Origin of the sequence: Rhodococcus sp. NPDC019647 (assembly GCF_044389235.1) — a bacterium.
GTDB classification, from domain to species: Bacteria; Actinomycetota; Actinomycetes; order Mycobacteriales; family Mycobacteriaceae; genus Rhodococcus_F; species Rhodococcus_F oxybenzonivorans.
The window spans coordinates 1-104,795 of sequence record NZ_JBIRXS010000026.1; the positions used below are offsets into that span (position 1 = coordinate 1).

Sequence of the window (104,795 nt, forward strand, 5' to 3'; positions counted from 1 at the left end):
TGGGCAGACCAGCGGTCACCGCATGCCCGCAACTGCCCATACATCCACTCGCCCGGCCGGAACGGGCTTCGGCATCACGTCGGTGGATTCAGGCTAAAACATCCGGTCACGCCCTAGTTGTAATTCCTGGGACGTTGTGAACGGGGACGCGGTCGATGGGTGACTGATCCCGGTGTGCGGTCGGTGATGATTGTAATGATGCAACCAAGCATGGTAGGTCGCCGAGCGGGCCGCGTCGGTGACGTAAGTGTCCGCGTAGGCCCATTCTGCGGCGAGGGCCCGGTTGAAGCGTTCGACCTTGCCGTTGGTCTGCGGTCGGTACGGCCTGGTTCGTTAGTGAGTGACCTCTGGCCCGAGTGCATCTGCGAACACCTTTGAGCGGTAACAGGAGCCGTTGCCCATCAACACCCGCGTCGCAGTGATGTGGTGGGCGGCGAAGAAGTCTCTCGCTCGGATCCAGAAGCCGGCGGCGGTCTCCTTCTTCTCGTCGCCGAGGATCTCCGAGTACGCGAGCCGGGAATGATCGTCGACGGCGTGGTGCAGGTACGAGAAGCCGACTCCGGAGCCGGTTGCGGCGCCCGGCGGCGCGGCCCAGTTTGCGGTGTCCACCGCCGTCGGGGATTCGACCGAGTTTCTTGATGTCGACGTGGACGAGGTCACCGGGCTTGTCGTGCTCGTACCGGATTGCCGCTCAAGCGCTGTGATTGCGGCCAGCCCATAGATGTGCTCGGCAGAGGTGATGCCTTGCTGTAGTCGGGCCATCTGGATCCTCGCAGCGCCTCGGAGCCGGTGGTTGTACTCCCTCATGTCGATTGAGAAGGCGGCTGCAACGTTTTCCGGAGCGGGCCCTCCAAGCGGATCCCAGAGAAGCGCAAAGTTGAGAAGGTCATTGTCGTTACGGCTGTTCCACACTTCTTCCTGCCTGAGTTCGCTTACTCTGATTTCTTTCGCAAGTTCTTGGGACCTGTCGGAACGTCAGCCGCCTTGGCCGGCCAGGTAACAGATCGCCGAGGGGCCTCCGGAATGGGTGAGGAATCGCTCGTTCGTCGGTGGTGCGGGTATGCGCTTGCTAAACTGCGTATCTCGTCTGGGACGCAGTTCGATTCAGGGATGACCTGCCACAATCTCTCGATGAACCGGCGCGTTGTCATTCCGAAGTGCACAAGGAGTTCCTCGTCGGGAGGGCCACCGTACGGTGCCCACATGCTGGCGAACTCGATGAGACGCTCTGCCTCGACGTCAGGATGTTTGCGTTTGCGGTTGACTTCGAGCCAAGCAGCGCGGCGCCTCTGACGCCACTGGCGATACTCACGAGAGTTCATGGGATTCACGTCTAATCGGGACGGAGGAATACCTCGGATTATGGATGTCCTCGCCGCATCGAGGGATATGCGGGAGTGCCAGTCGTTCTCGCCCTGACCGTCAAATTACTTATCCCGCATCGCACTAGCCACATGGCCGCAGCCATCTCGGAATCACGCCCATATAGCCGCTGAGACGTCTCCGTGCCGCCTCCCCACTAGAGGGCCGCGGAAAACGCAACAACCGCCGCGCGCCCTAACACGGCGGAACTTCAAGCCCAGGAAACCGATTCCGTCGAATCGAGCCTGGGGAGCCGGTCGAACCAAGGGTTCTCGCCCGGGTGGCCGATGTTGACCACCAGGGTCGAATGCCACTGTCCCTCGGGGAAGAACTCCTTGTCGATCCCGTCGGCGTCGAATCCTCCCATCGGTCCGGCCGCCAGACCCAGCGCCCGCACGGCGAGGATGAAGTAGCCGGCCTGGAGGGCGGCGTTGAAGTCCCCGGTCTGCTTGCGTATCTGTTCGTTCCCCTCGAACACGTCGCGGAGTTCGGGACGAAACGGAAACAGTGCCGGGATGTGGTCGTGGAAACGTGGGTCGACCGCGAGGACGGCGACGGCAGGCGCCGATGCGGTCTTCGCCTTGTTTCCCTCTTCCATGTGCTCGACCAGACGAGCGCGGCCCTCATCGGTGCGCACGAACAGCACCCGGAGCGGCTGCGTATTGGCCCCCGTCGGCGCCCAACGCGCGAGTTCCCAAATCTGCGCGAGTTCCTCGTCGCTCACCAGTGTCGGAGCGAAACTGTTGGCGGTGCGCGCCTCCGTGTAGAGCAGCGCGCGTGCCGCCTCGTCGAGTCCTCTTCCTGAAGAAGTTGCGTGACTCATTGACTTCCTTTCTGCTTGTTACTTCTAAACGACCAGTTACAGGGCTGAAGCTAGCGCCATTAATAGGGGTGTAGGGGTGGCTGACGATGGCGAAGTGACGCACGAACCCCGTGCCTGCGATGCGGCACTCGCGCGCGCCTTCACGTTTCTCGGCAAGCGCTGGAGCGGTGTCATCCTGGGCGTGCTGAAGGAGGGACCGTCCACGTCCTCCGGCTACGGCGCGGAGTGGGCGGTATCAGCGATTCGGTGCTGTCCGACCGGCTCGCCGAACTAGCCTCGGCCGGACTCGTGCTGCGCTCGGTGGATACCCGCCGGTCTCGCTCGCGTACGAACTCACGCCGGCCGGGCGGGCGCTCCTGCCGTCCCTGAACGCCGTGACGGCGCCGGCGCGCGAAACCTGTCAGCATAGCCCGAAGAATCCGCCACGATGGGGAGGGTGTTTGTGCGCGGGGGTCTGTTGGGTCGTGAGTACGCGACGCACCCTTCGCCGAGACGGCCGGATACGACCGACACAACGGACTATTGTGATGTCCCGTCTTTAGGGCGCAGTCACGGGACGAAGGCCAAGACGGTCCTCGCCGATCGATAAGGTCCAACGCTGAACCGACCTCTCCTTGATGATGCCGCGCGCGTGGAAAGGGTCGTTGTCGGCGAGCTCCTCCACGCGTTTGACGGACTCAACGTCGACGACGAGTAGTCCGCTGGGCGGACCCGGCTCGCCCAAGCCGCCAGCCAAGACAAGCTCACCCGCATCGGCGAGCTGGCGGAGGTACGCACGGTGCTCGGGGCGGTGCTCGGTGATGAGGGTGACGTCGTCGATGTAGCGGTAGATGAGAGCGAAAAGTGGCATGTTCGATGCTCCTTCGGCATTACATGTTGGTAGGTCGGTCGGTGGGTAGGATGCCCGTCCTCCCCTAGGCGGGACGACGGGCCTCGGAGACGCGGCCTCCTCGACGTCGGTACCGAGGGTGACTGCGAGCCCGGTGCAGTCACGCCCGTCGGCGTGCGCTGCCGACGCTTCAGCGAATAGCTTCCCCGCAGCAGCAGCCGTGCCCAGTCGTAGTTCGAACTTCGCCGCCGGACGGTAGACAAGCGCACATCCTTGGTCGGGATCAGGCCGAAGAGCAGCTCACTCGCCGGGTCCGTCGCGGCGGCGAGCCCGACCGCTCCTTCCGCTGCTTGCTCACGTCAGGTATCCGGCTGCATTGCCGGACCGCCGGAGTGCTCCCGTCTCGGCACCAGTGAGCACTGCGGTCTCGCCGTCAGCTGCTGCGCTTCACATCCGCCGACCGGCTGTTACGCCGCCGTCGACTGGGATCAACGCTCCAGTGACGAACGACGATTCGTCGGACAGCAGCCAGCGGGCCGCCTGGCCGATTTCCTCAGGCTCGGCCAGACGGCCGAGCAGGTGCAGAGCTCGTACCCCTTCCTGGAACTCGGGTGCGTCCAACGAGCCGAAGACCGACTCCACCATGGGGGTGCGCACGATCCCCGGAAGAAGTGCGTTGACCCTGATCCCGTCGGGCCCGCCCTCGACCGCGGCAGCACGGGTCAGACCGCACACGGCATGCTTCGAGGCGATGTACTCCGCCGCGTTGGGCATCGCGATGACCCCCAGGCCCGACGACGTGTTCACAATCGAGCCGCCATCGGTCATGGCCAGCATCTGGTGCTTCAGACAGTGGAATACCCCCAGCACGTTGATTCGCATCACCTTGGAAAACTCCTCTGACGTGAGGTTCACGAGGAGCTTTTCGTGCTGGGGCACCCCGGCGTTGTTGAACGCGCCGTCCAGCCGGGCGAAACGTTCGACGGCATGGTCGACGAGCGCGCGGGCCTGGTCCTCCTCTGCGAGGTCTGCCGCGAAGAACGACGCCTTGGCGCCGCGAGCGGAGAGCTCTTCGGCGAGCTCGGCGCCGCCGGAGTCAATGACGTCACTCGCGACGACGTGGGCACCTGCGTCGGCCAGGAGTCGGGCCGTTGCACCGCCGATACCACCGAGGGCGCCGGTGACGATCAGAACCTTCGACTCAATGCTGCTCATAATCTTTCTCCTCTGTTCTGGTACAGCTGCGACTGCGCGGTCATCTGCTGAGCACGGCGCCGAGCGCCTGCATCAGAGAGTCGCTGGCATCGGCGACCGGCTCTCCCGCCCGGTAGGCGACGTGGTTGTCTGGCCGGACCAGGACGGCACCGCCCTCACCGACCTCACGAAGTCGCGCCCAGGTCCCGTCGACGTCGGCGAAGTCGCCCCTCTCCCCGATCACGGCCACGGTGACCGGGACACCCAGCTTCTCCGCTGCCGCCGCGGCCGCCATCGACCACGGTCCCCCGCCAGTCGAATCGGTGAGCAGCAGGAATCCGTGCCGGTCGACGAGGTCGTGTGTCGATAGCCGCTGCCCCTCGCGTTCCAGCCAAGCATGCGGAAGCCTGTGTCCGGGGCGAGTTGTGGGAAGGTACTTTGTCCCCATCGGGTCATTTGCTGGCGGCACGGACCCGTCCGCGACGAACGCGCCCTGGTCGTAGCGGAAGCCGAGTTCCAGGTCGTGGGCCTGGAACTCGGTCCGCTGTGTGCGGAGGACTTCGGCGGCGCGAGCCCGGCGCGTCTCGCCCCGCGGTCCCTCGGCGAAGAAGGCTTCCATCGCTGCGCGGTTGGCCTCCGGTGGTTGACCCGGCACCAGCCCTAGCCCTGCGTCGATGACCAAGTGGTTAAGGAAGGTGAACATCGCCCAGTCCACGTTGCGGGCCCCGACCGGCTGCCGTTCGAGCTCGTAGCTGTCCAGAAGCTCGGGCGCTGCCTGCTCCTTGATTACTGCGGCCAGTTTCCAGGCCAGGTTGTGTGCGTCCTGGATCGCGGTGTTTAGCCCGAGTCCGGTGGTCGGCGGATGCCGGTGCGCGGCGTCGCCGGCGACAAACACCCGGCCGACCTGGTAGTGGTCGGCCAGCACGCCCTCCAGTACCCAGTGACTGACGCGTAACACTTCGATCTCCAGGTCGGGCAGGCGGAGTAGTTCCTTGAGTCGCGGGACGATCATGTCCTCGTCGAACCGCTCGGGGTCGCCCGGGGCGAAGGCGAAGCTGAGCTGCCACTCTTCGGAGTGCTTGCCCCAGGTCGGTCCCATCGGGACCATCCCGCCGCTTCCCCAAGCCCCTGAGCCGTCGGGATCGATGAACCACGTGATCAGACAGCCGTCGTCGACGTAGGCGGAGAGGTCGGCCTTGAAGTGGCAGCCGACCATGTCCAGCATCCCGCTGGGTCCGTGCAGCGCGATCCCGATCTGCTCGCCCACGGTCTTGCCGCCGTCCGCGGCGATCACGTACTGCGCGCGCACCTCGTATACGGCGGCGGTGGTGCGGTCCTGGATGGTGGCGGTCACGCCGCTGTCATCCTGGGTAATGGTGAGCAGCTCGTGTTGGAATCGCACCCGACCAGGCGCGCGTTCCTCGGCGTGTCGTTTCAGAATCGGTTCCAGGCGGATCTGCGGCAGGTTGCTCGACAGGGCCGGGCTGTCGGCGACGTAGGTGTCGTACAGGCCACCGCCGCCGAAGGCATCCATTGTGTAGAAAACGCGCCGGTCAAGGGGTCCGTCGCCGCCGAGTGAGGTGGTCCAGCGCACGCTGCCGAAGTGTTCGGGTCCGGCACCGGCCGCGTAGACGGACTCGGCGATGCCGTACTGCCGGAAGATCTCCATGGTGCGCTGGTTGAGGTAGTGGGCTTTGGGTAGGTGTGAGGTGTCGGCATGCCGCTCCACCAGCAGCGACTCGATCCCTAGTTCGGATAGGAAGATCGAGGTCGACAGGCCACAGCCGCCGCCACCGACGATCAATACGGGTACTTCAAGGTGAGACATCGACGTCTCCTTTTCGTGCTCGGAAGGGCGTGTTCAGGAAGACAGGGCTTCGGCCGGGGGCGGCAGGTCCGGTGTGGTGCTTAACGCCCAGGCGCGGGTCTGCAGCTTCTCCGCCGACGTCCCGTCACGCCGTTCGGTGATCATCAGGTCTGGGGAGAAGCCGACTCCGACGGGGTCCCGGCCGTACTCTTCGCCCTCCATGTAGGCCGTGGCCGCGTCGGGGGTGCGGAAGTTGTCGACCTGCAGTTCGACGAAGTTGCCGTCCGGATCGCGGTAGTACAGAGAGGTCGTCACCCCGTGCTGCACCGGCGCGACCGGAGTGATGCCCTGCTCCTTGAGCTCGGCATAACGTGCGAGCAACGAGTCGAGGTGATCGAAGGTGTAGGCAGTGTGGTGCATGCCGGAGGCTGCCGGGTTCTTCTTTTCCAGCTGCACGGGGGGCTGAATGAGGGCGAGCCGGTGGTGCTCCTCATCGAAGGTCAGAAAGCACAACCCCTGTCCTTCGTAGACGGTGTGCGCCTCGAGGACCGTGTTGTACCAGTTGCGCATCTCCGCCAGCTGGCTGGTCTGCAGAACTACGTGCGCGAGATAGGGTTTGGTGCTCATCCGAGTACTCATCTCCAATGTTGGTGCGTTCGTTCAGCCATGGTTGCGGGCGCGCCGGAACGTATGATGCATCTCGCCGACCAGGTCCGCGGCGGTGACGAGGTCGTCGTCCGGGCTGATCAACAACTTCGGCTTACGCGCCCACCCGATCCCGGACGGGGTGCCGGTGAAGATGAGATCCCCCGGGTACAACGTCACCACGGAGGACAGAAACTCCACGATCTCCGGCAGCGAGAAGATCATGTCGCTGGTGCGTGTCTTCTGGACCAGTACACCGTTAAGCGAGCAGCTGATCTCGATGTCGTCCGGGTCCTCGAACTCGTCAGGAGTGACCAGCGCGGGCCCGATCGGAGCGAATCCCGCGAACGACTTGCCCATGTTGAACTGTTGAGGTGCCGGTCCGGCGCCCTGCAGCTCCCGTTCGGAGAGGTCCTGGCCGACGGTGATACCCGCCAGATGCGCCCACGCCTCCTCGGCCCGCACACCGGCGGCCGTCCGCCCGACCACGGCCACCAGCTCCACCTCGTAGTCGACCGATCCCTCGGGCAGATCGATCACGCCGCGAGGCCCGGTGACGCTGGACGGGAACTTGGTGAACACCATCGGGGCCTGAGGCAGCTCCAGCCCCGCCTCGATCGCGTGCTCGCGGTAGTTCAGGCCGATGGCGAAGACCTGCCGGGGCTGAGGGGCGGGGGCGCCGAGAGCGTCGCCGTCGACGTCGACGGTGTCGGCCGCCGACCAATCGCCCGATGCCCAGTCCCGGAACTCGTCCCAGCTCTCATAGATCGCCTGCGGATCCGATCCGAAGCGGCCACGGCTGGCCGTTTCGACGTCGACCCCCCGCTCGCCGTCGACGTCGATCGTCAGCCGGCCGGCGACGTTCAGGATGCGCATGTTTCTTCCTTTCTGCGCCGTGCCCCGATCTCGGAGTACCACGGCAGCACGTCGGGGTGGTCCACTACGCCGGAGTTGACCGCAGTGTCTTGGCCGATGCCCTGCAACAGCCGTTTGACAGGCACCTCCAGCCTCTTTCCGGTAAGCGTGCGCGGAATCGCCGGCGCCAGCAGGATCTCGTCCGGTACGTGCCGGGCGGAGCCCTGCCGGCGGATCTCGTCAGCGATCCGGATACGCAATTCCTCGTCGAGGCGGGCGCCGTCGACGAGTGTGATGAACAGCGGCATCCAGTACCCGCCGCCGTCCAGCTCGGCACCGATCACCAGGCTGTCAGCGATCTCCGGGATCCGGTCGACCGCAGCGTAGATGTCCGCGCTGCCGATCCGTACGCCGTGGCGATTGATCGTCGAGTCCGAACGGCCGTGTACGAGGGCCGTGCCCCGCGAGGTGATTGTGATCCAGTCACCGTGCCGCCACACTCCGGGATAGACGTCGAAGTAGGCCTCACGGAATCGGAGGCCGTCCGGGTCGTTCCAGAACCGCACCGGCATCGACGGCATCGGCGCGGCGACGACGAGCTCTCCGATGCGGTCGGTGGCGTGCCGACCGTCCTCGTCCCAGGACTCCACCCGAGCACCGAGCAGCCTGCACTGCATCTCTCCGGCATACACCGGCGCGAGCGGGTTGCCGCCGACGTAGCTGGTGCCGACGTCGGTGCCACCGCAGGGCGCGTCGAGCCAGAGGTCGGACTTGACCCGGTCGTAGACCCAACGCCAGCCGTCCACCGGCAGCACCGAGCCGGAATAGAGTACAGACCGCAGCTCGCTCAGGTCATGGTCACGGCCCGGGACCAGACCGGCCTGTCGGGAGGCGGTGAGGTAACCGGCGCTGGTGCCGAACTGCGTCGCCCCGGTAGCGGCGACGATCTCCCAAAGTCGGTCCGGGCGCGGCCGGTTCGGCGAACCGTCGTAGAGGACGACGGTCGCGCCCACCATCAGCGCCGCCACTGCAGCATTCCACACCACCCAGGCCGTCGAGCTGAACCAGAAGAACCGGTCCCCGGCACGTACGTCGGCGTGCAGCGCCAACCATTTCAGGTGCTCCAGCACGATGCCGCCCTGGGAGTGCACGATGCCTTTCGGCGGCCCACTGGTCCCGGACGAGTACAGAATCCACAGCGGATGATCGAAGGGCAGTCGCGCGAAGACCAGCTCTGCCGGGTCCGCGACGATCTCGGCCCAGGTGGTTACTGTGACCGGCAGGTCGAGATCGACCGCGTCGTGGATCCGCGGCACCACGACCACCCGCTCGAGCCCCGGGAGGCTCTGCGCGAGCTGTCGGATCGCCGGGACGCAGTCGATGTCGCGGCCGGCGAACCGGTAGCCGTCGGCGGCCACAAGTATCCGTGGTTGCACCTGCGACAACCGGTCGATTACCGCGTCGGTGCCGTAGTCGGGGGCGCAACAGGTCCACACCGCTCCCACCGCGGCGCTGCCGAGCAGTGCGATCACGGCTTCGGTAATGCTCGGCAGATACCCGGCGACACGGTCGCCCGGGCGGATCCCCCACTCACGCAGCCGGGCGGCGAAAGCGCCCACGTGCCGGTGCAAGTCGGTCCACGAGACCTCGAGGGTCGGACAGTCCTCGCTGACCTGGATCAGCGCGGGGCCGGCGGCATCGTCACCGCGCAGGGCCTGCTCCGCGTAGTTCAGGCGGACCTGGGGGAACCACCCCGCACCGGAGAACCCGGACCGGGCCGGATCCCGCTCCGGCGACCAGTCGCCGTCCGCGGCGACATCGAGGAATTCAGCCAGCGACGCCCAGAACCCGCTGCCTGGCCGGACCGACCAGGCCCATAGCGCCTCGTAATCGTCGGCCGGCACACCCGCCCGCTCGGCGATCCAGTCGGAGTAGTGACCCAGTCCGCTCGCAGCGCGCCGCTCGGTGGACGGGGTCCAGAGAATCTCGTTGTTCGTCTCGGCGGTCACTGTCCATCTCCGGGCGTCATTGGCGATCTCCTTCGAGCATGCCCGTCGCACTCGACGACTGGGCCAATGCCATTTGTTGTAATTGATAGCGGCAATGTCCTGCTCATGCTGTCGCACATCCCACAAGCACAGACCCCACCGCCCAGGACGACGGGGCGGCACAGATGACACATGGAGTCAGTGCCACACCAGATGTCACGAGAGGTCCTTCTGGCACCGGTCGGCAACCCGGACAAGCGACTTCCCCATGTTCCGGCCCTCGAGCAGTCGGACCAGCGCCGCAGGCGCATCGGTCAAGGAAGGAGCTATCTCCTCGAGATGGCGAATCTTGCTATTTTGCAGCCACACCGACATTTCAGCGATGATCTGATCGAACCGGGCGAAGTGGTCGGTTGCAAGGAAGCCTTGAATCGAAATCCGTTTGACCAATATGCGGCGCTCGATTCGCGGACCGACGGCTTTTCCATCTGGCGGCAAACTGATTGTTCCACAAACCGCAACGCGGGCACCGACATTGAGGTTCTCCAGCGCGGCGTCGAACGTTGCTCCGCCGACAGAGTCGAAGAACACGTCGACACCGTCCGGACATTCGCGGCGGATCGCCTCGGCCAGATCACCTTCCTCGCGATAGTTGATGGCTGCGTCGAAGCCGAAATACTCGATGCACTGGCGGCATTTGTCGTCCGAACCCGTCAGGCCGACTACCCGTGCACCCCTGAGCGCCGCTAGCTGACCTGCGGCGGAGCCCACGGCACCCGCCGCAGAAGTGACCAGGACAGTCGAGCCGGGCCCCGGCCGTCCGATATCGATCATCCCGACATAGGCCGTGAGGCCAGTGACGCCCAACACGCCGAGCGAAGTCGAGATCGGCGCGAGATCAGGATCGATCCGGCGCTGAATCTCCGACTTATTCATGGTCGCCCACTCCTGCCAGCCGGTGAATCCGACCACCAAGTCCCCCGCACGAAACCCTTCGAGGTTGGAGGTGACGACCTCGCCGACGCCGAAGCTTCGCATGGGACTTCCCACGGGGACTGGTGGCAGATAGTTCGGAGCGTCGAGAATCCAACCGCGCATGGCGGGTTCGATAGAGACGATGAGAGTTCTGACGAGGATCTGTCCTGGGCCCGCTTCAGGAATCTCTCCCTCACGCTCGACGAAGTCTTGCTCGATCGGCAAGGTGGTTGGACGGCGGTCCAGCACGATCTGGAGGTTGCGGGACACGGTTGCTCCTCAACGAGTCAGACTAGATTGTGCACAATATGCTGTATTTGTAGGTACGGAAATATTTGTCGAAGCGGATCCGTGTCGCCGATCGAGCTCAGCCACGGGACTTCCCTTCACCGAGGTCGCCGCGTTCATCTGGCATCGCTACCTCCGACCTTCGAACTCGCACCGGGCTGTCTCTGACCCAGGGATGGTCAGGGTTGAGCGGGTTGCAACTGCGGAGGAGTGAAGAAGCCCTCAACGGTGACGAACTTCGTCCCGTCCCACCTCAGGATCGAGATTCCCGGGCGGTGAATGCCGGGAAACTCCGGTGGCGCGGCACCGGCGGGGCTTCCGAGGAAGGTCGGGATAGTGGTGGTGCTGCCCGGCGCCAGAGTCGTCGTAAGGTACTCCTTGAGGGTGGCTGCGTTGACCTTGTCTGCTCCGATGGTGTTGGCAGCGTCCGCCAGGAACATGACGTTGGCGAAGCCCCACTCGGCCAGTGCGGAGCGGGCGATGTCCCCGAACCCGTACTTATCCATCGCCTCCCGGAAGATTTTCACATCGGGATCGTTCAGATCGTCAGGGTTGGTGAACTCGCTGATCACGTTCGCGCCGACGGCCGCGGGGCCGGCGGCTTCGAAGACCTCCGCGTCCATTGCCACACTGTGGATGTAGATCTGTTCGGGCTCGATCCCTTGCTGTTGCAGCTGACCCCACACCTGCGGGATCTGACTGCCGTTGACCAGGGTGAAGACGGCTTCGGGATCCGTGCTGGTCACCTTGGCGACCGAAGCGGAGAAGTCCGTGATCTGGGGATTGAAGAAGACCGTGTTCACGGTCTCGACGCCGGCCTCCTTCGCCGCCTTTTCGAGCTGCTGCGCGTAGGTGCGGCCCACCGGTTGGTCCTGCATCAGCAACGAGATGTTCTTCAGCTTGGCCGTGGTGCCGAGGTAGTGGCCGAGTCCATAGAACTCACCGACCCCGCCCGGCCCGATGGCGAAAGAGTTCGCGCTTTGGATCAGAGTCGGCTGATTCGGGGAGTTCATGGTGATGATGTTGTTCTTCTCGAAAAGGGCATCACCTCCGGTACTCGAGAAGTCGTCGATCCCGATGACGGCCAGCGATTTCTGCGCGACCGCCTGCTGAGCACACGCCGCGGAGGCGCCCGGGTCGAACTTGGAGTCACAGCTCGTGATTTTGATCGGCCGCCCGCCGATACCACCGTTGTCGTTTATGTACGCCGCGGCAGCCTTCGCCCCGTTCGGCATTGCCGAGGGGGCGAAGCCTGGGACACCGCTGACTTCACTGATGTCGGCGATGACGATGGGCTCGCCGGTCAGCTTCGCCGCCGCCTCGTCCAGTAGGGAATTCCCACCCGAGCTCGTGGCCTCACCGCTGCCGCACGCTCCGGTGAGGAGTGCGGCGACGGCAAGCACTGCCGTGAGTCCCAGTCTCTTTCGATGATTCATGTGCACTCCTGATCAATGGACGATGGGTAGGTACGAACGTCCTCGCGGCAACCTCGGCGAGCAGGTGCAGAGGGCCGTTCGACGCCTCGCGTGTGGGGGTGTGGTTCGTGAAGTCTTGAAACAATCATGCTGGCGTGGAACTGGCATCTCAGGCCGTGGCACGTAGTCGCGTGCGGATGGCATTCTTGATCTCCTGGTTCTTCAACGCGATGCCGTCGGGCTGCAGGACGACGGTCACCACCAAGAGCAGGCCGGTGAGGACATCCCAGTACTGCGCGATCCCCGAGATCTGGTTGAGGAGCACGAAGAACACGCCGCCGGTCACCAGGAACCCGGCTTGATACGCGCCGCTGATCGCTGCAATTCCGCCGATGAAGGCCACCGCCACCACCGACAGAGACAACGCAGTGACGAAGTTGTTGCCGGAGGTCGCACCCGCCTGGTACGCGAGCAGTCCACCGCCGACCGAACCGATGGCGGCCGACAGAGCGAAGGCGTAGATCTTGATACTGGCGACGTTGACGCCGGCGACCGCCGCGGCGCGCTCGTTCGCCCGGACCGCCAGCATCTTGCGCCCGACGGCACTTCGTCGAAGACTGGCCACCCCGAGTGTCACCAGACCCAGAACAACGAAGACCATCAGAGCGAACGCGGTCGGGTTGGTCGCGGCGTCGAGCGAGAGCCCGAAGATCGACGGGGCTGGCACAAGCCGCCCGGTCTGTCCACCGGACACCTCGTAATTCTGGAACACCGCGGCATCAACGGCAATACCTATACCGAGCGTGATCACCGCCAGGTTCACCCCGCGGATACGCAATGCCGGCAGGCCGATGAGCGCACCGATCAACATCGTGATGAACGCGGTGAGGACGATCGGCAGTGGGAATGGCAACCCCAGGTTGGTGCCCAGCAGCGACGCGCCGAACGCGCCGACCGCCGCGAAGCTCAGGGGGGCAAGATTCGCCTGGCCGACGTAGCCCGTCACCACCACGAGGGAGAGGGCCACGATGACCGCGATCATCGACGCGGTGATAGCCGCCTTGAGCTCGTTGCCCGTGAGCAGCAAGGAACCGATGATCACGACCGGAACCAGGATCAGCCAGACCGGCGTGACACGGCCGTCGGTTGCCCTGGCCGGCCGCGGCGGTGTGAGTGTGCCCCGGAGCGGAATTCGCTTCCCTGCCACCGCGATAGCGATGACTACGACCACCAGCGGGAGTGCGATTGCCATCCCCTGAAGCGTCCAGAAGCCCGTCACCACCGACTGGCCGATCCCGATGAGGACTCCGGCCACAGCGGTAAGAGCGAAGGAGGTGAAGCTCCCGACGAGCGCGGCGGCCAGTGCGGGCAACACGATGAAGGTCAGTGCGTTCACGTTGAGCCCAGAAATCGGAGCGATGAGCGCACCCGACAGACCCGCGAGAGCGCAGCCCAGCGCCCAATTCGCCGCGGCGACGCGGTCCGGGGAGATCCCCAAGAGAGAGGCAGCACGCTCGGACTCAGCAGCCGCACGCGTGGCCAGCCCGAAGCCGGTGTGACGGTAAAGCCAGGCGAGCAGGGCCGTGATGACGACAGCGGTGCCGAGAAGGTAGAGCCGGTCTACTCCCAAGGAAACACCCAAGAACTCGACTGTAGTGACGGGCAGCAGACGCGCCGCCTGCTGCCCGGTCGCCATGCTGTTGTGCCAGAGCAGCACCGCGAGAGCGTTGAGCGTCAGTAGCAACCCGATCGAGGCGATGACCTGGGAGAGCGCAGAGGCGTTCCGTAGAGGCTTCATGACCAGCACGTAGATGCTGACGCCCGCGAGCGCGCTGAGGATGCAGGTCACGAAGAGGGCAAGTGGCGCTGGAACCCCCTCCCTGACTAGTGCACTGCAGACGAAAGCACTGAACATGGCGATCGCGCCCTGGGCGAAGTTGACGACTCCGGACCCCTTGTAGATAAGGACGATTCCGAGCCCGAGGAGGGCGTATGCCGCTCCGGCACCGAGCCCGAGCATGACGAACAACAGCAGCTGATCCATGGCTATTCTCCAATCGCGGCGGGATCGACCTCGCCGAGGTAGCTGGCCTCGAGCAGGTCACGGCGCTTGCCGAGCTCGGCTGCCGATCCCGCCAGCCGGATCTCCCCGTGACTGAGAACGATGGCCCGGTCGGCGATGTCCAGGGCAAGGTCGGTGTGCTGCTCGACCAGCAGTACACCGACGCCGAGCTCGGTGGCCGCGCGCCTCACTGGCGGCGCGAGGGACTGAGCGACGACGGGCGCAAGGCCCATGCTCATCTCGTCGATGAGGATGGCTTTCGCCTCCCGGCTCAGTGCCCGCCCGACCGCCAGCATCTGCTGCTCGCCACCGGACAGCAGACCCGCTCGGATATCCAGCTTCTTCCGCAGCGGAGGGAAAAGGTCGAGGGCGACCTCGGTCGACTTTCGGGCCGTGGCTCTGCTCAACGCGACCGCCAGGTTCTCCCGCACCGTCAAGCCGGAGAGCACGGCACGATTGTCGGGCACGAGGCAGACACCACGCCGGCTGACCAGATGCGGCCTGCCCCCAGCCACCGGCGCTCCGAGTGCCTCCACGGCACCCGAGATCGGCGTCAGCACACCGGCCAGCGTCAGTAGCGTGGTGGACTTCCCTGCGCCGTTCGCGCCCAGGATAGCGACGATCTCCCCCGGTAACACCTCGAAACTGATGTCACGGATCGCCGGGATGCCCCGGTAGCCGCTGGTCACGTTCGCCATACTCAGGACCGGCGTCGTCACAGCACACTCTCCATGGGTGCGGCGGCCTCGGATCCCAGATAGGCCTTCACGACCCGCGGATCCTGCAACACCGCCGCAGCCGATCCCTGCGCGATGATCTGACCAAACTCCAGCACATAGACGTAATCGCAGACACTCAGCACCAGACCCATGTCGTGGTCGACCAGCAGCACCGTCCGGCCATCGGTCGTGAGCTGACGCAGCTGACGTCCCAGTTCGATGCTCTCCGCGGAGTCCAGGCCAGCCGCCGGCTCATCGAGCAACACCATTCGCGGATTGGCCGCCACCGCCCGCGCCACCGTGACCAGCTTGCGTTGGCCCAGCGAAACACTGTCCGGCATTCGGCCCGCCAGATCCTCGATCCCAAGACTCGCTAGCGCCTGCTCGACACGGTGCGCGGCATCGGCCGACCGGGAAGGCCAGAACGGCGCCCGCACCATGGACAGCCAAGACGCCCCCTCCGCCGCGACCAACAAGTTCTCGCGAATGCTCAGGTCATCGAACAGCTCGATGCTCTGAAACGTTCGGGCCAAGCCGACTCGCGCCCGCTTGTGCGGCGGCATCCGTTCGACGTTCCGGCCAGCGAATCGCACCGAGCCCGACGACGGCACGAGCCCACTCACGGCATCGATCAGGGTGGTCTTACCGGCGCCGTTCGGACCTATCAGCCCAACGAACGCCCCCTCGGGAATATCGAGAGACACCGCATCGACCGCGCGCAGCCCGCCGTATTGCACCGTCAGTTCCGTCAGTTCCAGCAGTCCCACTCGGTGGCCTCCTCATTGAGCGTCGGCGCCTCGGTGATTCACGTCACCGGCTGCACGACTTTGCGACTTGGCACACAGTACATTGTGCAACAGTGTTTTGTGAAGACGGTCTTGCAACGACGATGTGGAATCGCGTGATTGACAGCAGATCGCACTGGTCTCGGAGCAGTTCGACGCCATGGTCGCGACGCGATCGGGTTGGCCACCGCCGCGGTCCGCGTCCTCCCGACTACCGGAGACGATTCGCGAAAGATGTTCTTGGAGATTGTTTTTGGCGCGCCCCAACCTGGCCGGGTAGGGCTTCTCCTGATGATCTTGACATCGCACCTGGATCATGATGAGAAGGATTACCTGGCCACCTTGCACTCGGTCGCCGATCGGCCCATGGCAGGGGTCCGGGCTCGCCGCTATCCCTCCGATACCACCGACGTCGAGTGGGCACTGCTGGAGCCGGCGCCACTCAGTGCGGGCTGCCCGACCCCGGTAGGTGGCCCCCGGAGAACACCACCATCGGGACATCGTTGACGCGATCCACCGACAACGGCGGTCGATTGCGGGCTCTCCCCTGCGGCCCCCGGCATGGAAAATGATCCTGCTCGCGTTGTACCAGCCGGCGATGTAGCGGAACAGCTCCGCCTCCGCCTCCCATCTGGCGACGAATACGGAGGCGCGGTGCATCAATTCGATTATCAGGTTGACCACAGATTTTCGGCGAGCGCGTTATCGAAGCCCCACGCTGCCGGTGGACGGGCCGATGCCCGGCATCAATCAAGTTCCGTAGCACCTTCGGGTGCACCTTCAGCTACTCGGCCGGCCGCTCGATCACCGGTCCGGGCTCGGACTCACGATAGAATCGCACCGCCTTCTCTCCGCCGGCGGATACTCCCGCGTTCCCACATTGATGCCCTTCCTCGGTCTCCACGATCAAATCTGGTTCGGAAGACTTCGGGAAAGCGGGAAAGCTCGGTCGTGCTGTGTCGCACGCTCTCCAGGTCAGGCGGCCACGACAGTGCGGACCTTCGGTGTGGCCCAGGAACCGGAGCGACGTCGTCGAACGCTGCGCTCCTGTCGATTGGAAGGAGTACCGCAAGAGGTAGACCTACTCGCTACGGCTGCCGCGTGACGCGGCATTCGATGCAGATCCGGTTCTCCGGCCCGACAGAGCTCTCAGCTTGACAGCTCGCCTCTGGCACTGATCAATTCGGTGATCTGGTGAACTGTGGTCTGAAGATGAGTCCGCACGATGCGCGCGCAGACTTTGCCCTTACGCGCCTTGAGGGCAGCAACGATTTCTTCGTGCTGTTGCTGCACTGCCTTACGGTAGTCGGGGTCTTCTTGCCCGTCAGGACTTACCGTGAGCTTGGCGTAGTTTGCCGAGGTGACACGAAGGTTACTCAGGATTTCGAACAGTCTGGGCCGGTTCGCGATCTTGTAGATGGTGTCGTGGAGCACGCCGTTGAGCTCGATGTAGCGGTCCGGCGCAGCCGATGACATCTCGGCGACGATGGCTTCCAGCTCTGTTACCTGATCGTCTGTGATGCATCTCGCCGCGAGTTCGGCGGCCAGTGGCTCCAGGGCGAGGCGGATCTCGTAGAGCTCCTCGAACTCCTCGGCAGCAGGTTGGAACACAACGACACTACGGTGCGCGTCTTGCTGCACGAGGCCTTCCCGCGTGAGTACCGCGAAGGCTTCGCGGACGGGTGTGGTGCTCACCCCGAACCGCTCGGCGACCTCGGTCTGACGCAGACGTGTTCCCGGCGGAAGCTCGCCCGAATGGACCATGTTGCGCAGTCTCTCGGCGACAAGGCCTGCTCGGGTAACGGATACCAATTTCTCCGATGTCACAACCAACTCCCACCCATTGACCCCTCCGCGTTGTCGGCGCGGGGACGCTTTCGTCAAGAGTATACGATCCGCCACCGAGGCCGCACAGAGTCATGCCGGCACCCGGTGCGGAAGGAATCCGTTTCTTTTGCCGGGGGCAACCCGAACTAGCTCGCGCCCCGTACGCAACCCCAACCGATGGTTCGTCACGATGTCGCCCATCTCGTACCAGCGATGAAGCTTCCCTTTGCCGCACCCAATTTGTATACTGTGCACTCGACAACTGGCAACTTCCTCGGCCTCGCGTGCGCATCAGAGCACAGCGTCGGAGCCGGACGTTCAGCTACAGGAGAGATTCGCGATGCCTTCAAACCCGACGCCACTGGCGGACTCGGTAAACATGCTGATGGATCGAGCCGCCATCGAAGACCTGATTACAACGCTCTTCCACTGCGTGGATACGAAGGATTTCGCGGGGGCCGCGAAGCTCTTCACAGAGGACGGCGAGATCGTGCTGCCGTTCGCGTCCTATCCGGCCACAGAGCTCGTCGAGACGTCGGAGCGCATATTCGCCCCCTTCCAGGCCACTCACCACATGATCGGGAACGTCGCGATCACGATCGATGCCGACTCCGCCCGGTCCCGGCACTACGTGCGGGCAACGCACGTTCCAGATACGACGGTGGCCTCTCGACACGCCGACGTCGGCGGCTGGTACCACTGGCAGTACCGGCGGACCCCCGAGGGGTGGCGCATCACCCGATACGAACTCACCTTCGTCTTCTCGGACGGCATCGAATTCGACCCGACTACATGAACTAAGTGCCCCGCTCCTGCCGCCCACCCCATGTCAGTGCGCTCGCGTGCGGCACCGGAGCACTGCTTCTGGTCGGTAGACGTGCCGCGTACCTGCTGACACTGCCGCTGCTGGCCATCACGAATGCCACGTTGCTATCCGGACTGCGGTCCGGATAGCATCGGCCTCGGGCCGGTTGGACTGCCCAAGGATGCCGGAAAGGCCCGGCAACCCAACGTTTTCGAGGAGAATCACATGACTGTTGCAGCGCCGACCGGCCTGGCGGCCGGAACCTGGGCCATCGACCCGGTGCACTCGTCGATCAACTTTTCCGTCCGCCATCTGATGGTCAGCAAGGTCCGCGGTACCTTCGGCGCCTTCAGCGGTGCCATTACCGTCGCCCAGGACGGCAGCCCCTCGGTGACCGCCGACATTGACGTCGCATCGTTGAATACCGGCAACGAGCAGCGCGATGCACATGTGAAGGCCGCGGATTTCTTCGACGTCGCGAAGTTTCCGACCGCCAGCTTCCGGTCCACCGGCGTCCAGGCCAAAGGCGACGACTACGTGCTCGACGGCGAGTTCACCCTTAAGGGCGTCACCAAGCCGATCAGCCTCGCGCTGGAATTCAACGGTGTCAACCCAGGCATGGGCCACGGCGAAGTAGCCGGTTTCGAGGCCTCAGTAGTGCTGAACCGCAAGGACTTCGGCATCGACCTCGACATGCCGTTGGAGTCCGGTGGCGCGGTCCTTGGCGACAAGATCAACATCACCCTCGAGATCGAGGCGCTCAAGCAGGCCTGACCCGGCTCGCGGGCGCGCGCGTATGACTACCGGCGGACGGCAAGTTCGGCGCCTGGACGGATCGCGCGCTCGCGTCGAGCTAAGCCGAGACTGCGGCACCGGTGAGCACATGCAACTGCACCACATTGGCGTGCAGAGCATCTTCGAGGTCAGCCATCGACTCCTGGCCGGCGCACACCGCCACATTGTCGACGGCTGGCAGTTGCATCCCGACATGGTCGGGACCAAAGCTGCCGGCATCTTCGATCCGCTCGTAGTTCGCCCTCGGAAAGCTGTACCAAGCCTTGGCTTTCAATAAGGAGCGCAGCGCCTACCGGGTCCAGCCGCTTATCCTGCAGCGCCTTGGCGCTCTGCAGCAGATGGACCTGTCGCGTCGCGGCAGCGGGCAGCGCCAAAGCAGCGGCACCCACCACGGCGGTCCTCCGGGCCTGTCGCATCGGCGGCAGCACGAGCGTGTCTCCTGTCCGGCACCGGTCCAGCGGACGCGACACCGTTTTGTGAACGAACGCGTGATCCAGTCCCCTTCTTAGCGTCTCGTCGCCACGCGCTAACCAGCGAACCCACGACGTCGAGGCGGACTCGGCAACACTGCGGTGGGTATGGCGTGCCAGCGGCCCCGATTCTCGTCCTCGCCTGGGCTGAGTGATTTCACCGTGCGCTCCTGGAAATCCTCGTCGGCGACGTCCTGTTCATCGACTGGTAAGGGCGTGGACTCGATCGCGATCTTTTTTCTGCTTCGTGGACGGCGTCGTAAGCCCCGCGCTCGTGAATCGTGGCCAGCGCACGGTGGGCTCCGGTCGAGCGCGTCCGCGGCCTCGTCCGCCCACGGGGGACACGGACCGTGGTCTGCGCCGCGGCTGCGGCCCTCATGCGACCGCGAGCTGCATTGATCGGAGGCGATTCCATCCGCGCCCTCCCCTAGCCTCTCGGCGTTCCCGCTACCCAGCGAAACCCAAGATGGCGTGGTCTCACGTTGGATCACCCCGCAACACCATGATTCACGGCCGGGAGGAAATCGCACCTGCCAGAATGTGGATCGCTAGGGCTCGCGATTACAGCACCGCGGAGGTCACATCACCGCCAGACGACGTGCACGGCGCAAACAGATGCAAGCGCATCCGGAAAGGCCGAGCAGTTGCCGCCAGGACCGCGTGGCATATTTCAACCACCTCGCGCTCCCCAGCTCCGGTGCAGTAGTCCACACCGGCATTGTGGAGTGCCGTGGGTAGTATTTCTCGTCAGCGTGCGCGGCGTGTGTGGTTCGCTATGAAATCACGCAGTCGGACGCGGATGTGGGGCTCCAGATGGCGTGCCGATGGTCCGTCGAGAATTTTGCCGAGCCGCGCCACGTAGCGTGCGGGTGTCATCCCGAACCCGACGAGGAGATCTCCGGTGTTTCCTCCCCCGTATGGGAGCCACCGCCGGGCGAACTCGAGGATCTGGGCGTCCTCGATGACAGAATCGTTCATCATGGAAGACCTCCTTGGTTATCGAAAGAAGCTTTGCGCGAATTGCTTTCACTTGAATGTCGAGGTTTCCGGCGCGGCAGGAGGAGCGGATGAGGGGTCCGGCCACGACGCCGGCGAGCCCCCGAACTCCTCGGCGGACTTGGCGTGCTCGACGAACTCTTCGGGCTTGACCCACCGTTCGGATCTCCCCGGTATCAGGCTGGTTGTTCGGACTGGATGGCGTGCTTGCGGAGTTCGCGGGTGGCCAGCACCATGCGGTGAACCTCGTCGGCACCGTCGATGAAGCGCATGGTGCGGGCCTGGGCCCAGAGCATCGCCAACGGGTGATCCTGTGTCATCCCACCGGCACCGTGGACTTGGATCGCCTTGTCGAGGACCCAGCCGACCGCGTCGGGGGCCGCGACTTTGATCGCGGAAATCTCGGTTCGCGCCTCCCGTGCACCCACGGTGTCGATCAGCCACGCAGTTCGGAGAACGAACAGCCGGAGCTGATCGATCTTGACGCGTGACTCCGCGATCCAATGCTGAATGATTCCCTGGTCAGCAAGTCGTTTGCCGAACGCAGTCCGCTCGTTCGCTCTGCGGCACATCAACTCGATGGCCCGCTCGGCCATGCCGATCATGCGCATGCAGTGGTGAATCCGGCCCGGACCGAGGCGGGCCTGCGCGAGTGCCTGTCCGCGCCCTCGTTCACCGAGCAGGTTCCGCTTGGGAACACGAACGTCCTCGAACCGGACTTCCGCATGCCCACCGTGGGCCCCGTGCGTGAAGCCGAACATCGACAGTCCCCGAACGAAGGTCACGCCCGGCGTGTCTCGGGGCACGAGTACCAGACTGTGTTGCGAGCGAGGATCCGCGTCCGGGTCGGACACGCCCATCACCACCAGAAGCTGACAGTCACTACTCATGGCTCCGGTCGACCACCACTTTCGGCCGTCGATCTTCCAGTGATCGCCCTCGTCAGTGATAGTCGTGGTCAGATTCGACGGATCCGATGATGAGACGTCGGGCTCGGTCATGCAATAGGCAGATCGGATGGTGCCTTCAAGCAGGGGCTCGAGCCACCGTTGCTGCTGCTCGTCGGTGCCGAAGAGGCTGAGCAGTTCCATGTTCCCGGTGTCGGGGGGATTGCAGTTGAATGCTTCCGGCGCCACCTCCGGACTCCACCCCGTCAGTTCGGCGATCGGGGCGTACTGGAGGTTCGACAGTCCGGCGCCCCGCGGATCATGTGGGAGGAACAAGTTCCACAGGCCCCGCGCTTTGGCTTCCTTCTTCAGGTCCGCCATGATCGCCGGTCGTTCCCACTGCCGGTCCCCGGCGGCGGGATCGTCGTGGAAGTGCTTTTCGGCGGGGAAGACGAACTCTTCCATGAATGCCGAGACCCGATCGCACATCTGCTGGGTGGTCGAGTCGAAGGTGAACTCCATGTCAGTCCTAAGTCCTTGTATTCGCGGTCGGGGGCGGTAGGTCAGGGAAGGGCCGCGAAGCCCCGCTCCGCGAGCGGCTGAACCATCGAACCGATGTCGTCGAACCCATCCCCCACCGTCTCGCCGTTGACGAAGCGAAGGTGGATGCCCTCCAAGATGACGGCCATCTTGTAGAAAGCGAAGCTCGAATACCAGCTCAACTCGCTGACATCGAATCCGGTAGTCCGTGTGTAGCGCTCGACGAGGTCGTCGAAGGAGGGGTATCCGGTGTGCGTCGACGGGGTGCCGGCAATGGGGTTGGTGATGCCCTCCCACCCCGACCAGAACAGATGCACCAAGCCGAGATCGGTAAGGGGGTCACCGAGAGTGGACATCTCCCAGTCGAGCACGGCGGCGATCGTCGGCTGCTCACCGATCCGCGCAATCATGTTGTCGAAACGGAAGTCACCGTGGACGATCGACGCCTCGGACTGCTGCGGCAGCCGCTCGCCGAGCCGCCTTCCCAGCTCTTCGAGCACCGGCAGCTCTCGGAATTTCGACGCGGCGAGTTGCTTCCGCCAGCGTCGCACCTGCCGCTCGAGAAACCCCGCCGGCCGGCCGAACGTGGTCAGGCCGAGCGAGTCGTAGTCGCGAGTGTGCAGCGCCGAGAGGCAGTCGATGTACTGGTAGGACAGTGCCGCGCGGTGGGCCGGCTCGACCTCACTGAAGTCGCTGTCCGTTCGAAGGACCTCGCCCTCGATCTTGTCCATGATGTAGAAGCTTCCCCCCGCATCCGGTGCGGCATCGTCGGCGTACACGATGCGAGGAACCGGGACAGGGCTGTTGGCCAGTGCCCGCTGCACGGCGACCTCACGCTGCATATCGTGTGCCGTTTCGAGGCGGTGCCCGATCGGTGGCCGGCGCAGGATCCACTTCCGGTTCGGGCTGGCGAGCTCGAAGGTCAAGTTCGATCGCCCACCGGCGAGGAGACGTACGGCGAGTTCGTCGGAGGAATCCAGTTCGAAAAGTTCCTCGAGCTTGCTCCGCACGTGGGCGAGATTGAAGGGCGCGGATCGCGCGATCTCATCGACCTGGTTCATAGGTTCCTCAATATCGTGACAAGTAGAAGTGTTCAGGGGTTGGGAACGATGCCCGTGCCGGCGGGAAGCTCGTTCCGAACGAGGATCTTCACGTGGTCGATCGTGCCCGCGGTCGGCCTGAGTGCCGCGAACACGTCGTGAACCGCGTCGAGGCTGGCGTACCCGGTCACCATGAGAGACGGGTCGAACCGCCGGAGAACCCGACGATAGGACTGCGACGGACTCATGCCGACGTGCGGCAGGACAAATTCGTCCCACCGACGTTCCCGTTCGTACCCATGGTTCGCTCAACGGTTTCGTATGAGAGCGGTCATTGCAGGTCCTCAGCTGCGAAGCCACTCGCGAGTTGCCGCTTGACCGCCGTCAGGTAACGGGCGGCGTCGGCGCCGTCGACGATGCGATGGTCGTACGACAGCGACAGATACGCCGTCGACCGCACCCCGATCTCGAGTTCCTCGATCTCGCCCCGAATTGGGACGACGCGATCGACGACGGTTCCGATCCCGAGGATGGCGGACTGTGGTTGATTGATGATCGGGGTGTCGAATAGTGCCCCGCGGCTGCCGGTATTGGTGATGGTGAACGTTCCGCCGGACAAGTCGTCGGCCCGGATCGTGCCCGTGCGGACACGATCCGCAGACTCGGCAATCGCGCGCGCCAGTTCAGGGATACTCAATGCCGCGGCGTTGCGGATGACAGGCACCATCAGTCCCTTGGCGCTGTCGACGGCCATCCCGAGGTGCACTGCACCGTGGTGTGTGACCTCGGTGTAGTCGGTGTTGAGCGAGGAGTTGATCACGGGGTGATCGGTGAGCGCCTCGACGGCCGCGGCAACGAAGAACGGCAGGAACGACAGCTTCACCCCGGTGCGACGGTAGAAGTCCTCCTTCTCCTGCGACCGAAGCCTCGCGATCGCGGTGACGTCGACCTCGACGACTGTCGTCAATTGCGCTGAGGTTTGCAGGGAGTCGAGCATCCGCCGCGCGATCGTGCGGCGAATCCGGGGCAGCTTCTCCACCCGGTCGCCTCTGCCTAGTTTCGTCGCCGCGGACGGTGACGGCTTGGTGACGGCAACCGGGTCGGCCACGCCCGGCGGAATGTGAGTGGGCGCCGGTGCAGTTGCAGGCGCGATGCCCGGTACCGGACTCGCAGAAGGCTCCTCTTCACCCTCCTCTCCCAGAAGAGCCAGTGCCGCACCGATCTCGACGACTGCATCCTCGGGGGCGAGGATCTCGAGGAGTGTCCCGGCAGCCGGGGAGGGGACCTCGGTGTCGACCTTGTCGGTGGCCACCTCGAGCAACGGTTCATCCTGCTCGATGTGGTCGCCGGAAGCTTTGAGCCAGCGGGTAATGGTCGCCTCGGTGACGTTCTCGCCGAGCGAGGGCAGCACCACCGTGACGGTGGTCTGAGTGGTGGTCATCTGTGTGGATCTCCTGGTCACTCGACAAGTGTTTTCAGCCGATGAGGTCGAGGGCGGCGCGGACGACGGCATCGGTGTCGATGCCGTGATAGCGGTAGACGTCGTCGAGGGAGCCGACCTGCCCGAACTTGCTGACGCCGAGTGCGGCGCCGGGGACCTGGTTGATCCCGGTCAGGAACGCGAGGGTGTGCGGGTGGCCGTCGAGGACGGTCACCATCGGTGCCGCCCGATCGGCGGGGAACACCTGGTCGAGGATCCAGGACGGGCCGTCGGCGAGGCCGCGGCGCGCCTGCACCGCCTCGAACAACCGTCCCGGGCTGGTGACGCACACGACGTCGGCGGCGATTCCCTGCTCGGCTAATCGGTCGGCGGCGGTGAGGGTTTCGGTGATCATGGCGCCCATCCCGACCAGGGTGACGGCCGGATTGCCGGTATGCCGGAGCGTGTACGCGCCGGCGACCACCTGACGGCGGCGGCGTTCCCGCGCGGCGGGGTCGGTGGGGACGGCGGCGAGGGTCTGATCGACCGGTCGGGTGGAGAGCCGCAGATACGACGAGGAGCCGTCCGGGCGGCCGAGGCGGGAGATGCTGTCGAGGAGGGTCCACTCGACGTCGATCGCGAAGGCGGGTTCGTAGCTCACACACCCGGGCTGTTCGAGGCCGATCGACGGGGTCTTGATCGACTGATGCGCCCCACCCTCCGCCGCCAACGTCACCCCAGACGGGGTGCCGACCAGGATCGACTGCCCACCCGCATAGATGCCGTACGACCACGGCTCGAGCGCCCGTTCGACGAACGGGTCGTACATCACCCCGATCGGGAACAGCGGCTGACCCCACCGACTCCAGGTGGCCCCCAGCTCACCCATCAACCCGACCAGATTGGTCTCGGCGATCCCCAGTTCCATGTGCTGCCCGGTGGGCTTTTCCCGCCAGTGCATGATCGTCTCGGCATCGTCGTCGAACCAGTTACGGCGCTCGTTCGGCGACCACACCCCCACCTTGTTCAACCACCCGGCCAGGTTCGTGGTGGAGCTGACGTCGGGGCTGACCGTCACCACCCGCTTCGCCGCCTCCGGCGCCTGACGGGACAGATCCAGCAGCGCCCGGCCCAACGCGGCCTGGGTCGTCGACGTCCCGGACGGGGTGCGGCCGATGTCCGCCGGCACCACGGGCGGGGTTGCCAATTCGACGGGGTCACGCCGCAGCCACTGGGCAACCGCATCGCAGACCCGGCCCGCGACACTGTCCGGCTCGAACCGGGCCCACGGATTCGCAGGGTCCATGCCCAGTTCCGCGGCCAGTTGCTCGTACTGCTCGATCGTCAGCAGCGACGAGTGATTCTGCGGGTGGCCCTGCGTGGGCAGGCGGTGGCCTTTAATTGTGTAGGCGATGATCACCGTGGGGCGGGTGTCGTCGATCTGCCCGTACGCCGCCCGCAGGGCGTCGAGGTCGTGGCCGCCGAGGTTACGGATCGCGCGCACCAGGGTGTCGTCGTCTAACTCGGCGATCAGCGACGCGATCGCGGCCGCATCCGGGCCGTCACCCGGCAACCGCACCCGCACCTGCCCGGCGTCGCACCGCAGCAGCCGCTGATACTCCGGGTTCTGCATGTCCAGGATTCGGGTCCGCAGCGCCGCACCGCCCGGGCGGGTGAACAGCGATTCGAGCAGGGTCCCGAATTTCACGGTGAGCACCTGCCAGCCGGCGGCGGAGAACATCGCCTCGAGCCGGCCGGCGGCGATGTTCGGCACCACCCGGTCCAACGACTGCCGATTCAGGTCGACGATCCACACGATCTCTCCGAGCTCCGATACGGAGGTGTCGAGGATCGCCTCCCACACGGCGCCCTCGTCCAGTTCTGCGTCACCGACGAGGGAGTACTGCCTGCCCGTGCCGGCGCCGCCGATGGCAGTGTCAACGTAGCGGCGGGCGATGGCACCCCAGATCGGGGCCGTCGCACCGATACCGACCGATCCGGTCGAATAGTCCACCGGATCAGGATCTTTCGATCTGCTTGGGTACGACTGCAGACCTCCGAACTCGCGCAACGCCGTCAGATACTTCTCGTCCAACTCACCGAGCAGGTAGTTGATCCCGTGCAACACCGGCGATGCATGGGGCTTCACCGACACCCGGTCACCGGGCCGAAGCTGCTCGAACCACAACGACGTCATGATGGTCGCGATCGACGCGCACGATGCCTGATGACCACCCACCTTCAACCCTGTCGGATTCGGGCGAACCCGGTTGGCATGATGAATCATTGCCGTCGACAACCACAACACGCGCTTCTCGATCTCCACAAGCGCTTGCGGAGTGGTCGCGCGCGGGGTGTGCTGCGAAGTGTGGTCGTCGATCGTGTGGGCGTAGTTCATCGTTTTCGTCCTTGCCTGTGAGTTCCTGGCACCGAACCCGATCCGCCAGCCCAGGTCGTGAGCGAGGCGGATCGGCGGTGACGGGCAGGCGGACCTTTGGGAACCGAACCTACCGCGGGGCGGCGTGGCGCCGTCCATGTGTCGAGTCCTTCTGTGAGAAATCAGGTTCCAGTTGATCATCGGCATACACTCCGGGCAATACCGATCGCAGAGTTTCAGCATTCTGCGCACCATCCCGCGCTCCCCCGAGTTGGAGGTTGTCACAATGCCCAGCACACCCGCCGTCGATTCCCTCGACGCCCGCATCCTCGGCGCACTCAACGATGATCCGCGAGCAACGGTGATCGCGCTGGCCGACAAGACGGGTCTGTCCCGGAACACGGTGCAGGCCCGGCTCGGCAAACTCGAAGCGCAGGGAGTGCTGCATTCGTTCGAACGACGCATCGACCCCGGCGCCCTCGGGTACCCGCTGACCGCCTTCATTCTCACCAGCGTCATGCAGCGGATGCTGTCTCAAATCGCGGAGGCGCTCAACGGAATACCCGAAGTGGTCGAGGTGCACGGACTCAGCGGTGTCACAGACCTCCTCATCCACGTCGTCGCCCATGACGCCGACGACCTCTACCGCATCGCCGGCCACATCCTCGACATCGACGGGGTGGAGAAGACGACCACCGCACTCGTCATGCGCAAACTCGTCGACTACCGCCTCACACCCCTGCTCAAACAACTCGTCGACAAGGACTGATCGGGTTCGGCGTGGGCATCTTGCCCACCGCACTTCCGCCGGATCGGTACTTCGTGTGCAGTCTGCGCAATGGCGTCGGCGGCGATTGTAGGTTGTCAGCGGTGATGCTTGAATGGTCGCCCGAGCTCGCCCACCCCCGAGCCTTGTCCCTTCACGCGCACCATCCTCCGATCCCGAGGATGTCCGGCAGGTCGCGAAGGCGTCGCATCCGAGTCGTTGTCGACCGTGTCGTCGTCGACCGTATGGATCCGACAAACCGTTTTGATCCGAGGATTCCCATGAGTGCACCGACCCGACTCGACCGCCCCGCTCGCCGTACCTGTGCTGACACACGTCACCTGCCACAGCTGGTAACCGGGGCGCAGGCTGTCGTGCGCACCTTCGAGGAACTTCGGTGTGGATTGTGTTTCGGGATCCCCGGTGGTGCGATCCTGCCGTCGACGCCCCTCCTCGACGACCCGCGTCCGGCACGTGCTGGTCCGCCATGAACAGGGCGCAGGGCACGCCGCCACCGGATACGCCCAGGCCACCGGCAAGGTCGGGGTTTGCATGGCCCCGTCCGGCCCCGGTGCGACGAACCTGTTACCCCGCTCGCGGACGCGCAGATGGACTCCGACCCGGTTGTCAGGTCGCCCGCGGGCTCCGGGCACCGTCGGCGAAAGCCGAGCGCCGTCGCCGACATCCTGACCCGGATCGAGGCGCACCTCGCACAGCACGACGGCTACGTCGCGTTCTCCGGCGGCAAGGACTCCCTCGTCGTCCTCGACCTCGCCCGCCGCGTCGAACCAGAGGCCCCGGTGGTGTTCTTCGACTCTGGCCTCGACTACCCCGAAACCTACGACTACCTCACCGAACTCGCCCACACCTGTCGACTGGACCTGCACCGCATCCCCACCGACCCCCCACTACTGCAGGTCCTCACCGACTCCGGCCTGTGGGACCACGCCGCACCGACCGACGCCGCGGCGGCCGCGCGAGTGGATCTGCATGAAGCGTTGATCGCGGAACCCGCCCGACGAGCCCACCAACTTCTCGGGCCCGGTGAACTGTGGGGTGTACGGGCCGACGAATCCGCCGCCCGCCGGCACCTATTCACGCGCGAGGGCTGCCGCGACGGCATCATCACGCGCGGCGGTGTCGACGATTCCGATGCGAGGATGTGTCATCGCAGGTCCTCCGCCATCGCACGAGGAGAGGGAACGCGCTCGACGGCGGTTCGCAGCCTGTCTGATGCAATTCCCGAGGGTTGATGCAGATATGGCTTCGACGACTGCGGCCTCACGTGACCGAGTAAGGTCTGGATCTCGTCGAGCATCGCCCCCGAGTCGGCCAGATTGCTGGCGAACCCGTGACGCCCCTGATGCGGCGAGATTCTCCGCGACAGTTGGGCCCGCCTACCCAGCGTGACGAACATTTCGTTGAGCGCCCCAACACTCATCGGCGCCCCCAGAGGCTCCCGAAACAGGTTGACCAGCAGGAAGTCGCAGTTCGCCGCTGCAGATTGTGCATCGCGCTCGAGGAGGTAAAGGTCCATGGCACGAACGGTGAGAAAGTCCAGGGGAACCGCTCGTTGCCTGCGGGATTTCGCCCATGCGCCGTTCGGATTTGTCCGGCGCACCACATGCAGGTGTGCACCCGCTACCGCGCACTCGTGAACCGAGTTGTCCGGGAGCATGTGCAAGTCGCAGCGACGCAGTCCGGCAGCCTCACCGCGGCGCAGTCCGACGCGAGCGAGCAAGAAGACGATCAATCGGTCACGCGCGTTCCTGCAAGCCTTGAACAGTGCCACGATCTCAGCGTCGGTGGCGCGGTCTACGGTCGATTCGGGTTGATGCAGTCCGTGCCGCGCCCGCATCCGATAGCGCAGATCGCCGGACTCATTTTGCGCGGCCAGGGGAAGATCCTGGGAGTCGGCGACCTCGTAGAGCTGTTCTGTTACCCAGCCAGGAAGCTCGTTCGCGGCCACCGCGAACCTCAGAAAGCCGCGCGTGGCAGTGAGAATCCAGTTAATCCGGGACGCGCCGCGCACAGGATCCACACCAGGGCCGACCAGCACACGGTCGCTGCGCGCGGGAGTGTGCTTCAACCACACAATGAACAGGCCTAAATCTCTTGCAGCGGTGGCCCAGTCGCGTCCGGTGCTCAGCGACCATCGCCGGCAACAGTCCGATCATCACCAACTCCACTAGAACTGATTCCACCAGGACGCGAACGAGTTCCACCACGTCCACGGCCAGATCGCCACGTTCCCGATACCTGCAGGAAGGTCGAACACAGCACCGGTCATGACTGCGTAGTTCGGGATAACTTCCCGACCATGCTGTGTATCGGCACCGCGGCCCTCAGCGCTACCTATCCGACAAGCTCGTGGCGCATCCACCAGCTCACCCCCACTTTCGGCATCTAGATGCTCGAATGTTACTGCGGCACAGTCATATTGAACCACCCCCGTCGGGGTCGACCGATGTCCCCGCGCCGATCCCCGGTCTCGCTCGCCCGGTGCTCGACGAACTTCGAACGTGTCATATCGTTCCTGCCCCGGTGACCGGGAACGCCAACACTGCGGCAGGATGCTGTGGTTCCGGGGTAACTCCGCAGGCCGTTGTCCTGGCTCTGTGCTCCTCAGAGTGCGAGCAGCCGCTGGAAAAACTCGCGGTACCGCTTGAGCGCGAGACGAAGATCCTCCGTCGAGCCCTCTTCGCCCCGAGCCCACTGCTCCTCGAGCCGCGAACGGGTCTCCGAGAATCCGGTGGTGATCCGGTCGACGACGTCCGACACGAGACCGTCGGCCTTCTGAACGCACTCTTTGGGATCATCGACGAAGCCCGACTGAACCTCGTCCCAACGCGAGCGGAGGACCGACAGCTCGTCCTCACCAAAAAGTGTCTGATCAGACGCTGATTCGGTTACCTCAGGGGACGGTTGGGCTTTCTCCGTCGAGCTGACGGGCTCCTCAGTCGAGCGCTGGTCTCCAACCGGAGAACTGGATGCGTCTGTGGGCCGCTGGTCATCGACCGGAGAATTAGAGGCGTTCGTGGACCGCTGGTCCTCCACCGGAGTACCGGAGGTGTCCGTGGACCGCTCGGTGCTCTCGGCTGCGGGGCCGGGAGCCTCGGTCGGCGATTCGGTGGTTTCGGCGCCCGGTGCGGTTCCCTCACCCGAAGTGCCGGGCGCCGTCGTCGGTGATTCACCCCGCCCGGTCGGGCTGGCACTCTCGGGTTGCTGATCTGGGGTGGTCATGCGCGCGTCTCCTTCGGCTTGTCTTTGTTCTCATCCGTCTCGAGCAACTGCTCGAATAGCGCCCGATAATGTACGAACGCCTCACGCTGATCCTCGGTACCGACGTCGCCCTGCTCCTGCGCCAGATAAATGCTGTGCGCCCTTCGGTAGTTCTCGACGACCTTCGGGTGATCCACCGAAATGTCGGCCGCCCGCTGATCGAAGTCGTCGATCGGGTAACCACGCTCGCGCATGACCTGGATCACGAGCCGGTCTGCCGCCCCGACCGCACTGGACGGATTGTCGACGAACTCGATCTGCACCGTCCGCCACGAGTCGGCGTACTTCGCACGCGCCTCGGGCGGCAACGAGACGATATCGAGCTTCTCCCGCTTTCGTTCGCGCGCGGCGAGCTCGTCTTCCGCGGCATCGAGGTTGCCGACCTCTCCCACAGTCCGCTCGTACTCGGGACCAAACCGTCCCCTCAGCCGTTCCGTCCGCTGACGGCTGCTGACCACGCGCGCAACGATGACCGCCACCACGGCAATCACGACGATGACCGCGATCAGGATCCATCCCCAAACAGGCATTCCTCAGACCTCCTCGTTCCTCGAACGGGATACCCGAGCGGCTTGCTCGGAAACGCAATTGCGCACCCCGCCGATCGGGCGACCACCCTGGCGCGCCTGAGACAAACGGTGCTCCGAAGGGTCCAGCGCTGCCGGCCGTCCTGGTCCGCGCGAAACAGCCGCTCCGCCCACCGGACGGTCGACCCCGCCGAAAACGCTGGCCGACCTCGCGGTGATCCCGGCGTCGATGGCTGCAAGTCGGTCGTCGTCAGCCACACGGCGGAGGTCGATCATCGACGTCGATCATCGACGTTGACGTCGAACGTGGGGATGCTCGGAAACCGCCGGTGTGAGTCGATATCACCTCAGGGCCGAGGAGCCGCCACCGCCCCTGCGGCCGTGGCCCGCCGGGCCCGTGCAGAGGCGTGGTCTCACGCCGTGATCCCGACATATCAACAACAACGCGGCGGCTGGGGTCAGCGGGCTTTGCCGGTGAACGACACTGTCACGTACTCGCTTCGACCCGCCAGCAGCCAGAACACCGTGCAAGCCCGCGGGCCCACAAACCTTGGGCAGCGAACCGCCGCCGCGCCCACCGGCCCGCAAAGGCCGGCCAGACCATCACCATCAGCATCGACGCGGACGGCAACCTGAACGGCCCATCCCCGGCAGCCGGAAACACCGTGGCCGCCACATGCACAGTATCGAGCACCCGTGGCCGGCGCCATCGTTCTCTCCGCGGCACTCGAACAGACTGCAACCGAAGCCAGTTACGGCGCTGGCACAGGGAGTGGAAACAGTTCGACATTCCACCCCGATGACCCAGCGTGCGATCTCGCGTTCCCACCCTGGTGCGGGCGGGGTGCGCAGCTACCGGTGATCGATGCGTCAGCGCGGGCCGAGTTCGTCTCCCAGGCGGCAGCGCGCGTCAATGACCGGGACCCCGTGACAGTCATATCACTATGCGCTGCAGGGCTTTCGCCGAGTCGAGGATCGCCGGATGCTCCAGGTTCAAGGGCTCAACCCGCACCAGAGCGGGTCGCAACCAGGAAGCCAACACCGACCACTGCGGGCGGTGATACGACCACCACGACACCGCCTGCCACGCCCGACCCCCCGTGTGGGGTTCGGTCTCCGACCAGATCCGATGCCCCCACCCCTGGGTGGCCGTCAGATTCCGGGTCACCACCTGGGTGGGCCGCAGCCCCAACCGCACCAACTGGGCCGGGCCGTCCAGATCGAGGATCCGCAGATCATCGGGCAACTCGAACACCCCCAGCGCCCGCCGCGACCCCGGCAGCAGCGGGAACTCCAACATCGACGCCTCCCAGCGGGCGAGGTTCCCGAAACTCTCCCCGCACGCCGCCTCCGCCAGCCGGGAGAGATACCAGACGTGATAATCCGGGTGATCGACCCGACCGCCGCGCTGCGGCCGATGCTCATACAACGGGTGCCCCGGCTCCCCCGGTACCGCCGCGGACAGAAACGGGAAGATGCGGTAAACCAGCACTCAGACGGCCCCGCCCCACGCCTGCGCATCCAACGCCTCGAGCACCGGAGCAGGCCCGGACAGCTGCAGCACATCGAGCGGACGCGCACCGCCCAAGTACGCGTTGGCACTCTCGAGCCACGTGTGGGCGGCCGTCTCCCCCCAGACCAGGCGGGCGCGGGCCAGGACGTGCTCGAGGTCGATCAACAACGGCGCCGCGGCCGGGCCCGGCCGCTCCACGCCCTTGATCCACCGCGAGGGCTGCGATCGGTTCACCCCGACGATCGCCGCGAGCTGTGTTCCACCGAACGCGCCGGTCAGGTAGCGCACCCGCTCTGCCGACAACGGATCATCGGCGGCCACCCGCGGCGACCTACCCCCGTGACCACTTGCCCGCGCCGCACGCCCCGCGGCCTTCTTCGCCGCAGCCGCCGCCGTTGCCTCGTCTCGCGCCTTCACCGTCGCCATACACCCATCCTACCCAACATATGTGTTGGGTAACACCCGGTCCCCGCGGCCGTGACCCTGAGCCGGGCCGGAGCACACCGAAGAATCATTGAATGGCTAGCGAACCGCCTGACCTGCTCCTGATTACGCCAGAATCTTCGATTCCCGATCAGTCACCCGAAGCGGCCGCTCGACGTGGGACGACGACTAACGTGAGGACACGCTTTCCGCACCTTCGCAGACCGAGGAGTCCGACATGGCCTCGCCGATCTCCTCCGGACGGCGTACCGGCGCCACTCTCGCTCTGGCCGCTGCGACGGTTCTGATCGGCTCGGCCCCCGCCGGTGCCGGCCCCGCCGCCCCGCCGATTCCACGGGGCTCCCTCGTGTTCGTCAACGACGTGCTCGGTCCGCAGGACCCCGGCTTCTTCAACCCCGACGTGCCGGGAACCCGCGTTCTCCACTCCACTCGAGCCCGGGGTGAGCGTGCTGTGCACCAGCGGCTTCGAACCGACCCCCGGCTGCTCGACACTCGACATGCGCGACTGGACCTCGCCGCAGCGCTCCCTCGTATTCGTTGACGTACCCGTGATCGGACGGGCACCACTGCGTGTGTGGATGGACATCCTCCCCCGCCTGTGACGAGGGCGCCCTGGGCCAACTAATGGAACACCTCTTCCCTCACTGACAGCGGGCATTCTCAGGTGCGTGCGAGCCGCCACCCTCGGTGGGCTACGAGATGCCCTGCGAGGCAACCGATCCTCGCTCCAAGAGGAAACGCGATGACCAGATAGAACCACGGGTAGACGACACCGATCCCGGCCGCTGTTAGCCGGTGCCTCACCCGATGCTCACCTCACGGGCGAAACCACCCGCCCCCGACAATCGGCCACCGCGGCCCACCAACCCACCGCGAAGATCACAGGGCTCCTTGCGATGTCGAGCAGTCCATCACCAACTCCCCCTCGCGGCGTGTCACCGCCCCGGAACCCACGAGCAGGCTCGGGGGTGTCAGCGCACCGGCGGCTCCGCCCCGGTCGCCGGGCACATCCCAATCACCGGCGAGAACGACGAAGGCCCTCGAGGACAGCCGGCGCCCAACGGCCTTGCTCAGGCACTACCAGTACCGAAGATCCTCACCGAGCTTGCATCTCTGCGCATCGACGAGATGTGTGTGCACCTCCAGCACGACCTGAACCAGCAACCCACCCCAGGCCCCGCCACCGCATCCCCATCCGGCCCAGCCGACGAATACACCCGCGCCCATGCTGCCGCCCGCACCGCCGGCCAGAACCTCGAAACCTCCGGTCCACGAACGCATCACCGACGCCCTCGAACAACCCGAATAGCAGGTTCAGTCGGGGTGAAGAACAGCTCCATCGTCATGAAGGACCATGCCACCAGCGCCGCCATCGGCACGAACGCGCACACTAACGGCAGGGCGAAGTCCACACCCGGAACTGCCGCGGCGACGCGGCCCGTGACGGCGACGACCTACGAGGCCATCTGTTCCCCGGTGACGAGGAAAATCACCCGGCGCCCGACCACGACGGCATGGTCGCCGAAGCGCTCGTAGAAACGCCCCAACAAGGTCACATCGACCGCGGCCGGGATGCTGCCGGTCCAGGCCGGATCCTCGATCAGGGTGAGCAACCGCCGGTGCAGGTCGTCGAGCTCGTCGTCGCGTCTACCGATCTCGGCTGCCAGTTCGGGATCGTGCGTGCGCAGGACCCGTTCGGCGAGGCCGGCCAACTCGGACGCCACCCGCCCCATCTCGGAGAGCAACTCCTCCGCCGCACCGGAAGCGACGTGCTCGGGATGACGCCGGCGGACACTTTCGGCCACATGCTGCACCAGCCCGCCCATCCGGCTCAGATCCGCCACCAGGTGCACACCGGTGACAACCTGACGGAGATCACGCGCCACCGGGCCCTGCAACGCCAACAGCGCCATCGCCAGGTCCTCACACGGACCGCGCAGTTCCTCGATCTGTTCGTTCAGGTCGAACACCCGCTCCGCCAGCGGCAGGTCAGCGAGCACCAGGGCCTCGGTCGCCGCCTGGACCGCCTCCCCGGCCAGCCGGCACATCGACGCCAGACGGTCTGTCAGCTCGTCGAGCTGCTCGTGAAACTTCATCCGCATACCCATCATCCTCGTGCACCTGCCGAAGACAGCACCGGGACCTGTCATCTTCCCAGTTCAGAGCGCTCTCCGAGGCCCCGGTTCTTGCCTTCCATCCACGCGATCACGTCGAACACGCGCAAGGCCGAGATCTGTTCGGGGGGGCCGGCCTCCTCCCGGATCGACCAGCAACCGGCGATGCCACGCTCCGCCGTCGGCGCGAAGGGCCTCCCGAACCGGATTCAGAGGAGCCCGCTCGGTGCCCAGGACCTGGCTCACCACCGAAACCGCAGATCGGAAACAGCCGGGGGGTGTGGGCCGGCGATCAGGTTCGTCGCCTTCATCCCGGCGAACCCCGGCAACGCCCACAGGGCCGTTTCCAGGTCCCAGCCGCGCCATCTCGGGGCGAGCGGGTCCGGTACGTCAAACCAGGTCCCGATCCGGGCCCACCGCCCTCAGAAGGGCGTTCAGTGCCTCTGCTTTCCTGTCGAGGATCGCCCGGGTCGCCCCCGCTGGGATCCCCGCCGGCAGGAGGTGGTGCAGGCCGATCACGGTCGCCCCGAGGTCTGCGTTCAGACTTGGTCCGGCGCGGCTTCTTCCCGATCAGCCGCGGCCGTCGTCGAATTTCTCGAGGCCGGCAAGCCAGTTCCGGGCCCGACCGAGTGCTACATCCTTGTCCGCGTCGTAGCTGTCGGGCCACTCGATCCCGTAATCGTCGATGCGGCCCAGAATCTGGGTGGCAGTGACGATCCCATCCTCCACGAGAGCCGCCACGAACACGCGGTCCTTCTCACGACCAGCGATGGCTTTGGACGCACACAGGTCGACCGGATCGAGACAAAAGCCCGTCCGCCCGTATTCCGACCCGTCCTCGACCGTCACCGCGACCAGCCGGTTGTCCCATTGCTTCGGCAGTACCACCACGTCCTTGTGGATCCCCTCGACGTACACGCCGAAAGACTCATGAAACGGCGAGCCTTCACCGAGGCGTCCGTTGAGCATGAGGATCTTCTCCACCACTGCCGGCGACGCCGGAGCGTCGATGCCGCTCCGCGGAAACACATCGACCTCACGCGACAACGTCGCGTACTCCGGCAACTCCGTCTCGTCATAGGTCCCGAGGATCGACTGGGAGCCGAAGACAATCACCTGACCCTCGTCGAGGTTCGCGCAGGCCGCCTTGATGACCTGCTCGAGCTCCTCGCGGTTCACTTCAGGACGAGCTCACGCAGATCATCGAGGACCTTCATGCGTTCATCCTCGGTCAGCAGCACGTGCAGCGGGGAAAGGTTGCGCATCTCGCTCCCGGTCTCGTCGTCCGACTCCACGATCCGACGAAGGGTCTCGACGTCGTTGTCCTCGACGATTCGTTCCCACCGATCCAGGAAGTCGGTGAAATACGGGCTGCGACTCACATGCTCGCGGACACTCTGCAGACTGCGGCGTACGCGGACGGTGTCGAGGGGCAGATGCTCACGCTCGACCTTGTTCAGGATCGCGGTCTGCATGAGCTTCTGCCGGGTGACCTTCATGTTGACGACGGTCATCTCTCGCTCCCTCATTACTTCAGCCCACTACCAGGTCGGTGCCCACAGTGTACGGGTCCAGCCACCGTTTACGCAGGTCACCCCACACTCACACAGCGACAACCCAACCCCCACCCGCCGATACGAACACGGGGTCACGGGACCGTCCGCGCTACCGCGATCATCCCCGATCGGTACAGATCCGCATCCGACGACGGCAGCTCGTACAGCGTCGGACTCGATAGCCCACACGCCGCGAAGTCGGCTCGCTCGGCATCAGGCCGGCGATATGCGGCGAGCGGGTCGACGCGGCGGCCACCTATCAAAAGCCGAGGGCTTCGGCTTCCTTTACCTTCTCGTCCGTCCAGACTGTTCGAGCGCCTTGCGCTGCTCCGCCGGCAGATCGGGCGTCCACCGGTACTTCCGCCAGAACGCCTCCCGGCGCTCCTACGTCATCGGCGCGTGATCCATGGTGGTCAGCTCCGTCGGTTCGAACATATTTTTCGGTCTGCTGGACCAGGAGTCGAAGTGCGCGACGACATAGGCGTCGTCACCCAGGTACGGGCGGTCGTAGTACCGGTTCAGCGCCGCCACCGCCGCAGCGTCCGAATCCGTCGCAAGAGTGGTCGGCAGCCGGAAGGTCATACCCCGCACCCTCTCACCCACAGGTGCCGGTCACCCCCAGGTGCCGGCGACCGGGAACCGAACCCGAGGGGTCGCTACGCGCCGGGCCCGGAATCAGGAGCGGTGTTGGCCGCGGCGCGGCCGCCGGCTGTCTCCAGCAGAAGCGTGCGGGCCTTCTCCGCCAGATCCGGCAGGCCCAGCGCACCCCGCCAAATCACCGTAGGCCCGCGCCGGGGCGGGCCGGCCGAGTTCCTCGTCCACCAGCACCACCGGGCCGGTGGGATACGCAACCCGCGCCACGAACCGGGCGACCTCGTCGGCGGTCAGGACCTTCCCGAGCGGCGGCGTGGTTGCTGCACCGGTCAGGGCATTCCCCCATTGTCAGAGCTGGACATGGTGTGGACAGTATCGCGTTGCGGGCGTGGCCCTTCGGACATCCCAGGGACGTGTCATCTACCCAGTTCAGTGATACGAATGCGCGATGATCGACGCGCACAAAGGATGGCCTGATGGCAAATGCACCACCACTGGATTCTTCGAAGGCATGGACCGCTGGAGGACTGCGAACCCGCCGCCTGGCCCCCGAGTTCGTGCCGCGGCGCGTCTCCAGCTTGGCCACTTCCGGCGCCCGCACCAGGCTCGCTGGTGGGAGGCTCTGGCACTGACGATGCTCCCAGCCGCGGTATTCGCGGCGGCACTCACCATCGTCGCGCTCGATGACGTCCTCATGGTCCTGCTCGCGGCGATCGCACTCATGCTGGTCGGGATACTCGCGTACGTCGTCTACGCGCTGCAACTGGCGACCCGATCCCGCGCCTACCCCGTCGCCCGGTGGCGGCACCGGTTTCGGGTGATGTGGCTGACGAACCCCGCCAGCACAGTCGGAGCGGCGCTCACCGTTTACGTCCGCCGGGGCGGCGCGGTGACCTTTTCAGGTACCGCCGACACGGGTGGCCGGCAGCGCCTTGCCCTCGATGGCCTTCAGCACGCCCTGACGGGTCATGCCGAGGCCGTCGGCGGCCTTCCTGCACCGACACGAGCGGCGGGAGGTCCATGGCGTCGGTGAGGCGGTCGAAATCGGCGGTGGTGAGCACACTCGCAGCGACCGCAACGGCCAGGGGTAGGTCTCCAGGACCGCCAGGGCCGTCGAGGTGGCCTGCCGCACCGATTCGGCGGGGATGGTGAACACGACCTCGGCGTGGCCGAGTTCCGAGCGCCCGGCCCCGCCGGGTTCTCTTTGCGTGAGATCGTGTACGCGAATGCGTCGACCTCATGCCGGAGGATCTCGCGCAGTTTGTCGATAGCGTCCCCGATGTGGGTGAACTCGGTGGACATCAGATCGACGTCCTTGCTGTAGCGGGCCCGTGGGAGGCGCACCATCATCCCGGTGCCACCCTTGAGTACCCACCCGTCGGGGTCGGCGTCGAACACTCTGGTCAGGAAGCGCGTCATGACATATTTGCGCCGGAGTTGTTGCAGCGGTTGCCCGCTGCTCGCGGATTGATTCTTCAGCCGTTGTTGGATCGAGGCGCGGAACTGGCCGGGGGATGGCGTGGGCATCTAGGGATTCTCACCTGAGTCGGGATCGGTCTGCTGGAAGGTGGCGGTCTCGTTGTCCGGCCCGTTCGGGGTCGCGTCGCCGGTGCCGGTAGTCGGCTCCGGTTCCCCGGGCAGGCGTGCGGTGCTGTTCCCGGCGGCGTGCCGGGCAGCGGGTTCGATCTCGGTCGCCACCGAGTCCCGGATCGCCTCGGTGTCCGGTATCGGCAGGTTCTGCCGGATCGACGGGCGGGCGACCTCCATCGCGGGTGTGAGGGAGGCCGCGGCGACGGCGTGGATCTGTTCGCTGAGCGGTGCCAATTGTGCGGCCGCGAGTCCTTTGAGGGCGTCCGCGACGAGTGCGTCGTTGGTCAGTTTCAGCAGCTCGCCGAACTGGCCGGTGGCGGCGGCGATCGCGAAGGGCAGCACCCGGTCATCGCGGTAGAGGTCCGAGATGGGGCGGGCAGCGCTTGTCGACTCGAGGTGGTCGGCCAGGTCAAGCCCCGGCCGGTGGACGGCGGCGAGGCGATCGGCGAGGGGGCCTTCTTTACTTCTCCGGTAGGCGTCGGCGAGTCCGAGGGTGTTCTCGGAGATCCCAGCCTGGGCGATCAGGGCGTCGAGGAAGCCGCGGCCGTCACCGAGGACATGGCCGTAGTCGAAGGCGAACGAGGCGAGCGTCTTCTCGACATCTGCAATGGAGACCAGTTCATGGGCGAGGGCGTCACGGACGATGCCGGCGAGGTGTCCGCCGTCGATTCCCCCGGCAGCGAGATCGGCGATCGTGCGGCGGGCCGTGGTGACCGGGAGTCCGTCGACGACCGTCCAGTCGTCGACATCGACCGTCCCGGTGTGGATGCGCACATCGGGCAGCCTCAGCCGAACCCGACGGAGACAGGTGAACTCGGCGACGTCGGCGTCGAGGTCGCCGAGCTCATGCAGTTGCGCGGCGCTTCGGTGCGAGACGACGCCCCCAGGAAACGGCTGGGACAGACGCTCCCACGCGGGGGTGTCCAGGTCGAGCGCGACCCACGCCACACGCAGGTCCTGGCGGGGGTCGAACGGGAGTCGGGTCATGCGGTAGATCCCGTGATGCACACGCTCGAGGGCGCCGCGGTCCGCGAGCCGTTTCATCTGCACCCCGGTGACACCCAGCGCCCGGGCCTGCGCCGAGGTGATCAGCCCCCATTGCTCAGCACCGAACTCGGCCACCGCAACGGCAGCATCTCCCATCTTCACGGCACAATAATATCACCGCATGTGCAATTTTCTTGCCGGGCGTCGGTGCGGCCGGGGCACTGCGCACGTCCCGAGGGGTTGCTCCGCCGGGTTTTAGTTCGGGATGTGATTCGCACAACTACTCGCCAGTAACATTTTCTCGACAGCGGGTGCACGCGGCAGTGTAGAGAGACGATGCGAGGAGGGGGTGATCAGGGTTGGGCACGAAGAGAACGGCTTCCTCGAGTATCTCGATCTTCAGGGCGACCTCCCAGAGAGGCCGGGTTCTCACTGAGCGATCGGCAGTTGCACCGCATATCGCCGGGCAACCCGGCGTGGCCAGGACTGCATTATTCGTAAACCGGGTGGCCGTTCGACGATCGTTGGTCGAACTCTTTGCGAGACGGGCGAGGTCCAGCCGGGGATGACGCCCCAGTCGGTACTCGACATTCCCGACGGTTACGACGTCGTACTGGCCTCATGCATCGGGGACCACCTGGAGCAAATGGCCGGGCACCGAATTCACCGTCCAACAAACCTCCACCGTCGTCACCGTGCCCAGCGTCGACCCCGCACCATCCGCCGCCGCTATCGTCCCCGATCTCAGTGAACTGGGCACCCTCTTCGGCAGCTGTGCTTCACCAGCACAACACAACGCCAGCATCCCTCCGCGCGACTGCACCCCGGCCACTCGTCGCCCCCGAGAGCGGATGAGTGCCCGCCTGGCTTCCGTGGTGTCGCCCATTGGAGCGCCGACGACGAAGGAACCGCCTTCTCGGGAAGGCGACCATCGGCCTCAGCGGCCATATTTATATCGGCCTGTGATAGATAACCGAGCCGCTGAGGCTGATTCCGCTTGAGGGCAGTCGCTCCCCTTCTGCCTCGCGCCCCCTAAAGTGCATAGAAAGCGTCCATTCCGGTGCGCATCGGAACAACTTGCTATCCCGAACATGTGCCTGCCGGGCCGCGGAACGACCTGGTCCCCGTCGCCAACACCCGCGGCGTCCGCGGCTAACGGGCCGAAGGGATTACTCAATGACGAGTCCGGATCCTAGCGTCACCATCAAGGCGCTCCGTGAGATGCTGGTGGTCAAAGAACGGGAGGCGAACACCCTTCTCGACCGGATCGCCGGCCTCGAACGCGACCTCGCGCAGGCCACCGACAACGCCCACCGTTGCCAGCGCACACCGCGATCCCGTGTCCATGGGCGGTCGAGGCGGTACCGATCCGGGCATCGTGGAGACCGACGATCGCCTCGTGCTGCAGGAAGTCGGCATCTACACCTACCACCACCCCCTCGCGAACGCCGCCGCGTACCGCGACCAACTCACCGACATACAGGCCGCGATCCAGGAAGCGGTCACCAGCGGTGAGGCGATCGCCGCCTCGAACATGTTCAGCTTCAACAACTCCCTCGCCAAAGGCCGCACAATGACCGCGGACCTGTCGAAACTGATGCTGCGTGCCTACAACGCCGAAGCCGACATCTGCGTCCGCACCATCCGCGCCGGCAACCTCGCCACCGCCGTCACACGCCTGAACAAGGCCGCGGTCACCATCGCCAAGCTCGGCGACATGATGGACATGCATGTCGCCGACGCCTATCACGCCCGCAGGATCCGCGAGCTCGAACTGACCGCGGACTACCTGATGAAGGTGCAGCAAGAGAAGGAAGCCGCGCGCGCCGAACGCGAACGGCTGAAGGAAGAACGCAAGGTCGAACAAGAACTCGCCGCCCAACGCGAGAAACTCGACAAAGAACGCGCCCACTACCAGAACGTGCTCACCTCCATCGGCGGCACCGACCTGCAGGAGAAGCAGCGGATCCTCGACAAACTCGCCGACCTGGACCGGGCGATCGAGGACAACGACTACCGCCAAACCAACATCCGCGCCGGCTACGTCTACGTCATCAGCAACCAAGGCGCGTTCGGCCCCAACGTCGTCAAGATCGGCATGACCCGTCGCCTCGACCCGATGGACCGGGTCCGCGAACTCGGCAGCGCCTGCGTGCCGTTCCCCTTCGACACCCACGCCCTCTACTTCTCCGACGACGCCATCACACTCGAAAACGCACTACACAACGCGTTCACCGGGCAACGCCTCAACCACGCCAACCTGCGCCGCGAATTCTTCTTCGCCACCCCAGCCCAGGTCCGCGACGTCCTCGCCGCCCACGTCGGCAACCTCCTCGAATACACCGAACAACCCGACGCCACCCAATACTTAAAAAGCCGAAGCAACTGGCCGGCGGGCGCCGCAACCGGGCCGACCACCTAACGGCCCGTGCCCACACCCACCGAGCGGCAACAGCAGCCGCCACCGGACTGATCGTTGGCGCCGCTCAGCGGCGGAGCGCGGCCGCGGAAATCGGAAGGCCCGCCGCCGCAAGGCGGTCACACACATCAGCCGGGGTCCCGGGTGGATTGCGCCAGGCCGCGGCCGTCGCGCTGACCGCTTGATGGACCCGTGCCCCGTCGAGGTGGAACAGGTCCATCACGAACTCGTCCGGATGCTTGGCCTCGATGCCGAACTGCGCGAGCTCCGCGGCGGGGATGTCCGGGCGAGCCTCCGGCAAGGTTCTCGAATGTCTCGTCGAGGATGCGATCCGTCCACCGGGCATGCATCAGGCCGGTCTGCGCGAGCCGGATCAGCACGTCGCGTTACACATTCGGGTACAGCACATTCGCGTCGTAGAGCACGGTGAAGGTCACGTCAGTACAGCCCGAGTTCTTCCGTCAGGGCCGCCAACTCGTCCGCGGCGGCACGCGAGCTCCCCAGCTGCGTCCGCTGATAGGCCAGCAGAGAGGATGCCAGGATCCGGCGATGCCGGCCGACCATCCGATACTCGATATGCCCCTCGTCGAGGAGCTTGATCACATGCGGGCGCGAGACATTGAGCATCTGCGCGGCCTGCTGGGTCGTCAGCTCCGCGTGCGCCGGGACAACATTGACCCCCTGCCCGGCGGCCATATTAGCCAACACCTCGCGGATCAGATCGAGCGCCGCGCGAGGAAGATGCACCGACTCCGCCGTACCGGCCACGGTCACATCGAGGGTCTCCCCTTCCGGATCGACATCACGAAGCAACTGCAGGGCCTGCCGTGCCTGCTCCTGCTCGACAACGGTCGGCTGATCATGCGCTGCGGACATCACGCCACCTCCTAAACGAAATATACGCAACAAACGAAACAACCGCAACGGCGGCCAAGCGGGGTCGGCGACGCCACCCTTCTAGGATCGCCCCACGAAGATGCGAGGCGGCCTCCACCGCACTCGGCCCAGGCCGCCGACCACATCGTGCAACACGATGACGCGACCAACCCACACCGTCGGTGGTGCCGCGGCCGAGGTCCGTCACAGGATCCGGTCCGCCGGCACCGTCACCACCAGCGTGGACTCCACGAATTCCGCTGAAGGCGCCCCGCTCTCCTACATTCCCTGCTCGGCAGCGCTGATCATGTTGTCGACGGCGATCTCGGTCAGATCGCCGTCCTCGAGTTCCTGCAACGGGGTTCCGCCGTCGAGGATGTCGGACGGGGTGCGCCACCAGGAGGTGACCCCCCACGGATCCTCGGCAGCCCCCAGCTTGCTGTTCGCGTACGCCACGATCGGCCACACCCGGTGATGCACCGTGTCGAACTGGAACGCCGGATAGTGATAATCGGGGCGCCGACCCAACGGCAAACCGAGCAACACCCCCTCGTCCCGCAACTTCTTCACCAGGGTCCGTGATTCTCCCGCCCGCGGGGCCAGCACCCGGCCCGCCTCCCCGGCCTTGAGGGTCGCCACCTGCTCGAGCAACGACTGCCGCCGCTCGGCCGCCGCCCCCGCGAGGTCCCCGGCACGAGTCCCTACCGGGTCGGCGAACGCCTCATCGAGAATCAGCTTCGCGATCAGCGCCCACTCCTGCCGCGGCGCATTCCGGGTCACATACTCGGCGAACCCGCCAGCCACCGGGGTCAGTCCATGCCCATCTGCTCGGCCGCCACCATCACCTCGACCTCGGCCTCCGTCAACGCCTGGGCGGTGAGCCGGTCCACCGGCCGCTGGCCCCCGATCAGCGGGCTTTCGGTGAACCACCAATCCAGGTTCCCCCACGGGTCGAGATCGCACTCCATGAGCCGGTTCGCGTGTTCGGCGACGGGGCGGATCTGTTTGCGCTCGCGGTCGAACTGGAACAGCGGATACCGGTACTGGTTGCCGACCTTGAGCCCGAGGAGGTGATGGGTCTTCCGTTTGGTGTTGGCCAGGGCCCGGTTCACCTTCCCCGACGGCGACAGAATTTCGGACACCTCCGTCGAGGAGATCGCCTCGCCCGACAGGGAGAGCGGGGACGGGTAGGTGAGGTTGCCGGTCGCGGTTTCCAGCTCGACCGTGCCGCGTCCAGATCGGCCCCTTCCCACTGTGAGGGCAGGACCCACATCATCGGAACCCGGGCCTGAGCGCGGCGCCCGGTCATGACCGGCACCCTCGGCGACACCGTCCCGGGCGGTGTGCGGTAGTCGCTGCAGTTGGATGGTGACCACATCGGTATCGCCGGTATCGAACAACGCCCGCATCACCACCCCGCCGGTATCGGACAGATCCGCGGCGTCCAAAGCGGCACGGAACGCGTCGGTGAGCCAATCCAGCGCCAGTCCGGTCGCACGGAGATCGAACCGGAGCTCGAAATCGACCTCGATGCCCCCGGTCGGGCGCCGCGACGCACCCTCGAACGAGGACACCACGCTCGCGATCTCCCGCTTCCATTCCCCCACGCTCTTCGGGCGTTCCCGCACCGGCGTCCCGCCGACCCGTGAGCCGGCGATCCGCGGCTCCGAGGCGGCGGGGTTCCCAGCACGAGCCGGGGTGTGGACAGACAGGGAACGACCAGAGGCGACACCGCGACGGCCCGGCCACCGGCTTACCGCGGCCTGGGACCCGACCCGACCGGAACCCGCGCTCCGATGGACAATCCGGTCGCGCTTGTGACCCGCGTTGACGCTTTCATTTCTCATGACCTGCCCCAAACCCGGAACCTACGGTTTTTACGATACTGACGAGTGTAATTTTCGTAAGATCATGTGTCCAGTGGGCGCTTGCGGAGCGAATTGACTCAGCACCATGGCTATCGGTCGGCTCAGCCACGTCCTCGGGCGAGTTCGGCGGGGTTTCCTAGGTCGGGTACACGCTCTCCGTGCGCCTCCGACTTCTACCTCGGTTTGGTGTGATGCAGCGACCCGGCTCGGCGATCTCCGCAGCCGTGAATCTTCGAAGAACACGGCGGGCGACAGCACCAGAATTTCGTCGCACAATCAAAAGGACGACGAAGCGCAACCCTGCTGGGGGTGAACGAAATGCGCCCGGACGAACTAGCGCCGACACCGGTCCGGTGGTGGTGGCTGCGTCCCTGGAGCCGCAACCCCCTGATGCGCCGAAGCGACCGCCTCGAGGCCGCCCTGGTGGTGCTCGCCGCGGTACTGATTCTGCTGGCGATCCCCGTCGCCGCCGCGTTCGGAACCGCGACATATACCCGGCTCGAACACCGGACCCAGGCACTGCGCGCCGGCGTGCATCAGGTACCGGCCGTTCTGCTCGAGGACACTCATCCCGCACCCGACACCCTGGAAGCCTCGGTTCGCTCCACCGGCACCCAGGACACTGCCCGGGCCCGCTGGTCCACCCCGCACGGGCACCGCACCGCACAAGTGCCCACCGAGGGGCCCGCCAAGTCCGGTCAGACGATTACCATCAGCGTCGACGCCAACGGCAACCTCACCGGCCCCATCCCCAGCAGCCGCGACACCACCGTGCTCGCCGTGAGCGCCGCAGTCGGAGTATGGGCATCCGCCGCCGGCGCCGTCCTGCTTCCCACGGCCCTCGCACGCACACTGCTGGCCCGGAACCGGTTGCGCCAGTGGGAACAAGATTGGACACAGTTCGACACGCCACCGAGATAACCCGGCAACACCGAACCGACTACTCCCGTAATCGTGCCGGTGGGGGCACCGACCACCCCACCCCGGAGTGGTCCTGCGCGTTCAGGGCCGAGTCGCTACCGCCGCGTGCCGGCTGCGTCCTCGTCGCCCACGTCACCGACCACGCATCTACTGCCCCACCGGCGGGCTCCGCTCGCCCGCCCATGCAACCGGTGAACCGAACTCCAAGCCAGAGTTGAGGAAGATCGTCACCCGTCACGGCGCCGAGCTGTGTCTACCCGTCGAGGAGGTCGCCACTATCGAAGAGTGCGCTCACGCCGCGAGCGAGCCGATCGACGAAAATTGCGCCAGATCGACATTCTCCGAGCGTCATCATTGCTACGTCGGCCGAATATCGTTCCAGTGTACCGGCGGCCGAACTATGTGCGACTCCAGCTTCGATCCAAGTCGTTGCAAGCACTCGGCGCGATCGAGCGACGGTGACGAGCACAGATAGAGTTGATCGCCGTCGACTCCGCCCACTGTGCACGCGAGGCAGAGTTGCTCGGTGTTTGTTCGTTCCAGAAGGACTCCGTTTCTGTCGATACGTTGTGCAGCGCGACCGAATACGTCCGCTACCCACACGCAGCCCCATTGGTCGATCGCGATGCCGTCCGGCGCAAAACCCAGGAACAGTTCTGTCCTGTTTGCCAATCCCCCGTCGGGTCGCAGATCGTACCGACTCAAACGTGCTCCGAAGGATTCGGCCACGAAGAGAAGATTGCTTTTCTCATCGATGACGATCCCGTTTGCGAAAGACAAGCCTGATGTAACTTCCCGATACTCTCCGTCGGGATCGACAAGGAACACGCGACTTGACTCAGGGCACTCGAAGGTTCCGCTCGAAACCCGCTCGATATCAGCGGAGGTCGTCAGATATTCATGGGGGTCGAAGCCGGTTTCCCCGACGTAGCAGCGACCGGAGGTATCGACTGCCAGGTCATTGAGGGTGGTCGCGACTGTTTCGGACAGATCCGCGTGGACCACCAAACCGTTGTCGTCGAGTCGGAGAATCTGCCGTTCTACCATCAGAACGATCAATAATCGTCCGTCCGGCAACCAACCGATACCACCGGGCGATCCGGGGACTTCCAATGTGGATTCGCCGCTGCCGTCTGGAAGTACGGACACTACTTGGTTGAGGTGCATGTCGACGAACCAGAGGCGGCCGCCGTGCCAGCGCGGGCACTCGGTAAACGCGAATCCATCTGTCAGCACTGTGCTTGCGTCCTGTTGATGCACTTGGTATCTCCTTAACGACTGGACATTGTCAGGTATGCGAATCAATACTTCCGGCACGGGAGGGATCTAGCTGCCTTCCTACCGTTTGGTCTTTTCTGTTCCTCCGCGGTAGAAGGGCGGCGAGTGCCGCGCCGACGAGGCCAAATGCTGCGAATACGAAGAAGCTTGTTGCCACACTGCTGCCACGCGCGACAAGGAACCCGATGAGCGTTGGCCCTCCCAGTGCTCCAACTCTACCGGCGCACGAGATCCAAGAAAGTGCTGCAACTCGGGAGGTTGCTGGATAGTCGGTGGCGACGAAACCCGACATGAGCAATTGGGCTCCCAGTGTTCCCGCCCCGGCGACGAAGATGAGTATGTATACAGCGATAATCGGAAGCGCAAGGCTCAATGCCAGAATGCTGACCGATGCGGACAAGAAGACGCATAGAATGACGACTCGCGGGCCCGAGATGTCAGCACGCCGAGCAAGTATCGGCGGCACTATTGCCGCGCCGAGGTTGAGCGCAACCAGGAACATCAACGCAGAACCCAGCTCGTAGCCGTTGGACCGCATCAATTGCGGCAGCCAGGTATTGAGGCCGTACGTCAACATCAGTCCACAGGCGCTCATCAAGCCAAAGATCAGTGTGCGTATCCATGTGCCGCCTGTAAAGAGTGCTATCGGCCCCTTCGCGACTGGAGTTGATTCGGCAGGTGGACGCTCGAGTCCATGCCTTGATGCGTTGGTGGTGCGGCCACCAGATTGGTCTTTGGCTGCCAGGACTGATGGTGATTCGTGAAGGCAGAGTGCCATCAAGGGGACCAACGTGACGAGCGGGAGGCTTCCGAGTGCGAAGAGGAATCGCGCGCCGAGGGGTTCGAGGGTAAAGAATCCGATCAAGGCTGCTACGACCCCGCCGATTGGATACCCGGACCAGGCGATTGCGCTGTACCGATTTCCTTTGCCTTCAGGGGCAAATTCGACCGCAAGGGCCGCCACCAGAGGTACGAAAGCGCCTATTCCTAAACCGACCATGAAGCGTGCTCCCCCCAGAATTTGAGCGTCGGGAGCCGCGGCGCATACTGCCATCCACGCTGAAAACCAGACGCAGGAGGTGATGGTCAGGGTGCGTCTGCCGGTGAAGTCGGCCAACGTTCCGGAGGTAATTGATCCTATGAGCATGCCGACGACCGTCAGTGTGCTGATCAGGCCCGCCTGTGCTGGCCCCATGTTCCATTCTTCGGACGAGAGGAGTTGCGGCAGTACAGTTCCGTACGCGACTAGGTCGTATCCTTCGAATGCTAGGCCGAAGAAGCACAATGCTACGACGGGCACTCGGTGCTGTAGTGCTGTTTTCATGTACACGTGTTCCTCATGTGTTGGGGTGTCAACGGAATTTGATGCCGGAGGAAGTTCGAGTGCGCGGTTTAAGTTCAGGCAGGTTTCTCGATAAGTGACTGTTTCCCGCGATATGAGCGGTAGTCACATTGGGTAGCAGCGGATCTCGACGCGGCCGGCGATCCATTCATGGTGTTGCATAAGACTGGCCGTGAAGCCGGATGGATCGGGACGGCCTGGGCGACATCTGACTGTGCCGCTGCCGAGCATTGATCGTTTCGCAGCTGGTTGGCGGTGCCGCTTATCGACCGGGTTTGGCTATCGACCCTCCTTTATCGCCGGGTCTTCCAAGGAAGTTCTTGGGCGAGTGGCATCGCCGCGAGGACTGCAACGCACTATCGCCGCGGCGCATAGACACTTCCTATCTGATTCGTCCATCTCGGGATGGGAACTGACGTCGCCGAGGATTTGCCAGAGTCTCTCGGCGAAGCGGGCTTCTGACATGCCGAATCGAACGAAGATCTCATCTGCGGGTGGACCGCCGAACGGTGCCCAAATCCGGGCGCACCTGACGATGTCTGCCGCGTCTGGAGACAGGCGATAGTTCGTCTCCTTGCGCAGTTGTGCTCGGCTTCTTTGGCGTCGTGTTCGGTAGGCGTGAATCTCGTTTTCGACTTGGGCTGGTCCATCTACTTCTTGAAGGTCGTGCATGCTCGGTCCATCGGCTCTCGCACCCATATGTGCTCGTTGAGCGTTGTAGGGCGTATCGGGTGCATGTCTACATTGTTGAGGGAACGGGTGGGAGGACGTGGTGACCGTGACGGTCGCCAGGCCGAGTTCATCTGCGGGAGCGGTACTCCCGGAGTAGACCGCGGCTAATGATGGTTTTCTGAATCTCACTGGTGCCCTCGCCGATGAGTAGGAAGGGCGCCTCGCGCATGAGGCGTTCGATTTCGTACTCTGTGGAGTACCCGTAGCCGCCGTGTATGCGGAACGCGTCCTGCGTGACCTCGGCGCAGAACTCGCTGGCCAGCAGTTTCGCCATTCCGGCTGCCACGTCGTTACGCTCCCCGGCGCCCTTCATCCGTGCGGCGTTGACCATCATGAGATGTGCTGCCTCGACCTTCGTCGCCATTTCGGCCAGCTTGAATGCGATCGCCTGGTGCTCGGTGATCGGCTTGCCGAATGTTTTGCGCTGTTGCGCGTACTCGATTGCCAGCTCGAACGCCCGAAGCGCGATTCCGCATGCGCGCGCCGCGACGTTGATCCGGCCGACCTCGACGCCGTCCATCATGAACGAGAAGCCCTCGTTCGGAGCCTCTCCCAGGATCTGGGTGGCGGGGATGCGGAATCCGTCGAAGACCGCTTCAGTGGTGTCTACCCCCTTGTAGCCCATCTTGGCGATCTTGCCCGGGATGGTCAGTCCCGGCGTCACCTCACCGAAGCCTTCTGGCTTGTCGATCAGGAAAGTTGTGAGGTTGTGATGGGGTTTCGTTGCATCTGTACCGGTGCGAGCAAGCAGCGCGATCAGGTTCGACGATCCGCCGTTGGTCAGCCACATCTTCGTCCCGTCGATCACGTACTCGTCACCGTCCCGTGTGGCGCGAGTCTTGATTGCTGCCACGTCGGATCCTATGTCCGGCTCTGAGATCGAGAACGATCCTCTGATCTCGCCTGTTGCCATTTTCGGCAGGTACTTCTGTCTCTGCGCCTCGGTTCCGTGCTGGGCGATCATGTGCGAGACGATGAAGTGTGTATTGATGACCCCGGACACGCTCATCCAGCCGCGAGCGATCTGTTCGACCACGAGCGCGTAGGTCAGAAGCGACTCACCGAGGCCTCCGTATTCTTCGGGAATCGTGAGTCCGAAGAGGCCCATGTTTTTCATTCCCTCGACGATTTCCGTCGGGTACTCGTCGGCGTGTTCCAACTCGTGCGCGTGCGGGATGATCTCCTTGTCCACGAAGGAACGCACTGTGGAGAGAATTTCTGATTGAACCTCTGACAGACCTGCAGTCTGAGCCAGACTGGTCATTGCTTAACTCCTTGTTTTGGGCTTGCGGAGGTGGTTCACCGCAGCAACGCGAGGACACGGGCGAAGTCGTGCATCGCCGGCTCCGGCACCGTGAAGTAGGTGATCCCGAAGTTGTCACGGTGGCTGCGGAGGGTGTCGGCGATTTCTTCTGGTGGCCCGGAAAGGATGGTGGGGATTTTCACCAGTTCGTCGTCAGACATCCGGTTGTCGAATCGTCGTAGGTTTGCGACGGCGCGCCGCCTATCGCCGTCGATCGCGACCGCGTGAACGAGCAGATTGAATTCGAGCTGCGCGAACCTCTCGCCGGCGGCGTCTTTGACGTGCGCGATCCTGCCCGCAAGCGAGTCCGCGTTGACAAGTCGCAGCCTTCCCGGTTCGTCGCCCGGCGCTGCGCCGCTGAAGCCGATGCTGTTCGCGTGCTCGGCGGCGAGTCGAAGTACGCGGTCGCCGTTGCCGGCGATCATCAGGGGCGGCATCGGATGTTGGGCTGGTTGCGGATGGTGATTCTGGTCGGTGAGAAGGCTGCGTATTTCGAGGACGGTGCGTTTCAAATGGTCGATACGGGCGGCCGTGGGCTGCCATGGCAGGCCGGCGGCATCGAATTCGGCTTTCACGTAGCCGGTGCCCAGGGCCACTTCCAGGCGTCCATCTACCATCTGGTCGGTTCCAGCGAGGTCCCGTGCGAGGAGTGCGGGGTTGTAGAAACCGGCGTTGAGGACGAAGACTGCCAGTCGTGGCCGCTCGGTGGCCTCCGCTGCCGAGATCAGGGCCGGAAATGGTGCAGGAAGACCGAGGTGGTCTGGTACGGCGATGACGTCGTACCCGAGGTTCTCGGCTTGTCGGCACCGTGTTTGCCATTCCGTACGCGAGGCCACGGTGAGTAGGTTGACGCCGAATCTGAAGGGGCGTGCGTCGAGTGCGCGTTCGGTCATATCAGGGCCGCCTGATCGCATACACGGAGTTCTCGCGGTCGGCGGAGACGAAAATTGTCCCGTCTGATCCGATAGCCAGTCCCCCCGACCGCCCGTACGGCTGGGTGAGGTAGCCGACCGCAAGGCCGCGTGACAGGACCTGATGGTCGTTGGTCAGCGGGTCGACGGACAGTACCTGGCCTGCTGCGGTATCCAATACGGCGAATGACCCGTCCGGTGCGATAGCGATCGCTCGGGGTGCCCCCAGCTCAGACGCGACTGGTGTGACCGTGCCCGTAATGGCGCTGATCTCGAGGAGCCTGCCGCCGGTCGTGTCCGTGACCAGCACGTCGCCCTCCCCGGTGACGGCAAGACCAGTCGGGGTGCCGAGACCTTCGGCGTAAGGACGGCGATCTTCACCGAAGACACGAAGCAGACGGCCCCTCGCAGGTTCGGAGATCACCAGGCTGCCGTCCGCCAACTCCACGGCATCGGCGGGTCTGTCGAATCCGTGGAATTCATGGATAGGCCGTCCCGTCGTGCGGTCGAGCACCTGAACCGTGCCGACCAGTTCCGAGGTCAGCACGAGATGCTGGCGAGAGGCGCTGATCCCGGACGGGAATTCCAGTTCGGAAGACAGGCGGCGGGCTATCTCGGTGACCTTGCCGTCCGCCGGGTCCACGGTTCGCAGTGCTGTGCTGTCGGCGACGTATATGGTGCCGTCTTCTACCGCGATGTCCCGGGGGTAGGCCAACGGGCTTTGAGTGAGAGTCCGGGTGTTGCCGTCGGCGAGGTCGACATCGAGGACACTGCTGTCGGCCATATTGCTCACGTAGGCATGATCTGTCGGACCGATCACCATGTTGTCAGCTGCGGCGGGCACTACGGCGACCGTAACCTTCTCTCCGGTCGTGGGATCGAGGCGGATGAGTTCGCCGGTTGCCCCGTCGAGTACGTGGAGCTGGTCTCGCGTATCGAAACGGACCGAGACCGGTTGACGGAAACCTGCGGCGAGGGTGACGGCGGCGCCGCTACCCGGGTCGATTCGCACCACCTCATCACGCTTGCCGAGGGGACCGTAGATCATTCCGTCAGGTCCGAAGGTGAATGCGTTGAGTCCCCCGAGGTCTCGGGCGACGAGCCGAGGAGGCACGACCCCGGCGGGATCTACCTCCCACAATCCGTCAGCAAAGAACGTCTGCCCGACGTAAAGGCGTTGCCCGGACCGGTCGAAAGCGATCGAGTTGACACCCGGTAGGTCCTGCGCGACCGTCCGGGTCTGTCCGTCCGAGTCGCGTCGTTTCACCGAGCCGGCCACGGGGTCGGTCCACAGGATGTCCCCGGAGGGTGTGACGACGAGATCGTCGGATCGGCCGTCCGGCTGGGCAACCACCTCGCTGATCTCCCCCGTCTCGGGGTTGATTTCGGAGATCGTCTCGCTGGCAAGACCGGCCGCAAGAATCCTGCCATCGGGCGCAAGGGCCAGGCCGTTGATGGTGTGCAGCGTGGAACCGGTGGCAATGGGTTCGACGACGCGGTTGGTACTGGAATTGCTGGCTGTACAGGATGGGGTCAGAGCGAGGCCGGCAATCATCACAGTGGCCGTCAGGCGGTGTCGAGTGAGGATCGGCAAGGTGGGTTCCTCCGCAGTGGACGTCGATACACCTTCGGGGCCGTGGTCGACGGCCCCGAAGGCAGTGGGCTCATTGGTGAAGCTGATCGGCGCTCGCGTAGATGGACTTGTACTCGAGGTAGTTGTCGAGTGCCTCGGGCCCGAGTTCGCGACCGAGACCGCTGCTTTTCATGCCGCCGAACGGTGCACCGAGGTCCTGAAGGTAGTAGTTCACCCCGATCGTGCCGGTGCGGATGCGGCGTGCCACAGCAAGGCCGCGCTCTTCGTCCGACGTCCAGACCGACCCGCCGAGCCCATACTCGCTGTCGTTGGCCAGCCGTACCGCTTCGTCATCGCCGTCGTAGGGAGTGATGGTGACGACCGGACCGAAGATCTCCTCCTGAGCGATTCGCTCGGAGTTGTCGACGTCGGCGAAGACGGTGGGTTCGACGAACCAGCCGCGCGATAGTGCCGCCGGACGGGCGCCGCCTGCGACGAGGCGGGCGCTGGACCGTTTCCCGGCGTCGATGTAGCCCAGGACACGTTCGAGCTGCGCCTGGCTCGCCATGGGTCCGCATGTGACGGCGGGGTCGAGCGGATCGCCGACGATCATGTCACGGGCGAAGTGCGCGACGGCGTCGACCACCTCTGCGTACCGAGAACGCGGGGCCAGGATGCGTGACTGCACGGTGCAGGTCTGGCCGTTGTTTTGGAAGGACGCGTCGCCGAGCCCGGCGACGAAGGTAGCAATGTCGGTGTCGTCGAGCACGATTGACGCGGACTTACCGCCCAGTTCCAAGGTGCATCGGCGGATCAGCCGCCCACATTCGGCCCCGATGAGACGGCCGGCCGCGGTCGAACCTGTGAATGCGATCTTGTCCACTAGCGGGTGGGAAACCAGCGCGGCGCCTGCCTCGCGGCCCGCGAGCACGATGTTCAATACTCCGGGTGGCAGACCGGCTTCGATGGCGGCGTCTCCGAGGATGTAGCCATCGAGCGCCGTCTCCGGGGACGGCTTGAGAACGACGGTGCAGCCCGCGGCGAGTGCTGGGGCAATCTTCATCATCGCGAGGACCTGCGGATAGTTCCACGGCGTGATTGCACCGACGACTCCGACAGGTTCCCGGCGGACGATTGTCGCGCCGGACGGGCTGGGCCTGGCCTCTTCGAGCGGCATCGTTTCGATGAGGTCCGCGTACATCCGCAACAATCCAGCGGGCGCGGCACCGTTGAATGCGTTGGACAGCGCGATGGGCATGCCGTTCTCGCGGCTGACCAGGGTGGAGATGTCGTCGGCGCGCGTGGAGAGCGCGTCGGCGAACCGGCGTATGACGGTTGCTCGCTCCGCTGCCGTGGTGTGACCCCAAGGTCCTTCGAGGGCACGGTGCGCGGCGTGGACAGCGGCGTCGATGTCTGCGTCCGTGCCGAGGGATGCTGTTCCCAAGGGTGTTCCGGTCGCGGCCTCGAGTGCCACATGAGTGTCGCTTCCGCGCGGCATGACCCATTCGCCGTCGATGAAGAAGCGGGTGCGCTCTAGTTCGGTTCGCGCTGCGGTAACGGTCATCGTGTCTCCTTGTACTCGTTCTTCGGATGGGCCGGCGAGCCGATATGCCGCCGGTCGCGTGAATCGCCGGTCGCGGCAACGTGTCCGGGCGCTGCGCCCCGATAGTCGTCGGTGCTGTGGGCGGGCCCCGGTGCATTCACCCGTAGGGTCGTGGCCGTCCACGACGACGTGCTCGGGCGGGGCCGGGCAGAGTTGTTGTCCGCCAGCACGTACAACTGGCTGCGCCACGATCTGGCGCTGGTCCCAAGCGGCGGAACTCGGACGCGCCGACGGCAGGACTTACCGGTGGGCCCCTCACCGGGCCTCCTCGCGGACAGGTCGGAAACGCACCTCGGCAGCGCCACCGAGCCCGAAGACCGGCTCGACGGGCATGCCGACGGACAGCTCCGCCGGCTCGGCCGCCACGATGTTCGTGATCAGCTTCGGCCCCTCGTCCAGCTGGACCACTGCGACGGTGTACGGCGGTTGTGGTGCAGGTTCGGGCAAGTACGCCTTGTGAAAGACGCAGAAGGACCAGAGTCTGCCGTGGCCCGAGGCCACCTCCCATGCTCCTGACGCGGTGGCTGAGCAGTCGGGGCAGACGGTGCGCGGGGGAAATTGGGCGAGGCCGCACACGGTGCAGCGGGTGATCCGCAGTTGACCTTCGCGCAGTCCGTCCAGGTAGGGGGCGAGTCGGGCGGTTGTCGGTGCCTCGGCTGCGTCGGACACGTACGTCATAGTCACGGCTCCGTTCCATAGATGATCGAGGTCACGATCGGCGAGGAGCACGTCCATTGGATGAGCGAGACGTCCGGAACCTGTCGGGGCCCGCATTCTCCGCGTAGTTGGCGAACGGCCTCGACACTCAGTCCCCATCCCTGCAAGTAGCTTTCGGAGAGGTGGCCGCCCGAGGTGTTCACCGGAAGGTCGCCGCGGATTCCGATCCGTCCGTCCTGGATGAACTCGCCGGACTCTCCGGGCGCGCAATATCCCAGTCCTTCCAGCGTGAACAGCACGTTCGGGCTGAAGTTGTCATAGATCATCAACGCGTCGATGTCGGTGCGCTCGCGGCCGGCGAGCCGCAGGGCGCGCGCGCTGGCGTCGCTGATTGCGCCGGCCCAGAAATCCTCTGGCGGAAAGTCGGAATTGACCAGCTGCCCCTGTTGCGCGGCGCCGAGAACGTAGACCGGGGGGCGAGGGTGGTCCGGCGCGGCTTCCGGGACAGTCAGGATCAGTGCCACGCCACCGTCGTTGATCAAGCAGTAGTCCAGCAGATGCAGCGGTTCGACGACGTAGCGGGAAGTGAGGTAGTCCTGCATCGAGACGGGTTTGCGCATCACGGCGTTCGGGTTGAGCCGGGCGTGTTCGCGAAATGTCATCGACACCGCGGCGAGCTGCTCCTCTGTGGTGCCGTAGAGGTGGCGGTGACGCTGCAACATCATCGCGTAGAACGCGCCGGGCGAGGTCATACCGTACGGCAGCATGAGGGACGGCGACGTGCCGTAGCCCTCCCCGGCGCCCCCATAGGTCGCCCGTGCGGAGGCTCCGTCGTTGCCGTAGACGAGCGCGACGGTCTTGCATTGACCGGTGGCGAGCGCGGCCAACGCGGTCTGTACGGCGACTCCGGCCATTCGGCCCTCGGCGGGAAGGTGTGTGACCCAACGTGGTTGAATTGCGTTATCTGAGGCGATTGCTTCGTAGCTGCTGACCCGGCTGGTGATGAGACCGTCGATGTCGGCGGGGGTGAGGCCGGCGTCCGCGATGGCTTCGCGGAGCGCCCACCCTCCCAGGTCGTCCGCGGACAGCCCGGGCAGTCGACCGAAGGTGGTCGTTCCCACTCCGACGACGGCCGCACGTGGTGATGTGGTCACGGTCACCGTCCTCCTTCCTCGTGCCGCGCAGTTCCGTTGGGCACCAGGACGGCACGGCCGATCACCCGGCGTTCGTCGAGGTCGGTGAAGGCGTGCCCGGCATCTTCGAGCGGGTAGATGGAAAGGACCGGGCGGACTCGTTTGTCGGCGACCATGTCCATGGCGTCGGCGAATGTCGACATCAGGGTGGAACCCGAACCAGTAATGGTGGCTTCTTTCGCGAAGACGAAAGCGGGATGCACCCGCACCGGCTCGTCGCTGACCTGGCCCGTCAGGACGTAGCGCCCAGCGTGGGCGAGGGCGCGGAAGGCCTGCCGGAACACTGCTGGGTGACCGGTATTGTCGAGCACCACGTGGGCGCCGTGGCCTCCGGTGAGGTCGAGGACGTCGCGCCAGGCGGCCTCTCCCGTCGTCACGACGTGATCGGCGCCGAGGTTTGCAAGTCGCTCGGCCTGACCCGTATCGCCGGTGAGGGCGATGACCTGTGCGCCGAGGGCTGCGGCGACCTGGATTGAGTGAAGACCGAGGCCGCCACCCGCGCCGGTGACCAGGACCGTCTCGCCGGCGTTGAGCCGGGCGATGCGACGCAGCGCCTGCAATCCGGTTCCCACTGCGCACGCCACGACGGCCGCCTCTGGAAGGCTCACTGTTGGCGGCACCTTCAGCAGTGCTGTTTCGTGCAGTACCGCGTAGTCAGCGAATCCACCGTAAACAAATTTTCGGTCGGGGCACCGTAATTCGTTTCCATCCATGCATGGGCGGCACCGCCCGCATGTGCTGAACTGTTTCGCGGCAACACGGTCGCCGACGGTGAACCATCGCACATCTGGTCCGACCTCGACGACCGTGCCGGCGATTTCGTGTCCGAGTACAGCCGGGATCGGGATCGTCAGCAGACCGGATCGGTCGGCCTGGTCGTGCCCGCACACACCGCAGGCGGCGACCTCGACGAGGACCTCGTCGGGGGCGGGGTGTGGACGCTCGGTATCGGCAACGGTGAGGGTGCCGACGCCGTCCGGTCTGGTCAACACAGCGGCGTGCATGGCGCGATCACCTTTCCGGGGTTGAAGATGTCGTGGGGGTCGAGTGCGCGTTTCACCGCGGACTGCATGGCCAGCACCGGAGCCGACAGCTCGCGTGTGAGTCCGTTGCGTTTCAGCAGTCCCACGCCGTGCTCACCGGTGACGGTGCCGCCCAATGCGATTGCTTCGTCGAGGATGGCCTCGAACGCGGTTTCGGCTCTCGTCCGCGCCTCGGTATCTCCGGCGGGGACGATGAGCATCGGGTGTAGGTTTCCATCACCGGCGTGTGCAACGTTGGCGATGACGATGTCGTGCTGGAGGCCGATGTTCTCGATCCGGGCGAGCATTTCCGGTACGGCTGCGCGGGGAACGCATACGTCTTCGGTGAGTACGGGGCCGAGTCGTTCGAGGGCCGGGTAGGCCAGTCTGCGCGCCGCGAACAGGGCGTCGGCTTCCTCCTGATCGGACGAGATCGCTGCCCACGTGGCGCCCGCTTCGGTGAAGCAGGCCAACATGGCCTCGGCTTCGAGGTCACCGACGGATCCCGGCGCATCGGTGCGGCCGAGCAGGACTGCATCGGCCTCGTCGGATAGCCCCATTTTCTTCCAGGAGTCGACCGCTGCCAGGGTGTGGCGGTCGATCAGTTCGAGCGCCGACGGGGTGAGTCCGGCGGCGCCGATGGCGGTGACCGCGTGACCGGCGGCGGTGAGGGAATCGAAGTAGCCGGCGACGGTGCGTTCGGGTTCGCGTGCGGGGCGCAATCGCAGTGTCACCTCGGTGATGACGCCGAGTGTGCCTTCGGAGCCGACGATGATCCCGGCGAGGTCGTATCCGGCGACCCCCTTGGCTGTGCGGCGACCGAGTCGGACCAGATCGCCCGTGCCGGTGACGACCTGCATTCCGAGGACGTAGTCGCGTGTGACTCCGTACTTGATGCAGCAGAGCCCGCCGGCGTTGGTGGCGACGTTGCCCCCGATCGTCGACCACGGGGCACTGGCCGGGTCCGGCGGGTACCACAGCGCGTGCTGCGCGCAGGCTGAGCGCAGGTCGTCGTTGATCACGCCGGGCTCGACGACGGCGAGCCTTTCGGTGGGGTTGATCTCCCGGATCGTGGTCATCTGCTCGGTGGACAGGACGAGTGCGCCGTCGACGGCGTTCGCGCCGCCGGACAAGCCGGTTCCCGCACCTCTGGGCACCAGTGGTGTGCGGTATCTCAGGCATGTGCGCACGATCTGCTGAACCTCGTCGGCGGTTCGGGGCCGCACTACCGCGACGGGCTGCCCGTGCGGTGCCCAGACCGCCTCGTCACGCAGGTAGCCGGCGACGATGTCCGGGTCGTCGAGGGTCCGGTCGGCTGGCAGGATCCGGCGTAGTTCGTCGACCAGGTCCGCGATCCCCGCGCTCACCGCGACGCTCCGGTCGCAACGACGGTCACGGCATCGTCGGCTTCACGGAATCGCGCCATCCGCTCCGTAAGTTCGGATCGGTAGTTCTCGACCGTCCGGAGTTTGACGTTCTCGTACCCGCGGACGAGATCCGGCAATTCCGCGATCTTCACCCCGAGGTCGTGGGTGTCGGGCCGAATCGTCTGCGCGAGTTCGGCGATGACGTGTTCGTATTCGGTGATGAGGCCGCGTTCGAGGCGGCGGATTTCCGCGTAGCCGAACAGGTCGAAGCGGGTGCCGCGCAGGCGCCGGGCGGCGACCAGTCCGCGGAACATCGGTCGGAACCAGGGACCGAGCTCGAGTTTGCGTTCCATGCCCATCGCTCGGAGTGCCGGCGGGTGCAGCCGGTAGGAGATTCGGGCGTCCGCGCCGAACCGGGCGCGGACGGCGGCCTCCTGCGCTGGGTCGAGAGCGAGCCTGGCGACCTCGTACTCGTCCTTGTAGGCCATGAGCTTGTAGAGGTTGCGGGCGACCGCTTCGGTCAGGGCCGTCGCACCCGGCACCGCGGTGGTCTCGGCCTGGCGGACGCGTTCGATCTGTTCGACGTAGTGTCGGGCGTAGTCCGCGTTCTGGTAGGCGATCAGGTCTGGTACTCGGATGCGAAGTAGCCGAGCGAGTTCGGTGTTCGGGGCTGTCGCGACGGACGCCAGGAGGGTGCGTGCGGTTTCGTCGAGCGGCGCCGACTGTTCAGGCTCTCCACGTAGGGCGCGGACCGTGACGTCGAACGCGGTCGGGTCGGCTACGAACTGACGGCCTCGGCGGAAGGCTTGCACGTTGTTCTCGACCTTTGTTCCGTTGAGGGTGATCGCCTCTTCGATCGCGGGGGCGGGGATCGGCAGGGCGCCCAACTGGTAGGCCACCCCGGTGAGTACGAGGTTGGCGTATTGGTCCTCGCCGAACAGTGTCTCGGACACTTCGCGGGCGTCGAGGGCGGTCAATGATGGCGCGGCGGTCACCTCTCGGATGCGGTCGAGTAGAACACCCTCGTCGGGGAATTCCACCGTGGGGTCGGCGACCATCGCTCCAGTGGGCACCTGTGCTGTGGAGATCACGGCGATGGTGCGGCCAGGATCGGTGACCGCGAGGTGTCGGGGATCTGCGGCGACGAGCAGGTCGGCACCGAGGTAGAGGTCGCACTCCCCTGCCGCCGCTTTGTTGGCGTCGGCAGTGCCGATCTTGATGTCGGAGATTACGGCGCCGCCCTTCTGCGCGAGCCCGGTCTGGTCCAGCGACCGGACCGGGAGGTCGGCGATGGTGGCAGCGCTGCCGAGGATTTGCGAGAGCGTGACGACCCCGGATCCACCGACTCCTGTTACACGCACGGTGAACCGCTGCGCGGAGGCCGCCGGCATCGGTTCGGGCAGCTCGGCTGGGATGGGGTCGGCGACGGGCCGTGTCACGCTTGTCTTTCCGGGGACGACGGTGAGGAAGGACGGGCAGTCTCCCGCCAGGCAGGAGTAGTCCTTGTTGCAGGATGATTGATCGATTCGTGTCTTACGGCCGAACTCGGTCGTGACTGGCTGGACGGATAGGCAGTTGGACTTCTCTCCGCAGTCTCCGCAGCCCTCGCAGACTCGCTCGTTGATCATTACTCGTTCGACGGGGTCCGGGGCGAGTCCGCGCTTGCGTTTGCGGCGCAACTCGGTGGCACATTCTTGGTCGTGGATCAGTAGCGTGACGCCTGCGGTTCGAGCGAGTGTCTCCTGTGCCTCGGTGAGCCGGTCACGGTGCCAGACCTGCACGCCCCTGGCGAGTCGGGCACGGCGGTAGCGGCGGGGGTTGTCGGTGGTGACGATGATCCTGCGTACGCCCTCGGCGCGCATTGCTGTGATGATCTGGGGGATCGTCAGTACACCGGTGGGCTGTTGTCCGCCGGTCATCGCGACGGCTGAGTTGTAGAGCAGCTTGTAGGTGATGTTGACCTTGCCCGCCACTGCAGCCCGAATCGCGAGGCTGCCGGAGTGGTGAAAAGTGCCGTCTCCGAGATTTTGCAGTAGGTGCTCGCGTGTGAGAAATGGTGCCATGCCCACCCATTGGGCGCCCTCGCCGCCCATCTGTGTGAGCCCGGTGATTTCACCGGTCTGGCTGGGGTCCATCATCAGGACGAGGCTGTGGCAGCCGATCCCTGCGCCGACCAGCGAGCCGTCGGGTGTCTTTGTCGAGGTGTTGTGCGGGCATCCCGAGCAGAAGTAGGGCGTGCGTGTGGCCAGTGGAAGCAGGGTGCGCGGCCGTGCAGGGCGCCGTGCCTGAGCCCAGGCCTCGATGGAGGGGAAGTCGCCGTGTGCGCGGAGCCGGGCGGCGAGGGCACCGGCGATGATGTCCGGGTCCAGCTCACCGTCGGCTGGGATGAGTGCGGTGCCGGCGGGGCCGCGTTTGCCGCTGACCACTGGTGCGTTCGGGCGGCCGTAGAGCAGGTCTTTGAGCGCAGCCTCGATGAAGGAGCGCTTCTCCTCGACGACGATGATTTCTCGTAGGCCTGCAGCGAAGCGGTCGATGATCTCCGGTTCGAGGGGATGCACCATCGCCAGGTGCAGCAGGCGAACCCCGCGGCGGGCCAACTCGGCGTCATCGAGGCCGAGGATGCGCAGCGCTTGGCGCAGATCGTGGAAGGTCTTGCCGGGGGCGATGATTCCGATCCGGTCGTCGGACCCGGAGGCGATGATGGTGTTCAGGCCGTTGGCCGCGGCGTAGCGCCGGGCCAGCTCGAGGCGGGCACCGTCGCGGCTGCGCTCGAGTCTCCCGAGGTCGGGCTGCAGCATCCGTGCGGTCATCTCGTGGGTGAACGGGCGCCCGTCGATGACCGGATCGGGTGCAATCGGGCGGATCCGCTCGGGGTGTACCTGAGCGGTGCCGGTGCCGTCCGCGACGTTGGTGGCGATCTTGAAGCCGACCCAGAGGCCGCAGGCCCGTGACAGCGCGACGGCATGCAGTCCCAGATCGAGTACCTCTTGCGGGTCGGCGGGGTAGAGCGTCGGCAGGCCCAGGTCGGCGAGCAACATCTCCGAGCTGCCGGGCACCGTGGAGGACTTCGCCGACGGGTCGTCCCCGACGAGGGCCAGCGCTCCACCGGTGGGGTGGGTTCCCATGAGGTTGTTGTGCCGCAGTGCATCGGACGCCCTGTCGAGGCCTGGGGACTTGCCGTACCAGTAACCGGTGATGCCGTCGACGCGCTTGTCGGCCGACATTGCGGCCAGTTGGGCGCCTTGCACCGCCGTCGCGGCCAGCTCCTCGTTCACGCCGGCCCGGAACACGACGTCGTGCTCGGCGAGCAGATCGGACTGTCGGCCCAACTCAAGGTCGTACCCGCCGAGCGGTGATCCCTCGTAGCCGGATACGAACGCCGCCGTCTTCAGCCCGGTGCGCTGGTCCGATCTGCGGACGTCGATCGGGAGCCGGGCCAGGGCCTGCACACCGGTGAGGTGGATGAGTCCCTCGGTGAGGGTGTAGCGGTCCTCAAGAGTACGACGGGGGGCGGGCTCGGTCATGAGGTAAGTCCTTCGGTCGCGGGACGGGCCGCCGTGAGTGGGCGTTTGTCGCGGGCGCGTGTGTAAAGGGATAGAGCGGGTGTCAGTTCGCGGAGCTGGTCGAGGACCCGCGACAGGCCTTGGCCTTGCGTGGTCAGGGGGTGGATCGCCACCTGGTCGGCGCCGGCGTCGAGGTGCTCCCCGATGCGGGCGGCGACGGTAGCGGGGTCGCCCCACGCGACCAGCGCGTCGACCAGGCGGTCGCTGCCGTGGCACGCGAGGTCGTCGTCTCCGAACCCGAGGGCCCGCACATGGTTGACGTAATTGCGCAGCGCGAGCCGGGTCGCGACGTGTTCGCGTGCGACGGCGCGTGCCGTCTGCGGGTCCGGATCGACGACCACGGCTTGCTCGGGGACGAGTAGTGGGCCGGGGCCCAGGCGGTCTCGTGCCACCGCCGTGTGTGTCGGTGGGACGAAGAACGAATGCACCCCGCTGGTGCGGTCGCGGGCCAGCTCCTGCATCCGCGGCCGCAGAGCTGCCAGGACTCGGGGCACTGTCGTGGCAGGGCGCGGTCCTCGGTACGGGGCGCAGTCGAGGGCGTCGAGGTAGTCCCTTACGGCAGTGAGGGGTCGGTCGTGGCCGTGGCCGCGTCCCGCCTCGGCGTGGCTTGCGCCCAGGCCCAGCACGAACCGGCCGGGATGCGCCTCACCGAGCGTTTGCGCGGCGGCGTTGGTGGCGGCGGCGTCCCGGGCCCAGATAGAGGCAATTCCGGTAGCCACGGTGATGTGTGAGGTCGCCCCGAGCAACAGCGCGCTGTGCGTGAAAATCTCCTTGTGCACCGGTGATTCACCGACCCACAGCGTTCCGTACCCGAGCTCTTCGATCTCCGCGGCGGCGGCCATGCCGGTCACGGCCGGAGCCTCGGCGAGCGCGGCCAGCCATACTCCCACCGGCCCGATCCGATCCGCAAGCTGCCGCGCCGGGTTCACGAGGGCACCCCAGGCCCGAATTCGGGCAGGGTGACCGAAGCACCGATCTGCCGGAAGGACAGCACGACCGGCTCGTCGATCACCGGATCGGTCGGGCCCGTCCAGGTGGTGGTGAGGTTCGGTCCGCTGTCGAGCCGGACCTGGACCACGGTGTAGGGCACGTCATCGCCGGTGAAGTACCGTTTGTGGAACCGCACCCAGCTGTTCACTCGCCCGGTGCCTGGGTCGGTCACCCATCCGACGTCGGCGGTGAAGTCACGGGGGCACACCGGTCCGGGCGGCCAGAACTGCTCGCCGCAGGAATGGCATATCGGGATGCGGAGTTCGCCGCGTGCTGCCCCGTCGATGTGTTCGATGTCCTCGGGGTAGCGCGGGGGTTCGGGGCGTGTGCTGGTCATTGTGGTCACCGGTCCTTGGAGAAGATGAGCGAATCTCCGAATGGCGTGGCCCATTGGACGATTTCGCAGTCTGCAACCTGCCGTGCGCCGGCTTGTCCCCGGAGTTGTCGGGTGGCCTCGATCATGTGCCCCCACCCGCAAATGTGGGCTTCGGAGAGAAGTCCGCCGGCGGTGTTGGTCGGCAGATCACCACCGAGCTCGATGCGACCGTTCTGAAGCCATTCGAGCGCCTCGCCTTCGCCGGTGAAGCCGAAGCGTTCCAGGACGAAGACCAGGTTGGGAGAGAATGCGTCGTAGAGCTGCAGTGAGTCGACGTCGCCGGGTCCGGCCAGTCCTGCCATGGCGTAGACGGGGTTGTCCTCGAACCGACGTGTGTCACTCTGGGAGAAGACGCCGAGACCGGGTGGCGCGAAGATGAACTCGTCCCGTCCGGCGTGCAGGCCTTGCATGCCGGAGATGACGACCGCGGGTTGGCGGAGGTCGCGTGCCCGTTCGACGGTGGTTACGAGGAGACATCCACCGCCGTCGCTGAGCAACGCGAAGTCCGGACGCCGCAGCGGTTCGACCACATAGGGCTGTGTGTCGTAGTCCTCGCGCTCGAGTGGCTTGGTCATCTGGGCGTTCGGGTTCAGCCTGGCGTGCCGCCGGAACGCGATCGGCACCGCGGAAATCAGGCCGGGATCCTGCCCGTAGCGGGCGCAGTACCGGCGGAACGCCATCGCTGCCCCCGCACCGGGTGCCGTCATTCCGTAGTGGGGAAGTTCACCGTGCGACCCCCCTCCCTGGCGCAACCCCTCGGCATCTCCTGCACCGCCCACGAGTCCCAGTCCGGAAAACGACACCCCGGCTAGGCAGGCCGCGACGTCCGTGGTGCCGAGCGCGACCGCCTGGACTGCAGATTGCAGGGCTGGGCCGACGAAGCGGCCGTGGGTCCAGGTCTGCACCGCGGCGCGGATACTAAGGCCGAAAGCTTCGGCCATGCGGTCGTAGTCGACGGCGAGTGGATAACCGACGTTGGTGAACAGGCCATCGACGTCCTCGGCTCGCAAGCCTGCATCGTCGAGGGCGAGTCGAAGGGCCTCGGCCGAGAAGTCGAGGGCGCTGCGTTCGGAGACGCGCGACACCTCGGTCATTCCGATCCCGACGATGGCCACCTGGCGTAGGGGCCCGAGTGGCATGGTGAGTGTTCCTTTCCTGGGATGGGTGGTGTCAGACGATCGCGTGGGCGTTAGCCGGACTTCCGACGCCGCGCGGCAGCGGCAGCACCCCGGAGACGAGCAGGAACTCGTAGGACCCGCGGGCTGCGCATACTTCCGCGAGGCGGCGTAGGTGCCACAACTCCCCCAACGGCATTCCCTGCAGGGCGATGAGCCGGCGGTGCAGAAAACCCTTGTCGCGGTCGACGGGGAACACCTCGACTCCGACGTTGTCGACGGCGACCGCTGCAAACTCGTTGTCCCACAGGTAACCGGCCATGTCCCTGCTGGACTCCAGACCGGGGCACGCGAATCCGGCGCCGATCGTGCCGCGCATTCGCATCCGCTGCCCGTGGGGTAAGGCCCGATACCACTCGGTCCAGCCTGTTCGGACCACGAGGATGTCGCCGGATTCGAAGGTCGTTCCCTGAGCCGCGGCGGCCTCGTCGAGCATCGCGGCGGTGATCTCTACCGGTTGGTCCATTAGCAACGGGTTGCCGTGGACATCTAAGTGCTGTGCGATGTCGACGAGGACTCCCCGGCCGCCGAAGCCGTGCTCTGCCCAGCGGTCGATGCCGAGCACATCGGTGCTGGTGAGGTCCGACTCCTGTCGGCCGCCCCAGTAGCCGTGCCGACCGGCCTTGATGTGGCGCAGGCCATCCCACTGCGACGAGCACTGCAGGTAGAAGTCATCGAGTTTGTCGTCGTGTCCGGCCACGGTGTCGTCGATGATGTGGCGGTAGTGGGCACGCTCGTCGAACAGGCCAGGATCCGGCTCGTCCAAAGGAAGTGTCAGAGAGATCATGGCGCCGGTCCGGACTGTGCGGATGGCGGAGAGTCGTTGCTCGGGACCGATGAGGTTCAACGTACCGATCTCGTCGTCGCGACCCCAGACGTCCCAGGCGTGGCGCTCGTCGCGGCCGGGCAGGGTGGGCAGCTCGGCGAAATCCGGGGTGCGCCGAACGCGGCCTGCCCGCGCGGTGGTCCGAGTCATCGTGCGGCCTCGAGCATTTCACGCAACTTCAGCTTGCTGACCTTGCCGGTGTCCGTCTGCGGCACCGACCCCGAGTCCATCACCACGAACCGGGCGGGCACCTTGTAGCTCGCGGCGCGGCCCCGGATGTACTCGGTAAGCCCTTGGATGAACCCGTCCTCGTCGGGTACGGAACCGTTCTCGGGGACGACGACGCAGGCCATCTCCTGGTCGCCTTCGGTGGTGGTCAGCCCGATGACATAGGCCTGGTTGATGTCGGTGTGGCCGGCGACGATGCCTTCGATCTCGAGGGGCGCGACATTGATGCCCTTGATCTTGAGCATTTCCTTCCAGCGCCCACCGAAGATGAGGCGACCGTCGGTATCAATCGCCCCGAGGTCCCCGGTCCGGAACCACCCATCCTCGGAGTGGGTGCCGGCGTTGACCTCCTCCGAGCCGAGGTAGCCGTCGATCACGCAGCCCCGAATCTCGATCTCGCCGGTGGCACCGGGTGAACACTCCACTCCGGTGTTGTCGATGATGCGGATCTGCTGGGTTGGCAACACCGTGCCCTGGGTGTGCAATTTGACATCGAGGGGATCGTGGGCGTCGGTCATGGTGACGAAGCCATACGACTCCGTCAGTCCGTAGGCGCTGCACGCCTCGGAGATCCCGAGGCCATCGATGGCCAGCCGCTTATCCTCTGCGTTGAATCCCACTGGCCCGGTTCGCAGTGACGATATATCCCTGCGCCCGAAGCTCGGTGCCGCGAGCAAGGCGCGCACCGCCGTCGCGAGACCGTAGAAGACCGTGCAGCGTTCGCGCTCGATGAACTCGAGTGCGGCGTCTCCCTCGACCTTCTCCTGGAGACAGAGGGTCACCCCGTGGGTCAGTGCGACCGGGACGGCATTGCACGCGCCATACCCGAAGAACAGGGGCATAGCGAGCCACAGCCGGTCACCCGGGCGCAGGTCCATGCATTCACCCATGGCCCGGCCGTTGCGGAGGAGTTTGCCGTGCTCGAGCGGAACGGGTTTCGGCAATGCGGTGCTGCCGCTGGTGAAGAGAATCATGGCGACGTCCTCAGCCGAAACAACGTTCGGCGGCGCCACCGGGCCGCGCACTGCGGTGGGAGGGAACGGCTGGGCCGCGGGCCAGAACAGTGCCCCCAGATAGCCGTCGTCGGATCGGCCCGGGTCGAAGATCTTCCCGTGTCCGGCCGCACTGAGTTCAGCGAGGATGTCCTTGCCGAATACGTGCTCGTCGGTCACGATCATCCGCAGTTCCGCGGTGCCGATCAGGTGTGCCATCTCGCTGGACCGGTACCAGGTGTTGATCGGGACTGCCACTAGACCTGCCCGTTGGGCGCCGAGAACGGTCACCATCCAGCGCAGCCCGTTGGGCAGCAGGATGCCGACTCGCTCCCCGGGCCGGAGCCCGGCTGCCGCGAAGGCGCCGGCGATCTCTTCGCAGCGTCGAGCCAACTCGGCGAAGGTGACCCGCCCTTCGGGGGCAACCACAGCTTCCCGATCGCCGTAAAGCTCCGCCAGCCGTGTCACGGTCGCCGGGAAGGTGGCGGCCGGGGTGCTGTCGGTTGTCGTCACAGTGCTCATGTCCGTCCTTACATCTTTGATGGGCCAGCCGTGTGCGGCGTCAGTGCTTGTGCGGGTCTGCGGCGATGACGTCCGAGCGAAGCAATCGCTCCGATCTCGGATCGGCGATTCGATGGACCGGACTCGCTGCCCGGAACCACTACCCGCCTTCTTGTTGTGATCGTGAAATTCGTTGTGACGCATCTGATCCACCTTGATCCAGATCCGGCGGTCGTTGCGAGTGCGCTCATCTTGGTCGCGTCCCGCCGTAGCGAAAACTCGTTACCGAGAGTCGTGGGCAGCGCATCACCGGTGTTCTCGGGCCGGTTATGTAGCGACGCAGTGGATCTCACCGTGGTGCCGCCTGGCGCATTGCCCACCTTGGGGATGCGGTGATGCCACCGCTTTGCGTGAGGCGACCGGCGGGGTGGAGTGCCAGCGGTGTAGCAATCGATCCGGAGTGTGAGTGTTACGTGCATTGCCTTGCCCTTTTCTGCCTGGCGCGGTGCGTGACCCTCGCCCCTAGCTCTCACCCACTTTAGAGACAACACCCTGTCGAGTCAACCATCAATATGTCGCCCCAAAGGGGCGGGTCGAAGGCTTCTATGCGCGTTGAAGCACCGGCCGTCCTCATCTTTCGTATACCTCTGTTGGACAGCAGTTTTCAGGACAAGAGAGACACAAACTCGCCTACATCGCGGCAGCCATCGGGATTCCGGACCGATGCCACCACCGCGGCCACATCGGCGCCCAGCGCCTGGGCCGAATAGTCATGAAATTTCCCTGCTACGGCAGTCCCAGCCAAGATCGTGTCAGGACGACTGGTAGCCGACACAACCCGGCCCTCGGCCAACCGAAGCTCCACCCGCGCCATTCTGCGGTCGGGAAAGGCCAGGTCGGCAACCGGATCGACCACCACCCGAAGACGCTGCGCCAACGCCGCGATGCCGGGGTCCAGCGGTTCCGAATACCGATGTGGACGGACGGTGCCATCGGTCAGCGCTGCGGCGACCGTAAACTGCAAGCTCATCTGCCGGGAGATCGCTGCTGTCAGGGTTGTCGCGTTGTCGCATCCCGGATATCGCGCCGCGGCACCGGATGTGTGAATCGTTCCGCCGACTATTGCACCGGAGCCGACCCCGTGCTCGGCAAGCTGCCGGGCGGCGTCAATTGCATCCTGGGTGAGCGCACATGAGGGATAGGCTTTGAAGAAGGTTGCCGATACCGCCATCCGGTCCAGCCGAATCTTCGGTTTGTCGATATCGTTTCGGATTCCGCCGAACGCCTGCCGCAGGCCGTACGTGCCCTCCACCGCTGACGCGGCCCCAGTCGCACCCTCGCGAGCCAGCAATGCCGCAACAAGGCCGGCGCGGGCGGCGTTCGCGTTCTGGAAGAAGACATCCGTGCTGCCGTCCTCGGCCCACTGACAGATGCCTGCCGAGAAGCTGGCAGCCAGCCCGAGGGAATGAACTGTGTCGATCCTGTCCAGCCTTAACAGGTGGGCGGCCGCTGCGGCAGCGCCGAATGGACCGAATACGCTACTGGCGCGCCACCCGCGCGCGATGAACTCGTCAGTCATCATTGTCGCCGCCACCTGAGCAATTGCTTCATACCCGACCACAATCGAATGGAGGACATCGACCATCGACGAGCCGGTCCGTTCCCCGATCGCGAGCGCCGCGGGCACCACAACAGTCCCGGGATGCACACGGCTCTCGGCGTGAGTGTCCTCATGCAGCACCGAATGACTGCCGACAGCATTAGCGAACGCCGCATCCGCTGCTCCCGCTTTGCGGCCGCCGCTCGCCCAGATCGTGCATTCACCGGCATCACCCGCGCCAGCGACCACCCGGGCCTGCTTCACCCATGGAAGATCCTGTCCGCCATAGGCGCATGCGAGGGCATCGAGCAAACAGGTACCAGCCTGGTCGAGTAGATCGGGAGTCAGCTGTGGCGCCAGGGCATCGAGTTGCTCCGCTAGGTCAGCGAGAAACACGATCACACTCCTTGCTGCGAGCGAGCCGTAGGCACGCCGTCCGCTGCGGCGACTGCAAGGTCCGGCGCCAAGACTTGCGGGCGCTGGCGCCGCACGACCAGAGCAGCGACGAGACTGACCAACGCGCCGAACATCAAGAAGTACGCCGGCGCCCGGTTGTCGCCGGTCAGCCGTACGAGGAATTGACTGACGTAGAGCGCAGGGCCGCCGAGGAGCGCTGCAGCGAGCGCGAACCCCACCGCAAAGACCGTGGCCCGCACCCTGGCGGGCACGACCTCGATGTAGGTGGCGGGCGCTACCGAGGTGTAGAGCGCCGGCACCACGCCAAGCAACACAGTGAAAAAGACCACCGCGGCAAGGCTCGTCGCGGACGACAGGGCCGCAAAGAGCGGGTAGGCCAGCACCAGCATCGCCGCAGAGAGCCACAGGAGCATCGGCCACCGTCCCCACCGGTCCGACAGGGGTCCGCCCACAGCGACAAGCACTACGGCAACGGCGATGCTGATCACCGTCGCCAAGGTTGCCTGCTTCTGGGTGAAGCCCAGCTGGATGATGTAAGACTGCGCGTAGGTAAATGCAACGTAGTAGCCGATCTGCTGAAACGCCGCGATGCCGAAGACCAGAACGATAAGCCGCCAGTGCTTGACGAACGACTCCTTGGCGGGTGACGAGGTGACCGCACCCCGCTGCTCGAGAGCCCGGAATTCCGGTGACTCCTCGAGGGTGGCCCTGATCCACAATCCGATCAGACCGAGCGGCAAGGCGATCAGGAACGGGATCCTCCATCCCCACGTCTCCAGCTGCGCGGGCGTCAGGATCGCATTCAGCAGCAGGACCATCCCCGCGGCCAGCAACAGGCTCGCCACGCTACCGATCTGCACCCGGCTGGTCATCGCCCCACGCTTGCGCTGCGGGGTGAACTCGGCGGCGTAGGTCATCGCGGTGCCGTACTCCCCACCGGCGGCGAGCCCCTGCAGCAATCGGCACCCCACCAACAAGATCGGCGCCCAGACTCCGACGGATGCGGCCGTCGGCAGCAGGCCGATAGCCGTTGTCGCAAGCGCCATCAGGACCAGCGTCGCCACCAGGGAAGGCCGGCGCCCGATCCGGTCGGCGATCGACCCGAACAACAGCGAACCAAGGGGTCGTACCACGAATGCCACACCGAACACCGCGAATGCCGACAACAGGGCGACGCCCGGCTGGGAATCCGGAAAGAACAACTTCGCAAGGACGATGGTCAAGAAGCCGTAGACCGCGTAGTCGTAGGTCTCGATGGTGTTCCCGATGGCAGCGGCGAATGTCACGCGCCGCATCAGCGCCGGAGGCGGCGTGGCCGAGTTGGAAATCGAGGACATCTGAAGCTCCCAAGTCGTCTCAGACGGCTAGGGCATACCGGTGGCAGGTGATGCCCTTCCCTGGCGGCGTGTCGATCCCATCGACGAACGCAGGCAGAGCCCGGTCTGCAGGCCACAACCGTCCGACCTGATCTGACACCCGACGCGAAATGCGCGAGTGACTCAGGTCTCATCAGAGACTAAGGGCGACAGGGTGTCGAGTCAAGCATCAACCTGACGCCTGACATGTATTACTTCAGACCTAGAGCATCCCTCCACAGACTCGCCACGACATCGAGCAGCGCTTCCCTCTCCATGATGAGGACCTTCTGCACGATGGCCCGGAAGCAGAGTTGGTCGAGCTGCACCATGAGCAGCTCGACACGCAACCGCTGCGTCTCGCGACGGTCTTCGGAGAACGCGGCGAGGTACTCGTTCAACTCGCCCGCCAGCTCGTCGAGCTGATACTTCCACCGGGCAGCCACGTCGAGGTCGCTAGCCATCGCTTCGTGAATCGCAGGCAAGAGGGGCGACTGGTCTTCCCACCAGACAAGCGCGAGGTCGAGCCACTCGCGGACCGCCGCCTCAGTGCCGCGCACCAGCGCTTCACCAAGAAGCGACCAGTAGCGGACACTCTGCTGGCGCCGGACAACTTCGTACACCTCGATGAAAACTTCGGCCTTTTTCGCGAAATGTAGATAGAAGGTCGCCCTGTTGACCTGTGCCGCCTTAGCAATGTCCCCGATGGACGCCTGTCCGTACCCATGCTCTTCAAAGACTTGCCGTGCGGCCACCACGATCCGCTGACGCGTCATCCGTCGCTGCTGCTCACGCACGGGCAATAAATCAGTCGACTCACTCGACACCATGTCGTCCATACGCTGAATAATAGGCGGGTTGGACCGTAGACGAACACTCCGAGGTCGACCGGTCGTATGTCCATTTTGACCTGGCGGGTCCGAACACACAGAGCATGAGGAAAGCAGTCATGGCGCCCGACTACGGACAGACGTCACCGAATCCGACGAGACGGACAGATCTCTCGAACAGCAGACGACCCGTCGGAAAGAATTTCAGGACCCCGTCGTGGACGTCGAGGACACCCACCGCCGACCGCCGACTCATTCGGACTGCCCGGCACCAGCCTCCCCCGCGATGAACTCACCGTCCCTGTCATCCGAACAGCGCCAACCCGGCCTGGAGGTCGAAGACCGCGACTGTGATGTCCTCACCCTCTTCCTGCCAGTTTGCGCAGCAGCTTGCTGCGTATCTCCATTTTCGGCGCTACCAGTCGGCCGAGGTCGCCGCGATCTCGCGGGCGCGCGGCGGCCATTCCGGGTCAGTGGCCAGTGTGTGGATGACCTCGGCCATGTGGGGATGGTGGCCGGCGACGTCCAGCCGGGCCAGGAGCCGGGTGATGCGCCGCGGACGGTCGGGCCAGCGCCCGCCCGTGGTTTCCACCAGGGCGGCCAGCACGGTCGCGGCCTCGGTGTCGTCGAGTTCAACTGGTTCCCCGGTCATCCCGCGCAGACCCCGGCTACCGGTGGTCAGCCAGTGAGCACTCGCGGCTGTCCTGATCGATGCCCGGTACCAGGGATTGCGTAGTGACCGCCTCATTGTCCCGGCCCTGCTAGTGGGCGTCGCGGAACGCCTGCTCGACCTCGGCGTGGATCCGGCCGTGGGAGGAGATGTCGTAGCCCTGCTCGGCCGCCCACGCCCGGATCTCCTTGACTTCCCCGCGCCGCCGCACCGGAACGTCGGCAACGACAGGAACGACGGGTCGGTCGGAGCGACGTTTGCGGCCACCGGTGCGCGTGGCGTAGCTGATGAAGTACCCGATTTGCTTGTGGAACTTCTTGGCGTACTTGTCTTTCAAGTCGATTTCGTAGTCCACCCCGTTGACGGAAAAGGTGATGTTCTCCCCTTCCCCGTCACCGAAGATGGTGCCGTCGATGTCGTCGACGAGTTCGACTACTACCTTGCGCGCCACAGTTCCCCGATCTCATGCTTTCGATACAGCAGGACAGAACCCTACTGGCGACATGAACTTCACGGTGCCCCCCGTCCAGGGACGTGTCATTCCCACAGGTCAGAGCATGATTACCGGGTGTGCACGGTCGCTGTGAACCCGTAGCTCAGTCAGTCGGCATCGCCGTGGCCAGTCCGGCGTCTTCGCTCGCGGCGGGCATGTCTGGTGATCAGTTTCTGCCGGTTACCGGGAGCTCGGTACATCTCATCGAGCATCCGGGTTTCGATGCCGGTGTGCTGGCGCAGGATGCGTGTGGCCGCCAGATACACCAGTTCCTGCCGGGTCGAGCCGAGCCGGCCGGCGAGAGCATCGAGATGCACGAGGAGCTCGTCATCGAGAGCGACAGCAATCCTGGCCTTGGGCGGCTCGGGCCGCAGATCCTGCACGGGGGCAACGGTGGTGAGGTCGGCCGTCAGGTTGCCCGGGTTGTCAAGGAGGCGGCGGATCCCGACCCGCACCAGCGCCGAGACCCGGCGGGGCCCGTACTCGTCGGCGAGCTCGTGCAGTCGGCGTTTGGTGTCCTCGTCCACCAGGAACGAGTGCGGCCTCCCGAACGGGCGCCCCGCCGGTGACGGCGCCTTCACCGCTCCGGCGGGCACAATGCCGACGGTAGTGGTGGTTTTGCGGCGTTCGTTGCGGGCAAGGAGCTGACCGCGGTTCGACTCCCCCCGGTAGATCTCGTCGGTCACCGCCTGCTCGAGGTCCCGCGGATGGGCCAGGAGCCGGTGGGCGGCCAGGCGCATCAGTTCAGCCCGATCGGACCCCAGTTGGCGCGCAAGGGCGTCGAGCCGGTCGCGGAGTTCGTCGTCGAAGTGCACATTCGTGCGCGGGCCGAAGACTTCCGGTGCCAGGTCCCGGACCGCCCCAACCGCGGCCAGGTCGGTAGTGAGGTCGCCCGGGTCGTCGAGGAGCCGGCGCAGTGCGACCCGCAACGCGGCGGCGGTGAGGACGTCACCGTTGCGACCGGTGAGCCGGTCCAACCGGTCGAGCGTGCAGCGGTTGACGTGCAGGCGGGTTCGGCAGGTGAGATCGCCGCGGGCCTCCTCATGAACCAGGTGGGGGCGGAATCGGCCCGCCGCGGTGAGGAAGCGGTGGGCGGCGACGCGGACGATCGCGCTGCGTTTGGTGTGATGCGCCCGAGCCAGCTCCTCGAGGCGCCGATCGGTCGCCGGATCCAGTTCGAAGACTATTTCCACCCGGGGGAGGCTCCGGGCGGCGGCGGAGACGCGGCGGTACTCATCGAATGCAGTAGGTACGCGGTCGGGGTCGGCGAGGAGGCGGTGGGCGGCCACCCGGACCACGGCGCCGAAGCGGCGCGGCCCGATCCCGGCGGCCACCTCGTCGAGGTGCTGCTTGGTCTGCGGATCGAAGCGGAGCGGGATCGGATCGCCGACAGGGACGCGGACCATGCTGGTGGTCTCGGTCATCACTGTCATTCTCCGTGAGGGTGGATGTTCGAAAAGCTGGTTCGGGAGGGGAAGACCAAGCGTCGAAGGGTTGCTGGTCGATGGAACGCAATGCGCCCCAGCACCGGGGGGTGGCACTGGGGCGCGGGTGTCCAGGTCGGGGGGGACGCTGGACACGGGGGGCGTTCAACAGTGCAAAATTTGGGGGGATGCGCTGCGAACGTGTGTGAGTGTACTTCCCACGAAACGGTTGCGCACACACGCCTCCGCATCGGCCCGCTGCCCACACACGATGAGTGCCGGGCGTTCGCCGTCTGCGGGAGCTCCCACCCAGGTCCGGTGTCCGGGTGATGAGACCGGGACAATGCCGAGCCCGGGGCAGCGCAGTCTCAGGTCCCGAGGACGGTGGCGGCGAGAGCGAGAGACCCGAGGACGGCGGACGCGGAGCCCGCGACCGCCGTCCTCGGCGAATTATGTACGCGCGCAGCATTTAGTTGTGCTTGTATCCCATCTCCAGACCGTCGAGGTTGAGGTGCTCGAAGACGCCGTGCTCCTGTGACCAGCAGGTACTGCCGTCGTGGAGTCCGCTGCACTGGTTGTAGTACAGGCCCTCGGTCTCGATGGCCGAGGCGGTCGGCGCCACGGCGAGAGCGGCGGAGGTGATGCCGGCCAACAGTGCGGCACTGGCGATGAGCTTCTTCATGGGGTCTCCCTGCCTAAGGTGGATTGCTGCTGAGGGTGTGGTTTTGTGGTCGGTCAGCTGCCCTTGGCAGCTCGGTGGCAGAGACGGTTCAGCGCGGGTTCGGGTTCGCCGAACACCGCCCCGGTGTCCTAGACGACCTGTGCAGCTCGAAGACGTGGACCGTACAGGGCGGTGCCGGTACGGAGAGGCTTGTCCGGTGGGGTTATTCGGCGTCCTGGTCGGCGTGCTCGAGGATCAAATATTGGGCGGAGATCTGCTGATCGACGTCCTTTTTGTTGTCGGTGCCGCTGGCTTCACCGACATAGCGGCCGTTGACGACCATGCAGTAGTCCTGTGTGCCGTTGACGGTGTCCTTGGTGACGCACTTGGCGTCGGGCAGCCCGGGCGGGTGGAGGCGGTGGTGAAGCCCTCGGCGAGCAGATCGTTGTGGAATTCGGTGAGGATGGTCTGGGCGCCGGCGTCGTCCTTGGCCCGGTAGACCGAAGTTTTATAGACGGCGTTGTGCTCGGACCCGGCGTCGGTGAGGACCTTGTACGTCAGGGGCGGGTTGGTGGAGCGGTGCGCCATGCCGCGGGGTCCGTAGGCGGCCATGTCGTCGCCGAGTTGGGCTTGGGCGTCGTCTTCGGGGATGGCGTAGATGAGGACCTTGTCCTGGTCGATCATGGGCAGTTCTGGGGACTTGCCGCCGTTCTGGGCGCGGGTCGGGGTGGCCGGGAACTGGTCGATGAGCGGTTCTTGCAGGGACAGGGCCTTCGCGACGGCTCGGGCGGTCCAGTCCTTTTCGGCGGCGGGGGCTTTCGCCCAGGTGTAGAGCAGGTAGTTCGCGTGGGGGGTGAATGCGTTGACCGAGACCTCGGGGCCGGCGGAGAAGTCCGTTTGCCCGGTCGAGACGAGGGTGTTGGGCGCGATGTCGATGTTCTCGGCGGTCTCGAGGCCGGTGCCGTCGTCGACGGTGAGCAGGTTCTGGTGGATCTCGCGGGCAGTGGCGGCGGCGTCGTCGGGGTTGTTGAACCGCATCACCGCTTGCACGACGGACCGGGAGGGGTCGGTGGTTTTCGTGGTGGGGGTGGTGGCGGTGGAGACGTAGCCGTAGAGCATTTGGTGGTTGTGGGCGATGTCGCCGGCGGCGTCGCTGAGGACGACGCCGAGGTTCTTGCCGCTGCGCATCACCATGGTGGGCATCTTCACCGAGGTCAGTTCGGGGTCGATCTCGAAGGGGACGACGGTGAACTCGGCGAGCCGCTGCCCGTCGACGTCGAGGATGGTCTCCTGGGTGGCCCGCCCGAACTCCGGGGCCGGGGTGGTCGGGTAGTCGCCGGTGTCGAGGGCGGCCGGATCGACCTCCGCGGTTTGGGCGGTGTCGCCGCCGGATTTGCCGGTGGGTTCGGCGGGAGTGTCGTCGGTACTGGCGCAGCCGGCCAACAGCACGGCGGCGGCGAGCACGGTCGCGGTGGGCCTCCACATGGTGGTCCTCATCGTCTTTTCTCGGTCCCTTCCCTGTTTTTCGCCCCGCGCTGGTGTTGCGCGTGTGTCCGGTTTTTGGTGTCGCCGGGCGGGGCGTGTGGTTCTGGTAGTTGGAGGCTCCGGCCGCCTGGAAGGTTCCCACACCGCATGAGTGTCCCGCGTCACACAGATCGGTGGTGGGAGTTGGGCCGGGTTGGCGGTGCCGGTCCGGGCCCGTCCACGCTAGGGTTTCGCCCGGCGCGCACATCACCGGTGCGCGCAGGTCGACGACGGGAAAGGGGGGTGGGTGTGGACAGTGCCGCACGGGCCGGGCAGCCGGCCGATGACCCCTCCCCCGCCGCCCCGGTGGCGCCGCGGGAGCGCGCCGAGGTGTTGCTGACGTCGATCACCGGGAAGATTCTGCGGCCGTTCGGGTATGACGCGATCAGCGATCTCGCCGAGCAGCGGGCCGCCGCGGTGGGGCAGACCCGGTCGGTGGTGGTGGTCGGTGAGGTCAAGCGGGGCAAGAGCTCGTTGGTCAATGCGCTGGTCGGGTGGCGGGATGCGTCCCCGGTGGGGGTGGACGTGACGACGTCGACGACGATCAGCTTCGGTGAGGCCACGCCCGCGCAGCCGGGTGGGAGCGCGCAGATCCTGTTCCCGGACCGGACCGAGCAGATTCCGCATGCCGACCTGGCGGACTGGGTCTCGTGCGAGGGCGCCCATGTCACCGACGCTAGGGCCCAGGAGTTACCCACCCGGGCGATCGTCCCGGTGACGGGCAGCCGGCTCGGTGATGTCACCGTGGTCGACACCCCGGGGGTGGGCGGGTTGGATCCGTCCTACGCGGTGCTGGCGGAGGCGTCGGCATCGCAGGCGTGTGTGTTGGTGATCGTGTGCGATGCGAGTACCCCGCTGACGGCACCGGAGATGGCGTTCATCGATAAGGCCGGGTCCGCGGTTGAGTCGCTGATCGTGGTGGTCACCAAGACGGATAAGAACATTCGCCGTTGGCGGCTGATCGTCGAGGAAGATCGGGAGCTGCTGGCGCGGCATCTGGGCCGGCAGGTTCCGGTGGTGGGGGTGTCGAGCCTGCGGGCGGTGATCGCGGCGGAGATGCCGCCCGGCCCGGACCGGGACGCAGCGGAGGTGCGGTCGGGGATCACCGAGCTGCGGGAGTTGATCGGGTCGAAACTCGGTATCGCCGACCATCTTCCGGCGATCACCGGGTTGCGGACCGCGGTCGAGGGATTGGCGGGGTTGGCGGCGGATATGCGCACCCAGATCGGGGCGATCACCCGCAGCGGTGAGGTCATCCCGGATCTGACCGCGCAGTTGGCGCAGTTGCGGGGCCTGAAAGACCATTCGGCGCAGTGGGAGCAGTATTTGCAGCGGGATCTGACGTTGATTCGTCAGCACGCCACCGATGATCTCGACCGCAGCCTCGACGGTATCCGGGAGAAGTGGACGACCCGGATCAACAAGAACGGGATGGCGGTGTTGCGGCGGAACCCGCAGCATTTCACCGCGGAGATGGAACGCGATTTTCAGGCGGCGATGGCCGGGGCGGTGAATCTGTTCCTCGAGCAGCTCTACACCCAGATCGTGCAACCGAGGTTCGCCTCGGAGGTGATCTGGCACGAGATTTCCGAACAGGTCCTCGCGACGTTGTCGAACCGCACCCTGGAGACCCATCAGGTGGCCGGGAAACGGCAGGGGCTGCTCGATCCGTCGATGATCACCATGGGGGTGATGAGCTCGTCGATGCTCGGCGGTCTGATCGGGGTCTCGGCGATGATGGGGGTCGGGGCGGTCGTCGGCGTGGCCTGGGTGGGGTTCAATCTCGGGTTCAAGGCGATGCGGGCCGGGAAGACGAATCTGCTGGCCTGGCTGCGGGAGACGATCGCGACCACGAAGACGACCACCGCGCGGATGCTCGAATCCACCCTCGCCCTGGCCCGCCCGGAGATCGTGATTCGCTACCGCGAACACGTGAAGACCTCGATCGAGACCTTGCAGAAGCAGATCAAGGACGCCGAGGACACCATGCGGACGGATCAGGCCACCCGGGAGAAGAAAGTGACCCGGCTGGAGAACAATCTGCGGGTGGTCGAGAACAACATCACCCGCGCCGAAACGTTGATCGCCGAACTGTCCACCCCCGCTCCCCCGGCTGGTATTGGGGGTGTGCGGTGACGGCCACCCCCGCTGCCCCGGGCTGGGATCCGGTGCGCGCCGGTCTGGATCGGGCGTTGCATGCGCTCGCCGGGCTGGCCCCCGATCTCGCCGTGCACGCCAACCGGATCGGGCAGATCCTCTGGTCACCGTCGCGGATCGTGATCGTCGGCCGCCTCAAGGCCGGCAAATCCACCTTGGTGAACGCGTTGATCGGGGCGCCGGTCGCCGAAACCGCCGCCCTCGAGGCCACCAGCATCGTCGCCGTCTACCAGGATGGTGCCCCCTCCCGCGCGGAGGTGGTGTTGCTCGACGGTGGGCGGGCACCGGTGCATCTGGCCCGCGGGCACACCGCCGAGCTGGGGGTGCCGCCGGAGCAGGTGGCCTATGTGCACCGGTGGTTGCCGTCCGCGGCGATCCGCGATTTCACCCTGGTCGACACCCCCGGTCTGGCCACGTTGACCGCCGAGAACGAGGCCCGCACCCGCCGGGTCCTGATCGACGGCTACGAGCAGACCCGCACCGCATCGGTCGACGCCGATGCCGCGGTGTTCCTGTTCGACTCCGCGCCGCGCGCCGACGAGATTTCCTTCCTCAAACAGCTCGGGTTCACCCCGCTCAACACCCTCGGGGTGCTGTCGCGGGCGGATGGGTTCGGCGAAGGCGCTCTGGGGCAACGGAACCCGCTTGAGCATGCCATCGCCCATGCCCGGGTGTTGGCTGGGCGGCTCGCCGACACCGTGATGACGGTGATGCCGATCGCCGGGTTGCTCGCCGAAACCTCCCACACCGGGGCGCTCACCGAGGCCGACGCCCGCCTGTTGGCGTCGCTGACCGGGCACGGGCCGCTCGACGTCCTCGACCTCCTCGATACCGATACCCCCACCGCCCTGCCGCCCGCGGTGCGGGATCGGCTCCTTGATCTGCTCGGCGAGTACGGGATCGTTCATGGCCGCGACGTCGCCGCTCGCGGCGCCGCCGCTCTGAACGAGTGGTTGACCGCGCATTCGGGGATCCCGCAGCTGCGGGGGGTGCTCTCGCAGCATCTGGGCCGGTTCGCCGCCGTGCACCGGGCCAGCCGGATCATCCGCGAACTCGACCAGCTCGCGTTCACCCACCCTGCCCGCGACCAGATCCGGGCCGTGGTGGACACCCTGCGCCGCGATCCCGCCCTGCACACCGTGGTGTTGTTCGAGCACCTGCGGTCCATGCTTGAGGCCGACCCCGGATCCTCCGTCACCGCCGAACTGCGCCGCCTCCTCGAACACCGCACCCCGGCCGGGCAACTGGGCCTGCCCGAGGGCGCGGGCCCCGAGCAGGTGCGGATCAGCGCGCAGCAGAAGTTGAACTGGGCGCACACTCAGGCCCTGTCGACCATGACCGCCGCGGAGGACGCCGCCCTGATCGTGCTGGCGCACACCTACAGCACGATCGCCGCCACCTGACCCCCACCATGAGCGCGGACCCGATTTTTTGGGTGTGGGCGGGGTGGGAACCTTTTCCCCGCGGCGCGCATCGAACTGGTACCCGCTCGATCGAGAAGACCCCCTTTTGTGTGGAAGGACCCCTTGTGATGTTCTACCGACCGTCCGAGCCGCTGCCGGTGGACCGGCGTGACATGATGCCCGGGCGCGGCCATGCCGTCGCCGGATGTGGTTCGAGGGGTTTGAGGTCGGGGGGTTGCAATGTCTAGGCCGGACTGGTTGCTGGGGATCGACTTCGGTACCTCGAACACCGCCGCCGCGCATACCGGTGCGGTCAGCGGTGTGGTGGAAGCGTTGCAGCTCAGCCATAACCGCACCACGATGTCCTCGGCGGTGTTCGTCGAATCGCCGCACCAGATCGCGGTCGGGGACGTGGCCACCAACCGCGCCGAGACCAACCCGGCCGCCTACCTGCCCTCCCCGAAACGGGTGATCGGTCAGGACGTGGTGCACGTCAACGGTTACGCGATCCCCTCGTCGGTGCCCGTTGCCGCGGTCCTCGATTCGGTGATGGCGCGGGCTCGGGCCGCGCACGCCGGGCAAGCCCCCGCCCGACTGGTCCTCACCCACCCGGAGGCGTGGTCTCCCCGCGAGATTCAGGTCCTCCTCGACGCGGCCGCCCAGCTCGGTCTCGATGCCTCGCAGGTGACGACGGTGTCCGAGCCGCGGGCGGCGGCGCACTACTACTCGCGCTCGCACACCCTGTCCCCGGGTGCGAAGATCGCGGTGTTCGACTTCGGTGGCGGCACCCTCGATATCGCGGTGCTCGCCGCGAACGAGCACGGCACCTTCGACGTGGTCGCCGCCCGCGGTGACAACGGGCTCGGGGGGAAGAACTTCGACGCCTACATCCGCCGGTGGGTCGACGAGCAACTCGAGGCCCGCAACCCCGAACTCGGTGACTATCTACGGTCCGCGCCGATCGATATCCGGCACGCCCTCGACGATTCGATCCGCCGCGCCAAGGAACTGCTCTCGGAGGCGCCGTCGGCGACCATCACCGTCACCGGCGGCGGGCACACCGAAAAGTTCCAGATCACCCGCGAGGAGTTCGAGGAACTCATCACCCCCGCCGTGGAGAAGGCGGTCACCCTGACCCGGGCAACGCTCGCCGACGCCCACGTCACCGACCCCACCGGGCTGCACGCACTGTATTTGACCGGCGGATCCTCCCGGATCCCGATCGTGCAGGACCACCTCAAGGCGCTGGGGCCGATCGCCACCCTCGACGACCCGAAAACCGTCGTCGCGCAGGGCGCGATCGCCGCGGCCGCCCCGATCGTCCGCGGCCTCGGCAACACAACCGTTGTGGGCGGAGCCCCGCGGTACACGCACCCAGGCCCACCACCGGCCTCCCCACCCCGCAGCCCGGGCGGTCCGGCAGCGACCGCCCCCATCCCGAACCCCAAACCCGGACCCGGCCCGGCGACCACCTGGCAACCCACCGACGCCCCTGCACCCACCGGCACCAACACCAATGCCGGTGCCAGTGCCGGGCGGAAGAAAGCGATGGTGCTCGGCGCCGCAGCCGCCGCCATCGTGGTGATCGCCGGGGTGATCGGGGCGATCACCCTCACCGGCGGCGACGAGAATGCCGCCGATCCCCCGGCCGCCGCGGCCGGTGACCCCGCAGCCGCCGAACCGGCGGGCGCCTCCGGGAACGGGGCCACCGAGGTTCCGACCACGAAAGAGGCTGTGCTGGCCGCGCTTCCGGCATCGTTGCGGTCCGACCTCACCGAGTGCAAGGGCACCGGGGAGACCGAGAAGGGTGGCGTGGAGATGCAGTGCACCCTGAAAGAGGGCAGCGCGTTGACCGCCGGGATCTCCGATCAGGATTTCCAGTCGATCATCGTCAGCGTCGACGCCGCGGAAGCGAAGAAGCGGGTCCTCGGGATCCGGCAGGGCTTTCACAACGACACCACCTCCACCGACAACGAGATCGTCGAGAACATTCCGCGGACCGCGGCCGCCCACATCGACGGTCCGGGCTACGCGGGCACCTACTCGATCTGGTACGCCAACGGCTCGACCGGGGTGATGGCCAGCTTCGGCGACGCCCAGGGCCTGGCCGGGGCGAAAACGTTCCTCTCCCGCGCCGGCCTGATCAACTAAACCCCCACCAACCACGCACGTTTTTTGCGCCCGCCCCGGCTGTGTTTCCGGGGCGGGCGCCGCGCTGTGCGCACCGGTGTTCGGGTGCGGGGAAAAGTTTTTCGGCTCGGCCGGGAACCTTTCGGGGCGTTCACCGCATCCAACTCTCGACAACGCAAAGGGAACACCACTTCCCCCGCCCCGTAACTCCCCTGACGACAAGGACTTCTCATCATGAGCAACCCCCGCAGCGCCCAGGACACCCCGACCGCCGCCGCGACCTCGGCCAGCCCCAACCTGACCGGGGACCCTCAGGACGCCACCTACACCACCGCCCCCACCGCCGGTAGTGGGCAGCCGCCGGCGGGTGACCCGATCCCCGCCGCGGCCCCGACCGGCCCGGACACCGGCGGTGATACCGATCTGGGCGCGGGAACCGCAGCCGACGGCGATACGGGCGTCGTCGTAGGCGGCGAGTACTCCTCGCCGCGCGATGTCGACGGCGACGGGCTCGTGGACCTGATCCACAGCCGCGTCGAGGGAGTCGAGACCATCACCCATATCGACGAAGACGGCGCCATCACTCTCGTCGAGCAGGACACCGACGGCAACGGCACCTACGAGACCGGGATCGCCCCCACCGCGGGCGGGGTGCGGCTCGCCGAGGACCTCGACGACGACGGCACCGTCGACCTCGCCACCCACCTCGACTCCGCCACCGGCGCCCCGGTCCGCCAGGACGTCATCGAGGGCGGGCTGATCACCGACACCCAGTTCGACACCAACGCCGACGGCAACCCGGATCTGCACCTGATCGACAGCAACGGTGACGGCCGCTTCGACACCGCGGCCCTCGACACCGACGCCGACGGCATCACCAACGACACCCTGGTCGACACCAACGGTGACGGCACCTTCGACCTGCGCACCACCGACACCGACAACGACGGCTCCCAGGAGACGTTCGACACCGCCACCGACGGGCACCTCGGGTCGATCGAGCAGTTCGAAGCCCTCATCCCCGCCGAGGACCACTACCACGAGCAGGCCGGCACCTCCCCCGGCGAGACACCGGCCGAGCCCACGCCCACCGACCTGGCCTGACCCCACCCCTAGCCCGACCCACCCCTAGCCCGACCCACCCACCAGGACGCCCTCGCACCCCCGGCCAGGATTCGGCCGGTGGGTGCACCCCCACCCTTGCCACCTGCCGACGTCGGGTGCGGGCCGACAACTCACCCGGGAGAGCACCGAATGGATGACATGCACGCGGACCTCACGGCCGCCGCCTGGTCCGCCGGCCCACTCGACGACGACACCTATCTCAGCGAACCGGCCCCGGCCTTGGAGGACCTCGACCCGATGGACGGCCCGGTTGACGAGGATTCGTTCACGGGAATCGCCGACCCGCCGGCAGCGGTGGATCTGTCCGGCATCGACCTGAGCGCACTCGACCCCGATCTCGGCCCGCCCCCGGTACTCGCGCCGCCGCGGGACGAGGCAGACGCGGCGGCGGCCGACCCGGTACCGGTCTCGGAGCCGGGCACCGCACCCGTTCCGGCCGCCGAGGCGAGTGGTGACGGGGTGTACGGGGACCCGGTGGAATGGTCGGTGAACTGGTTCTACCAGCAGGTCGACGGGTACTGCGGGCCGTCGAGCGCCGCGCAGGTGATCGCCCAGTACACCGGGGTGGTCATCGACGACCCCCAGGAATTGGTCGACCGGGCCCTCGAACTCGGACTCATGCAGGACGGTGACCCCACCCTGGGCATGACGTTGCCGAACCTCGAGATCCTCCTCGAGGATCAAGGGGTGCCCTGCACGGTGCAGGACAGCTCGATCGACGACCTGAAAACGAAACTCGACGACGGCTACGGGGTGATCGCGATGGTCGACTCCGGGGAGATCTGGCACCCGGACCGCGAAGCCGGAGAAGACGACACGGCCGATCACTTCCTCATCGTCGCCGGCATCGACGAAGCCCGTGGGGTGGTGATCCTCTCCGACCCCGGCGCCCCGAACGGCAACCAGCTCGAGGTGCCCATCGACCAATTCCAGGATGCCTGGGCCGACTCGGGCCAGCGGATACTCGTCGCCGACACCCCCGACCCCGACCTGGCCGACCAACCCGACCAACCCAGGGCGCCGGTCGCGGAGGCGTCGCCGGTGGCGGTGACAGCACCCGATCGGCGGTGGGCGATGATCGACCTCTAGTCGCCGGTCGCTACCAGCCGACGACAGGTCGGGCGTGCACACTGGACTACGCCACCTCACCGGCATCGGTGACGGTGACAGGAAAAGAAACTTGGTGATCGGCGGGAACCTTCCGGCGATCCAGTGCATCCAACAGGTGGGCGTGCGCTGTGCCGGCGCACCGACAGACTCCAAGGAAACGAGGTGAGAGCAGCAGTGGACGACGATTCCGTCCTTGCCGCACTGGGGGTATCGGGTAGCGCGCTGCCGCCCGTGCCCGACGAGGTGTGGGCGCGGACCCTCGCGATCGCTCTCGACCCGACCACCGCCCCCGTCGACCCCGGCCTCGTCCCCGACCTCGACGACACTCCAGCCGTACCCGAGGACGACGACATCATCCTGCTCGACGACGACACCGACCTCGACACCGACGGTGACGGCACCAGCCACGTCACCGACCTCGATACCGATACCGCCGCCGGCGCCGACGACCCGGATGTCGACCTCCCGGCAGGCGAGGATCTTCTTCTCGCTGACGACAGCGTCGACCCGACCCTTCTCGGTGTCGACGACCCAGCCGATCCCGGCATCGACCTCGGCGGGCACCACGACATCGACCCGCTCTAACCCACTACGATCCCGCCCTCCCCGTTTCTGATGTGGTTCGCAGCGGAGTTCCTGGCCGGGCGGGCTGTATGTGACGGCGGGTACGATTCCCTCGGCGCCCGGGGGCGGCGAAAAACAGTGATCACGGCACGGGGGGACCAGACATGGATGACGCGGACCTGATCGCGGCGTGCCGCGGCGGTGATCATCACGCCTTCGCCGAGCTCGTCGGCCGCTACCGCACCAACGCCTGGCACGTCTGCCTGCAGATCACCGGCAACACCCACGACGCCGAAGACGCCCTGCAGGACACCCTCACCGCCGCCTGGCAGAACCTGCCGAAGTTCCGCGGCGACGCCCGTTTCAACACCTGGCTGCACCGGATCGCCGCCAACGCCGCCCTTGCCGTCGTGCGCCGCCGCAAGAACACCGACAGCCTCGACGACGCCGAGGGCGAGTACGGCATTCTCCTGGAAGATCCCGCACCCCGATTCGACGACCAGGTCACCACCATCGACGCGGTCCGCCGCGCCCTGGCCCAACTCCCGGAAGACTTCCGGGTCGCGATCGTCCTCGCCGAGTTCGCCGCCCTACCCTACACCGACATCGCCGAACACCAAGGCGTCACCGTCGCCACCGTGAAAACCCGAATCCACCGTGCCCGTAAGCAACTGGCCACCCTGCTCACCCCCGCGCTCGATCTTTAGAAGGCTCCTGCCGCGTGGCGCGGTGGCCACACCCCGGGGTCAACTATCACCAGCGCTGAGCGGGAAATGATGCTGACCTTCATGCTGTTCCACCCCTCCGCATGGCCTGTCCGTGAAACGCGCCGAATCGTCGCGGTCCGGGCGCCCTGCCGTTCGGATCCTCGGTGGTGCGGGAAGATGACCGGGTGAGTGATCCTGGACTGCTGCCCGACGACTACCGCGACTTCCTCGAACACCTCAAGACGCAGGTCCAGCAGGCCCGGATCCGGGCCACACGGGTGGTCAACACCGAGTTACTGCTGCTGTACTGGGACATCGGCCGTGCGATCCTGGACCGCCAGCATGCCGAGGGGTGGGGCAGCAAGGTCATCGACCGCCTCGCCGTTGACCTGCGTTCTGCGTTTCCCGAGATGCGCGGGTTCTCCCGCAGCAACTTGCATTACATGCGGAAAATCGCCTCGGCGTGGCCGCGGAGCGCATTCGTCCAGCAAGCTGTTGGACAAATTCCGTGGGGACACGTGACGGTGCTGATCGACCGCCTCGACGACCAGGCCACCCGTGACTGGTACGCGGCCGCGGCGTTCGAACACGGCTGGTCCCGCAACGTCCTGTCCCATCAGATCCGGAACCGGCTCGACCAGCGGATCGGGGCGGCGCCGTCCAACTTCGCCGACCACCTGCCCACCGGTGACTCCGACCTGGCGCAACAGTTGGTTCGAGACCCCTATGTCTTCGACTTCCTGGATCTGAGCGATCGGGTCGCCGAGCGGGAGCTCGAGGCGGCGTTGATGGCCCGGTTGGAGCGGTTCCTGCTCGAGCTCGGGCACGGTTTCGCGTTCGTCGGCCGCCAGTATCACTTCGAGGTCGACGGTGACGATTTCTACATCGACCTGCTGTTCTTCAACTGGATCCAGGCCCGGTTCGTGGTGGTCGAGCTAAAGGTCGGCCGGTTCGAACCCGAGTACGTCGGCAAACTCGGTTTCTACGTGTCCTGGATCGACGAGAACCTGCGCGATCACACCCAGCACGCCCCCACCATCGGGATCCTGCTGTGCGCCGGCCGCAACGACAACGTTGTCCGCTACTCCCTGGCCGGGACCACCGCACCGTTGGCCGTCGCCGACTACACCTACGCGACCCTGCCTGCCCCCGTTAGGGAACTCGTCCCCACCGACGACGAACTCGCGTCCGCAGTCGGCGAGACACTCACCCATTTGGAGGCGAGCCGAGGACCTGACGGTGATGCACAGCTATGAGCGATCGGTGAGATCGGTGAGAGGATGGCCAACGCGCTACCCGCGGCGTATTCCGTGACCCAGCTCGGGCCTTGATCCCGTTGGCTGTGAGCACGAATAGCTTTCTTACTCAGCTGTAATGCCAGCAATGCACCATTGTGAATTCATGTGACGACGATAGAGAGGGCGACGATGGATAGCGATCACCAGGCACAGATCCCACGCAGAACTCGGCCGCAGCACACCGAGCACGGATACGGCACCTACGAATGGGACCCGCAGCACGGGGTGACGTTCCGCATGGACCTCGACCAGTTCGGCACCGTCGGCGGCGTCCCGATCAGCCAACACGCCCCGCCCGTGGCGCCGACATCACCGTCTTCCCCGATCCCCCACTCCCGGTGAAAAATCCTCGATACTCGAACGCATTTAGGAGGACGACCCTGTGACCGGCCGGACCACCGACGACCTCGAGCGTGACCTCGCCTTGCTCGCGAACGTGCGCGCCTACCTCCGAGACGCGGAAGGGCCGGACTTCCGCATCCCGACCACCGCCCTCGACCAAGTCCTCGACGAACTCAACAGCCACGACCCAAAACACTGACCCACGCCACCTTCCCGGCGAACACAAGTTCGCTCTCGGTCGATCAGCTGGCAGCAGGTCTGGCTCGACCCGAACGGTCTTCTCGGCCTGCACTTCTTCAACCCGGTCCCGGCCAGCGAATTGGTGGAAATCGTCGTCGCCACCAAGACTTATACGCAACTGATTACAGATGCCCAGAGATGGGTGACCGCGCTGGGCAAGACCGCCATCACTGTCACAGATTCTCCCGGATTCGCGTTCTCACGGCTAGGTGTCGCCATTGCCCTCGAAGCGATGCGGATGCTCGAAGACTGCGTGGCGTCGGCGGAAGATATCGACACCGCGATGACCTTGGGTTACAAGCACCCGATGGGGCCGCTGCGCACCACGGACGTTGTCGGACTGGACGTACGGCTGGCGATCGCGGAACATCTCGCCCGCGAGGTCGGTGATCGCTTCGAGCCGCCGGCAATCCTGCGCGAAAAGGTTGCAGCCGCATACCTTGGCCGAAAATCCGGTCAAGGATTCCGCTCCTGGTGAGTCCCGCCAGCGACTCTTGTTCCGAGCCGGCCCGCAGCTATCGGAGCCCCTGCCCGCCCGGGCTCCGATAACGCAGGCTAGTTCGGCAGATGCGTGAAGAGGTGATACACGTCGAGCCTGCGCGCTGCTCGGTCACCGCGTCGATGACCTCGCCTCGGCCGTGTCCTGCTGTGCTATGGCCACCTCCAGTCTCACGATTTGCTCGCCACAGGGGAAATCGCATAAGCGGCACACGGGCGTGAATGTTGGAGTTCGCGTGCAGCGGGCGGATCCGAGGCATCTGTGTGCACAACCAGCATGCGCGCAGGCATTGCCCGTACACCAGGAATTGCGTTGTCGCACTAGCACTATTACGTTTCGCCGATAACGGCAGTGAAGTCAAATCACACGCCGGGTATCGCATCAGATGAGTGGACCCGACCGTGCGGATCGGGAACTTGTACCGCTCGGAGATCTCCAGATAACCCCTGGACCACGTGCCAATGTGGTCCGGCGGGGCAGTTCGCGTCATCGCGCACGAGTCATCGAGGTGCAGGGTGGCCGACGCGGACGGCCTCGGCACCCGTTTCCGGTTACCGAGGCCCTCTGGGTGCCGATCAATCCACCCTGAGGTGGGTTCCGGCGGTTTCCCGCATCCGGATGGCCCCCAGCAGCACTAGTGCGGCGCAGACGGCGAAGAATCCTGCCGGTGCCAGCGAAACCTGGGTCAGGTCGACGAGCCATGCACAGAGGAAGGGCGCCGTACCGCCGAGGATGAGCTGCGCGACGTTCATTCCGAGCGAGATCCCGCTGTATCGGACTCGGGCACTCATCAACTCTGCGAAGGCGGAGAACGCCGGGCCGATGGACAGGGAGACCGGGATGCTCAACAGAACCTGACCGAGGACAGCCGCCGCCGTGGAGCTTCCGCCCATGAGGGCGAAGGCCGGCAGGGGCAGCAGCAGGCCCGTGATCGCCGCGGCCAGGAACACCCGACGCCGTCCGATCCGGTCGGAGAGGTGTCCGGCGGCATTCATGAGGACGGCCCCGAAGACCAGTGCCAGACACGTGGATGCGAAGGACATCTGTGCGGTGTGGTCTCCGACGGTCTGCATGTGGATCGGCCCGTACACGTAGGCCACGTAGTGGCCGCCGGTGAACAGTGCCGACAGGCATGCGATGCGCACGATGGTGGGTCGCCAGTCGCGGAAGAGGACGACCGCGGGTACCTTCGCTACCTCACCGGACTCCTTCAGTTCCTCGAACTGCGGGGTGTCCTCCATGCGAGATCTGATCCAGATCCCGATGAACGCCAACGGCAGGCTGAGCAGGAACGGGATACGCCAGGCCATGTCCTCGATTTGCTCGGGGGTGAAGGCCGAGTTGACTGCCAGCGCGGTCAACGCGGCAGCGAGCGAGCCGAGGTTGATACCGACGTTGACCAGGGAGGTCAGCCCGGCGCGCTTGTGCCGGGGTGCGGACTCGGCCACGAATGCGGTCGCACCGCCGAGCTCTCCGCCCGCGGCGATGCCCTGCAGGCATCGAAGCAGCACCAACAGAACCGTTGCCCAAATTCCGATCGTGAAATAGGTTGGCAGAAGCCCGATTCCGAGAGTGGCAAGACACATCAGAATGATCGTCCACGACAGCGCCCGCTTGCGGCCGTATCGGTCACCGATGTGCCCGAAGAGGATTCCGCCCGGGATACGCAGGAAGAAGGCCACCGCGAAAGCCGCGAGCGTGCCCAGCAGGGCTGCGGTCGGATCCCCACCGTGGAAGAAGAGCGCGGCGAGGACGGTGGCCATGTAGCCGTAGATGCCGAAGTCGTAGTACTCGACGACGGTGCCGACGATGCTGCCGGTGACGACCCGGCGAAGGGAGCGTGGTGGCGCGTCGCCGGTCGGGCTGTCAGGGTCGGTAAGGGGTGCCGCGTGCTCGGACTGCGTTGTCATGAGTTTCTCCTGAAGGACTAGACGGATCCGCGGGTCAGCCCTGCAGTTGGTTCCAGACCTCACGGTCACGCTCGGCGGTCCAGATGACGGGCCGCTCGATGCCCGACAGTTCGTCCCACACCCGGGAGACGTCGAAGGGCAGGCAGTGTTCGAAGATCGGCCAGTGCCCGTACTGCTCGTAGAGTGCGGCGTGGGTGGCCTCGAAGGCCTCCTTCAGGGTGCCCCCACGCTGCTGTACTGCCCCGACCTCGGCGAGCATGACCTCGATGAAGCGGCGGGTCTGCTCGATCGCGGCGTCGACGGCGTCCCGCCCGTGGGAGACGGCGCCGCGTCCACCGATCAGGACCTCCGCGCCGAGCGCCTTGATAGCGTCGAGGGTGCGAGTGGACCAGTCGCGATGGAAGGCGTCGCCGGTGTAGAGCGCGGCCTGCGCCTCCACCAGGTCGCCGGCGAACAGGATTTTGTGCTTCGGCAGCCACGCGACGACGTCGCCCTCGGTGTGCCCGCGACCGAAGTGCTGGAGCACCAGGTCGCCGCGGTCGCCGCCGAGGTCGATGGTGAGCTTGTCCGCGAACGTCACCGTCGGCCAGGTCAGACCCGGCACCAAGTCGGCGCCCTTGGCCAGGCGCGGCATGCGTCCGAATTCGCTTGCCCAGTCTTCCTTTCCTCGCTCCTCGATGAGGGCACGGGTGGTCTCGTGCGAGACGATGGTCTCGGCGTCGAACGCGGACGCACCGAGCACGCGGACGGCGTGGTAGTGCGAGAGCACCAGGTACCGGACCGGCTTGTCGGTGTGTTCACGCAGCTTGCGCAGCCAGTCCTGAGCCGCGACCGGGGTGGCGAGCGCCTCGAAGCAGACGACGAAATCCTCGCCCTCGATGGCGCCGATGTTGGGATCGCCCTCCGCCGTCAGCGCGTACACGCCGTCGGCGAGGACTTCCAGGGTCTGTTCCTTTTCCCCGAGGTCGGCCGAGGACGCGAAGGAGGGTGCGGTCATTGTTTTCTCCGAGCGGTCGTGATGTCGTCATAGGGCTCGTGCCATATGCACACTCATAACGTTAGGTAGATCACGTTCCGCCCTCAATGTCCCCGAACCCAACACTTAGGCATAGATGATGTGCTTGAAACCATCGGTTCACTGTCCCCGCCCCCGATCACCGGCGGCACCCACGCTCAGGTATGGCCCTGGGGGTCCACGATTGCGGTTGATACCACTTACCGTCGTGAGTGGCAGGCGCACTCCACGCCGGGGACGCCTCGAGTACACCGTGCTGACCATGGTGTACGCAGTGTCACGCCCGCAAATATCCTGCACCGCAGGATAAGTCAGTATCGCGTCATCGCAATCACAGTCGGCGGTCGTTCTGGTCGGTACGCTCGGATTACTGGGGAGGCTCCGCATCCAGAAGTGGCCGTAACTCGAGCGCCATCCTGATCCCCAGCAGACGGGAGCCCTCCGACCAGTCGGCACCGAGCAGGGATGCAACCCGAGAGAGCCGAGCTCCGACCGTGTTCACATGCACGTGAAGTGCAGCAGCGGCTTTCGCCCGGCTCCGCTCGGCGGTGAAATAGGCCGACAGCGTCTCGACAAGGTGACCGTCGTGGGCGTTGTCGTACTCGATCAGGGGAGCGAGAGCACGGGCGACGAACTCGACGGCCCGGTCTGCCGCTTCCGGTACGCCAAGGACGCCGAAGAGGCCCAGGTCGGCCAACTCGGCGCCGCCGCCGCGTCCCAGTGCGACGAGGAGTTCGGCGCATCTGCTCGCCTCGTCGTACGACGCCCGAAGGTCGATGAGAGCTTCGATCGGACCGGCGCCACCGACGGCTGTGGACAGGGCAGCATCTCGTAGGTGCGCCGCCAGCGCCTTGGCCGCGCGACCAGCGTCCCGGCCCTCCAGTAGGACGAGAGTCGATTGCAGATACTCCGCGACCACAGATCCCGCCGGTGCCCACCGCGCGACCGCTGCCCGAATTCGTTTCCGTTCGCCGTCTCGGGATCGCACGACCAGAACGATGTTGGATGGTCCCCACATCAGCCCGGATCGTTCTGAGCGGCGCCGAAGGGCGAGTCGATCCATCGGCACGCCTGCGAGGAGGTCCACCACCAGTTCTTCGCGCGATCGCGCCTCTTCGTCGAGAGCCATCCGGCCGAGGACGAGCACGAGGGCGAGGGCAGTAGCACCACGCTCGAGTACGCCGTGTTCGACGGCGTCGAGTTCGGCACGATCGACGAGGACCCGTACCAACGGAACACCGCGCGCCGCCACGGTCACCCCCGACCACGGCTGCCCGTCACCGTCGACGGCGGACTCGTCTGCCTGCGCCGGCGTGAAGTCCGGGGTGGCGTTGCGAGAGGACCACAATATCAACCCCTCGGCGTCGAGGACCGCGACGTCCCCGTCGAGAATTTCGGCGATTGCGGCCGCGACGTCGTCCACTCCTCCGCCTTCGAGGACGGTCTGCATCATCCGGCGGTGTGCCTCGGAGATGGACTCGAGGGTGCGGGCTCGTTCGTCTGCAACAGCGTGTGAGGCGGCCAACTCGGCGGCCGCGCGCCGGGCCTCTTCGAGCGCGTTCGCCGCGTCGAGTGCGACCGCCGACAGTGCAGCCAGAGACGACAGCAGAGCAATGTCTTCGGGCTGGTACTCACGCGGATGCCGATCGGCGGCGTAGAGGACTCCGACGACATCTGATTCTACCGATAGCGGCACGCCGACGATCGCGACGATGTGTTCGGAACGCACTGCGTGGTCTACGTTTTCGGTGTGCGAGAACCTGTCGTCCTCGAAGAAATTGCTCGTGGCATAGGGCACTCCGTCCTGAGCCACGAGACCACCGAGACCGATCCCGATCGGCAGGCGGGTGGTGCGGATGGGAGTCGAAGCCATACCGTCGGTGACCCTCATGTAGGTGTCGCGTCGATCCCGATCGATCAACGCGATGTAGGCCACGTCGGCCGCCAGGATGCGGCGGGCCCGCCGGACAACGGCATGCAATAGGCGATCGACGTCACCGATGCGAGTGAGATCCTGAGCCGTCTCGAAGAGGACGGCCAACTCCGACTCTCGACGCTCATGACGTTCGAGCACGGCGGTGGTTCGTAGCGCCAGTCCACGCAGCCGTTCAAGCTCTGCGAGGCGCTCCGGACCGGCTCCGGACTCCGCCGCGAGGCGCACCTGCTCATCGAACGCCGAGGCATCGGCACCCCTCGCCAGCAACTCCAGGAAAACGCCCTCGTTCACGGGTTCATCATGCAACGACGAATCGGATCGAGAACCCGATTGAGGGCTCACTCCCGTTGCCGACTTGACTCAAGGCGTTGGAGGGACCGACCGTGTTCCCGCCTCCCCCGACGTGCTGGACGCCCCGGATCAGGCGCAGACCTTGGGCTTGAGCCCGCGGCATGCCGAGGACTTCCGACGGGGGCGCTGGACATGGGACTGACCCAGTGCACGGACCCCACAACGCGCCCTCCGGCCGGTCGGGGGAGCTTTGAGCCGGTGGCACCCCTGCACTGCCTGGAATGCCGCAACGCCTGGATCCTTCCCAGCGACCTGTCCCAGCTTCTGCTGTTCGCCGACCACCCCCCACCAGCTTCGGATGCGACTGTCCCCGCATCAGTTCGGCGATTTGTGGAGACAAACGCACACCGACCTCCACGCCCTTCTAGACGAGCGCACGGACGAAGAAAAGGCCCGCAAGTACATCGATGCCGGTCAGGCCACTCTGTACCTGCCACTGGCCGCGAACTTGGAGTTCAGCAGTTGAGCATCCAACGATCGAGCCCCCAGTCCAACGCGGCCTTCGACGCCGACGAACCCGTCATCGAATCCCATCCGCTGCTGGCCGACGGGGAATGGAACCTCACGGCGTGGACGATAGTGACGATGTCGTCGACCAACAAGGGTGCCTGCGGCGACCGGGGCCGGTCCACTGGGGGCAGCTTAGTGGTCTGACCCGTTAATTCGTCGGGGTTTTTGCCAGGCGGTCGGGTCGCCGAGGTAGAGCCCACACGCGCAGTCGAGCGCGTCTTCGGGACTGCCGGCGAAGTTCCCGCTGGGCAGGACCGAGTCCTGGTACTTGCCGCTGCTGCCGAGGTAGATCGCGAATCCCCACACACTGGCGGATCCGCCGTACCGCAGTCGCATCAACGGAATCACCGTCCCGTCGGTCAGCACGCCGTCGACGTAGGCGAAGTTGCTGCGGAATCGGGTGTTGATCGTGGCCAGTTCCGGCCACCGGGTCCGGACCCGATCCAGCAGTTTCCAGCGCAGTGAGCTCTTCGTCGATTCCGGTGGCGTCGGCATATTTGTGATGGTGCCCGATCAGCGTGACTTTCGTGGCGGCCGGCGTGTCGTTGCCTCGGGAATTGCTGTGGCCGGTGTGGTGTATGTGCCGTGAGTGATCCAAGTAGTTCTTTCTCGGATGGTGTGTCGTGGTGATGGTCAGCCCGTACCGGGTGGTGTTGGCGGGCACCGACCGCGAGATGCTCGAGGGGTGGGTGCGGGCCGGGAGCCCACCGCAGAGGACGGTGCTGCGGGCATTGATCGTGCTGATGGCCGCCGACGGCGACTCGAACGCCCACATCGCAACCGAGCTCGGTGTCTGCGTGGACACGGCCCGCAAGTGGCGGGCCCGGTTCTATCACCGAGGAGTCGAAGGACTCACCGACGCCCCGCGCTCGGGACGCCCGCCGAGGTATTCCCCGTCGCAGGTCGCCGCGGTCAAGGCGTGGGCCTGTCAGCTTCCCACCGAGCACGAGCTCCCCCTGTCGCGGTGGACCGGTCCGGAGTTGGCCCGGCAGTTGTTGATCGACGGAATCAGCGCCTCGGTCACGACGGTCCGACGCTGGCTCGCGCCGAACGCCCACAAACCCTGGCAATACCAGTCGTGGATCTTCATCCGAGACCCGCAGTTCGAGACGAAGGCCGCCGTCGTCCTCGATCTCTACGCCCGAAGGTACGACGGAGTCGAGTTGGGGGCGGACGAGTACGTGATCTCCGCGGACGAAAAACCGTCCATCCAGGCCCGACAGCGCTGCCATCCCACGCAGCCGGCCGGCACAGGCCGGCCGATGCGCGTCAATCACGACTACCGCCGTGGTGGGGCACTGGCATATCTGGCGGCCTACGATGTCCACCACGCCCGGGTGTTCGGCCGATGTGAAACCACAACCGGCATCGACCCTTTCACCGCCCTCGTCGACCACGTCATGAGCCAGCAGCCATACGCCTCTGCCGAGCGGGTGTTCTGGATTGTCGACAACGGGTCCTCGCATCGTGGGCGAGCCGCGATCGATCGGCTGGCCGCGAGGTATCCGAACGCGGTGATGGTCCATACCCCGAAGCACGCCTCCTGGCTGAACCAGGTGGAGATCTACTTCTCGATCATTCAACGCAAAGTGCTCTCACCCAACGATTTCGAAGACCTCGATGTCGTCGAACGGCGCCTGCTCGACTTCGAGGACCGGTACAACGCCACCGCTGTGCCGTTCAAGTGGCGCTACACCACCGCGGAACTGCACCGACACCTCGAACGACTCGACCACCACGACCGAACCCGACAAGCGGCATGACCCCCGACGAATTTATGAACCCAACCACTTAGTCACGGCGGATCCCGAACAGGGTTGAGGACACCAGTGCCTCCCCGGCTCGATTCGGCAGGCCCGCGGTCCGGTGATAGTGCCCGAGATGGCAGCACTCTGCGATAACACCGATTCCGCGATGCTGACCTGCCGAAACGACTTGTCCGCCCGCGGTTCGGTCCGTCTGAGATCAGGTCCAGTCGATGTGGACGGAGTCGATGTGGTCGAAGTGGAATCCGAATTGGTCGCTGTACCGGTCGAAGCCCTTGTTCTCCGGGTAGTCGAGGGTGGCGTGCCGTTCGAGCAAGGCCACGACGCGGGCGTGATCATCGTTGGCGAGGGCGGCGGCGAGTTCGCGGGACTCGTCAGGGGTGAAGGGGGTGTCGGAGTTCGCGAAATCCAGGGTGCGGACCCGGTAGTCGTAGCCCTCGTCGGCGCCGTTGCGGACCATCACACCACCCTTGACCCGGATCACCGCGGTCTTCGGTGTCCCGTCCGGGCGCAACACCCCGGCACGGGCCATGATGTCCTGCGCCCGCACATTCTTCAGTTTTTTACTGGCGTCGGCACGCAGTTCGTTCGTCTCCCCCGACCGGTACCGGGACACCGCCGAGCGGGACCGGCCGATCTTCGCGGCCACCACGTCGATACCGCCGAGGCGTTCGATCGCCGCCCGCCGTTGCGCCCGCTCGAGCACATCCGCGTGGGGGATGCGGCCCTGTTGCGCCCACCGGCGCAACGTGCGGTCCGACGGCGGGGTGCGGCCGGCGTCGATCGCCGCCTGACGCAAACCCTCGTTGCCGAGCTCCGTACGTAATTGTGTGACCGTCACCTTGCTGGTCAGCCCGGCCAGTCCCCCGGTTGTGACCTGTTTCGACTTCTCCACCCCACTGGTCGCGGCATTGGCGACCGAGACTTTGAGGCCGTCGAGCCCGACCGCCTGCTGGGCCGGTTTCTTGGTCCGCGGCTTCGGCAGATGCAGCGCCATCAGTCCACCCCCTCCCCGTCGTCGTCGTCGGCGGCGTCCTCGTGGTCGGTGAAGGCGGCCTTGATCGCCAGGTTCACCTCGTGCACATCCGCAGCCGACGCCATAGTGTGCAGGAGGGTGTCGGTGAGGGTCACGTCCTTTTCCACCGTCATCTTTCCCAGCGCCTCGCTCGGGTCGGAAATGTCTTCCCCTTCGGGGAGGAGGTAGACCCAGGAGTCGGTGACGGTGCGGACCGGCCACCGCTGGTGCTGACGGGCGATGCGCATCGCGACGCGGCGGCCCCGCCACCGGCAGTGCGCGATGATCGACGCTCGCCACAACGGTTGGTGGTGATGTTGCATTCGTGTCGCGGTCCACATGTCCGGGTTCACCATCCGCCCGATGTACCCCTTGTAGCAGGAACCGAGAAATCCCTTCATCGCCGCATCCCGGGTGTCGACGGCGGTTTTGCGGGCCTCCCGCAGGATCTTCGCCCACTTGTCCAGCACCCGCCCCTGCTGCGGGTACACCCACGCCTCGGTGATCTCGAGGTCGTCGAGGTCGGCGCCGATCCCACCGTCGGCGACCGGTGCACACAACCCGTCGATGCTGACCGAGGTGACCCAGGTTTGCACCGGCTGATCGGCGAGCATGTGCGGATGCGGCAGAGGCAGCTTCTCGGGCAGCGACAAGGTTTGTCCCGCGGGCAGGGTGATCCGCCACAACCCGAACGGGGTCCCCTTCTCCCCTGATGCCGCGGCCGCGGCCGCCGCCCCACCGGTCAGATGCTTCGGTTGCCCGTAACCGAGCTCGAGCATCCCGGCGGAGGCCAGGTAGGCGGCGCGTTGGTCGATCGACACCAACCGGTCCGCATCGGCGAGGTCACTGGTCTCCGGGACCCGGGTCCAGCCGACCGCGGGCTCGAGGTCCCCGCGCGGGGCGCCATCGAGCGGCGGCACCGGACCCGCGGTCGTCATCACAATGCCCTTGCCCGATCGGGTGCGTTCCCGTTTGATCTTGTCGACGATCGCGGCACCGGTGCGGGCCGGGGTGGGTCCGGGCAGCACCCCGAGATGCTGCGCGCACCATCCCAGTCGGCGGCCCAGTTCCCGGGCGGCCGGTAGGTCGTCGTCGGGGAGATAGGTTCCCGCTGTGGGTGAGCCGAGGACACCCATATCGCCGACCCGGTTGTGCCAGCCGAAGTCCTTGTTCCAGTAGGTCCACACATACGGTTCGATCACCACATCGACCATCGAGGTGAAGTTCCCGATCGTGCGGGACAGGTGCACCACATGACCCGGTTCCCCGCGCAGCTCCCACCCCACACCGAGCAACGGGGGCAGGGTGGCATGGAGGGTGGCGGTCAGGTCGGTGGCGGCGCGGGTCCGCAACGCTTCCATGTCGTCGACGTCGTCCTCACTGCCCGGATCGATGACCCACCCGAGGAGCTCACACGCCGCCAACCCGACGATCCAGATTTGTGCGGGTGCCCCCAACGGGGTCAGTGACGCCCAGCGAATCAGTTTGTCCAGCTTCTCGAGTGAATCGACCGGACCGGTCAACTCCTTTCCCGAAGGGGTGTACGTCCCGGCGGCGGTCACGATCAACGCATGCCCATCCGCGGCCTCCCCCGCCGGCAGTGTCTCCCACACCGGCGGATCGGCCGCGACGCTCCCGGCCCCGTCGCTGTCCACGTCGATGGTATCCACGTCTGAGGTGTTCGCGTCGGGGGTGTTCGCGTCGGGGGTATCCACGCCGGGGGACTCCCGACCCGCAGGAGTTTCGGCGACGTCATCCTGCTCGTGCGAGTCAATGTCCCACTGCTCGTGTAGTTCAGAGTGTGCGTCGACCGCTGGTTCCGGGCCCGCCCCATCGGTGACACCCGCCCGATCGGTTGCGTCGGGGAGACCGCCTTTTTCGGCGGATTCGGGGGACGTCGCCGGGGTGGTGTCGGGCAGGGTGAAGAGGGGAATTTGCTCCCACGGGGAGCTCATGACTCCTGCTCGGCGATCCGGCCGTCGAGATCGGCCGGCGGGACACGGTAGCGGTCGAAGAATTCCTGCAGGGCAACGTCCACGACGTTGGTCACCGTGGATTGGCGATGGTTCACCAGCCAGTTCAACCGGGCCTCCGTCGAGGCCAGGACCCGGGTGTTGAGCGGAACCTTCGTCGGCCCCTTCCGCGGTTCCAGCTTCGCCGTCAACTCCGCACTCGGCGTCCCCGACCCAGAAACGCCCCCGGCACCGGCACCTTCCTTCCCTGACCGAGCGGTGCCGCCGCGTCCGCCCCCATTCGAGCGGCGGGCGCCGCCCCCGGTGTTTCCCGTCTTCGCCATACCCACCCACTCGTGTTCGCCCGTGTACCTCCGCAGAAGTCACCTTACCCGCTACATGCCTTGTTGCATGTGAGTACGCGCGCACACTTGTTCGCATAAATGCGCGCAAATTCGGATGCTGGGTGTGTGTGCAGGAATCCGAGACGCGGCCGTCACGCGCCGTCCCATGTCACCATGCCTTCTCGCGAACCCGAGGGCGTGTGATCCACCGGACCCGGCGGGACTCGTCACTCCACCAGCGTGATGGGTACCCCGGGTGTGATGTACAGGTGGTGTCGAGCCCCGCCGTGGGTGAGGGACATGGCCACTCCCATGGTGTGTCCCTCGGCGAAGCGGGCGAGCAGTTCGCGGGTGGCCTCGGATCTGGTGGGGCTGATGCCGTAGGTGACGCCGCCCAAAAGATGAGGCTGGGCACCCTATCCTCCTTGCTGACCGGTGCATCGTTTGCCGGAAAGTGTTGCGACACCTCGATCGGTGAGGACGCCAGGTACCGTCACGGTCCGACGATATCGGCTGTCGGTGGGGTTACCAGCGGTAGACGATGCTGGGGTTCGGCTCGTCGCTGCCCCGAATCGCAATCGGAGTCGCCGGTGTAATCAGCAGGCGTACCGTCGAGTTTTGGCTGACGAACCCGACGAATCCGCCGTTGCCGTTGTTGTCGAAGATGCCTCTGACAGCGTCCTCGAGGCCGTGCGCGGCGGCTGCGTCGGCGAGCGGATAACGGACCCCGTCGTAGATCGCTTCGTAACTCATGATCCTTCTCCCGCTGGTGTCGTGGTGCTCACAGCGTAGGAGTGCTGGACCAACCGCTGTGGCCGGTACCGACACATTCTTCTCAACGAAGATTCGGCCGGATTTCTGCACGTCGGGTGACTGCGATCAACCTGTCCCACGCGCCGCCGTCGACCTCGCCGAGGAGCGCCGACCGACGGCGCCCCTCTTTAGCTTCTTTTAGCGTTGCCAGGACCAGTACCACACCCAAGGCGCGCCGGTTACCGTCTGTCGGTATGGGGACCACCTTCCACGGGCCGAGCCCGTGGCCGCACATCACCCGCGCCATCCGCACCCGGGGCGCCCGGTACGCCGCGATCGGCTACCTCGGCCAGGACGCACCCGAGCTGCTCCCGCTGCGTGCCGGGGACCTGTTGGTCGTCAACGCGTCCAAGGCCGCGATCCGGGCGCACGCCACCTCCCCCGCCGCCCTCACCTACTACCTCGAGCGGGGGGTGCGGGTGCTGTCGTCACCGACCCTGCACGCGAAGGTGATCGCTACCAATACCCGGGCGGTGATCGGGTCGGCCAACGCTTCCGAGAACTCCACCCTCGCCGACGACGCCGTGGTCATCACCGACGACCCCGAGATCGTCGCCGGTGTCCGAACGTTCATTAACGGCCTCGACGAGATCACCGAGGTCGATCAGGTGTTCCTCGACGACGCGATCCGAGAATGGGAGATCGGCCGCGCCGTCCCCCTACCCGGGGTCACCGGCCGCGTCCGCACCGAAACTGATTTCCTGCCCACCCCGGTGCGCCGGATGTTCGTCAAACACGCCGTCGATTACGAACCCACCGACACCGAACAACAGGTCCTCGACACCCAGCGGGGCCGACACTCCACGGCGGGCGGGCCGGCGGTGAAGTACCAGCTCGAGTCGCTCCGCCTCGACACACGCGGCACCATTCGGCGCGGTGACGTGATCGTCTTCGTCTCCACCGGCGACGAGTGGATTCACCCGCCGGCCGTGGTGATCTCCGATCCGATGCGGATCCCACGGTCGGGTGGAGCGGTGTTGTTTTTCCTGCGCACCCGCACCGACCTGCTACCCGTGGCCCTCACCGACGCCGAGAAGGCGCTCACCGACCTCGGGCACCCCGGCTCACGGCTGCGGACCGATCACTACGTCCGCTCCCCCACCCTCCGGACGGCGATCCTCGCACTATGGGGCCTCTGACCCTTCAGCGAGGCAATACGTACGTGTGAGTCTGCTCCGCAGAACCGAAGAACCCACATTGGAAACGCTAGATGGCGGTAGCTACCGCGACACGTTGCCCACGACTCGGAGCAACCGCCTATGCGGTGCTGCCAGCCTTTCGATTTCACTTCCGAAGCACTCCATTCCCGCAAACCGAAGGTACTCGCGTCCTTCGTTCACACGGTCGCCGCGATGACCTCCCCCGGGTTCACGGCATGCCGCTGACAAACCATTAGCACTCCACCAATGCGAGTGCTAAATTCTGTGTAAACGATGACACGGACCTGCGAGAACCGCTGGGCTCAAACGCAGTCCCTAGGTGAAGCCCAAGCGCACTGTTCCGGCTGGACAGTGGCTGGACGGCCGCCCTTGGATCGATGGGCACTCCGTCTCGTCGCATCGACGACCGGGCTACCCGAGGCAATGGAGGAGGGATCGTGAACGCTGCCACCCCGTGTAACTCAGGTGCCACAGGCAACGAGAGTTCCTCCACGCCTGCACGACCGCGGGTACCGCGTGGGCGATCACGGTTACCCTCGGTGTCGGTTCTACTGGGCGCGTTGTCCATCGCGTCGTTCTGGGTGTCCGGACTCGGGTTCATCCTGGGGGTGAGTGCCGTGGTCTGCGGTGCTCTCGCCGCCTCCCGGTCAGGCGTAGCGGATGATGAGCCCGCATCGCTGCGAGCGTTGCTCGGAGTCGTCGCAGGAGTCGCGGGGATCACGGTGTCCGCGATCGCTCTCTTTCCGGTGCTGGCCGATCTGTGATCGGTGCACCAGTCCACCTATCTCCTGTCTCGAAGTTTGGAAAGGATCCGCACCGCCCGTGACCGTCGCCGCCAGCCCGCATGTACCCACCACACAGACTCCGCCGGAAGCCGACTTGGATGACGGTGCGCGCTGCGCAACGCTCCTCGAGTCTTGGGAAGCGGGCATCGCCGTGACCATCGGTCTGGCGCTGCTGACTACCCTTGTGTGCGCCGTCTTCGGGTCGCCCGCGCTGGGTCTTCTCGTGCTCGTCGCGATCGCCGGCATTGCCGGTCTGATTGCCGCTGTCCTTTAACGCCGCTACCTGGCGGCATCCCGCCGGCGTCAGGGCGATACGCACCGAACACCAAGTCCCGCCACCGCTACGGCAATCGACGCCGCCAGAAACCTCTGGCGCTACCGCCCTTGGGAGCCGATCCGCGGGACGCCCATCAGCACCTGGGAGCGTAGGTGCGGTGGTCGCCGCCGAACCTACCGACCAGGCCATGCTCATCGATGCACACCGCCAATTTGCATTCAGTGTCATTGACCGACAACAACATTCGATCCCGTCCATTATCCGCGCCGACAAGAGCGCGACCACGAACTTGACGTGCAGCGGGAGCGGATCAGCACCTTCGGCATTCCCGGATGCATCTGATGCGACCCGCCTTTCGCTCTCAATCCGCTCGCTTGGCACAGCCCGAACAGATCGAAGTGGTCGACAGGAGCATCCAATCGAGATCGACCACTACTAGAAACGTGCGTGGCGTACGACACACTCTTGGGATGGACGTTGTTGGCGTCATACGATCTGTTTCGCACCGGCTGATCCGATGCGCAGGACGGCGGTGCCGCAACCCGTGAGTTGAATTTTGTTCAGCTGTCACGCTTCGCGCTGCATCACCGATTCTCGAACTGCCGGTGTAGCGGCCCCGCCGTCCGCCAGCTCCGGCGGGGTTCCGCGTGCTCAGCATCGGCGGCAGAGCCTCATTCGGCCGCCTCACGAAGCAGTGAAAACCTCCCGTTTCGAGTTCGTGGTGTTGTAACCCTCTCCACCCCTTGAGGAATCATTCGGCTCTGTTCCTCACCGCGATTGACGAGTGCCCCAAGGTCAAACGGTGGTCGGATTTCATTGTAAGGGAACAAATTTCACTCTTACGGCACCGTCGCTACCGGGAGTGTCGTCGAACATGGCTTCCCGTGTTTATAGAACCATTTCCGGAGACATGCACCGCTCCCCCACCCTGGACGTCGTTGCACTACCTTCATGAGTCGATGTGGGCGGAGGCCACATCACACCGCAGGTTAGTTATGAAGTTTTAGCGATTGCCGCAGTTCGCCAGGGCGACATATGAACTCTCACTATGGCCAACCCTGTTCTGGAATCTTGTCCCTCAGATTTCGCAGACGCTCAAACTTTCCCGCAGCATCAGGGTGATGCACCGTGCATCACCCGTCTACCGCGTGATGCACCGTGCATCACTGCGTGGCAGTCACTCGGGTAGGGGGTGAAGGCGTCGCAAAGCACGGGGAGGTAGACATCTCGAGCCTGTCTGGCGCAGGTCACCCCACGCCGCTTCGAAATATCGGGAACCGCTTCTAGTCGCGCCCGGTGGACCGCCGTACCACTCACGGTCGGATTCGTCACGTGACGAAGACCGGCTAAAGTCCATGTCCTCGTTGCAGACCGCCGCCGTTTTCTTACGGCGGGCCCCCTGTGTCGCAGTGGTGACGCCCTGGCCATCGCTCGCCCGAGCCAAAGACCATTGGCATGGTGCATTCTGTTGGGTCAACCTGCGTATGGTCTCACTCATCCCCAAACAAGCCGACACCGCTATTGAATACGGCGATTCCTCAGGTCGCTCAGCGGCGAACTTCCCCCGCCAACCCCCTAGCCACCGGTGGCGTGGCCAAAAGGACGGGATGATCCTGGACAACCATCAACGGTTTCCCCTCAGCCTTACCAAGATTCCCTCCGCGTTGCGTCGACCTACCATCTCCGGGCGGGGTGCGGGGAAGAGTCCAAAGCTGCGCACGCACTCGCCGCCGGCACCGCCAACGGAGGGCGGGTCAGGCCGCTTGGAGGAGCACCGCGCATCTCGCAAGGACACGGTGCACCTCGCCATGAGTACGGGCGGCGTCTCGTGCGACATCAAATTCGCCGGTCCGCAGCTGGAGCGGCCCCTTGTCTCTAGCCCTATTCGTACTGCTACTTGCCAAATCTGAATCCTTTACGCGCACCCGATCTGCCGTGGCCGTTTACCCGGAATCGACAACAGCTCATTCTTTTCCATCCCAGAGTCCATAACTCGACACCGTGCAGGATCGACCATCACGCGGTGATGCACCATGCATCACCGACCCGCCGGGTGATGCACCGTGCATCACGGTGACCTATCGCCCGGTATGGGATCGACCCCGTTCCGTCGGCCTCACCGATCGAGGGAGATGGCGCTTTTCTCCTGGGATTCGAACCGCCATGATGGGGACATCCACCGGTCCACCTCATCGCGAAGCTCATGTTCAGCGGGTTTTGGGAGTCGCGCCGACGCATATTATTTTGGCTACCCATCCGACTTGAATGCCGCGAGCAGTCTTCGCGGGCGTTTCCACATTCCCACCAACTCGACTCCCTCCCGTTAGCTACTTCGACCTGAAAAAGTCGGGGTGTGGCGGTGCGTGATCAGCCAGTCCTGAAACGGGACAATGGCCTCAACCCTTGGGCTAGAAGGGAT

Annotated in this window: 94 protein-coding genes and 4 pseudogenes; 27 read left to right on the top strand and 71 right to left on the bottom strand. The window is 65.7% G+C overall.

The annotated features are described in order from the left end of the window. Positions 1-106: 106 nt before the first annotated feature. Positions 107-682, bottom strand: a pseudogene (locus tag ACH49N_RS30355) (integrase core domain-containing protein); the annotation flags it as partial. Between the two features lie 891 nt (positions 683-1,573). Then, the gene (locus ACH49N_RS30360; RefSeq protein WP_358276528.1) at positions 1,574-2,185 is read right to left on the bottom strand and encodes a malonic semialdehyde reductase; all 612 of its coding nucleotides are present in this window, start codon (positions 2,183-2,185) and stop codon (positions 1,574-1,576) included. Positions 2,186-2,261: 76 nt separating this feature from the next. Here ACH49N_RS30360 and ACH49N_RS30365 point away from each other — a divergent pair. Next, positions 2,262-2,580: pseudogene (locus ACH49N_RS30365) on the top strand (winged helix-turn-helix transcriptional regulator); the annotation flags it as partial. A 143-nt stretch (positions 2,581-2,723) separates the two neighbouring features. Here the strand turns inward: ACH49N_RS30365 and ACH49N_RS30370 are convergent. The 12 genes from ACH49N_RS30370 to ACH49N_RS30425 all read right to left on the bottom strand — a co-directional run bounded on the left by ACH49N_RS30370 (position 2,724) and on the right by ACH49N_RS30425 (position 17,649). Then, complete coding sequence (locus ACH49N_RS30370) at positions 2,724-3,035, bottom strand: YciI family protein (protein WP_358276527.1); 312 nt, start codon at positions 3,033-3,035, stop codon at positions 2,724-2,726. 426 nt (positions 3,036-3,461) lie between these two features. Then, positions 3,462-4,229, bottom strand: a complete 768-nt coding sequence (locus ACH49N_RS30375) for an SDR family NAD(P)-dependent oxidoreductase (RefSeq protein ID WP_206017166.1) — start codon at positions 4,227-4,229, stop codon at positions 3,462-3,464. A gap of 40 nt (positions 4,230-4,269) precedes the next feature. Beyond that, a complete protein-coding gene (locus tag ACH49N_RS30380) occupies positions 4,270-6,036 on the bottom strand; it encodes an FAD-dependent monooxygenase (protein WP_358276526.1) in 1,767 nt (588 codons plus the stop codon). Positions 6,037-6,069: 33 nt separating this feature from the next. After that, positions 6,070-6,642, bottom strand: a complete 573-nt coding sequence (locus ACH49N_RS30385; protein ID WP_358276525.1) for a VOC family protein — start codon at positions 6,640-6,642, stop codon at positions 6,070-6,072. 33 nt (positions 6,643-6,675) lie between these two features. Then, complete coding sequence (locus ACH49N_RS30390) at positions 6,676-7,536, bottom strand: fumarylacetoacetate hydrolase family protein (protein ID WP_358276524.1); 861 nt, start codon at positions 7,534-7,536, stop codon at positions 6,676-6,678. Continuing rightward, a complete protein-coding gene (locus tag ACH49N_RS30395) occupies positions 7,524-9,524 on the bottom strand; it encodes an acetoacetate--CoA ligase (RefSeq protein ID WP_358276523.1) in 2,001 nt (666 codons plus the stop codon). Before ACH49N_RS30395 ends, ACH49N_RS30390 begins: the two co-directional genes overlap by 13 nt. A gap of 195 nt (positions 9,525-9,719) precedes the next feature. Next, positions 9,720-10,727: an NADP-dependent oxidoreductase gene (locus ACH49N_RS30400; RefSeq protein ID WP_358276535.1), complete on the bottom strand. Its 1,008-nt coding sequence runs from the start codon at positions 10,725-10,727 to the stop codon at positions 9,720-9,722. Positions 10,728-10,945: 218 nt separating this feature from the next. Continuing rightward, positions 10,946-12,202, bottom strand: a complete 1,257-nt coding sequence (locus ACH49N_RS30405) for an ABC transporter substrate-binding protein (protein ID WP_358276522.1) — start codon at positions 12,200-12,202, stop codon at positions 10,946-10,948. A gap of 148 nt (positions 12,203-12,350) precedes the next feature. After that, a complete protein-coding gene (locus ACH49N_RS30410) occupies positions 12,351-14,225 on the bottom strand; it encodes an ABC transporter permease (RefSeq protein ID WP_358276521.1) in 1,875 nt (624 codons plus the stop codon). Between the two features lie 2 nt (positions 14,226-14,227). Further along, positions 14,228-14,962, bottom strand: coding sequence for an ABC transporter ATP-binding protein (locus tag ACH49N_RS30415; protein ID WP_358276520.1), 735 nt, complete (start codon positions 14,960-14,962; stop codon positions 14,228-14,230). After that, positions 14,959-15,729 carry an ABC transporter ATP-binding protein gene (locus ACH49N_RS30420; protein ID WP_358276519.1) on the bottom strand — a complete coding sequence of 257 codons (771 nt, stop codon included), beginning with the start codon at positions 15,727-15,729 and terminating at the stop codon, positions 14,959-14,961. Before ACH49N_RS30420 ends, ACH49N_RS30415 begins: the two co-directional genes overlap by 4 nt. A 1,167-nt stretch (positions 15,730-16,896) precedes the next feature. Beyond that, a complete protein-coding gene (locus tag ACH49N_RS30425) occupies positions 16,897-17,649 on the bottom strand; it encodes a GntR family transcriptional regulator (protein ID WP_397504820.1) in 753 nt (250 codons plus the stop codon). A gap of 265 nt (positions 17,650-17,914) precedes the next feature. Between ACH49N_RS30425 and ACH49N_RS30430 the strand changes: the two genes are divergently transcribed. Both ACH49N_RS30430 and ACH49N_RS30435 read left to right on the top strand, forming a co-directional pair. After that, complete coding sequence (locus tag ACH49N_RS30430) at positions 17,915-18,370, top strand: nuclear transport factor 2 family protein (protein ID WP_358276517.1); 456 nt, start codon at positions 17,915-17,917, stop codon at positions 18,368-18,370. Between the two features lie 234 nt (positions 18,371-18,604). Further along, entirely contained in the window at positions 18,605-19,153 is a 549-nt protein-coding gene (locus ACH49N_RS30435) for a YceI family protein (protein ID WP_206017156.1), read from the top strand. Between the two features lie 79 nt (positions 19,154-19,232). On the opposite strand, the gene ACH49N_RS30440 is transcribed toward ACH49N_RS30435, so the two are convergent. From ACH49N_RS30440 to ACH49N_RS30470, 7 genes are all read right to left on the bottom strand, one after another. Continuing rightward, positions 19,233-19,361 carry a hypothetical protein gene (locus ACH49N_RS30440; RefSeq protein WP_358276516.1) on the bottom strand — a complete coding sequence of 43 codons (129 nt, stop codon included), beginning with the start codon at positions 19,359-19,361 and terminating at the stop codon, positions 19,233-19,235. Positions 19,362-20,391: 1,030 nt separating this feature from the next. Further along, a complete protein-coding gene (locus ACH49N_RS30445) occupies positions 20,392-20,625 on the bottom strand; it encodes a DUF3263 domain-containing protein (RefSeq protein ID WP_358276515.1) in 234 nt (77 codons plus the stop codon). Positions 20,626-20,816: 191 nt separating this feature from the next. Next, positions 20,817-22,049 carry an acyl-CoA dehydrogenase family protein gene (locus ACH49N_RS30450; RefSeq protein WP_358276514.1) on the bottom strand — a complete coding sequence of 411 codons (1,233 nt, stop codon included), beginning with the start codon at positions 22,047-22,049 and terminating at the stop codon, positions 20,817-20,819. Positions 22,050-22,090: 41 nt separating this feature from the next. Further along, positions 22,091-23,128, bottom strand: a complete 1,038-nt coding sequence (locus ACH49N_RS30455) for a phosphotransferase family protein (RefSeq protein ID WP_358276513.1) — start codon at positions 23,126-23,128, stop codon at positions 22,091-22,093. Between the two features lie 32 nt (positions 23,129-23,160). Next, complete coding sequence (locus ACH49N_RS30460) at positions 23,161-23,355, bottom strand: hypothetical protein (RefSeq protein WP_358276512.1); 195 nt, start codon at positions 23,353-23,355, stop codon at positions 23,161-23,163. 83 nt (positions 23,356-23,438) lie between these two features. Then, positions 23,439-24,548: a 2-oxo acid dehydrogenase subunit E2 gene (locus ACH49N_RS30465; RefSeq protein WP_358276511.1), complete on the bottom strand. Its 1,110-nt coding sequence runs from the start codon at positions 24,546-24,548 to the stop codon at positions 23,439-23,441. Positions 24,549-24,582: 34 nt separating this feature from the next. Then, positions 24,583-26,925 (bottom strand): transketolase-like TK C-terminal-containing protein, encoded by a 2,343-nt coding sequence (locus ACH49N_RS30470; protein WP_358276510.1) that lies wholly within the window; start codon positions 26,923-26,925, stop codon positions 24,583-24,585. A 265-nt stretch (positions 26,926-27,190) separates the two neighbouring features. Between ACH49N_RS30470 and ACH49N_RS30475 the strand changes: the two genes are divergently transcribed. The 3 genes and pseudogenes from ACH49N_RS30475 (at position 27,191) to ACH49N_RS30485 (ending at position 28,923) form a co-directional block, all read left to right on the top strand. Beyond that, complete coding sequence (locus tag ACH49N_RS30475) at positions 27,191-27,673, top strand: Lrp/AsnC family transcriptional regulator (protein WP_358276509.1); 483 nt, start codon at positions 27,191-27,193, stop codon at positions 27,671-27,673. Between the two features lie 278 nt (positions 27,674-27,951). Then, positions 27,952-28,299: pseudogene (locus ACH49N_RS30480) on the top strand (thiamine pyrophosphate-binding protein); the annotation flags it as partial. Continuing rightward, positions 28,279-28,923, top strand: coding sequence for a phosphoadenosine phosphosulfate reductase family protein (locus ACH49N_RS30485; protein WP_397504822.1), 645 nt, complete (start codon positions 28,279-28,281; stop codon positions 28,921-28,923). The pseudogene ACH49N_RS30480 and the gene ACH49N_RS30485, both read left to right, overlap by 21 nt. Here ACH49N_RS30485 and ACH49N_RS30490 read toward each other — a convergent pair. The 5 genes from ACH49N_RS30490 to ACH49N_RS30510 form a co-directional block, all read right to left on the bottom strand. Beyond that, positions 28,836-29,639 (bottom strand): site-specific integrase, encoded by an 804-nt coding sequence (locus ACH49N_RS30490; protein WP_358276508.1) that lies wholly within the window; start codon positions 29,637-29,639, stop codon positions 28,836-28,838. The genes ACH49N_RS30485 and ACH49N_RS30490 overlap by 88 nt on opposite strands. A gap of 656 nt (positions 29,640-30,295) precedes the next feature. After that, positions 30,296-30,913 (bottom strand): hypothetical protein, encoded by a 618-nt coding sequence (locus ACH49N_RS30495; RefSeq protein WP_358276507.1) that lies wholly within the window; start codon positions 30,911-30,913, stop codon positions 30,296-30,298. Continuing rightward, positions 30,910-31,482: a hypothetical protein gene (locus tag ACH49N_RS30500; RefSeq protein ID WP_358276506.1), complete on the bottom strand. Its 573-nt coding sequence runs from the start codon at positions 31,480-31,482 to the stop codon at positions 30,910-30,912. The genes ACH49N_RS30495 and ACH49N_RS30500 overlap by 4 nt, the downstream gene beginning before the upstream one ends. Positions 31,483-32,413: 931 nt before the next feature. Next, positions 32,414-32,971 carry an RES family NAD+ phosphorylase gene (locus ACH49N_RS30505; protein WP_358276505.1) on the bottom strand — a complete coding sequence of 186 codons (558 nt, stop codon included), beginning with the start codon at positions 32,969-32,971 and terminating at the stop codon, positions 32,414-32,416. Next, positions 32,972-33,418: an antitoxin Xre/MbcA/ParS toxin-binding domain-containing protein gene (locus ACH49N_RS30510; protein WP_358276504.1), complete on the bottom strand. Its 447-nt coding sequence runs from the start codon at positions 33,416-33,418 to the stop codon at positions 32,972-32,974. It abuts the gene before it with no gap. 235 nt (positions 33,419-33,653) lie between these two features. On the opposite strand from ACH49N_RS30510, the gene ACH49N_RS30515 reads away from it, so the two are divergent. Beyond that, positions 33,654-33,977: a hypothetical protein gene (locus tag ACH49N_RS30515; RefSeq protein ID WP_358276503.1), complete on the top strand. Its 324-nt coding sequence runs from the start codon at positions 33,654-33,656 to the stop codon at positions 33,975-33,977. Positions 33,978-34,513: 536 nt separating this feature from the next. Here the strand turns inward: ACH49N_RS30515 and ACH49N_RS30520 are convergent. From ACH49N_RS30520 to ACH49N_RS30545, 6 genes are all read right to left on the bottom strand, one after another. Next, complete coding sequence (locus ACH49N_RS30520) at positions 34,514-34,717, bottom strand: hypothetical protein (protein ID WP_208963851.1); 204 nt, start codon at positions 34,715-34,717, stop codon at positions 34,514-34,516. 173 nt (positions 34,718-34,890) lie between these two features. Beyond that, entirely contained in the window at positions 34,891-35,538 is a 648-nt protein-coding gene (gene phoU, locus ACH49N_RS30525; RefSeq protein WP_358276502.1) for a phosphate signaling complex protein PhoU, read from the bottom strand. 44 nt (positions 35,539-35,582) lie between these two features. Next, positions 35,583-35,759, bottom strand: a complete 177-nt coding sequence (locus ACH49N_RS30530; protein ID WP_397504823.1) for a DUF6308 family protein — start codon at positions 35,757-35,759, stop codon at positions 35,583-35,585. Between the two features lie 361 nt (positions 35,760-36,120). Continuing rightward, the gene (locus tag ACH49N_RS30535; protein WP_358276501.1) at positions 36,121-36,729 is read right to left on the bottom strand and encodes a hypothetical protein; all 609 of its coding nucleotides are present in this window, start codon (positions 36,727-36,729) and stop codon (positions 36,121-36,123) included. Further along, on the bottom strand, positions 36,726-37,064 hold the full coding sequence (locus tag ACH49N_RS30540; protein WP_358276500.1) for a hypothetical protein: 339 nt from the start codon (positions 37,062-37,064) through the stop codon (positions 36,726-36,728). The genes ACH49N_RS30535 and ACH49N_RS30540 overlap by 4 nt, the downstream gene beginning before the upstream one ends. A gap of 426 nt (positions 37,065-37,490) precedes the next feature. Beyond that, positions 37,491-37,688 carry a hypothetical protein gene (locus tag ACH49N_RS30545; RefSeq protein ID WP_358276499.1) on the bottom strand — a complete coding sequence of 66 codons (198 nt, stop codon included), beginning with the start codon at positions 37,686-37,688 and terminating at the stop codon, positions 37,491-37,493. A 460-nt stretch (positions 37,689-38,148) separates the two neighbouring features. Between ACH49N_RS30545 and ACH49N_RS30550 the strand changes: the two genes are divergently transcribed. Further along, on the top strand, positions 38,149-38,733 hold the full coding sequence (locus ACH49N_RS30550) for a hypothetical protein (protein WP_358276498.1): 585 nt from the start codon (positions 38,149-38,151) through the stop codon (positions 38,731-38,733). On the opposite strand, the gene ACH49N_RS30555 is transcribed toward ACH49N_RS30550, so the two are convergent. After that, on the bottom strand, positions 38,667-39,098 hold the full coding sequence (locus ACH49N_RS30555; RefSeq protein ID WP_358276533.1) for a nucleotidyl transferase AbiEii/AbiGii toxin family protein: 432 nt from the start codon (positions 39,096-39,098) through the stop codon (positions 38,667-38,669). The genes ACH49N_RS30550 and ACH49N_RS30555 overlap by 67 nt on opposite strands. Between ACH49N_RS30555 and ACH49N_RS30560 the strand changes: the two genes are divergently transcribed. Further along, positions 38,982-39,245: a hypothetical protein gene (locus ACH49N_RS30560; RefSeq protein WP_358276536.1), complete on the top strand. Its 264-nt coding sequence runs from the start codon at positions 38,982-38,984 to the stop codon at positions 39,243-39,245. The two genes, ACH49N_RS30555 and ACH49N_RS30560, sit on opposite strands and share 117 nt — an antisense overlap. Here the strand turns inward: ACH49N_RS30560 and ACH49N_RS30565 are convergent. Next, positions 39,228-40,433, bottom strand: a complete 1,206-nt coding sequence (locus ACH49N_RS30565) for a type IV toxin-antitoxin system AbiEi family antitoxin domain-containing protein (protein WP_358276532.1) — start codon at positions 40,431-40,433, stop codon at positions 39,228-39,230. The genes ACH49N_RS30560 and ACH49N_RS30565 overlap by 18 nt on opposite strands. A gap of 1,222 nt (positions 40,434-41,655) precedes the next feature. Between ACH49N_RS30565 and ACH49N_RS30570 the strand changes: the two genes are divergently transcribed. Beyond that, positions 41,656-42,699: a DUF4041 domain-containing protein gene (locus ACH49N_RS30570; RefSeq protein WP_358276497.1), complete on the top strand. Its 1,044-nt coding sequence runs from the start codon at positions 41,656-41,658 to the stop codon at positions 42,697-42,699. Positions 42,700-42,763: 64 nt separating this feature from the next. On the opposite strand, the gene ACH49N_RS30575 is transcribed toward ACH49N_RS30570, so the two are convergent. From ACH49N_RS30575 to ACH49N_RS30590, 4 genes are all read right to left on the bottom strand, one after another. Beyond that, positions 42,764-42,997 (bottom strand): hypothetical protein, encoded by a 234-nt coding sequence (locus ACH49N_RS30575; protein ID WP_358276496.1) that lies wholly within the window; start codon positions 42,995-42,997, stop codon positions 42,764-42,766. Between the two features lie 137 nt (positions 42,998-43,134). After that, on the bottom strand, positions 43,135-43,572 hold the full coding sequence (locus ACH49N_RS30580) for a helix-turn-helix domain-containing protein (protein WP_358276495.1): 438 nt from the start codon (positions 43,570-43,572) through the stop codon (positions 43,135-43,137). 279 nt (positions 43,573-43,851) lie between these two features. Then, positions 43,852-44,376: a hypothetical protein gene (locus tag ACH49N_RS30585; RefSeq protein ID WP_358276494.1), complete on the bottom strand. Its 525-nt coding sequence runs from the start codon at positions 44,374-44,376 to the stop codon at positions 43,852-43,854. Between the two features lie 5 nt (positions 44,377-44,381). Further along, a complete protein-coding gene (locus tag ACH49N_RS30590; protein ID WP_358276493.1) occupies positions 44,382-45,200 on the bottom strand; it encodes a hypothetical protein in 819 nt (272 codons plus the stop codon). A 558-nt stretch (positions 45,201-45,758) separates the two neighbouring features. Between ACH49N_RS30590 and ACH49N_RS30595 the strand changes: the two genes are divergently transcribed. Beyond that, on the top strand, positions 45,759-46,361 hold the full coding sequence (locus ACH49N_RS30595; protein WP_358276531.1) for a hypothetical protein: 603 nt from the start codon (positions 45,759-45,761) through the stop codon (positions 46,359-46,361). A gap of 357 nt (positions 46,362-46,718) precedes the next feature. On the opposite strand, the gene ACH49N_RS30600 is transcribed toward ACH49N_RS30595, so the two are convergent. From ACH49N_RS30600 to ACH49N_RS30715, 24 genes are all read right to left on the bottom strand, one after another. Next, positions 46,719-47,621: an SMP-30/gluconolactonase/LRE family protein gene (locus ACH49N_RS30600; protein ID WP_358276492.1), complete on the bottom strand. Its 903-nt coding sequence runs from the start codon at positions 47,619-47,621 to the stop codon at positions 46,719-46,721. Positions 47,622-47,649: 28 nt separating this feature from the next. Then, positions 47,650-48,963: an MFS transporter gene (locus ACH49N_RS30605; RefSeq protein WP_358276530.1), complete on the bottom strand. Its 1,314-nt coding sequence runs from the start codon at positions 48,961-48,963 to the stop codon at positions 47,650-47,652. An 817-nt stretch (positions 48,964-49,780) separates the two neighbouring features. After that, the gene (locus ACH49N_RS30610; RefSeq protein ID WP_358276491.1) at positions 49,781-50,977 is read right to left on the bottom strand and encodes an acyl-CoA dehydrogenase family protein; all 1,197 of its coding nucleotides are present in this window, start codon (positions 50,975-50,977) and stop codon (positions 49,781-49,783) included. 35 nt (positions 50,978-51,012) lie between these two features. After that, positions 51,013-51,909: an LLM class F420-dependent oxidoreductase gene (locus ACH49N_RS30615; RefSeq protein ID WP_358276490.1), complete on the bottom strand. Its 897-nt coding sequence runs from the start codon at positions 51,907-51,909 to the stop codon at positions 51,013-51,015. A gap of 1 nt (position 51,910) precedes the next feature. After that, entirely contained in the window at positions 51,911-53,521 is a 1,611-nt protein-coding gene (locus ACH49N_RS30620; protein WP_358276489.1) for a PQQ-binding-like beta-propeller repeat protein, read from the bottom strand. Between the two features lie 70 nt (positions 53,522-53,591). Beyond that, positions 53,592-55,064, bottom strand: coding sequence for an aldehyde dehydrogenase (locus tag ACH49N_RS30625; RefSeq protein WP_358276488.1), 1,473 nt, complete (start codon positions 55,062-55,064; stop codon positions 53,592-53,594). 294 nt (positions 55,065-55,358) lie between these two features. Continuing rightward, entirely contained in the window at positions 55,359-55,781 is a 423-nt protein-coding gene (locus tag ACH49N_RS30630; protein WP_358276487.1) for a Zn-ribbon domain-containing OB-fold protein, read from the bottom strand. A 2-nt stretch (positions 55,782-55,783) separates the two neighbouring features. Next, positions 55,784-56,914, bottom strand: coding sequence for a thiolase family protein (locus tag ACH49N_RS30635; protein ID WP_358276486.1), 1,131 nt, complete (start codon positions 56,912-56,914; stop codon positions 55,784-55,786). A 2-nt stretch (positions 56,915-56,916) separates the two neighbouring features. Further along, positions 56,917-57,957: an alcohol dehydrogenase catalytic domain-containing protein gene (locus tag ACH49N_RS30640; RefSeq protein ID WP_358276485.1), complete on the bottom strand. Its 1,041-nt coding sequence runs from the start codon at positions 57,955-57,957 to the stop codon at positions 56,917-56,919. Next, on the bottom strand, positions 57,939-59,342 hold the full coding sequence (locus tag ACH49N_RS30645) for an FAD-linked oxidase C-terminal domain-containing protein (RefSeq protein WP_358276484.1): 1,404 nt from the start codon (positions 59,340-59,342) through the stop codon (positions 57,939-57,941). The genes ACH49N_RS30640 and ACH49N_RS30645 overlap by 19 nt, the downstream gene beginning before the upstream one ends. Continuing rightward, positions 59,339-62,866, bottom strand: a complete 3,528-nt coding sequence (locus ACH49N_RS30650) for an indolepyruvate ferredoxin oxidoreductase family protein (protein ID WP_358276483.1) — start codon at positions 62,864-62,866, stop codon at positions 59,339-59,341. Before ACH49N_RS30650 ends, ACH49N_RS30645 begins: the two co-directional genes overlap by 4 nt. Then, positions 62,863-63,834 carry a TIGR03620 family F420-dependent LLM class oxidoreductase gene (locus tag ACH49N_RS30655; protein ID WP_358276482.1) on the bottom strand — a complete coding sequence of 324 codons (972 nt, stop codon included), beginning with the start codon at positions 63,832-63,834 and terminating at the stop codon, positions 62,863-62,865. The genes ACH49N_RS30650 and ACH49N_RS30655 overlap by 4 nt, the downstream gene beginning before the upstream one ends. Further along, positions 63,831-64,232 carry an OB-fold domain-containing protein gene (locus ACH49N_RS30660; protein ID WP_358276481.1) on the bottom strand — a complete coding sequence of 134 codons (402 nt, stop codon included), beginning with the start codon at positions 64,230-64,232 and terminating at the stop codon, positions 63,831-63,833. The genes ACH49N_RS30655 and ACH49N_RS30660 overlap by 4 nt, the downstream gene beginning before the upstream one ends. 5 nt (positions 64,233-64,237) lie before the next feature. Further along, the gene (locus ACH49N_RS30665; protein ID WP_358276480.1) at positions 64,238-65,410 is read right to left on the bottom strand and encodes a thiolase family protein; all 1,173 of its coding nucleotides are present in this window, start codon (positions 65,408-65,410) and stop codon (positions 64,238-64,240) included. Between the two features lie 31 nt (positions 65,411-65,441). Next, positions 65,442-66,422, bottom strand: coding sequence for a cyclase family protein (locus ACH49N_RS30670; protein WP_358276479.1), 981 nt, complete (start codon positions 66,420-66,422; stop codon positions 65,442-65,444). Beyond that, entirely contained in the window at positions 66,419-68,014 is a 1,596-nt protein-coding gene (locus ACH49N_RS30675; RefSeq protein ID WP_358276478.1) for a class I adenylate-forming enzyme family protein, read from the bottom strand. The genes ACH49N_RS30670 and ACH49N_RS30675 overlap by 4 nt, the downstream gene beginning before the upstream one ends. 643 nt (positions 68,015-68,657) lie before the next feature. Beyond that, positions 68,658-69,995 (bottom strand): MmgE/PrpD family protein, encoded by a 1,338-nt coding sequence (locus ACH49N_RS30680; protein ID WP_397504821.1) that lies wholly within the window; start codon positions 69,993-69,995, stop codon positions 68,658-68,660. Further along, a complete protein-coding gene (locus tag ACH49N_RS30685) occupies positions 69,992-71,347 on the bottom strand; it encodes an MFS transporter (protein WP_358276476.1) in 1,356 nt (451 codons plus the stop codon). Before ACH49N_RS30685 ends, ACH49N_RS30680 begins: the two co-directional genes overlap by 4 nt. A gap of 230 nt (positions 71,348-71,577) precedes the next feature. Next, a complete protein-coding gene (locus tag ACH49N_RS30690; RefSeq protein WP_358276475.1) occupies positions 71,578-72,204 on the bottom strand; it encodes a helix-turn-helix domain-containing protein in 627 nt (208 codons plus the stop codon). A 406-nt stretch (positions 72,205-72,610) separates the two neighbouring features. Then, a complete protein-coding gene (locus ACH49N_RS30695) occupies positions 72,611-72,847 on the bottom strand; it encodes a hypothetical protein (RefSeq protein ID WP_358276474.1) in 237 nt (78 codons plus the stop codon). A gap of 109 nt (positions 72,848-72,956) precedes the next feature. Then, positions 72,957-73,316 (bottom strand): Lsr2 family protein, encoded by a 360-nt coding sequence (locus tag ACH49N_RS30700; protein ID WP_358276473.1) that lies wholly within the window; start codon positions 73,314-73,316, stop codon positions 72,957-72,959. 149 nt (positions 73,317-73,465) lie between these two features. Beyond that, positions 73,466-74,782, bottom strand: coding sequence for a CopG family transcriptional regulator (locus tag ACH49N_RS30705; protein WP_358276472.1), 1,317 nt, complete (start codon positions 74,780-74,782; stop codon positions 73,466-73,468). Positions 74,783-75,251: 469 nt separating this feature from the next. Beyond that, entirely contained in the window at positions 75,252-75,464 is a 213-nt protein-coding gene (locus tag ACH49N_RS30710; RefSeq protein WP_358276471.1) for a hypothetical protein, read from the bottom strand. Between the two features lie 234 nt (positions 75,465-75,698). Next, positions 75,699-76,928, bottom strand: a complete 1,230-nt coding sequence (locus ACH49N_RS30715; protein WP_358276470.1) for a hypothetical protein — start codon at positions 76,926-76,928, stop codon at positions 75,699-75,701. Positions 76,929-77,216: 288 nt separating this feature from the next. Between ACH49N_RS30715 and ACH49N_RS30720 the strand changes: the two genes are divergently transcribed. From ACH49N_RS30720 to ACH49N_RS30770, 11 genes and pseudogenes are all read left to right on the top strand, one after another. Then, on the top strand, positions 77,217-79,103 hold the full coding sequence (locus tag ACH49N_RS30720; RefSeq protein ID WP_358276469.1) for a dynamin family protein: 1,887 nt from the start codon (positions 77,217-77,219) through the stop codon (positions 79,101-79,103). Then, a complete protein-coding gene (locus tag ACH49N_RS30725) occupies positions 79,100-80,527 on the top strand; it encodes a GTPase (RefSeq protein ID WP_358276468.1) in 1,428 nt (475 codons plus the stop codon). The genes ACH49N_RS30720 and ACH49N_RS30725 overlap by 4 nt, the downstream gene beginning before the upstream one ends. Positions 80,528-80,767: 240 nt before the next feature. Then, on the top strand, positions 80,768-82,678 hold the full coding sequence (locus ACH49N_RS30730; RefSeq protein ID WP_358276467.1) for an Hsp70 family protein: 1,911 nt from the start codon (positions 80,768-80,770) through the stop codon (positions 82,676-82,678). Positions 82,679-82,891: 213 nt separating this feature from the next. After that, positions 82,892-83,761 (top strand): hypothetical protein, encoded by an 870-nt coding sequence (locus ACH49N_RS30735; RefSeq protein WP_358276466.1) that lies wholly within the window; start codon positions 82,892-82,894, stop codon positions 83,759-83,761. Positions 83,762-83,911: 150 nt separating this feature from the next. Further along, positions 83,912-84,871 carry a C39 family peptidase gene (locus tag ACH49N_RS30740; RefSeq protein WP_358276465.1) on the top strand — a complete coding sequence of 320 codons (960 nt, stop codon included), beginning with the start codon at positions 83,912-83,914 and terminating at the stop codon, positions 84,869-84,871. Positions 84,872-85,054: 183 nt separating this feature from the next. Then, positions 85,055-85,477: a hypothetical protein gene (locus ACH49N_RS30745; protein ID WP_358276464.1), complete on the top strand. Its 423-nt coding sequence runs from the start codon at positions 85,055-85,057 to the stop codon at positions 85,475-85,477. Positions 85,478-85,620: 143 nt separating this feature from the next. Further along, positions 85,621-86,163 carry a sigma-70 family RNA polymerase sigma factor gene (locus ACH49N_RS30750; protein ID WP_358276463.1) on the top strand — a complete coding sequence of 181 codons (543 nt, stop codon included), beginning with the start codon at positions 85,621-85,623 and terminating at the stop codon, positions 86,161-86,163. A 185-nt stretch (positions 86,164-86,348) separates the two neighbouring features. Then, complete coding sequence (locus ACH49N_RS30755; RefSeq protein WP_358276462.1) at positions 86,349-87,419, top strand: PDDEXK nuclease domain-containing protein; 1,071 nt, start codon at positions 86,349-86,351, stop codon at positions 87,417-87,419. Between the two features lie 171 nt (positions 87,420-87,590). Further along, positions 87,591-87,803, top strand: coding sequence for a hypothetical protein (locus ACH49N_RS30760; protein WP_358276461.1), 213 nt, complete (start codon positions 87,591-87,593; stop codon positions 87,801-87,803). Between the two features lie 40 nt (positions 87,804-87,843). Continuing rightward, complete coding sequence (locus ACH49N_RS30765) at positions 87,844-88,002, top strand: hypothetical protein (protein ID WP_358276460.1); 159 nt, start codon at positions 87,844-87,846, stop codon at positions 88,000-88,002. A 5-nt stretch (positions 88,003-88,007) separates the two neighbouring features. Further along, positions 88,008-88,521: pseudogene (locus tag ACH49N_RS30770) on the top strand (3-hydroxyacyl-CoA dehydrogenase family protein); the annotation flags it as partial. A gap of 596 nt (positions 88,522-89,117) precedes the next feature. On the opposite strand, the gene ACH49N_RS30775 reads toward ACH49N_RS30770, so the two are convergent. The 3 genes from ACH49N_RS30775 to ACH49N_RS30785 all read right to left on the bottom strand — a co-directional run bounded on the left by ACH49N_RS30775 (position 89,118) and on the right by ACH49N_RS30785 (position 93,694). After that, positions 89,118-90,452, bottom strand: a complete 1,335-nt coding sequence (locus tag ACH49N_RS30775) for an MFS transporter (protein ID WP_358276459.1) — start codon at positions 90,450-90,452, stop codon at positions 89,118-89,120. A 34-nt stretch (positions 90,453-90,486) separates the two neighbouring features. Continuing rightward, complete coding sequence (locus tag ACH49N_RS30780; protein WP_358276458.1) at positions 90,487-91,449, bottom strand: MBL fold metallo-hydrolase; 963 nt, start codon at positions 91,447-91,449, stop codon at positions 90,487-90,489. Positions 91,450-91,834: 385 nt separating this feature from the next. Beyond that, positions 91,835-93,694 carry a GAF domain-containing protein gene (locus tag ACH49N_RS30785; RefSeq protein WP_358276457.1) on the bottom strand — a complete coding sequence of 620 codons (1,860 nt, stop codon included), beginning with the start codon at positions 93,692-93,694 and terminating at the stop codon, positions 91,835-91,837. Between the two features lie 522 nt (positions 93,695-94,216). Between ACH49N_RS30785 and ACH49N_RS30790 the strand changes: the two genes are divergently transcribed. Then, a complete protein-coding gene (locus ACH49N_RS30790; protein WP_358276456.1) occupies positions 94,217-94,408 on the top strand; it encodes a hypothetical protein in 192 nt (63 codons plus the stop codon). Here the strand turns inward: ACH49N_RS30790 and ACH49N_RS30795 are convergent. Then, entirely contained in the window at positions 94,397-94,759 is a 363-nt protein-coding gene (locus ACH49N_RS30795; RefSeq protein ID WP_358276455.1) for a hypothetical protein, read from the bottom strand. The genes ACH49N_RS30790 and ACH49N_RS30795 overlap by 12 nt on opposite strands. Positions 94,760-94,893: 134 nt before the next feature. Between ACH49N_RS30795 and ACH49N_RS30800 the strand changes: the two genes are divergently transcribed. After that, entirely contained in the window at positions 94,894-96,027 is a 1,134-nt protein-coding gene (locus ACH49N_RS30800; RefSeq protein ID WP_358276529.1) for an IS630 family transposase, read from the top strand. 202 nt (positions 96,028-96,229) lie between these two features. On the opposite strand, the gene ACH49N_RS30805 is transcribed toward ACH49N_RS30800, so the two are convergent. The 5 genes from ACH49N_RS30805 to ACH49N_RS30825 all read right to left on the bottom strand — a co-directional run bounded on the left by ACH49N_RS30805 (position 96,230) and on the right by ACH49N_RS30825 (position 100,094). Further along, on the bottom strand, positions 96,230-97,027 hold the full coding sequence (locus tag ACH49N_RS30805; protein ID WP_358276454.1) for a hypothetical protein: 798 nt from the start codon (positions 97,025-97,027) through the stop codon (positions 96,230-96,232). Further along, the gene (locus tag ACH49N_RS30810) at positions 97,027-99,000 is read right to left on the bottom strand and encodes a hypothetical protein (protein WP_358276453.1); all 1,974 of its coding nucleotides are present in this window, start codon (positions 98,998-99,000) and stop codon (positions 97,027-97,029) included. The genes ACH49N_RS30805 and ACH49N_RS30810 overlap by 1 nt, the downstream gene beginning before the upstream one ends. Then, on the bottom strand, positions 98,997-99,341 hold the full coding sequence (locus ACH49N_RS30815) for a hypothetical protein (RefSeq protein WP_358276452.1): 345 nt from the start codon (positions 99,339-99,341) through the stop codon (positions 98,997-98,999). Before ACH49N_RS30815 ends, ACH49N_RS30810 begins: the two co-directional genes overlap by 4 nt. Before the next feature lie 227 nt (positions 99,342-99,568). After that, a complete protein-coding gene (locus ACH49N_RS30820; protein WP_358276451.1) occupies positions 99,569-99,739 on the bottom strand; it encodes a hypothetical protein in 171 nt (56 codons plus the stop codon). Between the two features lie 127 nt (positions 99,740-99,866). Continuing rightward, the gene (locus ACH49N_RS30825; protein WP_358276450.1) at positions 99,867-100,094 is read right to left on the bottom strand and encodes a hypothetical protein; all 228 of its coding nucleotides are present in this window, start codon (positions 100,092-100,094) and stop codon (positions 99,867-99,869) included. A gap of 254 nt (positions 100,095-100,348) precedes the next feature. Between ACH49N_RS30825 and ACH49N_RS30830 the strand changes: the two genes are divergently transcribed. The 3 genes from ACH49N_RS30830 (at position 100,349) to ACH49N_RS30840 (ending at position 102,373) form a co-directional block, all read left to right on the top strand. Further along, positions 100,349-101,293, top strand: coding sequence for a phospholipase D family protein (locus tag ACH49N_RS30830; protein ID WP_358276449.1), 945 nt, complete (start codon positions 100,349-100,351; stop codon positions 101,291-101,293). A gap of 560 nt (positions 101,294-101,853) precedes the next feature. After that, positions 101,854-102,078 carry a hypothetical protein gene (locus ACH49N_RS30835; RefSeq protein WP_159928703.1) on the top strand — a complete coding sequence of 75 codons (225 nt, stop codon included), beginning with the start codon at positions 101,854-101,856 and terminating at the stop codon, positions 102,076-102,078. A 58-nt stretch (positions 102,079-102,136) separates the two neighbouring features. Then, the gene (locus ACH49N_RS30840; protein ID WP_358276448.1) at positions 102,137-102,373 is read left to right on the top strand and encodes a hypothetical protein; all 237 of its coding nucleotides are present in this window, start codon (positions 102,137-102,139) and stop codon (positions 102,371-102,373) included. Positions 102,374-104,795: the final 2,422 nt, after the last annotated feature.

Excerpts from the sequence above, each read along its gene's own strand:
- ACH49N_RS30455 (WP_358276513.1), bottom strand. The coding sequence starts at position 23,128 with ATGAACCAGGTCGATGAGATCGCGCGATCCGCGCCCTTCAATCTCGCC.
- ACH49N_RS30710 (WP_358276471.1), bottom strand. The coding sequence starts at position 75,464 with ATGAAGAAGCTCATCGCCAGTGCCGCACTGTTGGCCGGCATCACCTCC.
- ACH49N_RS30815 (WP_358276452.1), bottom strand. The coding sequence starts at position 99,341 with ATGGCGAAGACGGGAAACACCGGGGGCGGCGCCCGCCGCTCGAATGGG.
- ACH49N_RS30735 (WP_358276466.1), top strand. The coding sequence starts at position 82,892 with ATGAGCAACCCCCGCAGCGCCCAGGACACCCCGACCGCCGCCGCGACC.
- ACH49N_RS30500 (WP_358276506.1), bottom strand. The coding sequence starts at position 31,482 with ATGCCTGTTTGGGGATGGATCCTGATCGCGGTCATCGTCGTGATTGCC.
- ACH49N_RS30640 (WP_358276485.1), bottom strand. The coding sequence starts at position 57,957 with ATGCACGCCGCTGTGTTGACCAGACCGGACGGCGTCGGCACCCTCACC.
- ACH49N_RS30435 (WP_206017156.1), top strand. The coding sequence starts at position 18,605 with ATGACTGTTGCAGCGCCGACCGGCCTGGCGGCCGGAACCTGGGCCATC.
- ACH49N_RS30610 (WP_358276491.1), bottom strand. The coding sequence starts at position 50,977 with ATGACCAGTCTGGCTCAGACTGCAGGTCTGTCAGAGGTTCAATCAGAA.
- ACH49N_RS30595 (WP_358276531.1), top strand. The coding sequence starts at position 45,759 with ATGCGCCCGGACGAACTAGCGCCGACACCGGTCCGGTGGTGGTGGCTG.
- ACH49N_RS30360 (WP_358276528.1), bottom strand. The coding sequence starts at position 2,185 with ATGAGTCACGCAACTTCTTCAGGAAGAGGACTCGACGAGGCGGCACGC.
- ACH49N_RS30800 (WP_358276529.1), top strand. The coding sequence starts at position 94,894 with ATGGTCAGCCCGTACCGGGTGGTGTTGGCGGGCACCGACCGCGAGATG.
- ACH49N_RS30665 (WP_358276480.1), bottom strand. The coding sequence starts at position 65,410 with ATGCCACTCGGGCCCCTACGCCAGGTGGCCATCGTCGGGATCGGAATG.
- ACH49N_RS30475 (WP_358276509.1), top strand. The coding sequence starts at position 27,191 with ATGCCCAGCACACCCGCCGTCGATTCCCTCGACGCCCGCATCCTCGGC.
- ACH49N_RS30515 (WP_358276503.1), top strand. The coding sequence starts at position 33,654 with ATGGCCTCGCCGATCTCCTCCGGACGGCGTACCGGCGCCACTCTCGCT.
- ACH49N_RS30565 (WP_358276532.1), bottom strand. The coding sequence starts at position 40,433 with ATGGGAGATGCTGCCGTTGCGGTGGCCGAGTTCGGTGCTGAGCAATGG.
- ACH49N_RS30730 (WP_358276467.1), top strand. The coding sequence starts at position 80,768 with ATGTCTAGGCCGGACTGGTTGCTGGGGATCGACTTCGGTACCTCGAAC.
- ACH49N_RS30690 (WP_358276475.1), bottom strand. The coding sequence starts at position 72,204 with ATGGACGACATGGTGTCGAGTGAGTCGACTGATTTATTGCCCGTGCGT.
- ACH49N_RS30830 (WP_358276449.1), top strand. The coding sequence starts at position 100,349 with ATGGGGACCACCTTCCACGGGCCGAGCCCGTGGCCGCACATCACCCGC.
- ACH49N_RS30580 (WP_358276495.1), bottom strand. The coding sequence starts at position 43,572 with ATGTCCGCAGCGCATGATCAGCCGACCGTTGTCGAGCAGGAGCAGGCA.
- ACH49N_RS30675 (WP_358276478.1), bottom strand. The coding sequence starts at position 68,014 with ATGAGCACTGTGACGACAACCGACAGCACCCCGGCCGCCACCTTCCCG.
- ACH49N_RS30775 (WP_358276459.1), bottom strand. The coding sequence starts at position 90,452 with ATGACAACGCAGTCCGAGCACGCGGCACCCCTTACCGACCCTGACAGC.
- ACH49N_RS30630 (WP_358276487.1), bottom strand. The coding sequence starts at position 55,781 with ATGACGTACGTGTCCGACGCAGCCGAGGCACCGACAACCGCCCGACTC.
- ACH49N_RS30470 (WP_358276510.1), bottom strand. The coding sequence starts at position 26,925 with ATGAACTACGCCCACACGATCGACGACCACACTTCGCAGCACACCCCG.
- ACH49N_RS30795 (WP_358276455.1), bottom strand. The coding sequence starts at position 94,759 with ATGCCGACGCCACCGGAATCGACGAAGAGCTCACTGCGCTGGAAACTG.
- ACH49N_RS30750 (WP_358276463.1), top strand. The coding sequence starts at position 85,621 with ATGGATGACGCGGACCTGATCGCGGCGTGCCGCGGCGGTGATCATCAC.
- ACH49N_RS30390 (WP_358276524.1), bottom strand. The coding sequence starts at position 7,536 with ATGCGCATCCTGAACGTCGCCGGCCGGCTGACGATCGACGTCGACGGC.
- ACH49N_RS30485 (WP_397504822.1), top strand. The coding sequence starts at position 28,279 with ATGGACTCCGACCCGGTTGTCAGGTCGCCCGCGGGCTCCGGGCACCGT.
- ACH49N_RS30430 (WP_358276517.1), top strand. The coding sequence starts at position 17,915 with ATGCCTTCAAACCCGACGCCACTGGCGGACTCGGTAAACATGCTGATG.
- ACH49N_RS30370 (WP_358276527.1), bottom strand. The coding sequence starts at position 3,035 with ATGCCACTTTTCGCTCTCATCTACCGCTACATCGACGACGTCACCCTC.
- ACH49N_RS30520 (WP_208963851.1), bottom strand. The coding sequence starts at position 34,717 with ATGCGTTCGTGGACCGGAGGTTTCGAGGTTCTGGCCGGCGGTGCGGGC.
- ACH49N_RS30495 (WP_358276507.1), bottom strand. The coding sequence starts at position 30,913 with ATGACCACCCCAGATCAGCAACCCGAGAGTGCCAGCCCGACCGGGCGG.
- ACH49N_RS30465 (WP_358276511.1), bottom strand. The coding sequence starts at position 24,548 with ATGACCACCACTCAGACCACCGTCACGGTGGTGCTGCCCTCGCTCGGC.
- ACH49N_RS30450 (WP_358276514.1), bottom strand. The coding sequence starts at position 22,049 with ATGGAGTTCACCTTCGACTCGACCACCCAGCAGATGTGCGATCGGGTC.
- ACH49N_RS30545 (WP_358276499.1), bottom strand. The coding sequence starts at position 37,688 with ATGACCTTCCGGCTGCCGACCACTCTTGCGACGGATTCGGACGCTGCG.
- ACH49N_RS30625 (WP_358276488.1), bottom strand. The coding sequence starts at position 55,064 with ATGACCGTTACCGCAGCGCGAACCGAACTAGAGCGCACCCGCTTCTTC.
- ACH49N_RS30660 (WP_358276481.1), bottom strand. The coding sequence starts at position 64,232 with ATGACCAGCACACGCCCCGAACCCCCGCGCTACCCCGAGGACATCGAA.
- ACH49N_RS30445 (WP_358276515.1), bottom strand. The coding sequence starts at position 20,625 with ATGATGAACGATTCTGTCATCGAGGACGCCCAGATCCTCGAGTTCGCC.
- ACH49N_RS30650 (WP_358276483.1), bottom strand. The coding sequence starts at position 62,866 with ATGACCGAGCCCGCCCCCCGTCGTACTCTTGAGGACCGCTACACCCTC.
- ACH49N_RS30705 (WP_358276472.1), bottom strand. The coding sequence starts at position 74,782 with ATGACCGAGACCACCAGCATGGTCCGCGTCCCTGTCGGCGATCCGATC.
- ACH49N_RS30510 (WP_358276504.1), bottom strand. The coding sequence starts at position 33,418 with ATGGCGACGGTGAAGGCGCGAGACGAGGCAACGGCGGCGGCTGCGGCG.
- ACH49N_RS30550 (WP_358276498.1), top strand. The coding sequence starts at position 38,149 with ATGATCGACGCGCACAAAGGATGGCCTGATGGCAAATGCACCACCACT.
- ACH49N_RS30440 (WP_358276516.1), bottom strand. The coding sequence starts at position 19,361 with ATGCAACTGCCAGCCGTCGACAATGTGGCGGTGTGCGCCGGCCAGGAG.
- ACH49N_RS30760 (WP_358276461.1), top strand. The coding sequence starts at position 87,591 with ATGGATAGCGATCACCAGGCACAGATCCCACGCAGAACTCGGCCGCAG.
- ACH49N_RS30405 (WP_358276522.1), bottom strand. The coding sequence starts at position 12,202 with ATGAATCATCGAAAGAGACTGGGACTCACGGCAGTGCTTGCCGTCGCC.
- ACH49N_RS30615 (WP_358276490.1), bottom strand. The coding sequence starts at position 51,909 with ATGACCGAACGCGCACTCGACGCACGCCCCTTCAGATTCGGCGTCAAC.
- phoU (WP_358276502.1), bottom strand. The coding sequence starts at position 35,538 with ATGCGGATGAAGTTTCACGAGCAGCTCGACGAGCTGACAGACCGTCTG.
- ACH49N_RS30385 (WP_358276525.1), bottom strand. The coding sequence starts at position 6,642 with ATGAGCACCAAACCCTATCTCGCGCACGTAGTTCTGCAGACCAGCCAG.
- ACH49N_RS30810 (WP_358276453.1), bottom strand. The coding sequence starts at position 99,000 with ATGAGCTCCCCGTGGGAGCAAATTCCCCTCTTCACCCTGCCCGACACC.
- ACH49N_RS30825 (WP_358276450.1), bottom strand. The coding sequence starts at position 100,094 with ATGAGTTACGAAGCGATCTACGACGGGGTCCGTTATCCGCTCGCCGAC.
- ACH49N_RS30375 (WP_206017166.1), bottom strand. The coding sequence starts at position 4,229 with ATGAGCAGCATTGAGTCGAAGGTTCTGATCGTCACCGGCGCCCTCGGT.
- ACH49N_RS30605 (WP_358276530.1), bottom strand. The coding sequence starts at position 48,963 with ATGAAAACAGCACTACAGCACCGAGTGCCCGTCGTAGCATTGTGCTTC.
- ACH49N_RS30695 (WP_358276474.1), bottom strand. The coding sequence starts at position 72,847 with ATGACCGGGGAACCAGTTGAACTCGACGACACCGAGGCCGCGACCGTG.
- ACH49N_RS30410 (WP_358276521.1), bottom strand. The coding sequence starts at position 14,225 with ATGGATCAGCTGCTGTTGTTCGTCATGCTCGGGCTCGGTGCCGGAGCG.
- ACH49N_RS30380 (WP_358276526.1), bottom strand. The coding sequence starts at position 6,036 with ATGTCTCACCTTGAAGTACCCGTATTGATCGTCGGTGGCGGCGGCTGT.
- ACH49N_RS30740 (WP_358276465.1), top strand. The coding sequence starts at position 83,912 with ATGGATGACATGCACGCGGACCTCACGGCCGCCGCCTGGTCCGCCGGC.
- ACH49N_RS30540 (WP_358276500.1), bottom strand. The coding sequence starts at position 37,064 with ATGACCGTCGTCAACATGAAGGTCACCCGGCAGAAGCTCATGCAGACC.
- ACH49N_RS30780 (WP_358276458.1), bottom strand. The coding sequence starts at position 91,449 with ATGACCGCACCCTCCTTCGCGTCCTCGGCCGACCTCGGGGAAAAGGAA.
- ACH49N_RS30805 (WP_358276454.1), bottom strand. The coding sequence starts at position 97,027 with ATGGCGCTGCATCTGCCGAAGCCGCGGACCAAGAAACCGGCCCAGCAG.
- ACH49N_RS30685 (WP_358276476.1), bottom strand. The coding sequence starts at position 71,347 with ATGTCCTCGATTTCCAACTCGGCCACGCCGCCTCCGGCGCTGATGCGG.
- ACH49N_RS30670 (WP_358276479.1), bottom strand. The coding sequence starts at position 66,422 with ATGACTCGGACCACCGCGCGGGCAGGCCGCGTTCGGCGCACCCCGGAT.
- ACH49N_RS30460 (WP_358276512.1), bottom strand. The coding sequence starts at position 23,355 with ATGAGTCCGTCGCAGTCCTATCGTCGGGTTCTCCGGCGGTTCGACCCG.
- ACH49N_RS30715 (WP_358276470.1), bottom strand. The coding sequence starts at position 76,928 with ATGTGGAGGCCCACCGCGACCGTGCTCGCCGCCGCCGTGCTGTTGGCC.